This window comes from Streptomyces yangpuensis, from assembly GCF_024666385.1.
In the GTDB taxonomy this organism is placed as follows: Bacteria; Actinomycetota; Actinomycetes; order Streptomycetales; family Streptomycetaceae; genus Streptomyces; species Streptomyces yangpuensis.
The window spans coordinates 6848240-6961926 of record NZ_CP102514.1 but is presented as its reverse complement, the minus strand read 5'-3'; the positions used below and the strand labels follow the sequence as shown (position 1 = coordinate 6961926).

At 73.3% G+C, this 113687-nt stretch carries 100 protein-coding genes and 4 pseudogenes (2 of these 104 running past the window's edge); 58 read left to right on the top strand and 46 right to left on the bottom strand.

From position 1 onward, the window contains the following. The 6 genes from NRK68_RS31540 to NRK68_RS31515 all read left to right on the top strand — a co-directional run. Nucleotides 1-1511: the 3' portion of a carboxylesterase/lipase family protein gene (locus tag NRK68_RS31540; RefSeq protein ID WP_257857452.1), read on the top strand. 115 nt of this gene lie to the left of the window's left edge; only the last 1511 of its 1626 coding nucleotides appear in the window; its start codon lies off the left edge, out of view; the stop codon is at nt 1509-1511. Nucleotides 1512-1634: 123 nt separating this feature from the next. Continuing rightward, nucleotides 1635-4190 carry a galactose oxidase family protein gene (locus NRK68_RS31535; protein WP_257857451.1) on the top strand — a complete coding sequence of 852 codons (2556 nt, stop codon included), beginning with the start codon at nt 1635-1637 and terminating at the stop codon, nt 4188-4190. 170 nt (nt 4191-4360) lie between these two features. Next, complete coding sequence (locus NRK68_RS31530) at nt 4361-5083, top strand: TetR/AcrR family transcriptional regulator (protein ID WP_183064566.1); 723 nt, start codon at nt 4361-4363, stop codon at nt 5081-5083. Between the two features lies 1 nt (nt 5084). Next, complete coding sequence (locus NRK68_RS31525) at nt 5085-6260, top strand: MAB_1171c family putative transporter (RefSeq protein WP_183064565.1); 1176 nt, start codon at nt 5085-5087, stop codon at nt 6258-6260. A 300-nt stretch (nt 6261-6560) separates the two neighbouring features. Continuing rightward, nucleotides 6561-7013, top strand: a complete 453-nt coding sequence (locus NRK68_RS31520) for a helix-turn-helix domain-containing protein (RefSeq protein WP_046775823.1) — start codon at nt 6561-6563, stop codon at nt 7011-7013. Continuing rightward, nucleotides 7010-7591 carry a toxin gene (locus NRK68_RS31515; RefSeq protein ID WP_183064564.1) on the top strand — a complete coding sequence of 194 codons (582 nt, stop codon included), beginning with the start codon at nt 7010-7012 and terminating at the stop codon, nt 7589-7591. The genes NRK68_RS31520 and NRK68_RS31515 overlap by 4 nt, the downstream gene beginning before the upstream one ends. A gap of 10 nt (nt 7592-7601) precedes the next feature. Here NRK68_RS31515 and NRK68_RS31510 read toward each other — a convergent pair whose 3' ends face one another. The 6 genes from NRK68_RS31510 to NRK68_RS31485 all read right to left on the bottom strand — a co-directional run bounded on the left by NRK68_RS31510 (nt 7602) and on the right by NRK68_RS31485 (nt 17330). Beyond that, nucleotides 7602-10916 (bottom strand): aminotransferase class I/II-fold pyridoxal phosphate-dependent enzyme, encoded by a 3315-nt coding sequence (locus NRK68_RS31510; RefSeq protein WP_257857450.1) that lies wholly within the window; start codon nt 10914-10916, stop codon nt 7602-7604. 98 nt (nt 10917-11014) lie between these two features. Next, nucleotides 11015-11956, bottom strand: a complete 942-nt coding sequence (locus tag NRK68_RS31505; protein WP_257857449.1) for an NAD-dependent epimerase/dehydratase family protein — start codon at nt 11954-11956, stop codon at nt 11015-11017. Nucleotides 11957-12216: 260 nt separating this feature from the next. Then, a complete protein-coding gene (locus NRK68_RS31500) occupies nt 12217-13122 on the bottom strand; it encodes a geranyl diphosphate 2-C-methyltransferase (RefSeq protein ID WP_257857448.1) in 906 nt (301 codons plus the stop codon). Between the two features lie 2 nt (nt 13123-13124). Beyond that, entirely contained in the window at nt 13125-14543 is a 1419-nt protein-coding gene (locus tag NRK68_RS31495) for a family 2 encapsulin nanocompartment cargo protein terpene cyclase (RefSeq protein ID WP_257857446.1), read from the bottom strand. A 103-nt stretch (nt 14544-14646) separates the two neighbouring features. Then, nucleotides 14647-16059, bottom strand: a complete 1413-nt coding sequence (locus NRK68_RS31490; RefSeq protein ID WP_257857445.1) for a family 2B encapsulin nanocompartment shell protein — start codon at nt 16057-16059, stop codon at nt 14647-14649. Between the two features lie 683 nt (nt 16060-16742). Beyond that, nucleotides 16743-17330, bottom strand: coding sequence for a TetR/AcrR family transcriptional regulator (locus tag NRK68_RS31485; protein WP_257857444.1), 588 nt, complete (start codon nt 17328-17330; stop codon nt 16743-16745). A gap of 102 nt (nt 17331-17432) precedes the next feature. On the opposite strand from NRK68_RS31485, the gene NRK68_RS31480 reads away from it, so the two are divergent. Further along, nucleotides 17433-18416 (top strand): aldo/keto reductase, encoded by a 984-nt coding sequence (locus NRK68_RS31480; RefSeq protein ID WP_183064558.1) that lies wholly within the window; start codon nt 17433-17435, stop codon nt 18414-18416. 26 nt (nt 18417-18442) lie between these two features. Here the strand turns inward: NRK68_RS31480 and NRK68_RS31475 are convergent, their stop codons facing one another. From NRK68_RS31475 to NRK68_RS31445, 7 genes are all read right to left on the bottom strand, one after another. Further along, entirely contained in the window at nt 18443-19849 is a 1407-nt protein-coding gene (locus NRK68_RS31475) for an aminobutyraldehyde dehydrogenase (RefSeq protein WP_257857967.1), read from the bottom strand. Nucleotides 19850-19916: 67 nt separating this feature from the next. Next, nucleotides 19917-21263 (bottom strand): flavin monoamine oxidase family protein, encoded by a 1347-nt coding sequence (locus NRK68_RS31470; RefSeq protein ID WP_183064557.1) that lies wholly within the window; start codon nt 21261-21263, stop codon nt 19917-19919. Between the two features lie 26 nt (nt 21264-21289). Then, complete coding sequence (locus tag NRK68_RS31465) at nt 21290-22387, bottom strand: ABC transporter ATP-binding protein (RefSeq protein ID WP_257857443.1); 1098 nt, start codon at nt 22385-22387, stop codon at nt 21290-21292. Between the two features lie 5 nt (nt 22388-22392). Continuing rightward, on the bottom strand, nt 22393-23316 hold the full coding sequence (locus NRK68_RS31460; protein ID WP_183064555.1) for an ABC transporter permease: 924 nt from the start codon (nt 23314-23316) through the stop codon (nt 22393-22395). Beyond that, complete coding sequence (locus NRK68_RS31455; RefSeq protein WP_257857442.1) at nt 23313-24374, bottom strand: ABC transporter permease; 1062 nt, start codon at nt 24372-24374, stop codon at nt 23313-23315. The genes NRK68_RS31460 and NRK68_RS31455 overlap by 4 nt, the downstream gene beginning before the upstream one ends. A 1-nt stretch (nt 24375) precedes the next feature. Next, nucleotides 24376-25800 carry a polyamine ABC transporter substrate-binding protein gene (locus NRK68_RS31450; RefSeq protein WP_257857441.1) on the bottom strand — a complete coding sequence of 475 codons (1425 nt, stop codon included), beginning with the start codon at nt 25798-25800 and terminating at the stop codon, nt 24376-24378. Between the two features lie 152 nt (nt 25801-25952). Continuing rightward, complete coding sequence (locus NRK68_RS31445) at nt 25953-27356, bottom strand: aromatic ring-hydroxylating oxygenase subunit alpha (protein WP_257857440.1); 1404 nt, start codon at nt 27354-27356, stop codon at nt 25953-25955. 397 nt (nt 27357-27753) lie between these two features. On the opposite strand from NRK68_RS31445, the gene NRK68_RS31440 reads away from it, so the two are divergent. The 8 genes and pseudogenes from NRK68_RS31440 (at nt 27754) to NRK68_RS31405 (ending at nt 35981) form a co-directional block, all read left to right on the top strand. After that, nucleotides 27754-28173 (top strand): hypothetical protein, encoded by a 420-nt coding sequence (locus tag NRK68_RS31440; RefSeq protein ID WP_257857439.1) that lies wholly within the window; start codon nt 27754-27756, stop codon nt 28171-28173. Then, on the top strand, nt 28170-29591 hold the full coding sequence (locus tag NRK68_RS31435; RefSeq protein ID WP_257857438.1) for an NADH-ubiquinone oxidoreductase-F iron-sulfur binding region domain-containing protein: 1422 nt from the start codon (nt 28170-28172) through the stop codon (nt 29589-29591). The genes NRK68_RS31440 and NRK68_RS31435 overlap by 4 nt, the downstream gene beginning before the upstream one ends. After that, on the top strand, nt 29588-29779 hold the full coding sequence (locus NRK68_RS31430) for a ferredoxin (RefSeq protein WP_183064551.1): 192 nt from the start codon (nt 29588-29590) through the stop codon (nt 29777-29779). The genes NRK68_RS31435 and NRK68_RS31430 overlap by 4 nt, the downstream gene beginning before the upstream one ends. Before the next feature lies 1 nt (nt 29780). Next, on the top strand, nt 29781-31865 hold the full coding sequence (locus tag NRK68_RS31425; RefSeq protein ID WP_257857437.1) for an acetate--CoA ligase family protein: 2085 nt from the start codon (nt 29781-29783) through the stop codon (nt 31863-31865). A gap of 48 nt (nt 31866-31913) precedes the next feature. After that, nucleotides 31914-33086, top strand: coding sequence for an acyl-CoA dehydrogenase family protein (locus tag NRK68_RS31420; RefSeq protein WP_257857436.1), 1173 nt, complete (start codon nt 31914-31916; stop codon nt 33084-33086). Nucleotides 33087-33139: 53 nt separating this feature from the next. Continuing rightward, on the top strand, nt 33140-34312 hold the full coding sequence (locus NRK68_RS31415; RefSeq protein WP_257857435.1) for an acyl-CoA dehydrogenase family protein: 1173 nt from the start codon (nt 33140-33142) through the stop codon (nt 34310-34312). Between the two features lie 97 nt (nt 34313-34409). Further along, nucleotides 34410-35265 (top strand): annotated as a pseudogene (locus tag NRK68_RS31410) (3-hydroxybutyryl-CoA dehydrogenase); the annotation flags it as partial. A 104-nt stretch (nt 35266-35369) separates the two neighbouring features. After that, complete coding sequence (locus NRK68_RS31405; RefSeq protein WP_183064546.1) at nt 35370-35981, top strand: TetR/AcrR family transcriptional regulator; 612 nt, start codon at nt 35370-35372, stop codon at nt 35979-35981. A gap of 35 nt (nt 35982-36016) precedes the next feature. Here the strand turns inward: NRK68_RS31405 and NRK68_RS31400 are convergent, their stop codons facing one another. Then, the gene (locus tag NRK68_RS31400; protein WP_257857434.1) at nt 36017-36655 is read right to left on the bottom strand and encodes a TetR/AcrR family transcriptional regulator; all 639 of its coding nucleotides are present in this window, start codon (nt 36653-36655) and stop codon (nt 36017-36019) included. Between the two features lie 68 nt (nt 36656-36723). On the opposite strand from NRK68_RS31400, the gene NRK68_RS31395 reads away from it, so the two are divergent. From NRK68_RS31395 to NRK68_RS31385, 3 genes are all read left to right on the top strand, one after another. Then, on the top strand, nt 36724-38367 hold the full coding sequence (locus tag NRK68_RS31395; protein WP_257857433.1) for an FAD-binding oxidoreductase: 1644 nt from the start codon (nt 36724-36726) through the stop codon (nt 38365-38367). Between the two features lie 70 nt (nt 38368-38437). Continuing rightward, a complete protein-coding gene (thpR, locus tag NRK68_RS31390; RefSeq protein ID WP_183064543.1) occupies nt 38438-39079 on the top strand; it encodes an RNA 2',3'-cyclic phosphodiesterase in 642 nt (213 codons plus the stop codon). A gap of 41 nt (nt 39080-39120) precedes the next feature. Beyond that, a complete protein-coding gene (locus NRK68_RS31385) occupies nt 39121-39435 on the top strand; it encodes a DUF6980 family protein (RefSeq protein ID WP_183064904.1) in 315 nt (104 codons plus the stop codon). 78 nt (nt 39436-39513) lie between these two features. Here NRK68_RS31385 and NRK68_RS31380 read toward each other — a convergent pair whose 3' ends face one another. The 4 genes from NRK68_RS31380 to NRK68_RS31365 all read right to left on the bottom strand — a co-directional run bounded on the left by NRK68_RS31380 (nt 39514) and on the right by NRK68_RS31365 (nt 41038). After that, complete coding sequence (locus tag NRK68_RS31380; protein ID WP_183064542.1) at nt 39514-39654, bottom strand: hypothetical protein; 141 nt, start codon at nt 39652-39654, stop codon at nt 39514-39516. A 199-nt stretch (nt 39655-39853) separates the two neighbouring features. Continuing rightward, nucleotides 39854-40072 (bottom strand): hypothetical protein, encoded by a 219-nt coding sequence (locus NRK68_RS31375; protein ID WP_257857432.1) that lies wholly within the window; start codon nt 40070-40072, stop codon nt 39854-39856. Then, entirely contained in the window at nt 40054-40236 is a 183-nt protein-coding gene (locus tag NRK68_RS31370; protein WP_257857431.1) for a hypothetical protein, read from the bottom strand. The genes NRK68_RS31375 and NRK68_RS31370 overlap by 19 nt, the downstream gene beginning before the upstream one ends. A 121-nt stretch (nt 40237-40357) precedes the next feature. Beyond that, a complete protein-coding gene (locus NRK68_RS31365) occupies nt 40358-41038 on the bottom strand; it encodes a macro domain-containing protein (protein ID WP_183064541.1) in 681 nt (226 codons plus the stop codon). 322 nt (nt 41039-41360) lie between these two features. On the opposite strand from NRK68_RS31365, the gene NRK68_RS31360 reads away from it, so the two are divergent. The 3 genes from NRK68_RS31360 to NRK68_RS31350 all read left to right on the top strand — a co-directional run bounded on the left by NRK68_RS31360 (nt 41361) and on the right by NRK68_RS31350 (nt 43987). Then, entirely contained in the window at nt 41361-43016 is a 1656-nt protein-coding gene (locus NRK68_RS31360) for an ADP-ribosyltransferase domain-containing protein (protein WP_183064540.1), read from the top strand. A 158-nt stretch (nt 43017-43174) separates the two neighbouring features. Next, nucleotides 43175-43717, top strand: coding sequence for a P-loop NTPase family protein (locus NRK68_RS31355; protein WP_183064903.1), 543 nt, complete (start codon nt 43175-43177; stop codon nt 43715-43717). Nucleotides 43718-43831: 114 nt separating this feature from the next. Then, complete coding sequence (locus NRK68_RS31350) at nt 43832-43987, top strand: DUF6131 family protein (RefSeq protein ID WP_167350560.1); 156 nt, start codon at nt 43832-43834, stop codon at nt 43985-43987. 21 nt (nt 43988-44008) lie between these two features. On the opposite strand, the gene NRK68_RS31345 is transcribed toward NRK68_RS31350, so the two are convergent. Continuing rightward, nucleotides 44009-44395, bottom strand: coding sequence for a VOC family protein (locus NRK68_RS31345; RefSeq protein ID WP_046777103.1), 387 nt, complete (start codon nt 44393-44395; stop codon nt 44009-44011). 45 nt (nt 44396-44440) lie between these two features. Beyond that, nucleotides 44441-45661 carry an FUSC family protein gene (locus NRK68_RS31340; protein ID WP_183064539.1) on the bottom strand — a complete coding sequence of 407 codons (1221 nt, stop codon included), beginning with the start codon at nt 45659-45661 and terminating at the stop codon, nt 44441-44443. Between the two features lie 147 nt (nt 45662-45808). Between NRK68_RS31340 and NRK68_RS31335 the strand changes: the two genes are divergently transcribed. Further along, nucleotides 45809-45994, top strand: coding sequence for a hypothetical protein (locus NRK68_RS31335; RefSeq protein ID WP_183064538.1), 186 nt, complete (start codon nt 45809-45811; stop codon nt 45992-45994). 31 nt (nt 45995-46025) lie between these two features. On the opposite strand, the gene NRK68_RS31330 is transcribed toward NRK68_RS31335, so the two are convergent. Then, on the bottom strand, nt 46026-46391 hold the full coding sequence (locus NRK68_RS31330; protein WP_183064537.1) for a hypothetical protein: 366 nt from the start codon (nt 46389-46391) through the stop codon (nt 46026-46028). 109 nt (nt 46392-46500) lie between these two features. Between NRK68_RS31330 and NRK68_RS31325 the strand changes: the two genes are divergently transcribed. Both NRK68_RS31325 and NRK68_RS31320 read left to right on the top strand, forming a co-directional pair. Beyond that, nucleotides 46501-47031: a SixA phosphatase family protein gene (locus tag NRK68_RS31325; RefSeq protein ID WP_257857430.1), complete on the top strand. Its 531-nt coding sequence runs from the start codon at nt 46501-46503 to the stop codon at nt 47029-47031. 124 nt (nt 47032-47155) lie between these two features. Further along, nucleotides 47156-47383 (top strand): hypothetical protein, encoded by a 228-nt coding sequence (locus NRK68_RS31320; protein WP_183064535.1) that lies wholly within the window; start codon nt 47156-47158, stop codon nt 47381-47383. A 101-nt stretch (nt 47384-47484) separates the two neighbouring features. Here NRK68_RS31320 and NRK68_RS31315 read toward each other — a convergent pair whose 3' ends face one another. Both NRK68_RS31315 and NRK68_RS31310 read right to left on the bottom strand, forming a co-directional pair. Continuing rightward, entirely contained in the window at nt 47485-47943 is a 459-nt protein-coding gene (locus NRK68_RS31315; protein ID WP_257857429.1) for a DUF5709 domain-containing protein, read from the bottom strand. Nucleotides 47944-48004: 61 nt separating this feature from the next. Further along, the gene (locus NRK68_RS31310; protein ID WP_183064533.1) at nt 48005-48364 is read right to left on the bottom strand and encodes an STAS domain-containing protein; all 360 of its coding nucleotides are present in this window, start codon (nt 48362-48364) and stop codon (nt 48005-48007) included. Nucleotides 48365-48465: 101 nt separating this feature from the next. Between NRK68_RS31310 and NRK68_RS31305 the strand changes: the two genes are divergently transcribed. After that, complete coding sequence (locus NRK68_RS31305) at nt 48466-49383, top strand: oxygenase MpaB family protein (protein ID WP_257857428.1); 918 nt, start codon at nt 48466-48468, stop codon at nt 49381-49383. On the opposite strand, the gene NRK68_RS31300 is transcribed toward NRK68_RS31305, so the two are convergent. Then, nucleotides 49362-49676, bottom strand: coding sequence for a hypothetical protein (locus NRK68_RS31300; RefSeq protein ID WP_257857427.1), 315 nt, complete (start codon nt 49674-49676; stop codon nt 49362-49364). The two genes, NRK68_RS31305 and NRK68_RS31300, sit on opposite strands and share 22 nt — an antisense overlap. 55 nt (nt 49677-49731) lie before the next feature. Between NRK68_RS31300 and NRK68_RS31295 the strand changes: the two genes are divergently transcribed. From NRK68_RS31295 to NRK68_RS31285, 3 genes are all read left to right on the top strand, one after another. Continuing rightward, the gene (locus tag NRK68_RS31295) at nt 49732-50130 is read left to right on the top strand and encodes a hypothetical protein (protein ID WP_257857426.1); all 399 of its coding nucleotides are present in this window, start codon (nt 49732-49734) and stop codon (nt 50128-50130) included. Nucleotides 50131-50436: 306 nt separating this feature from the next. After that, on the top strand, nt 50437-51309 hold the full coding sequence (locus NRK68_RS31290; RefSeq protein ID WP_183064529.1) for an isocitrate lyase/PEP mutase family protein: 873 nt from the start codon (nt 50437-50439) through the stop codon (nt 51307-51309). Continuing rightward, nucleotides 51306-51563 carry a hypothetical protein gene (locus tag NRK68_RS31285; RefSeq protein ID WP_257857425.1) on the top strand — a complete coding sequence of 86 codons (258 nt, stop codon included), beginning with the start codon at nt 51306-51308 and terminating at the stop codon, nt 51561-51563. Before NRK68_RS31290 ends, NRK68_RS31285 begins: the two co-directional genes overlap by 4 nt. A gap of 109 nt (nt 51564-51672) precedes the next feature. On the opposite strand, the gene NRK68_RS31280 is transcribed toward NRK68_RS31285, so the two are convergent. Continuing rightward, the gene (locus NRK68_RS31280) at nt 51673-51891 is read right to left on the bottom strand and encodes a hypothetical protein (RefSeq protein ID WP_183064527.1); all 219 of its coding nucleotides are present in this window, start codon (nt 51889-51891) and stop codon (nt 51673-51675) included. A 159-nt stretch (nt 51892-52050) separates the two neighbouring features. On the opposite strand from NRK68_RS31280, the gene dacB reads away from it, so the two are divergent. After that, nucleotides 52051-53694 (top strand): D-alanyl-D-alanine carboxypeptidase/D-alanyl-D-alanine endopeptidase, encoded by a 1644-nt coding sequence (gene dacB / locus NRK68_RS31275; protein WP_257857424.1) that lies wholly within the window; start codon nt 52051-52053, stop codon nt 53692-53694. Here the strand turns inward: dacB and NRK68_RS31270 are convergent. Next, nucleotides 53686-54534, bottom strand: coding sequence for a class I SAM-dependent methyltransferase (locus NRK68_RS31270; protein ID WP_257857423.1), 849 nt, complete (start codon nt 54532-54534; stop codon nt 53686-53688). The genes dacB and NRK68_RS31270 overlap by 9 nt on opposite strands. A gap of 176 nt (nt 54535-54710) precedes the next feature. Here NRK68_RS31270 and NRK68_RS31265 point away from each other — a divergent pair, with 176 nt between their 5' ends. From NRK68_RS31265 to NRK68_RS31230, 8 genes are all read left to right on the top strand, one after another. After that, nucleotides 54711-55235: a hypothetical protein gene (locus tag NRK68_RS31265; RefSeq protein WP_257857422.1), complete on the top strand. Its 525-nt coding sequence runs from the start codon at nt 54711-54713 to the stop codon at nt 55233-55235. A gap of 118 nt (nt 55236-55353) precedes the next feature. Continuing rightward, nucleotides 55354-56064 (top strand): ArsR/SmtB family transcription factor, encoded by a 711-nt coding sequence (locus NRK68_RS31260; RefSeq protein WP_183064901.1) that lies wholly within the window; start codon nt 55354-55356, stop codon nt 56062-56064. Nucleotides 56065-56164: 100 nt separating this feature from the next. After that, nucleotides 56165-57124, top strand: a complete 960-nt coding sequence (locus tag NRK68_RS31255) for a DMT family transporter (RefSeq protein WP_183064524.1) — start codon at nt 56165-56167, stop codon at nt 57122-57124. A 165-nt stretch (nt 57125-57289) separates the two neighbouring features. Further along, the gene (locus NRK68_RS31250) at nt 57290-57799 is read left to right on the top strand and encodes a hypothetical protein (RefSeq protein ID WP_183064523.1); all 510 of its coding nucleotides are present in this window, start codon (nt 57290-57292) and stop codon (nt 57797-57799) included. Nucleotides 57800-57872: 73 nt separating this feature from the next. Further along, nucleotides 57873-58994 (top strand): PI-PLC domain-containing protein, encoded by a 1122-nt coding sequence (locus NRK68_RS31245; RefSeq protein ID WP_257857421.1) that lies wholly within the window; start codon nt 57873-57875, stop codon nt 58992-58994. Between the two features lie 111 nt (nt 58995-59105). Then, nucleotides 59106-60335, top strand: a complete 1230-nt coding sequence (locus tag NRK68_RS31240) for a cytochrome P450 (RefSeq protein WP_257857420.1) — start codon at nt 59106-59108, stop codon at nt 60333-60335. A 143-nt stretch (nt 60336-60478) separates the two neighbouring features. Then, nucleotides 60479-60730 (top strand): EF-hand domain-containing protein, encoded by a 252-nt coding sequence (locus NRK68_RS31235; RefSeq protein ID WP_030027310.1) that lies wholly within the window; start codon nt 60479-60481, stop codon nt 60728-60730. A 165-nt stretch (nt 60731-60895) separates the two neighbouring features. Next, nucleotides 60896-61738 (top strand): class II glutamine amidotransferase, encoded by an 843-nt coding sequence (locus NRK68_RS31230; RefSeq protein ID WP_183064520.1) that lies wholly within the window; start codon nt 60896-60898, stop codon nt 61736-61738. Here the strand turns inward: NRK68_RS31230 and NRK68_RS31225 are convergent. Together NRK68_RS31225 and NRK68_RS31220 are read right to left on the bottom strand one after the other, a co-directional pair. Then, on the bottom strand, nt 61719-62837 hold the full coding sequence (locus NRK68_RS31225) for a mechanosensitive ion channel family protein (RefSeq protein WP_183064519.1): 1119 nt from the start codon (nt 62835-62837) through the stop codon (nt 61719-61721). The genes NRK68_RS31230 and NRK68_RS31225 overlap by 20 nt on opposite strands. A gap of 86 nt (nt 62838-62923) precedes the next feature. After that, complete coding sequence (locus NRK68_RS31220; protein ID WP_373024563.1) at nt 62924-63847, bottom strand: SigB/SigF/SigG family RNA polymerase sigma factor; 924 nt, start codon at nt 63845-63847, stop codon at nt 62924-62926. A 198-nt stretch (nt 63848-64045) separates the two neighbouring features. On the opposite strand from NRK68_RS31220, the gene NRK68_RS31215 reads away from it, so the two are divergent. Further along, nucleotides 64046-64426 (top strand): helix-turn-helix transcriptional regulator, encoded by a 381-nt coding sequence (locus tag NRK68_RS31215; protein ID WP_183064517.1) that lies wholly within the window; start codon nt 64046-64048, stop codon nt 64424-64426. 9 nt (nt 64427-64435) lie between these two features. On the opposite strand, the gene NRK68_RS31210 is transcribed toward NRK68_RS31215, so the two are convergent. Further along, nucleotides 64436-64909: an SsgA family sporulation/cell division regulator gene (locus NRK68_RS31210; protein WP_183064516.1), complete on the bottom strand. Its 474-nt coding sequence runs from the start codon at nt 64907-64909 to the stop codon at nt 64436-64438. A gap of 307 nt (nt 64910-65216) precedes the next feature. On the opposite strand from NRK68_RS31210, the gene NRK68_RS31205 reads away from it, so the two are divergent. After that, nucleotides 65217-65567: an SH3 domain-containing protein gene (locus tag NRK68_RS31205; RefSeq protein ID WP_183064515.1), complete on the top strand. Its 351-nt coding sequence runs from the start codon at nt 65217-65219 to the stop codon at nt 65565-65567. Nucleotides 65568-65666: 99 nt separating this feature from the next. Here NRK68_RS31205 and NRK68_RS31200 read toward each other — a convergent pair. Together NRK68_RS31200 and NRK68_RS31195 are read right to left on the bottom strand one after the other, a co-directional pair. Beyond that, nucleotides 65667-65861: pseudogene (locus NRK68_RS31200) on the bottom strand (amidohydrolase); the annotation flags it as partial. Nucleotides 65862-65955: 94 nt separating this feature from the next. Beyond that, nucleotides 65956-66168 (bottom strand): MbtH family protein, encoded by a 213-nt coding sequence (locus tag NRK68_RS31195; protein WP_183064514.1) that lies wholly within the window; start codon nt 66166-66168, stop codon nt 65956-65958. 93 nt (nt 66169-66261) lie between these two features. On the opposite strand from NRK68_RS31195, the gene NRK68_RS31190 reads away from it, so the two are divergent. Continuing rightward, nucleotides 66262-67356 (top strand): alpha/beta hydrolase-fold protein, encoded by a 1095-nt coding sequence (locus NRK68_RS31190; RefSeq protein WP_257857419.1) that lies wholly within the window; start codon nt 66262-66264, stop codon nt 67354-67356. 128 nt (nt 67357-67484) lie between these two features. Next, entirely contained in the window at nt 67485-68381 is an 897-nt protein-coding gene (locus tag NRK68_RS31185; protein WP_257857418.1) for a poly-gamma-glutamate hydrolase family protein, read from the top strand. Between the two features lie 9 nt (nt 68382-68390). Here the strand turns inward: NRK68_RS31185 and NRK68_RS31180 are convergent, their stop codons facing one another. From NRK68_RS31180 to NRK68_RS31145, 8 genes are all read right to left on the bottom strand, one after another. Next, complete coding sequence (locus tag NRK68_RS31180) at nt 68391-70091, bottom strand: ABC transporter ATP-binding protein (protein WP_183064511.1); 1701 nt, start codon at nt 70089-70091, stop codon at nt 68391-68393. Continuing rightward, nucleotides 70078-81165, bottom strand: a complete 11088-nt coding sequence (locus NRK68_RS31175) for a non-ribosomal peptide synthetase (protein ID WP_257857417.1) — start codon at nt 81163-81165, stop codon at nt 70078-70080. The genes NRK68_RS31180 and NRK68_RS31175 overlap by 14 nt, the downstream gene beginning before the upstream one ends. 58 nt (nt 81166-81223) lie before the next feature. Then, a complete protein-coding gene (locus NRK68_RS31170; RefSeq protein ID WP_257857416.1) occupies nt 81224-83011 on the bottom strand; it encodes an ABC transporter ATP-binding protein in 1788 nt (595 codons plus the stop codon). Nucleotides 83012-83013: 2 nt separating this feature from the next. Next, nucleotides 83014-84072, bottom strand: coding sequence for an iron-siderophore ABC transporter substrate-binding protein (locus NRK68_RS31165; RefSeq protein WP_257857415.1), 1059 nt, complete (start codon nt 84070-84072; stop codon nt 83014-83016). 76 nt (nt 84073-84148) lie between these two features. Beyond that, entirely contained in the window at nt 84149-85024 is an 876-nt protein-coding gene (locus tag NRK68_RS31160) for an ABC transporter ATP-binding protein (protein WP_257857414.1), read from the bottom strand. Nucleotides 85025-85063: 39 nt separating this feature from the next. Then, nucleotides 85064-86125, bottom strand: a complete 1062-nt coding sequence (locus tag NRK68_RS31155; RefSeq protein ID WP_257857413.1) for a FecCD family ABC transporter permease — start codon at nt 86123-86125, stop codon at nt 85064-85066. Beyond that, nucleotides 86122-87183 (bottom strand): FecCD family ABC transporter permease, encoded by a 1062-nt coding sequence (locus tag NRK68_RS31150; protein WP_257857412.1) that lies wholly within the window; start codon nt 87181-87183, stop codon nt 86122-86124. Before NRK68_RS31150 ends, NRK68_RS31155 begins: the two co-directional genes overlap by 4 nt. Nucleotides 87184-87205: 22 nt before the next feature. After that, the gene (locus NRK68_RS31145) at nt 87206-88570 is read right to left on the bottom strand and encodes a lysine N(6)-hydroxylase/L-ornithine N(5)-oxygenase family protein (protein WP_183064505.1); all 1365 of its coding nucleotides are present in this window, start codon (nt 88568-88570) and stop codon (nt 87206-87208) included. A 273-nt stretch (nt 88571-88843) separates the two neighbouring features. Between NRK68_RS31145 and NRK68_RS31140 the strand changes: the two genes are divergently transcribed. The 5 genes from NRK68_RS31140 to NRK68_RS31120 all read left to right on the top strand — a co-directional run bounded on the left by NRK68_RS31140 (nt 88844) and on the right by NRK68_RS31120 (nt 93560). Then, nucleotides 88844-89791, top strand: coding sequence for a methionyl-tRNA formyltransferase (locus tag NRK68_RS31140; protein ID WP_257857411.1), 948 nt, complete (start codon nt 88844-88846; stop codon nt 89789-89791). A 160-nt stretch (nt 89792-89951) separates the two neighbouring features. Next, nucleotides 89952-90251 carry a hypothetical protein gene (locus NRK68_RS31135; protein WP_257857410.1) on the top strand — a complete coding sequence of 100 codons (300 nt, stop codon included), beginning with the start codon at nt 89952-89954 and terminating at the stop codon, nt 90249-90251. Beyond that, nucleotides 90248-92614 (top strand): heavy metal translocating P-type ATPase, encoded by a 2367-nt coding sequence (locus NRK68_RS31130; RefSeq protein ID WP_257857409.1) that lies wholly within the window; start codon nt 90248-90250, stop codon nt 92612-92614. The genes NRK68_RS31135 and NRK68_RS31130 overlap by 4 nt, the downstream gene beginning before the upstream one ends. After that, nucleotides 92611-93207 carry a copper chaperone PCu(A)C gene (locus NRK68_RS31125; RefSeq protein WP_257857408.1) on the top strand — a complete coding sequence of 199 codons (597 nt, stop codon included), beginning with the start codon at nt 92611-92613 and terminating at the stop codon, nt 93205-93207. The genes NRK68_RS31130 and NRK68_RS31125 overlap by 4 nt, the downstream gene beginning before the upstream one ends. A 110-nt stretch (nt 93208-93317) precedes the next feature. Beyond that, nucleotides 93318-93560, top strand: a complete 243-nt coding sequence (locus NRK68_RS31120; RefSeq protein ID WP_183064501.1) for a DUF6296 family protein — start codon at nt 93318-93320, stop codon at nt 93558-93560. A 114-nt stretch (nt 93561-93674) separates the two neighbouring features. Here the strand turns inward: NRK68_RS31120 and NRK68_RS31115 are convergent, their stop codons facing one another. Beyond that, nucleotides 93675-94091: an ATP-binding protein gene (locus tag NRK68_RS31115; RefSeq protein ID WP_183064500.1), complete on the bottom strand. Its 417-nt coding sequence runs from the start codon at nt 94089-94091 to the stop codon at nt 93675-93677. A 560-nt stretch (nt 94092-94651) separates the two neighbouring features. Here NRK68_RS31115 and NRK68_RS31110 point away from each other — a divergent pair. From NRK68_RS31110 to NRK68_RS31085, 6 genes are all read left to right on the top strand, one after another. Beyond that, nucleotides 94652-95314, top strand: a complete 663-nt coding sequence (locus NRK68_RS31110; RefSeq protein ID WP_183064499.1) for a hydrolase — start codon at nt 94652-94654, stop codon at nt 95312-95314. Nucleotides 95315-95319: 5 nt separating this feature from the next. Beyond that, on the top strand, nt 95320-95856 hold the full coding sequence (locus NRK68_RS31105; protein ID WP_183064898.1) for a DoxX family protein: 537 nt from the start codon (nt 95320-95322) through the stop codon (nt 95854-95856). A 60-nt stretch (nt 95857-95916) separates the two neighbouring features. Next, complete coding sequence (locus NRK68_RS31100; RefSeq protein ID WP_183064498.1) at nt 95917-96747, top strand: alpha/beta fold hydrolase; 831 nt, start codon at nt 95917-95919, stop codon at nt 96745-96747. Between the two features lie 136 nt (nt 96748-96883). Beyond that, a complete protein-coding gene (locus NRK68_RS31095) occupies nt 96884-97837 on the top strand; it encodes an alpha/beta hydrolase (protein WP_183064497.1) in 954 nt (317 codons plus the stop codon). After that, entirely contained in the window at nt 97834-99732 is a 1899-nt protein-coding gene (locus tag NRK68_RS31090; protein WP_183064496.1) for an amidohydrolase, read from the top strand. The genes NRK68_RS31095 and NRK68_RS31090 overlap by 4 nt, the downstream gene beginning before the upstream one ends. A 20-nt stretch (nt 99733-99752) precedes the next feature. Next, the gene (locus NRK68_RS31085; RefSeq protein WP_257857407.1) at nt 99753-100478 is read left to right on the top strand and encodes a GPR1/FUN34/YaaH family transporter; all 726 of its coding nucleotides are present in this window, start codon (nt 99753-99755) and stop codon (nt 100476-100478) included. Nucleotides 100479-100502: 24 nt separating this feature from the next. Here the strand turns inward: NRK68_RS31085 and NRK68_RS31080 are convergent, their stop codons facing one another. The 4 genes and pseudogenes from NRK68_RS31080 to NRK68_RS31065 all read right to left on the bottom strand — a co-directional run bounded on the left by NRK68_RS31080 (nt 100503) and on the right by NRK68_RS31065 (nt 105113). Beyond that, nucleotides 100503-101483, bottom strand: coding sequence for a helix-turn-helix domain-containing protein (locus NRK68_RS31080; RefSeq protein ID WP_257857406.1), 981 nt, complete (start codon nt 101481-101483; stop codon nt 100503-100505). A 99-nt stretch (nt 101484-101582) separates the two neighbouring features. After that, nucleotides 101583-104294, bottom strand: coding sequence for an AAA family ATPase (locus NRK68_RS31075; RefSeq protein ID WP_257857405.1), 2712 nt, complete (start codon nt 104292-104294; stop codon nt 101583-101585). Between the two features lie 130 nt (nt 104295-104424). Further along, nucleotides 104425-104699, bottom strand: a pseudogene (locus tag NRK68_RS31070) (GNAT family N-acetyltransferase); the annotation flags it as partial. A gap of 147 nt (nt 104700-104846) precedes the next feature. Continuing rightward, on the bottom strand, nt 104847-105113 hold the full coding sequence (locus NRK68_RS31065) for a DUF4235 domain-containing protein (protein ID WP_046775760.1): 267 nt from the start codon (nt 105111-105113) through the stop codon (nt 104847-104849). 203 nt (nt 105114-105316) lie between these two features. On the opposite strand from NRK68_RS31065, the gene NRK68_RS31060 reads away from it, so the two are divergent. Continuing rightward, nucleotides 105317-105862: a hemerythrin domain-containing protein gene (locus tag NRK68_RS31060; protein ID WP_183064492.1), complete on the top strand. Its 546-nt coding sequence runs from the start codon at nt 105317-105319 to the stop codon at nt 105860-105862. 62 nt (nt 105863-105924) lie between these two features. Here NRK68_RS31060 and NRK68_RS31055 read toward each other — a convergent pair whose 3' ends face one another. Further along, nucleotides 105925-107466 (bottom strand): APC family permease, encoded by a 1542-nt coding sequence (locus NRK68_RS31055; protein WP_257857404.1) that lies wholly within the window; start codon nt 107464-107466, stop codon nt 105925-105927. A gap of 164 nt (nt 107467-107630) precedes the next feature. After that, entirely contained in the window at nt 107631-108362 is a 732-nt protein-coding gene (locus NRK68_RS31050; RefSeq protein WP_183064490.1) for a TetR/AcrR family transcriptional regulator, read from the bottom strand. 115 nt (nt 108363-108477) lie between these two features. Between NRK68_RS31050 and NRK68_RS31045 the strand changes: the two are divergent. The 5 genes and pseudogenes from NRK68_RS31045 to NRK68_RS31025 form a co-directional block, all read left to right on the top strand. Then, nucleotides 108478-109698 (top strand): annotated as a pseudogene (locus NRK68_RS31045) (saccharopine dehydrogenase family protein); the annotation flags it as partial. A gap of 155 nt (nt 109699-109853) precedes the next feature. Continuing rightward, the gene (gene bla / locus NRK68_RS31040; protein WP_183064489.1) at nt 109854-110756 is read left to right on the top strand and encodes a class A beta-lactamase; all 903 of its coding nucleotides are present in this window, start codon (nt 109854-109856) and stop codon (nt 110754-110756) included. A gap of 243 nt (nt 110757-110999) precedes the next feature. After that, complete coding sequence (locus tag NRK68_RS31035) at nt 111000-111758, top strand: DUF72 domain-containing protein (RefSeq protein ID WP_183064488.1); 759 nt, start codon at nt 111000-111002, stop codon at nt 111756-111758. 307 nt (nt 111759-112065) lie between these two features. Then, nucleotides 112066-112845 carry an SAM-dependent methyltransferase gene (locus NRK68_RS31030; RefSeq protein WP_257857402.1) on the top strand — a complete coding sequence of 260 codons (780 nt, stop codon included), beginning with the start codon at nt 112066-112068 and terminating at the stop codon, nt 112843-112845. After that, nucleotides 112842-113687 carry the 5' portion of a terpene synthase family protein gene (locus tag NRK68_RS31025; RefSeq protein WP_257857401.1) on the top strand. It continues 261 nt past the right edge of the window, so 846 of the gene's 1107 nt are visible here — the first part of the coding sequence; it begins with the start codon at nt 112842-112844; the stop codon falls past the right edge of the window. Before NRK68_RS31030 ends, NRK68_RS31025 begins: the two co-directional genes overlap by 4 nt.

Sequence of the window (113687 nt, the reverse complement as noted above, 5' to 3'; positions counted from 1 at the left end):
AGACCGTGCGTACGGACGCCGGTGCGGTCCGGGGTGTGCGGTCGGGCCCTCACCTGGTCTTCCGGGGCATCCCGTACGCGGGCGCCCCCGCGGGGCGGCACCGGTGGGCGCCGCCCCGCCCCGTAACCCCGTGGCAGGGGGTGCGGGACGCGACCGTGCCGGGGCCGCTGTGTCCGCAGGTGCCCTCGCCGTACGCGCGGATCTCCAGTACGGAGGAGGACTGCCTGGTCCTGAACGTGACCACGCCGCCGGTGGCGGACCGGCGGCGGGCCGCACCTGTACTGGTCTGGATCCACGGCGACGGTGCCGTGGGCGGCGGCTCCTTCTTCGACGGGCGCCGGCTGGCCGCGCGCGGCCTGGTGGTCGTCACCGTCAACTACCGGCTCGGCGTTTTCGGCGGTCTGGCCCTGCCGGGGCTGGAGGGTTCCGGCACCTTCGGGCTGCAGGACCAGCGGGCCGCCCTGGAGTGGGTACGGAGGAACGCGCGGGCCTTCGGCGGCGATCCGGGCAACGTCACGGTCGCCGGTGTGTCCTTCGGGGCGTCGGCCGTCGCCGGGCACCTGACCTCGCCCGCCTCGGCGGGTCTGTTCCACCGCGCCGTCATGGCCAGCGGTGAGGGGATGATGGACATGCCGGCCGGTGCGATGGGGCCGGGCGTGCCGGGATATCCGTGGTACGTCTGGCGGACCGGACGGGAGATGGAGGACATCACCCGGGCGATGACCGGCTCCCTGGGCTGCGGCGACGACCGGCCGGAGCGCACCCTCGCCTGCCTGCGCGCCCTGCCCGTCCGCAGGATCCTCGACGTGCCGTACGTCATGAACGCCTTCCAGGCGTTCGGGTACGGCAACACCACCCTTCCCGAGCTGCCGCCCGCGGCCCTGCGGGCCGGACGATTCCACCGGGTGCCCGTCCTGTCCGGCGCCACCCGCGACGAGCACCGCACCTTCGTGGGGATGACGTACGACGCGGCCGGCCGGCCCTTCACCGCGGCGGACTACGACCGTGCCCTGCGCACCGCGTTCGGGGCCGCGGCCGCGGCGCGGGTACGGGCCGCGTACCCGCCGGGCGCCTTCGCGTCCCCCGCTCTGGCGTGGGCCGCGGTGGTCACCGACCGGATGTGGGCGCGCGGCACCCAGGCCCAGCACGACGCGCTCGCGCCGCATGTGCCGGTGTACGCCTACGAGTTCGCAGACCGCGACGCGCCGATGTTCCTCCCGCTGCCGGGCGGCTTCGATTTCGGGGCCTTCCATGCCGGTGATGTCCCGTACCTGTTCGAGGACGCGGCGGCGCAGCCGCGGTTCACCCCGGCGCAGCGCGGCCTGTCGGCCGTGATGACCGGCTACTGGGCGGCGTTCGCCCGTACCGGGGCGCCGCGGGGGGCCGGCCTGCCCGGCTGGCTCCCCCACCGTACGGACCGGCCGTACACGCAGTCGCTGGCGCCGGGGCGGACCGGCCCTGTCGACTACCGCCGGGAGCACCGCCTCGGCTTCTGGGACGACCTGTCCTGAGGCCCGGGCGCCCCCGGCTGCGACGGCGGCACGGATTCCCGCCAACTCTGCATATTCCCACACGAGTTGTGACCGCTCTGACTATGTTCTACGGGGCATATCGGTTCGCCCCAGGAGGTCAGATTGCAGTCCAGGCGCTCCCGCGCGCTCACCCGCCTGTTACGCCGCTCCCACCTGCTCATAGCCTTCGCCCTCGGTTCCGTGCTGATCGGCCTGACGCCGTGGCTCGGGGTCACGAGCACCGCGGCGGCCGGCCGCACCCCGGGACCGCGGGCCGCGCCCGTACCCTCCGACCAGCAGGCGGCGGTGCAGTCGCCGCACCACGGCGTCGCACCGGCCAACGCCATGGAGCCTGCGGCGCCCGTTCTGGACCGGGCAGGCTGGACGGCGACGGCGAGCGACGAGGAGACCACCGGCGAGAACGGCCGCGCCGCCAACGTCCTCGACGGTGACGCCGGCACCATCTGGCACAGCAAGTGGACCGCCACCGCGGCGCCCCTGCCGCACAGCATCACCATCGACATGCACCGCACGGCGGTCGTCTCCGCGCTCGTCTACCGCCCGCGGACCAACGGTCCCAACGGCCGTGTCGGCGAGTACGCCATCGGCATCAGCGCGGACGGGCAGAACTGGGGCACCCCCGTCGCCACCGGCACCCTCGCGGACGACGCCACCGCCAAGACCCTCGGCTTCGCCCCGACGGGCGCCCGGTTCGTCCGGCTGACGGCGATCACCGAGGCCGGCAACCGCGGGCCCTGGACCTCCGCCGCCGAGATCGACCTGCTGGGCGACCCCGGCACCCCCGCCGCCACCGTCGACCTGTCCCGGGCCGGCTGGACGGCGACGGCGAGCGACGAGGAGACCACCGGCGAGAACGGCCGCGCCGCCAACGTCCTCGACGGTGACGCCAACACCATCTGGCACAGCAAGTGGAGCGGTACCCCGGCTCCCCTGCCGCACAGCATCACCATCGACATGCACCGCACGGCGGTCGTCTCCGCGCTCGTCTACCATCCCCGCGGTGACGGTCCCAACGGGCGCGCGGGCGCGTACACCGTCGCGACCAGCACCGACGGCATCTCCTTCGGCGCTCCGGTGGCGTCCGGCACCTGGCGGGACGACGACACCGTCAAGACGGCCACCTTCACCCGCGCCGAGCACACCCGGTACATACGTCTGACGGTGACCAGTGAGGCGGGCGGCCGCGGTCCGTGGACCTCGGCGGGCGAGATACGCCTGAGCGGGCCGGCCAGCCCCGGCGTGCACGGGTCCTGGGGGCGGATCATCGGCTTCCCGCTGGTGCCGGTGGCCACCGCCGCCCTGCCCGGGGACAAGCTGCTCGCCTGGTCCGCGTACGCCGTCGACCGCTTCGGCGGCAGCAACGGCTACACCCAGACGGCGATCCTGGACCTGAAGACGGGCAAGGTGAGCCAGCGCCGCATCGACAACACCGGCCACGACATGTTCTGCCCCGGCATAGCCATGCTGGCGGACGGCCGGGTCCTGGTCACCGGCGGCAGCAACGCGGAGAAGGCCAGCGTCTACGACCCGGCCACCGACTCCTGGTCCGCGACCACCAGTATGAACATCGCCCGCGGCTACCAGGCCATGACGCTGCTCTCCACCGGTGAGGCCTTCGTCCTCGGCGGGTCCTGGAGCGGCAACGCGAGCACCGACAAGGCCGGTGAGGTCTGGTCGCCGGACACCCGTACGTGGCGCTCGCTGCCGGGTGTACCCGCGTCCAAGGCGCTGACCGCCGATCCGGCGGGCCCGTACCGCGCCGACAACCACATGTGGCTGCACGCCACTTCGGGCGGCAAGGTCCTGCAGCTGGGGCCGAGCAAGCAGATGAACTGGATCTCCACCGTCGGCCAGGGCTCCGTCACGCCCGCCGGCACCCGCGCCGACAGCCAGGACGCCATGACCGGCAACGCCGTCCCGTACGACATCGGCAAGCTGGTCACGCTGGGCGGCTCCCCGGCCTACCAGGACTCCCCGGCCACGCAGCGGGCGTACACCGTGGGCTTCTCGGGCAGCCAGGTCCAGGCGGCCCGCACCGGGGACATGGAGCACCCCCGCGCGTTCAGCAACAGTGTCGTGCTCCCGGACGGCAAGGTGGCCGTCTTCGGCGGCCAGGCCTATCCGGTGCCGTTCAGCGACGCCACCTCGGTCCTGACGCCCGAACTGTGGGACCCGGCGACCGGCAGGTTCACCCCGCTCGCCTCCATGGCCGTCCCGCGCAACTACCACAGCGTGGCCAACCTGCTGCCGGACGGCCGGGTATTCTCCGGTGGCGGCGGCCTGTGCGGCGACTGCGCGACCAACCATCCCGACGGGGCCGTCTTCACACCGCCCTACCTGCTGGGCGCGGACGGCACGCCCAAGCCGCGGCCCGCGATCACCGGGGGCGTGCCGCCGAGGGCGGCTCCGGGTGCGCAGCTGACGGTGAGCACCGACAAGTCCGTGGCGTCGTTCGTCCTGATGCGGGCCGCGGCCGCGACCCACTCCACCGACAACGACCAGCGGCGGGTGCCGCTCGTGTCCGCGCCCGCGGGAACGGGCGCGTACACCGTGTCGATCCCCTCCGACACCGGTGTGGTGCTGCCGGGGACATACATGCTCTTCGCCCTCGACGCCCAGGGGGTGCCGAGCATCGGACAGTTCGTGACCATTTCCTGACGCGCAAGCGCCCCCGCCCGGCCCGTGCGGGCCGGGCGGGGGCATCGTGACGCAGGCCCCGGGGCCGTACCGGCCTTTCACGCACCCGCGCTGGCCGAATCACGGCGGGTGGCACGGGTGTTCGGGCGACTCGGCTCCCCCGCGCGATCGTCCGCGGGTACGGTTCCGGCATGGACGTTCCCGCACCGAACCCGACCGACGACGCGGCGCTGCCGGCAGTGGTCAAGGACACCGCACGTCAACACCTGGTGAAACAGGGGGCATCGGGGCTGTCCCTGGACGCCGTGGCCCGCGACTGCGGACTGGCCGTCGCCGCTGTGGAGGCCGCCTTCCCGCACCGGGACGACCTGCTGACCGCGTTGATCGTCGACGCCTACGACGCGTCCGGCGCCGCGATGGAGCAGGCCGACCGGGCCGCCGCGGACAGCGGGGCACCGGCGGGCGCCCGGCTCCTCGCCGCGAGCCGCGCCCTGCGGCAGTGGTCCTTCGCCCACCCCGCCGAGTTCACACTCGTCTACGGCTCGCCCGTGCCCGGCTACCACGCCCCGCAGGACACCGTAGGGCCCGCCTCGCGCACCCCCGCGGTGCTCGCCGGCATCCTGCGTTCGGCGCTGGAGACCGGTGAACTCATTCCGCCCCGGCGGACGGTGCCCGGCGGACTGCTCCGGCCGGAGGCCCTGGAACTCTTCGGGGGTGCGCCCGCGGCCCCCTTCTCGGACATCGTCGAACGCGGCATCGTCCTGTGGAGCAGCCTGATCGGACTGCTCGTCTTCCAGGTCTTCAGCCGTACGCACGACAGCGTCCTGGACGAGGCCGCCTACTTCGACCATGCCGTCGCCGTGGCGGCCGAGACCGTCGGGCTCGTGGTCCCGCTGGGCGAGGACGACCACTGACGTGACCGCCATCCGTACCCTCTGCTTCGCCATAGCGGCGTTCTCCTCGTACGCCGCGCTCCTCTACCGTCTCTCCCAGGCCCGGCGCAGTTGGCGGGACGGCGCCTACCGCGCTCTGATCGCCACCCTCCTCCTGCAGTGCCTGACCTTCACCATGGGCGCCGTCGCCATGGGCGGGGGCAGCCTCTTCGGCATCGGCAACCTGGCCGTCCTGATCATGCACCTGGCCGCCGTCGCCTTCTGCGTGGCGGCGCAGATCATCCTGCTGCGGTGGGCGGCCACGGACGAGGCGGCGGCCCGCGGCACCCGGTACTGGCTGATCACCGGGATCGTGCTCGATGTGCTGCTGACGGCCCTGTTCTTCCTGGCGGACGGCCCCGGCCGGCCGCTGTCCGACTTCGACGGCACCAGCAGGCCGCTGCTGCTCACCTACCTCCTGGTCTTCATCGTGTCCCAGGCGGTGCCGTGCGTGACGATCTACCTGCAGTGCGGCCCGTACGCCCGGATGACGGACAACGCCTCGCTGCGGCAGGCGTTGCGGATGCTGTCGGTCGCCGCGGTCGTGCTGTTCCTCTACTGCACGGCCCGTACGGTCAACATCCTGACCGCGGCGGCCGGGGTGGACATCGGCGTCTGGAAGCTCGCCTCGAACGTCTTCAGCGCCTCGGGGATCGTGATCCTCTCCCTCAGCCTGATCAACTCCCTCTGGGGGCCGCCGGTTTCCCGGCTGGCGGAGTGGGCCCGCAGCTACCGTTCCTACCGGGCGCTGCATCCGCTGTGGCGGGATCTGTACGAGGCATCGCCCGACATCGCGCTGGAGCCACCGGGGGCCTCGGTCTCCGACCTCAACTACCGTCTGCACCGCCGGGTGGTCGAAATCCGGGACGGCTGGCGGGACTTGAGGCCGTACATCGACCGGGACACGCACGCGGCCGACGGTCCCGGCGGGGCGGCGGGCAGCGGGGTGGCCGGCGACGCGGGGGCGGAGGCGCGGCAGGCGTTCGCCGAAGCGGCGCAGATCAGACAGGCCCTGCGGGCGAAGCGGACCGGGAGCGTCCCCGACCACAGCAAGGACGCGGGCGATTTCGACGACCGCGACACGGACAACTTCATGGCGGAAGTCGCATGGCTCACCCAGGTGGCCGCCGCCTACAGTAAGCTCGGCAGGGCGAGTTGAGAGCTCCCGCCCGGTTTGCATCCCCCGTCAAACCGGGCGGGCACCTCCCGTTCCCCCGTTTTTCCTCGGGCCGGACGGGTGGATTCCGCCCGGACTGGCCCGGCCCATCCCCCGAGGGCCGGGCCAGTCCGATGTCCGCAGCAACCCGACCCCGTTTCCCCCGTGAGTCGCGTTAGCTGACAGCTATCGGCGAGACCCAACGTTGGCGGAGTCCAGGCCAATTGTCAACTGACAGCTATTCTGGGAAAGTGACGTATAGCCAAGGGCTATACCGGGGAGGTGACGGGAGGAAGGTTCACCATGACGGAGACCGACACCGAGGGCGATGACCGGCCCCTGCTCGCAGTACGCCTCGACGACCTGTTCAGGACGGTCCGCCCCAAGGGCCGGCACTGGACCAACGCCGAGGTCGCGGAGGAACTGAAGCGGGTCAATCCCGAACTCAAGGTCGGCGGCGTGTACTTGTCGCAGCTGCGCACCGGCAAGCGCTCCAATCCCTCACCCGACCTCCTTGCCGCCCTCGCCCGCTTCTTCGGCGTGTCGGTCGCGTACTTCTTCGACGACAAGGTCGCCGAGTCGGTCCTCGGCGAGCTCGCCGCCATCGAGGCCCTGCGGCAGTCGGGGGTCCGCGCCATCGCCATGCGGGCGGCCGGGATGAAGAAGGAGAACCTCCAGGCCATCACGGCCATCATGGACCAGTACCGGCAGTTGCAGGGCCTTCCGCCGGTCGACGATTCCTCCGGCCCCGAATGAGGGGCGCCAGGAAGGAGCGGTCGGCGGACCAGGACCGCCGCAGCCGGCTCAAGAAGCTCCGGAAGGCCGGTGCCGAGCGGATCGCCGCACTCGACCTGCCGAAGGCGACCGACGTGGCCGAACTGTGCCGCCACCTCGGCGAAGCGCGGGGCCGCCCCATCATCCTGGTCCCGCTGCAGATGCCCTCGTCGCATCCGTGCGGCATGTGGGTCGCCGCGCGCGACGAGGACCTGATCTTCTACGACGCCAACACCACCAGCGCGCATCAGGAGCACATCATCTTGCACGAGCTGGGCCACATCATCTGCTGCCATCGCGGGGCCGGCGGGCTCGACGAGACGGCCGCCCGCCTGCTCTTTCCCAACCTCGACCCCGAGCTCGTGCGCGACATGCTCCTGCGCGCCGCCTACGACGACGTGCAGGAACAGGAGGCGGAGATCATCGCCTACCTGCTCTCCCAGCGGATGGGCGGCGCCGCCGAAGGACGGGACGGTGCGGGCCCGCCCGGGGAGGCGGGAGCGGCCGGCGATCCCGGTACGAGCGCGATGCTCAGCCGTATCGAACGCACCCTGTTCTGAAATGACCCGCTCAGATCGCGGCGGCCGCCGACACCTCCTCCGCCACGACGGCGACCGCCCGGCGGATGTCGTCCTCGCGGTGCTCGGAGGTGAGGAAGAACCGCAGCCGGGACAGGCCCTCCTCCACCGCGGGGTGGAAGATCGGATCGGCGACGATCCCACGGGTGAACAGGCGGTCCGCGACGCGCAGGGTGCGCGCCGAATCGCCGAGGACAACCGGCACGATGGGTGTGCCGGCGCTGGAGCCGGTCGCCAGACCGGCCGCGCCGGCGAGCCCGAGGAACAGCCCGGCGTTGCGCCTGAGCGCGCGGACACGGTGCGGTTCCGCGACGATCAGCTCGGCGGCGGCCAGGGCGGCGGCTGCGTTGGCCGGGGTCAGGCCCACGCTGTAGACGAAGCCCGGGAGGGTGTGCCGCAGCCAGCGCACCATGCGGACCGAGCCTCCGAGGTACCCCCCGCAGCTGGCGAAGGACTTGGAGAGGGTGCCCATCCACAGGTCGACGTCGGCCCGGTCGACGCCGAAGAACTCGCCCACGCCCCGTCCGTGTTCGCCGACGGTCCCGATGCTGTGCGCCTCGTCGACCATCAGCAGGGCACCGTACCGCTTCTTCAGTTCGATCACGGCCGGCAGACCGACCAGGTCGCCGTCCATGCTGTAGGCACCCTCGACGACGATCAGGACCCGCCGGAAGCGCGACCGGTTGAGCCGCAGCAGGTGTTCCAGTTCGGCGGCGTCGTTGTGGGCGAACGGCCGTCGCGCCGCCCCGGACAGGGCACAGCCCTGGATGATGCTGTCGTGGGCCAGGGCGTCGTGCAGGACGAGGTCGCCCGGGCCGACGAGGTGCCCGATCGCCGTGACGTTGGTGGCATGGCCGCCGACCAGCGTGAGGCAGTCCCCGACGCCGAGGAAGTCCGCCAGCGCCCGCTCCAGACGGATCGTCAGTTCGCGCTCGCCCGACAGCGCGCGGCTCGCGGAGACCGAGGTCCCGTACCGCTCCACGGCTTGGTGCACGGCTTCGTTGACCGCGGGATGGCCGGAGATCCCGAGGTAGTTGTAGCTGCCGAAGGACAGGTACGAGCGGTCGCCGATCACTGTGGTGTCGCGGACGGTGCCCTCGTGGACGCGGAAGTACGGGAAGGCGGCGCCGCCGGCCATGACCGCACCCAGGCGCTGCTCGAAGAGCGCGACCTCCGGGAAGTCGTCGATGCTCGCCGCGTCGGCGCTCCATGCGGCCGGCCGCGCCTCGGGGGACGGAGCCCGGCCCGGGGCCGTCGGCCGGGCACGGCCCGGATCGAGCAGCGCGATCAGCCCGCCGACGGTGAGTTCGGGTGTGAACAGGTCCTCGGAGCGGAAGCCGGGGACGTGCTTGGTCAGGTTGACCGCCAGCTCCTGGAGCATGAGGGAGTCGAAGCCGAGCCCCGCCACCAGCTTCATGTCCTCGTCGAGGTCCGCGCGGGGGAACACCCCGGTCCGCGACACCGCGTCGAGCACGATGGACCCGGCGTCCGCACCGGGCGCGACGGATCCGGCGGATACGGCCTCCTCGGCGGGCTCGGCGGTCACGGCCGGCTCCTCAAGCTCGGCGGGTGGGACGGACGGGACGGGCTCGGCCGGCCGCGCCGCCTCGCGGGCGGCATCGTCCACGACCCAGTGGCGGCGCGGGGCGAGCGGGCTCGGCGGCAGGGTGCACGGGGGTGTGCGTCCCGCGGCGGCCGGCGCGACCGGCGTCGGCGCGGGCCCACCGTCGTGTCCGGCTTCCAGCGCCGAGGCCGCCGCGGCCAGCCGGGCGGCGGCGTCGGCGGGGTCCCGCGCGACCACGGCGAGGCGCTCCGTCAGGGGAGCCCGGCGGGCCAGGGTGTCCGCCACACCGGCCAGCGTCGGCTCGTCCTCGGTGATGGTCCGTGCCACGTCCCGGGCATAGCGGACCAGGCCGGCCCGGTCGCGAGCGGTGAGCACCAGTTCGTACGGTCCGTCGGCAGGGGCGGGGAGAACGGGTGGCCCGGCGCACTCCTCCACGACCACATGGACTCCGGTGCCGCCGAAGCCGAAGGCGCTCACCCCCGCCCTGCGGGGCCTGCCGCGCGCGGGCCACGCAACGGGTGCCGTCGCGACGGTCAGCCGTGCGGCATCGAGGGCGGCGGTGTCGGCGAGGCCGAATTCCGGCTGGGGCGGGATCACCCCGCGCTGGACGGCCAGGACCGTCTTGACGAGTCCGGCCAGCCCGGCCGAGTTGAGGGAGTGCCCGACGACCGCCTTGACGGCTCCGAGGTGGGCGGGGGCGGCGCCCGCACCGCGCAGTTCGCCCAGGACCGCGAGTTCGACGGGGTCACCGACGGTGGTCCCGGTGCCGTGCGCCTCCAGATAGTCCACCGCGCCCGGGGGAAGGCCCGCGTCGCGGTACGCCCGGCGCAGGGCCCTGAGCTGGCCGCCCGCCCGGGGGTGCATGCCGCCCTGCACGGTCCCGTCGTTGGCCGTGCCCACGCCCCGGATCACCGCGTACACCCGGTCGCCGGCCGCCCGGGCGTCGGCCAGCGGCCGCAGCACCAGGACCCCGGCGCCCTCCCCCAGGACGAAGCCGTCGGCCTCCGCGCCGAAGGGCAGGCACCGGCCGCTGCGCGAGATGGCTCCTATGCGGCACAGGCCCACCAGCAGGTCGGGGGCGAGGACGAGCTGGGCGCCACCGGCGATCGCGATGCGGGAGCGTCCGGCGCGCAGCGCGTGGACCGCGTTGGCGACGGCCATCAGCCCGCCGGAGCACGCGGAGTCCAGCGCGTAGCTCTCGCCGTGCAGATCGAAGACAGAACTGATGGTGTTCGGACCCATGTTGAGGAGGAGTCCGGCCACGGAGGTGCCGTGCAGCCCCTGGACGGCCCGTACGGCATCCTGGTGGCCGGGGTCCGTCACCCGGGCGCCGAACTCGCCACCGGCCAGCTGGCGCATCCGTATCCGCAAGGTGCTGAGCTCGCGGTAGCCGCTCTCGGTGAGGGCCGTGATCACCGAGGTCTCCTCGCGGTCGAAGCCGTCGGCCTCCCAGCCCGCGTCCTGGATCGCCTCGCGGGTCAGGTCGATCAGCAGCCGGTGCTGGGGGTCCATCGCGGCGGCCCGGCGCGGCGGTATGCCGTAGTGCGCGGCGTCGAAGCGGTCCACGTCGGGCAGCAGCGCCATGGTGTCGGTGTACGTCGAGGACGTGTCGCGGAAGTCGTCGCTGAGGAGGGCGTCGCTGCGCCAGCGCGTGTCCGGGACGGTGGAGAACTGGGCTTTCGGGGCCGTCAGGAGCCGCCAGTACTCGTTGAGGTTGCGGGCTCCCGGGAACCGGCAGGCCATGCCCACGATCGCGATGGCCTCGCGCCCCTCGCCGGGGGTCCGCGTCCCTGTCCCCGTTTCTGCCCCACCCCTGTCGCTTTCCCTGTTCCTGTCGGAGGTCATCCGGAGGTATCCGGTCGCGTGCGCCACCAGTCGACGGTGGCCTTGATCTGGTCGTCGACGGGCGTGGCGCGGACCGTGAAGGCGCTCTCGTAGGCGCTCGAATCGACCACGAAGGGACGGTCGAACTGGTAGCGGATCTCCTTCAGTTCGCGCATCAGCGGGGAGAGGAGTCCCGCGAGGCCCAGGACGGCCGACGGGATCCTGCGGACCACCGCCGGCCCGGTTCCCGCCTCCGCAGCGATCCGGTCGGCCATCTCCCGCACGGAGCGAGCCGGTTGGGTGGGGACGTGCCAGGGGCGGCCCCAGGCGCGCTCCTCGCCCGCGACCTCGGCCATCGCGGCGGCCACATCGGGGAGGTAGGTCCAGCTGTGCGGGGCGGCCGGGTCGCCCAGCGCGGAGACCGGCCTGCCGCGCAGCAGCGCGGGCACGACCCGGGCGGCCAGATGGCCGCCGTCGGTGACGCCGGGCCCGAAGAAGTCGGACGCCCGCACCTCGACCGCTCGGACCCGGCCCTGCTCGTGCAGTGCCCGCGCCTGTTCCCACCCGGCGGCCCGGACACGGCCCTTGGGGCCGGTCGCCGCGAGCGGCAGTTCCTCGGTCAGGGGTCCGTCCACCGGTCCGTAGCCGTACAGATTGCCCAGCATGACCAGTACGGCCCCGGTGGCCTCGGCCGCGGCGCAGGCCGAGGCGACGAGCGGCGGCCACGCGCGGACCCAGCGGTGGTAGGGCGGTGCGGCGCAGTGGTGGATCGCCGCCGCGCCGCGAGAGGCTGCGGTCAGGCGCTCCGGATCCGCCGCGTCCAGTGCGAGGTGCTCGATCCCCGGTTCCGGGCTTCCGCCCGACCTGGTGACGACCCGTACGGAATGTCCCTGCGCGGCCAGCAAACGGGCGGTGGCGGCGCCGGCCGGCCCAAAACCCAAGACGACATGAAGACTCACGCGCGCACAGTAGCGCGCGACCGGATCGGCCCCTTGTGCGGTTGGCCGGTAACGGACCGTCCCCCACCGGGTCGGGTGCCATGATCTCCAGGCCCTCGCGGCGGACGGCGCCGACGAGCGGCCCTGACGCACGGCAACATGTTTGGCCAAGACTCGCGCCTCGGCCTGGGTCGGGACCGGGCGCTCCGCTACGGCCGCTACCCACCCGCGCGTCGGACCGGGCCCGTGGTCACGGGCCCGGCCTCCTCGTCGCTGCGGCGTCAGACGCGGTCGGCCGCGATCAGGACGTACTGGAAGGAGCCGTCCTTGTAGGAGTTGATGAACGCCTCCTCGATGCCTGTGACCAGGGACGACGTCGCGCGCAGCTCCCAGTAGGGCAGCGTCTGGGGGGTCAGGTCGATGACGGCCTGCGGCACGAGACGGTTGTCGGCCATGGCCCGCATGTACTCGCGGCGGGAGTGGATGTTGCACTCGAAGTGCGCGTTGATCTGCGAGACCCACTTCGAGGGCTGGCCGTAACGCGGGTTCCAGCAGCCGGTGATGGTCACGTACCGGCCGCCGACCGCGAGGACGCGGGAGTGCTCGGCGAAGAGGTCGTGCAGGTCCACGTACATGCTCGACTCGTTGTTCCAGGAGGCGGCGGCCTGCCCGGTCTCGAACGGCGTGCTGAGCATGTTGCAGACGCGGGCCCGGACGGAGTCGTCGATGCCGAGTTCACGGGCGCGCTGGTTCGCGAAGTCGGCCTGCTTGGCCGACAGGGTCACGCCCTCCACCCTGCACCCGAACCGCTGGTGGGCCATGACCATCGAACCGCCGCGGCCGCAGCCGGCGTCCACGAGGGTGTCGTCGCGTCCGATGGAGCCGAGGTGGTTCAGCAGGACGTCCGCCTGTGCGGACTCCAGGCGGTGGAGCTCGGCGATCAGCTTCTTCTCGTATGCGCTGTCCTCGGTGTCCCCGAGGGCCTCGTGGTCGATGTCACCGATGCCGTAGTGGTGGTGGTACAGGCCGTCGACATCGCCGAGGCGCAGGTTCACCGGCCGGGCCTCGTGGTCCCAGTAACGGGCGATGTCCCCCTGGTAGGGCGTCGCCGGGGAGGGGATGAAGGCGGAAGCGGCGGAAGTGGGGGCGGTAACGGTGAGATCGGTGCTGGTCACGAATATATCCATCCTTACCAGAAGTCGGGCAGGCTGTAGCGGTATGTGTTGGTCCGGTGCCAGTAGTGGTTGCCGTCGACCCAGACGGCGACGCCCCGGAGGAAGCGGACGACGCGTGGATCGGGGCAGGCCACGGCCAGTTCGGCGGCCGCCGCCTCGAAGGCGTGCATGAGGTCGTTGTGGACCTCGACCGCCTTCAGGTAGGCCTCCTTGTCGGAGAGGCCCTCCCGTGCGGCGATGACCACCGGCAGGTTCAGGTGCAGGCCGGGGCTTTCGAGTTCCTTGGTGTACGAATAAAGGTCGTTGGAGATGGTGGTGGCGTTGCCCGCGAGCGCGATGACCCGTTGCATGGCGGGCAGGGCGTGCAGATCGGCCGGCAGTTCGTAACCGCCCACGGTGTCGGTGATGGTGGGGCAGGGGCGGAAGTTGTTGAACTGACGCATCGCCAGGTACTCCGACACCTCCGGGACGTACTTCGTCTCGGCCCAGGCGGCCTCGGCGAGGTACCCCATGTGCAGCCGGGCCATGTCGTGCCGGTACCGGTCGGCCTGCGCGGGGGTCGCCGCCCGCGTGAAGTACTCCATGGCCGAGCGGTAGGAGCGCCGCGGCGCGTCCGCGAGGAGCGACTGCGCCCATGCCGGCTGGTACTCCGCGGTCGTGTGGACCGGGTCCAGCGCGGTGTGCGCCAGCAGAAGCCTTCCTCCTAGTCCTACCGGCGAACCTCCGTGGTCCTCGCAGTAACAGTCGTCGACCACGTTCTCGGCGACCATCAGCCTGGTGGCGATCATGAGGTGGTCGACGGTGGGCGCGTCCGGGTGGCAGGCGACCATGTAGCGGCCCACGGAGAAGCCGTCGAACTGGTCCTCCCACTCCGGCGGGTACGCCTCCACCTCGTCCACCGCCCAGCGCTTGATCCGGCGGCTGACCTCCGCCACACGGGCGGGGTCGGGCTCCGGGACGGGGTGGTGGTAGAGGCCCGGAATCGGCCGGCCCTCCGCCGCGGGCGGGGGCGCGGGCAGCTCCGGCGCGGGCGACGCTGTGGGCGGTACCGCGGGCGGCGCCACGGGAGGTGCCTGGCGGGGGGTGAAGAACAGTCCCGCCGTACCCACACCGCTGGGGCCTCGGATGATCCGCTCCAGGGCGGGGTTCGGCACCGGGCTCGGCGCCGCCGCGACCGCGCCCTCGGCCGGTACGGGCGCTGCCACGGGTACGGCATCGGGAGCGGGTACGGACGCGGGAGCGGGAACGGAGGAGGAAGGGGAAACGGGGTGGAGTGGCCGGGCCGCCGGCCCGAAGGGCAGCGCCGGCCCCGTCGGCAGCGCGGGCTTGCCCGCGGGAACGGCCGCGGCGCCGCGGCCGTGACCGTGGGTCCCGGAACGGGCCGCGGCGGCAGGCAGGCTCGACTGCGCGGGGGAAGGCCCGGGAACGGGCATCCGTGGCTCCTAGGTGATGGGGGTGGGCAGTCCCGGACCCTCCCGGGCACGATCGGCCTGGCCGGGAGGTCCGGGAGAATCCGGGCTGGTGGCGGCCGGGCCGTCAGTCGCGCCGGCGGCCGATCTGGACGTTCTCCATCACACCGAGCGCGTCGGGCACCAGGATCGCGGCCGAGTAGTAGGTGGTGACCAGGTACGAGATGATCGCCTGCTCGCTGATGCCCATGAAGCGCACGGACAGGCCGGGCTCGTACTCCTCGGGCAGCCCCGTCTGGTGCAGGCCGATGACGCCCTGGTTGTCCTCACCCGTACGCATGGCGAGGATGGAGCTGGTGTTCTCCTTGCTGATGGGGATCTTGCTGCAGGGCAGGATCGGCACCCCGCGCCAGGCCGGCACCTGCTGGCCGCCGAGGTCGACGTGGTCCGGGTAGAGCCCGCGGGCGTTGAACTCGCGCCCGATCGCCGCGATCGTCTTGGGGTGGGCGAAGAAGAACTTGGTGCCGCGACGGCGGCAGAGCAGTTCGTCCATGTCGTCCGGGGTGGGCGGCCCCGAGTGGGTCTGGATGCGCTGCTTGAAGTCGGCGTTGTGGAGCAGGCCGAACTCCCGGTTGTTGATGAGCTCGTACTCCTGGCGCTCGCGCAGCGCCTCGATGGTGAGCCGGAGTTGCTCCTCGGTCTGGTTGTGCGGCCCGTTGTAGAGATCGGCGACGCGCGTGTGGACCCGCAGCACGGTCTGGGCGATGGAGAGTTCGTACTCGCGCGGCTTGAGTTCGTAGTCGACGAAGGTGCCGGGGAGGGCGGCCTCACCGGTGTGGCCGGCGGACATGGCGATCTCGGCCTCGCCGTGCTTGTTCTGCCGCTGGTGCGGCAGGGAGCCGAACCGCTCGACGTGGGCCCGGAGGTTCGGCGCCGCGTCGAGCACGGCGGCGAAGTCGGCACGGGAGAGGGTGAGCAGGGTGCCGGAGGTCTCGGCGGTGGCCGTGTAGTCGGCGGTCGCGTCCGCGTCCAGCAGCGCGTTCTCGCCGAAGCGGTCGCCGTCGGCAAGTACGGCGACGGCGACCTCGTCACCGTACTTGCCGACGGAGGTCTGACTGATGCGGCCGTGGGCGATCAGGTGGATGCCCTGGGCGGGGGTGCCGCGCTCCACCAGCACCTCGCCGGCGCGGAAGTCGCGCTGGACGCACCGGTCGGCGAGCGTGACCAGCACCTGCTCGTCCTCGAAGCCCCGCAGCATGGCGAGTTCGCCGAGCTCGCGCGGGATCACCCGGACGGTGGCGCCGTCCTGCACGAACTCGATGCGGCCGTCACCGACGGTGTACGTCAGGCGGCGGTTGACCCGGTAGGTGCCGCCCTTGGTCTCCACCCAGGGGAGCGTCTTCAGCAGCCACCGGGAGGTGATCTCCTGCATCTGCGGGGCGGACTTGGTCGTGGTGGCAAGGTTGCGGGCGGCCGCCGTGCCCAGACTGGTCTGCTGGGTCGGCTCCAGCTGCGCCTCTGGGCTGCTGTCCACGGTCATCGCGCAGGTCTCTCCTTCGTGCGGGCGGTGATCAGCGCATGCGTGTGCACGTCACCAGTGAAAGAAGAAAAATAGGGTGGATACCCGGGCAATCCCTCTAGATCCGGAAGAACACTAACCGCCCCCGAATCGGGCCACCCACCAGAAGGGGCAGGGATTACCTCGAACCGGTGATCTTGAGCGTCGCCGTGTTTGATCATTGCGCCGACGGTTTCGGACACGGACACCATGCGCTTTCCGCCAGCATGGTGACGGATCGTCAACTCGATTTCTGCTGGCCCTGGTTCGCGCGACGGTCGCATCGGTGCGCGGCGGCAGCGGAATCCCCGGGCAGGGGGAGAGTCGCTGTAGCCGGTGGGCACGGGGTGCCGGTGCCGGCGGATGGGACGTTCTCAGCACCGCGACGGCCTCGTCGGTACGCCCGGCACCGGACAGCAGCCGAGCCAGTCCCCCGGCCGCGTAGGGCGTACCGCCTTCGGGGTGCGCCGGTCGCACGCGGCGGATCCGGAGCCGAAGCCGGAAGGGCCCTCTGCCCGCCGAACCGTACCGGCAGGCGGCGACCGGCAGGGCGGCGGCGTTGAACGGGCGGGCACCCCTCCGAGCCACTGCGGTCCCGGTCAACGGTGCGCCCCGCCCCGAGGCCCCGCGGGCACGCCCCGGGCCTCGGGGCGGCGTCCCGGGCCTCAGACGGCCGGGGGCTGGGGTGCCGTGATGCGGCGGACCGACTCCACCACGGCTGACCGGTGGGCGGCGAGTCGCTCGGCGGGCCAGCCGGCGCCTGCGGCTCCCGCGGCCGGGCCGCCCCCCGCCCCGAACCAGGCCTGCGACACCCCGATGATCAGCGTCAGCACGTCCGCGGGGGCGATGTCCGCGTCGATCCGGCCCGCTTCCTGCGCCTGCCGCACGGCTGCGATCTTGCCCTCGTAGGACTCGGCCTCCGCACCCGTGGACCCGGGGCGCTCCAGCTGCTTCCACAGCACCAGGCGCATCAGCTCGGGCCGCTCGACGAGGTGGTCGAAGATCGCACCGGCGTAGCCGGGCAGATCGTCGGCGTCGAAGGGGACGGACTCCGAGCCCGTCTCCAGGGCCCGCTGGAGCACGGCGTCGAAGAGCTGCTCCTTGTTGCCGTAGTAGACGTAGATGAGCCGCTTGTTCGCCTGCGCGGTCTCGGCGATGCGGTCGATCCGCGCACCGGCGATGCCGTACGTCGCGAACTCGGAGAAGGCCGCGTCGAGCAGGCGCGCCTTGGTCGCGCTGGAGTCCCGTGCCATGGCCCGCAGCCTAGCAAGTAACTATCCGGTTATTGACAACGGCGACCCGTGCGTCGCAGACTCTAGCTAACCAGTTAGTTACTTTCCTTCGAGGAGCACACCATGGAGATGCGCGCACTGGGCCGTCAGGGCCTCGAGGTCGGGGCGGAGGGCCTCGGGCTGATGGGCATGAGCGCCCACTACGGCGCCACCGACGAGACCGAGTCGCTCGCCACGATCGACCGCGCCCTGGAGCTCGGCGTCACCCTGCTCGACACCGCCGAGGGCTACGGCCCCTTCCGCAACGAGCAGCTGCTGGGCAAGGCCCTGGCCGGGCGTCGCGAGGCGGCGGTGGTGGCCACGAAGACCGGGATCGAGTTCACGGACGAGGGCGCCTTCCTCGGCCACAACGGGACCCCGGAGTACATCCGCCGGTCGGCCGACCGCTCGCTGCGTCACCTGGGCACCGACCACATCGACCTCTACTACCTGCACCGTGTCGACCCGAACGTGCCGATCGAGGAGAGCGTCGGCGCCCTGGCCGGGCTGGTCGAGGCCGGCAAGGTCCGCCACATCGGGCTGTGCGAGGTCTCCCCCGCCACCATCGCCCGCGCCCACGCCGTGCACCCGCTGGCCGCCGTACAGACCGAGTACAGCCTCTTCGAGCGCGGCATCGAGCACGACGGCGTCCTGGACGCCCTCCGCGAACTGGGGATCGGGCTCGTCGCCTACTCCCCGCTCGGCCGGGGGTTCCTCTCGGGCGCCATCACCAGCCCCGACGACTTCGCGGCGGACGACTTCCGCCGCACCGACCCGCGGTTCCAGGGGGAGAACTTCCACCGGAATCTGGCCGTCGTGGACCAGGTGCGCCGGCTCGCCGCCGAGAAGGGCGTGACGCCCTCGCAGCTCGCCCTGGCCTGGACGCTGCAGCAGGGCGCGGTGCCCATCCCGGGCACCAAGCGCCGCCGCTACCTGGAGGAGAACATCGCCGCCACCGCCGTCACGATCACCCCGGCCGAACTGGCCGCGATCGACGCCGTGGCCCCGCACGGCGTGACGTCGGGCGACCGCTACGCCCCCGAGCTGATGGCCTCCCTGAACGGCTGACCGGGCGGAGGGCGGTGCCGGCGGGCTCACAGCATGACGTGCTTGACCTGGGTGTAGTCCAGGAGCCCCGCCATCGAAAGGTCGCTGCCGTAGCCCGAGTGCCCGACCCCGCCGTGCGGCATCTCGGAGACGGTGGTGCCGTGCGTGTTCACCCAGACGATGCCGGTGCGCAGGGCCCGCGTGGCCCGCATCGCACGGTCGTGGTCGGTGGTCCACACGCTGGCGGCGAGCCCGTGCCGGACGTCGTCGGCCAAGGCCAGGGCCTCCTCCTCGTCGGCGAAGGACTGGACGGTCACGACGGGGCCGAAGATCTCCTCCTGCACGATCTCGTCGTCCTGGCGCACGCCCGCGACGACGGTGGGCTCGTGGAAGAAGCCGGGTCTCGCGAGGCGGGCGCCCCCGGTGACGATCCCGGCGTGGCCGGGCAGCCGCCCCAGCAGCTCCTGCACCGAGGCCAGTTGGGCGGCGTTGTTCAGCGGACCGAAGTCGGCGTCCGGATCGTCCGGAGCCCCTGTACGCAGTTTCGCGGCCTCGGCCGCGAAGGCGGTGAGGAACACGTCGTGGATCCGGTGGTGGATCAGGAACCGGGTGGGCGCGGTGCAGTCCTGCCCGGCGTTGTAGTAGGCGACCGCGGCGAGGGCGGCGGCGGTGGCCTCGGCGTCCACGTCGTCGTGGACGAGGACCGGGGCGTTCCCGCCGAGCTCCAGGTGGACGCGTTTGAGGTCGACGGCCGCGGCCGTCGCGATCTGGCGGCCCGCCCGCACGCTGCCGGTGACCGCGACGAGGGCGACGTCGCGGTGTGCGACGAGCTCGCGGCCGGTGTCGCGGTCGCCGCAGACCACGTTCAGCACGCCGGGCGGCAGGTGCTCGGCCGTGACGCGGGCGAGGAGCGCGGACGACGAGGGCGTGGTGTCGGCGGGTTTGAGCACGGTCGTGTTGCCGGCGGCGATCGCCGGGGCGATCTTCCACACGGCCATCATCAGCGGGTAGTTCCACGGGGTGATCTGGGCGCAGACGCCGACCGGTTCGCGGCGCAGGAGGGACGTGCGGCCTTCGGTGTACTCGCCGGCCGCGGCACCCGGCAGGTTGCGCGCGGCACCCGCGAAGAAGCGGACGCTGTCGACGATGGCGGGCAGTTCCTCGGTCATGAACAGGTGGGACGGCTTGCCCGTGTCGCCGGTCTCGGCGGCCGCGAAGGCCTCCGCGTGCTCTTCGATGGCGTCGGCGATGCCGAGCAGGGCGCGCTGCCGTACGGCGGGGGTGGTCGTGGACCAGTGCGTGTACGCCGCCGCGGCGGCCGCGCAGGCGGCGTCGGTGTCGGCCCGGCCGGAGCGTGGGGAGTGGCGGTGGACGCGGCCGGTGGCCGGGTCGATCAGCTCCATCGTCTCGCCCGTGGCGGCGGGCCGGTCGGCACCGGCGATGTGGTTCAGCACGCCGGCAGTGGTTGCGATGCCGGTGCCGGTGTCGGTGCGGGTGTCGAGGTCGGTGTCGGTGTCGGTGTCAGCCACGGCGCAGCACCTCCCCGGCCGTGTCACGTCCGGTGCGTACGGCGCCCTCCATGTAGCCGGCCACCCACTGGTCGGATCCGCAGACGTAGAAAGGGGGTTCATGGGTGCCGTGTCGGGGGCCGACGGCCGTGACGTCACCGGGCGTCCACTGGGTGACGTACCCCTGGGTCCACGGGTCGGTCCCCCACAGCCGGATGTGGGTGGCGAGCGGGCGGTGCGCCTCCTCGCCGTAGAGGCGGGCGATGTCGGCGAGGAGTTCGCGGGTGCGCAGCGGGGCGGGTGTGCCGAGCAGGACGCCGAGCCGCTCGGGCGGTACGAGGGCGGAGAGGATGCCGTGGCTCTGCGGCCAGGTGCTGCCGAGGACCCCTTCGCATTCGGAGAGGCCGCTGCGGCCGAGGTCGCGCCAGAACGGCCGGTCGTAGGCGGCGACGAACTTGGCGACGAGGGCGTGGCGCTGGCGGTGCAGCGAGGTGAGCCGTTCCTCGGAGACGCCGGTGATGCGGACCGAGCGGAGCGGGCCGACGGGCAGGGCGCTGACGACGGCGCCGGCGGTGAGGGTCTCGCCGTCGGCCAGCCGTACGGAGCAGTGCCCGGGGCGGCGGATCGTGACGGCCTCGACGGGTGAACCGGTGCGGATCCGCCCGCCGAGGGCGGCGGCCATGCGCAGCGCCACCGTCGCGGATCCCTCGGCGACCCGCAGGCCTTCCCAGGCTTCGTAGTCGTAGTGTTCAGGGTCGGAGCCGGAGCCGGACTCGGAGCCGGGGGACGGTACGGCGGCGTGTTTGCGCAGGGCGGCGAGCAGCGAGGTCCGCTCGTACGACCCGTCGGCGAGGGCGAGTTGACCGATCTCCCAGAGGCGGACGACGGCCGGAGTGGCGCCCTCGGCGCGCAGCCAGGCACCGACGGAGAGCCGGTCGAGGACGGCCGCGTCGGGATGTGCCCACGGGTCGTCCGGGTCGACGGTCCGGGCGAGGGCGCAGAACGCGGCGGTGACCTTGCGGTGGCCGGTGTCGTCGCCGGGGCCGAACCAGTGCGGGGCCCCGCCCGCGGCGACCCCTTCGGGGGTGGCGCGGGTGAGCGCGCCCGGTTCTGCGACGTAGCTGGGGGTCAGGGTGAGGCCGAGTTCGGCCACCAGGGTCGTGTACGCGGTGTGGGCGCGGCCGACGACCTCTCCGCCGAGCTGGACCGTCCGTCCGTCGGGGAGTCCGGTCTGCTCGACGCGTCCGCCGACCCGGTCTCGGGCCTCGACGACGAGGACGTCGGCTCCGCCGGCGGCGAGGTCTCGTGCGGCGGCGAGGCCGGCCAGGCCGGCGCCGAGCACGATGACGTCGTGGTTCATGGATGTACCTCCGGTGGGGCGCGTCGTCAGTCGAGGACCAGGCAGTGTTCGGGCTTCCAGCCGATCTCGACCCGTTCGCCGCCGCTCCAGCGGTCCTCCCTGCGGGAGCGGACGGTGTTCTGCTCCAGTACGGACACCGTGACGCCGGGGGCCAGTTCGATGAGGTAGGTGGTGGTGGCGCCGCAGTAGACGGTCTCCCGGACGACGCCGCCGACCCGGGCCATGTCGGGTTCGAGGTCGGACAGCCAGATCTTCTCGGGGCGGATCGACAGGCTGACCCTGCTGCCGTCGGTGACGGACGGCCGGGCGCCGACGGGGAGTTCGGGGCCGGCGTCGAGGACGACCCGGCCGCCGCGGTAGGTGCCGGGGACGAGGTTGGAGGTGCCCATGAAGGAGGCGGTGAAGCTGCTGGTGGGGCGCTCGTAGACGTCCTCGGGGGTTCCGCACTGTTCGACACGGCCGTCGTTCATGACGGCGAGCCGGTCCGACATGGTGAGTGCCTCGTCCTGGTCGTGGGTGACGAAGACGAAGGTGATGCCGACCTCGCGCTGGATCTGCTTGAGCTCGACCTGCATGTGCCGGCGGAGCTTCAGGTCGAGGGCGGCCAGCGGTTCGTCCAGCAGCAGCACCTGGGGCCGGTTGACCAGGGCGCGGGCGAGGGCGACGCGCTGCCGCTGACCGCCGGACAGGGTGGGCGGCTTGCGGCCCGCCAGGTGTGCGAGCTGGACGAGGTCGAGCATGCCGGTGACCCGTTCGCGGATCTCGGCGCGGCCGACGCCCTTGCGCTTGAGGCCGAAGGCCACGTTGTCCGCGAGCGAGAGGTGGTCGAAGAGGGCGTAGCTCTGGAAGACGGTGTTCACGTTGCGCTTGTTGGGCGGTAGGCCGGTGACGTCCTCGCCGTCGAGCAGGACGCTGCCCGCGGTGGGGTCGGTGAAGCCGCCGATCATCCGCAGCAGGGTGGTCTTGCCACAGCCGGACGGGCCGAGGAGCGAGAAGAACTCGCCCTGGGCGATGTCGAGTGCGATGTCGTGCACGGCGTAGGCGTCGTCGTCCGCGCCGGCGTACCGCTTGCTGACGTGGTCGAGCCGGACGGCGGGGGTCGGGTGCACGGGGGTGGGGCGCATGGGGGTCACTTCCCGGAGAGCAGGTCGAGGCCGCCGCGGCGCCCGAACAGGCGCGGTATGGCGAGGGCGAGGACGATGAGGCCGACGGATCCGGCGAGCATCAGCGTGCCGACGGCGTTGATGGTGGGCTGCACGCCGAACCGGATCGCCGAGTAGATGCGCACGGACAGCGGCTGCGGGTCGACGCCGGTGGTGAAGTAGGCGAGGACGAAGTCGTCGAGGACGAGGGCGAAGATCAGCACCGCCGAAGCGAGGATGCTGGGAAGCAGCGCAGGCAGGGTGACCAGGCGCAGCGCCTGCCGGCGGGTGGCGCCGAGGTCCATCGCGGCCTCTTCGACCTCCGGGTTCAGGGCGGCGATGCGCGAGCGGAGGATGACCGTCACGTAGGAGATGGAGAAGGTGATCTCCGCCAGCATCACGGTGGTGGTGGACAGCGTGACGCCCAGCCCCTTGAAGAGGAGCATCGCCGCGACGCCGGTCACGATCTCCGGGGTGATCAGCGGGACGAGCATGACGAGGCCGGCGAAGGAGCCGAGGCGGCTGCGGCTGCGTACGAGGCCCAGGGCCAGGGCCACGCCGAGGACGAGCGAGCCGGCCATGGCCACCAGGGAGACCCGCAGGCTCATGCCGAGCGAGTCGAGGATCACGTCGTCGTGGAGGAAGGCGGTGTACCAGCGGAGGCTGAAGTCCTCGAAGACGGTGAGGGACTTCTGGGAGTTGAAGGAGAAGAGGACGACGACACCGACGGGCAGGTAGAGGAGGGCGAAGAAGACGGCGGTGACGGCGATGGCGAAGCGGGGGCGCCGCTCGGCCGAGCTGCGGCGGCGCCGCCACTTCGGGGTGCGCAGGGCGGGGGTGGTGCTCGGGTGGCTTGTGGTGCTCGGCGTGCTGGTGTTGCTCGTATTGCCTGTGTTGCTTCGGGTGCTCATCGGGCCGCCTCCGCCTCGTCCTTGCGGGCGCGCCGCAGGTAGCCGAGCATCCCCAGGAACAGGACCGCCATCAGGAGCATGGTGAGGGCCGATCCGAGCGGCCAGTTCTGGCCCTGGAAGAACTTGTCCTGGATCAGGTTGCCGATCATGATCTGGTCGGGGCCTCCCATGAGCTGGGCGCTGACGAAGTCGCCCATGGCGGGCAGGAAGACGAGGACGCATCCGGCGGCCGCTCCCTGCCGGGTGGCGGGGACGGTGACGAAGAGGAAGGTGCGCAGGGGACCTCCGTAGAGGTCCCGGCCGGCTTCGATGAGCGAGGTGTCCATCCGTTCCATCGCCGCGTACAGCGGGATGATCATGAAGACGACGAAGCCGTAGACGAGTCCGGCGATGACTCCCGCGCCGGTCTGGAGGATCTTCGTACCGTCGTCGGCGACGCCGAGGGCACGCAGGGCCCGCAACAGCGGCCCGTCGTCGGAGAGGACGGCGGACCAGCCGTACATCCGCACCAGGTAGTTGGCGAAGAACGGGACGACGATCGCGGCGATCAGCAGGTTCTTGAAGCGTCCGCCGCGCAGGGCGATGGCGTAGGCGACCGGGTAGGCGACGGCCAGGCAGATGAGGCAGGTGATCAGCGCGTAGCCGAGCGAGCGCAGCAGGACGGTGCGGTAGGCCGGATCGGCGAGCGCGGTGAGGTTGCCGGGGTTGAACCCGAAGCGCGGGTTGCCGAGCGGGTCGGTGGTGCCGAGGGCGAGGGTGGCCACGAGGAGCAGGGAGGCGAGGAGGAAGCCGGTCATCCAGAGGGTGCCGGGGAGCAGGAGCCAGGTCCACAGCCGCGGGCTCCGGGAGCAGGTGCGGGTGCGGGTGCGGATGCGGGTCCTGGTGCGCGTACGGGTACGGGTGCGGGTCGGTTCGGGGGCGCGTTCGTGCGGCCGGCTCTTGCCGGGGGCCGGAACGGCCGGACCCACGGACGGCCGGAGCGCGGTCCCGGACGGGCCACCGCGTGTGTCGCCGCGTGGGTCCCTGCCGGTGTCGCTGCCGGTGTCGCTGTGTGCCATGTCAGCCGGCCTTCACATCGGTCCAGGCGGCGTCGCGGGCCTGTTCGGCCCGGGCGTCGCCGTTGCGGAAGAAGAGGTCGGCCTTGAGGTCGTCGGCGGTCACCAGGCACTGGGGGAAGGGTTCGACGAGCGCGGCGTACGTGTCCTCGGTGCCGCGGACCGGCATGGGGTAGCCGATGTACTCGATGTTCTTCTTCACGTTCTCGGGACGGAGCATGTAGTCGATGAAGAGCATCGCGGTGCCGGGGTGCTGCGCGTCGGCGGGGATGGCGTAGCAGTCGGAGTTGACGGGTGCGCCCTCACGGGCGACTTCGAAACCGAAGACGGCCGGGTCCTCTGCCTGGGCGAGCATGGCCGCCATGTCGCCGCTCCAGGCCTGGGTCATGTCGGCGTTGCCGTTGAGCAGGTTGTTGTAGCTGTCACTGGAGAAGCCGCGCAGGTGGGGGCGGAGCGAGCGGAGGGTGTCGGTGACGCGGACGAGGTCGCCCTTGTCGCCGGTGCTGAGGTCCAGGCCGAGCTTGAGGGCGCCCAGCCCGAGGACCTCGTCACGGTCGTCGAGGACGAAGACCCTGCCCTTGGCCCTGGCATTCCACAGGTCGTTCCAGGAGCCGGTCAGGTCGCCGAGCCGGTCGCGGCGCCAGCCGATGCCGGTCTTGTACATGGTGAAGGGCACGGTGTGGGCCGAGCGCGGGTCGTACCAGGGGTCGGCGAAGTAGCCGTAACCGCCGAACACCGCCTCCGCGTTGCGCAGCCGGGAGTGGTCGATCCTGCGCAGCCGGCCGCCGGAGGCGAGGCGCTGCGCCCATTTCGCGGTGGGGAAGATGATGTCGTAGCGGTTGCCCGCGTTGAGTTTGGCCGCCATGCCCTCCATGGAGTCGTAGTTCGACTGGATGACCTTGACGCCGTACTCCTTCTGGAAGCCTTCGAAGACGGCCGGGTCGACGAAGTCGGCCCAGTTGAAGTAGACGAGGTCGCCGTCGACCTTGACGTCGATGGGGGCGTCGGCGGTCGCCCGGCCGGCCGGGTCGTCTTCGGAGGCGAAGCCGCAGCCGGCGGTGGTGAGGGCGAGGGCGGCGGCGGTGCCGACGCGCAGGAACTGGCGTCTGGTCCGGGGGGAGTGCCTCGGGGGACATGGGGTCCTCTCCGTAGGGCCGCAGGGGGACGGCGGGAACGAGCGGAAGGTGGGAGCTCGGTCGAACAGGGCCGCCGCGGTCGCCGCGCGAGCGGTGCGGTCGCGGTACGGGCGGTCGTGGTACGGGGCGGTCGCGGTACGCGGTGCGGTACGCGGGTTCGGTGTGGCCGGTGGGGCAGGTGCGGTATGGCCGGGGGGCGGTGGGGCGGTGGGGCGGTGGGGCCGGGGGGCGGTGGGGCGGTGGGGCCGGTGGTCGCGGGGGTGGTCCGGCAGGGCGGTGGCGGACCGGCTCACGGTGTCGGGTGTCGCTGCGGTCCGGCCGGACGGAGTCCGGAGGACGGGCGCGCAGGGTCGGGTGTCGCGAGCCCTCGGGGCCGCCTTGCCGGTCGGACCGGACCAGAAAGCGGGGACCGCGGGAAACCTGGGGGCCGACCGCTGGGACGCTTCTAGGGTTCGGTGCCGTCGAGGGCGGCGCGGATGCGGCCGGCGAACCAGCCGACGGCGGATTCACGGCGGGAGAGCGGTCCCGGTTCGAATCCGGGGGTGGAGAGCCCCTTCTGGACGCGGGCGACGAGTTCTGCGTCCTCGTCGTTGGTGATCCAGCCGATGTGGATGTTCAGGCGGCGGGCCAGCCGGGTGCGCAGGCCGGTGCCGCGGCGGGTGTAGAACGCTCCGGGCACGGCCACGCGGTCCACGGCGGTGGGGAGCGCCGTCCAGGCCAGCACGTGGTCGGGGTAGAAGTCGATGAGGGTGTTGGGGTAGATGACGGCGTAGCGCCAGATCCGGCGATCGGCCTCGGCGAGACCGGGCATGGGTGCGGCGATGCGCTGGTAGAGGCGTTCGGCCCAGTTCGAGGACGGCTTGTCGCGCAGCGGCGAGGCGAACAGGGCGTAGGACTCCTCGATCTCGCAGGAGTACCCCTGGTAGTCGAGCAGGCGCATCAGGCCGGGGTGGGCGACCGGGACGTGGTAGCCCTCCAGGTAGTTGTCGACCGCCACCTTCCAGTTGGCCTGCTGCACTTCGGCGCCGGCCAGGTCGTGGATGCGGGCCCGGCCGACGGGCACGAGGTCGGCTCCGGCGTAGTGACCGACCGCCTTCGCGAGGCCCACGCAGCTCTCCGCCAGCGGGACGGCGTCGGGGTCGAGGTTGACGAAGACGAAGCCGAGGAAGGACTCGACGCGCGCCGGGAACAGGCCGAGGCTCGGCTTGTCGAGGCAGGGGATCTGGCGGGCCTCCGGGGCGCCGACCAGGCTGCCGTCGAGGCGGTACGTCCAGCCGTGGTAGGGGCAGCGGATGGCCTTGCCGGCCGGTTCGGGGTTGGTGACCAGGCGCGTTCCGCGGTGGCGGCAGACGTTGAGGTGGGCGGCGAGGCCGCCGTCGTCGGTGCGGACCACCAGGACCTCCCGGTCCGCGACGGTGGCGGCGAGCCGGGACCCCGGGTCCGGGAGGTCGGACTCGTGGCATACCAGCTGCCACGAGGCGCCGAACACGTGCCGGGTCTCGGCGGCCGCGATGCCCGGATCGGTGTAGTACCGCGCCGGAAGCGCAGCACCGGGGCTGTCGGAGGCCGGACCGCCGGGAGCCCGGGTGCCGCGGCCCTGCGTGGCCGGGCCCGAGGTGCCGCCGACGGGTACGCCCGTGGTCGGCGGGACCGGGCCCGGGGTGCCGTCGGCGGGTACGCCCGGGGGCGGGACCGGGCCCGGGGTGCCGTCGGCCGCGGCGTCCGTGGCTGTAGTGGTGGGGGCGCGGGGGGGTGTGGGGCGGCCCGGGGGGTCGGCGCGGGTGGGGCGGCCGGGGGGTGCGGAGGGGGCGGCGGGGCCCGTCGGTGTTTCGGGAGCTCGGGAATGCATCGTGACTCCTCCGTGCCGCCGCGCGGCGATCGGTGTCGGCGTTCGATGACGAGACGACCCAGTGGTGGACAGGCGGTCGGGGCGGGAAGCCGGGACCGGGCTGACCGATTGGACAGTCAGATTGCTGGCTGGTTTCCGCCGGGTCAAGACTTGTTCACTGACCGATCGGTCAGCTAGCGTGATTCTTGCCTGACCGATCGGTCAGCAAACATGCTTTCCTGTCGCCGGCCCGGCGCTGCTCCGCGTTCGCCCTGTTCACCAGGGCGGAGGCAGGCCGGGCGGCCCGCCCGGCACCGACCGGGCCCGCCCCCCTCGATCCCCCGCTCCCCCGCTCCCCGCCGGCCGGCTCCTGCCAGGCGCCGGGCCGACGGCGGCATCCCACCTCCCGGAGGCACGCATGAGCGGTCGTCGGCGTCTGGACTGGCTCGGGCTCACCCCCGAACCGGAGCGAGAACTCCCCGCGGCGGTCGCCGCCCTGCGCGCATCCGGAACCCGTACGGCCGAGGAGCTGGCCGCCGCCGAGCACCGCCGCGTGGAGCGGCTGGTCCTGCGCGGCAGCCGGCACAGCTGGCTCAGCTATCTCGCCGAGGTCACCGACCTGGTGACCGGGGTGGCCGCAGGTACCCGTACCGGCGACCCCGCGGCCGCCCTGCTCGCCGGCGAGGTCGTCCTCGACCATCACCGCATGCTCATCGGCCTCCCCGGACCGGGATACGGCCGCACCGCGGCGGACCGTACGGCGCTGGAGAGCGCCGTCCGTGCCCTGCGCACCCGCCCTCGTGCCCACACCCCTACCAGGACAGGAGGCAGCCGATGACCACGACCACGATCCGGCTCCCCGCGGCGCAGCCGCCGGGCACCGTCCTCGGAACCGCTCCGGACAGCGCCGAGAGCGCCGACGCCTACCGCACCGCGGGCGGCTACGCGGGCTCCACCGGCCCCGGCGAACTCCTCGCCCACCTCGCCGCCTCCGGGCTGCGCGGCCGCGGCGGGGCCGGCTTCCCCGCCGCCGTCAAACTGCGTTCCGTACGCGACCGCGGCAACCACGGGGAGCACGGCGGCCACGGGCTCCGGCCGGTCGTCGTCGCGAACGGCGAGGAGGGCGAACCGGGCTCGGTCAAGGACCGCTGGCTGCTGCGCGCCCGGCCGCACCTGGTGCTCGACGGCCTCACTCGCGCCGCCGAGGTCACCGGCGCCGTACGCGGCTTCGTGTACCTCTCCGATCCGGTCGCGGGTGAGAGCGTGCGCCGGGCCCTGGCCGAGCACCCGCCGCCGCTGCCCGTGGAGGTCGTCGAGACCGGCCACACCTACGTCGCCGGCGAGGAGACGGCGGTGGTGCGCAGGATCGACGGCGGGCCCGCGCTGCCCGCCGCGAAACCGCCACGCCCGTTCGAGCGGGGGGTCGGCGGCGCCCCGACCCTGATCTGCAACGTCGAGACGCTCGCCCGGATCGCGCTCACCGCCACCCGGCCCGACCTGCGCCACGACATCGCCCGCGGCACGCTGGTGACGCTCTCCGGCGGTCCGGCCGCCGGGGCGGTGCTCACCGAAGTCCCGTACGGGATCCCCCTGCGCTCCCTGGCTTCCCGGCACGGGATCCACGGCGCGGCCGGGGCGCTGATGGGCGGTCTGTTCGGCGGGCTCGTCGGCGCCGGCGCCCTGGACCTGCCCCTCGAACCGGTCGAACTCACCGCCGCGGGCACCGCGCTCGGCTGCGGCGCGATCCGGTTCCTCACCCCCGGCACCTGCCCGGTGGCGACCGCCGCCGACGCGGCCGCCCACCTCGCGGCCGAGAGCGCCCGGCAGTGCGGGGTGTGCGTCTCCGGCACCGCGGCGATCGGCGACGCCCTCTGCGCTCTCGCCGGCGCGACGGCTTCCCCGGACACCGCCGACCGCCTCGACCGGTGGTCGCGCGGCCTGCCCGGGCGCGGGGCCTGCGGACTGCTCGACGCCGCCGCCGGCATCGCGGGCAGCCTGCTCCGGGCCTTCCCCCGGCAGGTCCGCTTCCATCTGGCCGCGCCGTGCCCGGTCTGCGCGGCCGACGTGCCCGGGGAGGGCCGCCGCCGTCTCACCGTGGCCGTGCCCGAGGTCGCGGTACCGGCGACCACCGCCTCCCCCGCACCCCTGGGCCCTGGCCCGACCGCACCCCTGTCCGTCCCCCACCCGTCGCCGTCCGCGTCGCCGTCCGCACCCCCGGCAGCGCCGCCGCCGGCCGCGTTGAAAGGAACGCCGTGAAACTCCTGCTGGACTCCACCCGCTGCCAGGGCTACGGCCTGTGTCAGGAGCACGCCCCCGACCTGGTCGAACTCGACGAATGGGGGTACGCGAACGTCCTCGCCGTCAGCGTCCCGCCCGGCGCCGAGGAGGCCGCCCGGGCCTGCGCCGACAGCTGCCCCAACTCCGCCCTCCGCGTGGAGGGATGACATGGCACGCGATCTGACCGCGCTCTTCGACCCCGCCTCCGTCGCCGTCGTCGGCGCCAGCGACGACCCGGCGAAGTACGGGCACGCCGTGGCCTCCCAGGCCCTGCGCGCCCCCGGCCGGCGGCCCGTGCACCTGGTCAACCGGCGCGGTGGCACCGTTCTCGGCCGGACCGCCGCCACCTCCCTCTCCGCCATCGGCGAGCCCGTCGAGCTGGTCGTGATCTCCGTGCCCGGTGCCGGCTTCGAGGACGCCGTCGACGACGCCCTGGCCTGCGGGGCGAAGGCCATCGTGGCCATCACCGCGGGCTTCGCCGAGGCCGGTCCCGCCGGCCTGGCCCGCCAGCGGGCGGTGGCCGACCGGGTACGCGCCGCCGGTGCCGTCCTCGTCGGGCCCAACTGCCTCGGCATCGCCGACAACACCACCGAGCTGTACCTCGCCTCCGACCGGTTCGCACCCGGCGGTGTCGCCCTGCTCAGCCAGAGCGGGAACCTCGCGCTCGAACTCCAGCTCCGCGGCGAGCCGTACGGCCTGGGCTTCTCCCGCTTCGTCTCCCTCGGCAACCAGGCCGACGTCACCCTCGTCGACCTCGTCGAGGACTGCGCCCGCCACCGGGCGACCTCGGCCATCGCCGTGTACGCCGAGGACTTCGGCGACGGCCGGGCCTTCGCGGCGGCCGCCGCGGCTGCGGGCAAACCGGTGGTACTGCTGACGGCCGGCCGGGGCTCCGCCTCCGCGCGCAGTGCGCAGTCGCACACCGGGGCCCTCACCACCTCGGCCGACGTCGTGGCCGCGGCCTGCCGCGACGCGGGCGTCGAACTCGTCCGGACGCCGCGGGAGATGACCGTCGTACTGGCGGCGCTGGCCACGCCGGCGGGCGGTCCGCGTACCGCCGGACGGCGTCGCACCGCCGTCTTCACCGACGGCGGCGGCCACGGCGCGGTCGCCGCCGACGCGGCCGAGGACGCGGGACTCGACGTACCGGAACTCGACGCCGCGACCCAGGACCGGCTCCGCCGCGTCCTGTGGGAGCAGTCCTCCGTCGGCAACCCCGTCGACCTCGCGGGCATGGGCGAGCAGCGCCCCCTCTCCTACGCCGACACGGTCGGGGAACTCCTCGCGGCCGAAGGGGTCGACGCCGTCCTGATGACCGGGTACTTCGGCGGCTACGCGGCCTCCGAGGGCGGCCTGGGCGGCGGCGCCGCCGGCGGCTCCGTACTGGCGGAGGGCGAGACCCGGGCCGCCAAGGAGATCGTCGCGCACCTCGCCGCCGTACCGAAGCCGCTGGTCGTGCAGTCGATGTATCCGCGGTCGGCCAGCTGCCGGGTGCTGGCCGAGGCCGGGGTGCCGGTGTTCGCCGCGACCGAGGACGCCGCCCGCGCGCTGGCGGCGATGACCGGCCGGGCCGTGTCCGACCCCGGCGGCGCCGTCCCGCCCCTGCCGCCCGCGGCCGCACCGCTGCGGGACCTCGGATACCACGCGGTGCGGGCGCTGCTCGCCGACGCGGGCGTGCCGTTCCCGGCGGCGCGCGAGGTCACGGACGAGGCCGGACTCCTCGCGGCGGCCGCCGAGTTCGAGGGACCGTACGTGCTCAAGGCGCTGCACGTACTGCACAAGTCCGACGCGGGGGGTGTGGCGCTGCGCCTGGCGGACCGGGACGCGCTGCTCGCCGCGTACCGGGCGATGCACGGCCGGCTCGGTGCTCCCGCGTACTCGGTCGAGGCGATGGCCGACCTCACGGACGGCGTCGAGCTGATCGTGGGCGTCAACCGCGACCCACGGTTCGGCCCGGTCGCCATGGTCGGGCTCGGCGGGGTACTCACCGAGACCCTCCGCGACGTCGCCTTCGCCCTGGCGCCCGTACCGTCCGGCCGGGCCGCGGGACTGCTGCGGAGCCTGCGCGGCGCGGCCCTGCTGGACGGCGTGCGGGGCCGGCCCGCCCTCGACGTGGCAGCCGCGGCCGCCGTGGTCGAACGCGTCACGGCGGTCGCCGCCGCGCACCCCGAGATCGCCGAGCTGGAGGTCAACCCCCTGCTGGTCCGGCCGGACGGCGCCCTCGCCCTGGACGCACGGGCCGTCCTGGACTGACCGCCCCGACCGACCGCCCCCACCCCACCCCTGTGCTCCGGAGGACACATGGACTTCCGCTACACCCCCGAACAGGCCGCGCTCAAGGCCCGGGCCGCCGAGTACGCGCGGCTCCTGATGGGCTACGAGGACCAGTCGGAGAAGGCCGGGGGCCCGCTGCCCGCCGACACCGTCCGGGAACTGACCCGCGCCGCGATCGACGCCGGCGTCTACGCCATCAACATGCCCGCCGAGTGGGGCGGCGCCGGCCTGTCCCTGCTCGACCAGGTCATCGTCGAGGAGGAGTTCGGCAAGGTCACCAACTGCCTCTGGGACATCCCCTGGCGGCCCGCGAACGTCCTCGCGTACGGCACCGAGGCGCAGCGGGAGAAGTACCTGCTGCCGGTGATCCGCGGCGAGCGCTTCGACGCGTTCGCGGTGACCGAGCCGGGGGCCGGCTCCGACCCGGGCTCGGGCACCAGCACCGCGACGCGGACGGACGGCGGCTGGCTGCTGAACGGCGAGAAGTGGTTCGTGACCTGCGGGGACATCGCCGACTTCCTGCTGGTGCAGGCGGACGCCGGCCCGGAGCGGGCCGCGACCCTGTTCTTCGTCGACAAGGGGGCGCCGGGTGTCGAGATGACCCGGGTACCGCGGTTCATGCACTCCGCGGTCAACGGGCACCCCGAGTTCACCTTCACCGACGTGTTCGTACCCGACGAGGACGTGCTCGGCGGGGTCGGCAACGGCTACGAGCTGACGAAGGAGTGGTTCACCGACGAGCGGCTGATGATCGCCGCCCGTACCGTCGGCGCGGCCGAGCGGGCCCTGGAGCTGGCCCGGGACTGGGCCGTCGAACGCCGCCAGTTCGGCTCCCGCATCGCGGACTTCCAGCTGGTCCAGGGCATGCTCGCCGACTGCGCCGTCGACATCGCCGTCAACCGCGCCTACACCCACCAGGTCGCCTGGGAGGCCGACCGGCCGGAGACCGACCGCAAGACGCTGCACGCCAAGGCCTCGACGGCGAAGCTCGCGGCCAGCGAGGCGGCCGGGCGGGTGATCGACCGGTGCGTGCAGATCTTCGGGGGCCGCGGCTACGACCGCTCGTACCCGGTGGAGCGGATGTACCGGGAGCTGCGCGTCGACCGGATCTGGGAGGGCACCTCCGAGATCCAGCGCCTGATCATCGCCAACGAGCTGATCAAGCGCGGTACACGCGCCCTCGCGCTGCCCGGCTCCTGACCGTCCCGCCCCTGCAAACCCACCTGAACCCGGACCCAGAGGAAAGACACCACATGGACTTCCGTCCCACCGCCCGGCAGGAAGAACTCCGGAGCGCGGCGCGCGAACTCACCGCGTTCATCATGAAGTACGAGCTCGACTGCGAGGAGAACAACGGCCTGCCGCCGAGGGCGCACACCGAGATCCGCGACGCCGTCCTCGCCAGCGGGCTGCAGGCGGTCAACATGCCGGTGGAGTGGGGCGGCGCCGGCCTCACCATCCTGGAGCAGGTCACCGTCCAGGCGGAGCTCGGACGGCTCACCGGCGCACTGTGGGACATGGTGTGGCGGCCGGCCAACGCCCTGTCCTTCTGCACGCCCGAGCAGCGCGAGCGCTACCTCGTGCCCGTGATCCGGGGCCGCCGCCGGGACTGCTATGCGGTGAGCGAGCCCGAGGCGGGCTCCGACCCGCAGAGCATCCGGACGACGGCGACGCGGGCCGACGGCGGCTGGGTGCTGAACGGCGAGAAGTGGTTCGTCACCGTCGGGGACCACGCCGACTTCATGATCGTGCTGGCCGCCGCCGGGGAGGAGGGCGCACCGACGCTCTTCCTCGTCGACAAGGACACGCCGGGCGTCGAGATGACCCGGGTGCCGCGCTGGATGCACACCTTCGTCTACGAGCACCCCGAGTTCACCTTCACCGACGTGTTCGTGCCGCAGGACGCGGTGCTCGGTGAGGTGGGCCAGGGCTACGACATCACGCGTTCCTGGTTCACCGAGGAACGGCTGATGATCGCCGCCCGTACCGTCGGCGCGGCGGAGCGGGCCCTGGAGCTGGCCCGGGACTGGGCCGTCGAACGCCGCCAGTTCGGCTCCCCCATCGCGGACTTCCAGCTCGTCCAGGGCATGCTCGCCGACTGCGCCGTCGACATCGCCGTCAACCGCGCCTACACCCACCAGGTCGCCTGGGAGGTCGACGCGGGCGTGGCCGACCGCAAGACGCTGCACGCGAAGGCCGCCATCGCGAAGCTGGCGGCGAGCGAGGCCTCGGGCCGGGTGGTGGACCGGTGCCTGCAGGTCTTCGGAGGCCGCGGCTACGACCGCTCGTACCCGGTGGAGCGGATGTACCGGGAGCTGCGCGTCGACCGCATCTGGGAGGGCACCTCCGAGATCCAGCGCCTGATCGTCGCGGGTGAACTCGTCAAGCGCGGTACGGGCGTTCTGCGGATGCCGTCCGCGGGGTGAGCGCTCCCCGTGGTCCGGGGCGGCGCCCGCGGATGCCGCCCCGGACCACGGCACGGCTCTCGAACGGACGGGCACACGAAGGAGGGAGTACGGATCGATGACCGATGTCGCACGCGTCGGGGTCGTGGGCTGCGGGCTGATGGGGTCCGGCATCGCGGAGGTCTGCGCGCGGGCCGGACGGGACGTCGTGGTGGTGGAGGCGACCCGTGCGGCGGCGTCCGCCGGACGGGAGCGGATCGCGGGCTCCCTGGGACGGGCGGTGGCGTCCGGACGGCTGACGGCGGCCGACCGGGACGCCGCCCTGGGCCGGATCTCGGTGACGGCGGACCCTGCGCGGCTCGCGGACCGGGACCTCGTCGTCGAGGCGGTGGCGGAGGACGAACGGGCGAAGCTGGAGGTCTTCGCCCTGCTCGACCAGGTCGTGGAGCGCCGCGACGCCGTCCTGGCGACGAACACCTCCTCCCTGCCCGTCATCCGGCTGGCTGCCGCCGTCTCGCGGCCGGAGCAGGTCGTCGGCCTGCACTTCTTCAACCCGGTACCGGTGCTCCCGCTGGTCGAGCTGGTGCCGTCCCTGCTCACCGGTACGGAAACCGTCCGGCGGGCGCACGCGTTCGCCTCCGAGGTCCTGGGCAAGGAGGTGGTCCGGGCCCGGGACCGGGCCGGGTTCGTGGTGAACGCGCTGCTGGTGCCGTACCTGCTGGCCGCCGTGCGGATGGCCGAGCACGGGCGGGCGTCGGCCGAGGACATCGACCGGGGGCATGACGCTGGGGTGTGCGCACCCCCTGGGTCCGCTCGCCCTGGCCGACCTGATCGGGCTGGACACGGTGCAGGCCATCGCCCGGTCGCTGTACGCGGAGTACCGGGAGCCGTCGTACGCGCCGCCGCCGCTGCTGGCCCGGATGGTCGACGCGGGGCGGCTGGGCCGCAAGACGGGCCGGGGGTTCCACACCTACGGGGCCCGCGGGGGCGGTGCGATGCGCGAGGATGAGGGTGTGGTGGCCACGGCAGCCGGGCCCACCCGCCCGGCGGGCGGGCGTCGAGACGGGGAGCAGACGACGTGACCAAGGCCGATCGCGCACTGGAGACGCGTGAGCGCATCCTCACGGCCGCGTGCGAAGTCATCGCCGACATCGGCTTCGAGAACGTCAGCATGCGCAAGGTCGCCGAGCACGCGGGGGTGTCGAAGGCCCTGCTGCACTACCACTTCGACACCCGCGAGAAGCTCTTCGCGGAGGCGATGACGCACTCCTTCGCACAGACCGGCACGGACACCGAGGGCGTCGCCGACTCGGTGCCCTCCTCCGTCGTCCTGGCCCGCATCCTGCGGAGCATGCTGCCCAGCGACGCCGAACTGCGCCAGGACTGGAAGCTGTGGCAGGAGCTGTGGGTGCGCGCCCAGCGCGACGCGGCGGCCCGTCACCTGGCCGTCGACCTGTACGACCAGCTGCACGCCTGGGTGGGCGGGGCAGTGGAACGCGGCATCAGGTCGGGCGAGTTCGCCGACTGCGACGTCGCGGCCGTGAGCACCCTCGTGCTGGCCCTGTGCGACGGGCTGGGGATCCGGCTGATGCTCGACGACCCGCGGGTGGACCTGGCGACGGCCCGCGCCACGATCTGGCGAACCATCGCCCCCACCCTGGCCGTCGACCCGGCGTTCCCCGGCGTCTGACGGGGCCGGGCCGTCGGCACCGGTGGTGACGCGGGTCAGCCGAGCGGATCCGCCGGGGCGGGGGTGAGGGCCGCGGCGGCCGCGAAGAGGCGGGCGCAGCGTCGGGTCATGGCTTCCGGGGACTCGTCGGGGTGCTTGACCCACCAGCGGACGAGGGTGGCGACCAGGCCCCGCCAGACGTACAGAAGCGCGTCCGCGTCCAGCGGGTCGGCGGATCCGGTCGCGCGCAGCAGGTCGGCGGTCCCGCCGGCCGCGAGGTCGTCGATGGCGGACCAGTACTCCGCGGCGCGGCGGGCGGCCGCGCCGTCGGCCGGCAGGGAGGTGTCGTAGAGCACGAACCACGCCTCCCGCTGCCCCTCCAGGGCGGTGAAGATGCTCTCGAGCACCCGCAGGGGCGTGTGCGCGGTGGCGCCGTCCCGGCCCATCGCGGTGCGGACGGTGTCGAGCACGCGGTCCCCGACGGGCACCAGGCAGGCGAGGTACAGGTCCTCCTTGGTGCCGAAGTACTGGTGCAGCAGGGTCTTGGTGACGCCGACACGTTCGGCGATGGCGGGGAGGGAGGCGGCCGCGTAGCCGCGGGTGCCGAACTCCTGCGTGGCGGCCGCCAGGATCTGCTGCTGGCGGTGCTGCCGCGGGACTCCCTTGGTGCCGGCCTTCGAGTGAGGGGTTGCCATGAACGGATATTATCAGTAAGTAATTTACCGCAAGGTAAGTTCTGTCCCGTGACCTCTGGAGCGGCCCCGTGCCCGGTACGACGCCACAGCCGACCCCTGCCCCGCGCACCCGGTCCTGGTGGGGGTGGGGGTGGGCGGACGCGCACCCCGACGACGCCGAGTGCGCGGCGATGGGCGCCCTGGTACCGGGCACCCTCGCCCACCCCGTCCCCGTACCGCGCGTCCGCGACCTCGACATCGGACGCCCGGCCGTCGAGCCCCCGGCGAGCCTGGCGCACCTGGTCGCCACCGGGCCCGGGGACCGCGCCGCCCACGCCATGGGCAAGGCGTACCGCGACGTCGTGCGCGCCCTGCGCGGACGCCCCGGCCGCATCCCCGACCTGGTGGCCCGCCCGACGGACGAGCGGGAGGTGGCCGACCTGCTGGACTGGGCCGGTGAGCGGCAGGTGGCGGTCCTCCCGTACGGCGGCGGCTCCTCCGTCTCGGGCGGTGTCGAGTACCGCGGCGACGCCCACCGCGCCGTACTGTCCCTCGACCTGACCGCCATGGGCCGCGTCCTGGAGGTCGACACCGCCGGCCGGGCGGCGCGCATCCAGGCCGGCACCCTCGGTCCGAGCCTGGAGGACCAGCTGCGGCCCCACGGGCTGACCCTGCGGCACTTCCCGCAGAGCTTCGAGTTCTCCACGCTGGGCGGCTGGCTCGCCACGCGGGCCGGCGGGCACTACGCCACCGGACGCACACACATCGACGACTTCGTCCAGTCCCTGCGCGTGGTCACCCCGGCCGGCACCAGTGCCTCGTGGCGGCTGCCCGCCTCCGGCGCGGGCCCCTCCCCCGACCGGCTGTTCCTCGGCTCCGAGGGAGCCCTCGGCGTCATCACCGAGGCCTGGGTTCGGCTGCAGCCACGCCCGTCCCACAAGGCGTCCGCCTCCCTCGCCTTCACCGACTTCCAGGCGGCACTGGACGCGGTGCGCGCCCTCGCGCAGTCGGACCTCTCCCCCGCCAACTGCCGGCTGCTCGACGCCGGCGAGGCCGCGCTGTCGGGCGCCTCCCACGACGGCTCCGCCGTGCTCGTCCTGGGGTTCGAGTCCGCGGACGGACCGGTGGACGCCCGGCTCGCACAGGCCGTCGACCTGGCCCGGTCCCACGGCGGCCGCGGCGGGGCCGCCGGGGCGGCGGGCGGCACGGGTGGCGCGGGTGGCGCGGGTGGCGCGGGTGGCGCGGGCGCCGACGCGGCCGTGAGCGCCTGGCGGTCGGCCTTCCTGCGGATGCCGTACCTGCGTGACGGCCTGGCCAGGATGGGGGCCGTCGCGGAGACCTTCGAGACCGCGGCCACCTGGGACCGGATCCCCGGCCTGATCGAAGCGGTCCGCAGGGAGGTCGGGGAGGCCGCGCTCAAGGGATCCGGCCACCCGGCGACCGTCAACTGCCGTCTCACCCACGTCTATCCCGACGGTGCGGCGCCGTACTTCACCGTCCTCGCCGCGGGCCGGCCGGGCGACGAGGTGGCCTTCTGGGACGACCTCAAGGCCGTGGCGAGCGACGTACTGCACCGGCACCGGGCCACGATCACCCACCACCACGCCGTCGGCCGGGACCACCGCCCGGGATACGACCGCCAGCGCCCCGCCCCCTTCGCCCTCGCGCTGCGCGCCGCGAAGGACGCCCTCGACCCGCGGGGCATCCTCAACCCGGGTGTGCTGATCGGCTGAGCCGCCGGCGCGCGGCGCGGGCGGACCGACGGGCGCACCGAGGCGGCGGGCCGGCGGGCGGGCCGGAAAGATGACCGGGGCGTGCGGCGTACGGTACGAAGGGCCTGTGAAGGAACAGATCCAGCCCTCGACCGTTCGCGTGTTCATAGCACTCGCCCCGCCCGACGACGCCAAGGAGGAGCTCGCGCGGGCGTTGCGGCCCGCCTACGCGGCGTACCCGGGCATGCGCTGGAACCGCATCGAGGACTGGCACATCACCCTGGCGTTCCTCGGGGAGCTCCCGGTCGGGACCGTCCCGCTCCTGCGGCCGCCGCTCGCGGACCTGGCGGCGGCCCGCCGGCCCCTGGAACTGGCGCTGCGCGGCGGCGGGCACTTCGACGAGCGGGTGCTGTGGAGCGGTGTCGACGGCGACCTCGAAGGCCTGCACCTGCTGGCCTCCGAGGTACGCGCGGTGGTCAAGGAGTGCGGCGTTCCCTTCGAGGACCGGCCACTGCGCCCCCACCTCACCCTGGCCCGGACCCGCCGAAACGATCCCGCGTGCGTGGTGGAGGCCGCCGCCGGGCTCGCCGCGTTCTCCGGCCGCCGGTGGCCGACGGCACGCCTGCACCTGGTCGGCAGCAACATCGGCCGCGGTCCCGGTCCGATCCACTACCGCGACATCGAGGCCTGGAGCTTCCGCCACGGGCGGTCCGCCGATGACCACACAACATGATCTACTTCTCGGCGTAGATGCGACGACGAGAAGCCGAGGCCATGACCACCCACTGCTGCGAGGCGATGGACCGCAAGGTGAACGCGGTCTGCGACCAGCACGACGACCCGTTCGCCTGCCCGGACGCGCTGATCCGGTTCAGCGCCAAGTTCCAGGAGTACGGTCTGATCATCCATGACGGCGGCACATCGAGCATCAGGATCGCCTATTGCCCCTGGTGCGGACAGGGTCTCCCCGAGTCCCAGCGGGACCGGTGGTTCGACGAACTGGAACGCCGCGGCATCGATCCGTGGGAGGACGAGGTTCCCGAAGCGTTCGAGGACGACCGCTGGCTCGCATCCCCGCCCCAGGGCTGACGCACCGGCATCCGGCCCACGAAACCGGCACCGGCACCGGCACCGCCCTCAGCCGCCCGGCCCGCGGTCCGTGGCGTGTCAGCCCCGGTGGAAGCGCACCTCGGGGGCGGACGCGGTCGGACCGTCCAGCCGGGGCGCCTGCTTCCCGCACAGGTGGAGCTCGAAGAACGCGCCGACGCACTCCCGCGTGATCTGGTAGCCGACGGCGTCACCCAGCACGGGCCGGTCGGTGAAGGCCGGATGGCCCGCCCCCGTGACGGTCAGCCGACACTTCCAGCCGTCCAGCCCGGACCAGTTGTCCTCCCAGGAGGTCTCGGGGAACCCGGGGCGGCAGCAGGGCCGGTCGCCGGCCGCATCAGGAAGGGGCGTCCGCCGAGGCCGCCCTGGGGTACCGGCGTGAAGAAGGTGCCGTTCACGTTCACCCCGGCGTCCCAACGAACGGAATGTCCCGGCCCCGGCCGTCGGAGACCCGGCGCTGCGACCGGTCGGGGAAGACCTGCTCCCAGGCCTTGCAGGTGAGGACGCACCCGCCGGGGAGAGTCGTACCGTCCGACGCGTACGCGTGGTCCACCGCGGCAACGACGTACCCGCGGCCGGCGCGGTCCACCGCCAGGCCGGTCAGCGAGGCGCGCGGCATCGTGAAGCCCGGGAGAGCACGATCAGCGGGTACCGGCCGGCCGCCGGCCTGGGCAGCGCACCGGTCCGGGCGTGCGTGCGGCCGGCCGCCACCTCTTCGGGGGTGACGTGGTCGCCGAGCTGCCCGCGGTCGGTCAGCAACGCCTCGACCTCGGCGGCCACCATGGAGGGATGGGCTCCCGGTACGGGCGAGGGCCGGACAGTACAGCGAAGCAGCAGCTCCCGGTCCGCAGCCGGCACCCACGGGTCCTTGCGCTCGTGGGCCGGGATGGGCGGGAGGTCGGCGTCAGCGACGCGAGCGGCTCCGCCCCGGCGGCGGCGCGATACGTACGCGCTCCCCCTCGGGCGCCTTCTCGATGTCGTCGAGCTGTGCGGTGATCGTGGCGCGGAGCTCGTCGTCGTCCTCGAAGGAGTGGTCCTGGAAGAGCGTGTAGCCGGTCCACATGAGGTTGGCGCACACCCTCGCCGGCACCCGGCCGGTACGGGCCCCCATGCCCACCAGCGCCACCGACCGGATACTGCCCGGCACGTCGTCGTTCTGCCGGTGGATCGCCTGGAATGCGGCGGCGCACGCCAGCGCCACGTTCAGCGTTTCCCGGACGCTCTGCGACGACGTTTCCATGGTCGGTGTCGATATCAGGAACTTCGGATTCACCGCTCCCGACGGGACACAGACCGCGCTGCCCACCGGAAGGCTTCCCGCGAACCCGTCACGGATCGCCCGCTGCACGCGCAGCTGTATTCCCGCCCCGAGATACCGCTTGATGGCCGCGTCGACCCCGCCGTCCATTCTGCCGCGGGAGTTGGTGGGCGTGACCCAGGCGTCGACCTTCTCGTCCAGAATGGATCCCTTCCGGATCTCGATTCCGGGGGTGTCGGCGAATGCCGCCCGCCACGCCTCCACCACTTCGGCGTTGATGTCGGTCAGCACCACTTCGAGGGGCGACTGCGCACGCTTCACGGTCATGATCCACTCCAATCGGGGGACGGCCCTTCCATCCCTCACGACGCTACCGCGCCCCACTGACAACGGGCCTGCGCCGCCAGCGCCGTGACGCGTCGTCACGATTGCCAGGGCGTCGACCCGGTGCTAGCCTGCCGCCACATCTGCGCAGGTCCGGCCCCACAGACCGTCGCCGCCCAGGACTTCCGGCGTCAGCCCGGCCAGGTCCCCCGCACGACGCCCCGGGTGCTCCCCCACCCCACCCGCCTCCCTCTTCGTCCGCACGCCAACGCCCCTTTACGCCCTGCCGCATCGGCACGGTCCGACCTTTCGGAGTTCCGCAACCATGAGCGATGTCAACGATGTCAATATCCCGGCCGAGCCCGATGCGAATGACCCGCTGGGTCTGGCCGAAATCTTCAAAGGAGGCGGCGAACCCTGGCTTCCGCTTCTGCGTCCCGTCATCGAGGCGCAGCCCGATGCGGCCTCTTTCATCGGTGCGGGACGCAGCCCGGAAGTGGTGCCCGTCCGTGAACTGACCTTCCAGGCGCTCAAGCCTCACCCGCCGCACAAATGGAAGGTCGTGGTCTTCGGACAGAATCCCTATCCGCGCCCCGAAAGCGCCACCGGCATAGCCATGTTCGACAACACCTTCCACGACTGGAAGGACAGCCAGTTCGGCCGCGTTGTCAGCATCCGCTGCATCATCAAGGCCGCCGCCATGTGGAAGTACGGAATTCCCAAGAAGACGCCCATCGCCGACGTGCGCGCGCTCCTGAAGGAACGGGAGACCGTCCAGCCGCCCGAGTGGTTCCAGGCGATGCTCACGCAGGGCGTGCTGCTGCTGAACGCCGCCCTCACCGCCAGCAGCGACGGAGCGACGGGCACCGACCGGCACACCGCGTTCTGGCGTCCCGTCGCCGAGCGGATCGTCGAGGAGATCCTCAAGGCCAAGCAGGACGCCGACGAGGAGGACCGCGGCGTCGTCTTCGCGTGGTGGGGGGCGCACGCCCGGAACCTGAAGAAGGTCGTCCTACGGCTCCAGCAGAAGTACCCCGGGGTCGAGGTCCGCCACATCGACCACCCCAACCCGGCGGCGCAGGGCGACATCTTCTGTGAGGGTGATCACTTCGCGATGGTCAACGAGGCCCTCGCCTCGCTGGGCTCCGACGGGATCGACTGGCTGCCGAGCAAGGGGTGGAACACGGCGGCCGCGCACGCGGACGGCGCCGGCGCGGCGGGCACGGCGGGCACGGCGGGCGGGGACGTCGCGGAACGCATGGGCGCCTTCATCGCGTCCACCATGGAACTTCACCAGCTGTACCTGGAACGCCTCGCGAGCGTCAAGGACGAGGGCCTCGTCCTGCCCGCGATCACCGGCGTGTTCGACACTCCGCTGATGGGCTTCGAGGAAGCCGTCGGCCCGGTGGGCGCCGTGCTGTCCGGCCTCGACCGGCACATCAGGACGTCCCACGAGTTCGGCAAGAGGCGCGCGGACGACGCCGCCTCGGGCCGCCTGTCCGCCGACGCGATCGCCGCCCTCCACCTCTACACCTGCGAGTCCGCGTTCTACCGGGAGATCAACGCCGTGCTCCGATCCCCGGACCGCGCCCGGCTCGTCCCGTACATCCCCTACCTGCGCCTGCTGTTCTCGGCCGTGTCCCGGCTCCCCGCCCGTACGGAGCCCCTGTGGCGCGGGGTGTCCCTGGACCTGCGCGCCCAGTACCCGCTCGGCCGGACGGTGACCTGGTGGGGCGTGTCCTCGTGCACGTCGAAGCTCGGCGTGGCGCGCGCGTTCCTCGGCGGGCGCGGGAAGCGGACCCTCTTCGAGGTGACCCCCGTCCGCGCGGTGGGCATCCGCAGCTTCTCCGCCTTCACCGACGAGGAGGAGTACATCCTCCCGCCCGGTACGCAGCTCAAGGTCACGGAGGTGAAGGCGGAGCGCGGCGGCCTGTGCACCGTCAAGCTCACCGAACTGCAGGAGCAGACGCTCGTGTCCTGAACGGACGGGGAGTGCCGTGTCCCCGGCGGCCGGAACATGCCTTCTCCGACTGCCCCCGCGCCGGCCATGACGGGACGGCCAACCGGATCCCGGCCGCACCGAGTTCCTCGCCGGCCGGGCGACCGGCGCACAAGGGGGCCGGTAGCGTGCCCGGCATGATGGTGGGAAGCGAAGAGACCCGGCTCGTCGTCGTCCGGGGCAACTCGGCGTCCGGCAAGTCCTCGGTGGCGACGGGGATCCGCGACCGGTTCGGCCGCGGCCTGGCCCTGGTCGGCCAGGACAACCTCAGACGGACCGTGCTGAGGGAGCGTGACGTGCCCGGCGGTGCCAACATCGGGCTGATCGACACGGTCGCCCGGTACGCGCTGGACGCCGGCTACCACGTGGTGGTCGAGGGCATCCTGTACGCCGACCGGTACGGCGACATGCTCGCGGGCCTGGTCGGAGACCATCGCGGCGTCTCGCGCTGCTACTACCTCGACGTCCCGATCGAGGAGACGCTGATCCGCCATGCCTCGAAGGCGGATCCCGACTACCTGGCCCAGGTGACCGAGCTGCACCTGCGCGACTGGTACCGCGAGCGCGACCTCCTCCCCGGCGGCGCCGAGACCGTCATCGGGGCCGACAGCACCCTCGCCGGGACGATCGGCCTCATCCTGCGCGACACGGGCCTCGCGGGGCTGCCGCCCCGGGTCGACTGACCATCCGACACCACCGGCGGCACCCGGCAGCAAGAAACGGATGAAAGAGGCATAAGGACGCCCAACCGTGGTAGACGCCCTGCATACCGGTTCGACAGGAACCAGGAGGTAGTCATGATCATTCTGGGCGTCATCCTGCTGATCATCGGCTTCGTCACGGGAATCTCGATCCTCTGGACGATCGGCCTGATCCTCGTCATCATCGGCCTGGTGCTCTGGGTACTGGGCGCGGTCGGGCACGCCGTGGGAGGCCGCAAGCACTACTACTGACGCCAGGCGCCCTCCTGCCCCTCAGGGGCGGAAGCGCAGTGGATGGTCCTCCGGGACCTCCACGACAGCGATCCGCACGCCGTCGGGGTCGGCGATCCACATCTCGACCAGCCCCCACGGTTCACGCAGCGGAGACCGCAGCACTTCGGCGCCGCGGCTGTGCAGCTCCTCGTACGCCGCCTGCACATCGGCGACCTGGAGCCACAGCCGCAGGCCCGGCGCGGGCGGCGCCTCGGCCCGTCCCGACACCTCGAGGAAGCCGCCCCCCAGGAAGTACACCGTGCCGCGGTCCGGCCCCGTGCCGAACTCGCGGTACACGGCGAGGCCGAGGGTCTCGCCGTAGAACGCGCGCGAGCGCTCGGGGTCCGTCGGTCGCAGCAGGATCCTGCTGCCCAGTACGTGCACCATGGCCCCACCTTCGCGCACCGCGCGCCCTCCGTCACCCGGACCTCGTCAGCCGGACCGCTCCGCACCCCGGCTCCGGCGGCTCCACCCCCGCAGCCTTCCGCGCACCCCTTCGGTGCGCCGGCTGCGGGTGTGCCGGTCGAGTTCCTCCAGCAGTCGCTCCGAGCGCTTCTCCACGCCCAGCTCGTCCAGGACCCGGTCGATCTCGGTGAGCAGCGCGCCGTGCAACTGCCAATGCTCGGGCTCCTCCCTGGCGGAGGCCAGCAGCAGGTCCGCGAGCCGGTCCCGGTGGGCCCGGGCCACCGCCAGCTCGCCGGACAGCCGGGCTTCGGCCTCCTCCGCGTTGGCGCTCACCTGGGCGGTGATCAGCTGGGCGAAGCTCTCCACGGCGATCGCGGTGTGCCGCAGCACCTCGCGCAGCGCCGCGCCGGTGGCGGGCTCGAAGAGCGGGGCGTCGGGGCGGACCTTGGCCAGGTCGGTCAGGGTCCGGCAGGCCACGCGGAGCACCACCGCGCAGATCTCCAGGGTGTCCAGACCGGTGCGCAGCACCAGCCGGAAGATCAGGCCCTCCTTGACCCGCGGATTGAGCCGGAGGCTGTCCTCGGCCTGCCGCAGGGCGGTGTCGACCTGGGCGATGTCGTTGTCGAGGCGGCGCGCCTCGTGCAGCCGGGCGGCGGCCTGTTCGACCTTGCCCGGGCCCTGGGGTTCCTCGCCGAGGTGGTCGAGCAGCCGGCTCATGCGCAGGGCGAGGTCGGTGATCGCGGCGCCCGCCGGGCCGATCCACAGAGGTGGCGCCAGCAGGAGGTTGACCAGCAGTCCGACCACCGCGCCGATGAGGGTCTCCAGTACCCGGTCCCAGGCGGTGTCCGCCACCTGGGTGACGCCGAGGACGAGCATCGCGCTGATCGCGACCTCGGGGACGAACTCGTCCACGCGCACGAGGTGGCCCACCACCAGGGAGGCCAGGATCAGCAGGCCCAGGCTCCACCAGGTGAGACCGACCAGCGCGCTGAACCCGATGGCGATCAGGACGCCGACGACCACCGAGTTGACCCGCCGGATGCTGGTGGTCAGCGTGGAGTAGAGCGTGACCTGGACGACGAGCAGGGCCGTCAGCGGGGCAGTCAGCGGGTTGGGCTCGCTGCTCAGGCGGAGCGCGACGACGTAGCTGATGACGGCCGCGGCGGTGGAGCGCAGGGCCTGGACGGCTACCGGCTCGCGGTGGCGTCGTACGACACGGGTGGCGATGCTGCTGATCGTTTCCGGCATGACTGCGCATCTTCCCAGGCCGTGTGCGATGACACGTGCCACAGTGGTCAAGGCCGTTCGTGTCGCGATCGTGTCAGGAGTGACCGGTGGGGTAGGTGGGGGTAGTCCGTAGTCAGCGTCGATCGGATCTGCGAGGGAGCGAGAGCCATGAAGGGTACGGAGGACAAGCGGCAGCGGCCGGCCGGAGGCCGTGAGGAGCACGCGCAGGAACACCCCGGGCCGGACCCCGTACACCCCGAGGCCAGCAAGCCGGTCGCCGGCAAGACCCCGGAGGAGCTGCGGATGCGCCAGGAGCGGAAGATGTCCCACCCGGACGACGAGGACGCCGGTTGACGGCTTCCGCGCCACGGACGGGTCAGGGCACTCAGGGGCCTTCGTCGTAGGTGCCGGCCTCGACCTCCAGGGCGAGTTCCTGGAGGACCTCGATGGAGGAGACGCCCGTGCGCCCTTCGTCATGGGCGATCGCGAGGCTGGTGAACGCGAGGCTGAAGCCGGAGACCATCGTGTGCAGGGCCGGGCCCAGGGCCTCGGCCACCAGCGTCGCCACCTGCTGCGGCGACGCGTCGGCCGGCACGCTGATCGAGGGCAGCATCTCGTTCAGGAGCTGGGTGGCCACGCCGGCCGTCCCGTCCGGGGCCTCGGGGTCCTCCCCGGCCTCGGCGGCCCGGCGGATGTCCTGGGCCTCGGTGAGGATGCCGATCACTCGCCTGAGTACGTCTGCGCGTTCCATCCCTCGCAGCGTAGTGCGTCGCGGCAGCCGGGTGCGGGTGCGCGCCTCCGGGACCCACCGCACCATGAGCCTGTATCCGTAGGAGCACCAGCCGGAAGGGAGAGCGCCCATGTCCCCGGACCCCGCGCCGCACACGAGTCGCCTGCTGCTGGTTCGGCACGCCAAGGCGGTGCCGAAGGGCGATCCCGCCGAGGACTTCGAGCGCGGCCTGGGCGAGCGCGGCAGGGCCGACGCGCCCCGTACGGGGCGCTGGCTGGCGGAGAGCCGGTACCGGCCGGACCTCGTGCTGTGCTCTCCTTCGCGCAGGACGCGCCAGACCTGGCAACTGATGGTCCCCGCCCTGGCGGACCCGCCGGACGCCGTCTATGACGACCGGCTCTACAACGCGGCGCCGAACGCGCTGGTCACCGTGCTGACCGAACGCGGGTCGGGGCTCGGCTGTGTGGCGCTGGTCGGCCACAACACGGGCATCCACGAGCTGGCCACCGCGCTGTGCGGCAGTGGCCCGGCGGAGCTGCTGGAACAGTTGAAGGACGGCTTCCCGACCTCGGGCGTCGTGGTGGTGGACCTCGCGGGCGGCTGGGGGGACCTGAGCCCCGGCAAGGGGCGTCTGACCGCCATGTGGTCCCCGTCTCATTGACCGGGCCGCTGGAGGCTGGTCCACCTGGGGGCTCCGAGCATCACTTGTGCACGAAATTGGTGCGCCTGTACGCAGGATTGATGCAACGATGGTGCATCATCCGGCCCTCAGGAAGGACGCCACCATGGAACAGCTTCCCCCGCACCCCGACACCGAGCGGTACTCCGTGACCCTGTGCCCGCCCGCGGTCACGATCGTCTCGGAGCTGACGGCGGCGTCCGGCGTGAGCAAGTCCGATGTGATCAACCGGGCCGTGCTCCTGCTCGGCTTCATCGAGCGCGAGCGCGCCAAGGGCAACGACCTGATGATCCGTGACACCGCCGGCGCCCTGGAACGCATCCACATCATCTGACCGCCGGGGCGCAGGACGACGCGGGCACCGGGGGGACGCGCAGGACGTGCGCCGAGGAGTACGCGGAGGCCGAGGCGACGCAGAAGCGGCGGAGCTGCGGCTCAGACGTCCAGGTCCTCCGCGGGCGGCAGTTCATCGACGACGTGCACCGCTGCCTCCTCGGCCGACGCCGCTCCGCCGTCGATCCCGACGTCACGGGCCAGGACGGAGATGTGGCGCTGCGGGGCGGAGTCGTCCACCGCGGCCAGCCGGCCCGCGCGGTCCGATCCGGCCAGCAGGGCGTCGCCGGCCTCGTCGGAGGCCTCGTCCTCGTCGGACACCTCGGGCTGCTCCCGGGCGAGGCGCTCTTCCAGCGTCTCCCCGGTACGCGCTTCGGCGGCGGTCGTGCCCCTGTCGTCCACCGCGAGCGGGCGGTCCAGGGGCACATAGGCGGTGTCGAGCGTCTCGTCGAGGCCCGGCTCGTCGAGGGTGTTCTCCAGGTCGGGTTGGGCCTCGGCGGCCTCGTCGCTCTCCTGCGGCTGGTAGACATCGTCGCCGTAGGCTTCGTCGGCGCTGCTCATCGGGTTCTCCGATCGGTCGGGTCGGCGTGCCGCCGGCGGGGGCACACCGGTCCCGGTGTGCTCAGCCGGGCACGGAGGCGTCCAGCGGGAAGGAACTGCTCGCACCGGTGAGTTCGAGCAGTCGCAGCAACTGGTGGCTGGGCGCGGCCAGGCGCAGGACGTGTCCGGTCCGGACAGCCTGCCGCCGGGCGTCCAGCAGCGTGTTGAGGCCCGCGGAATCGCAGAAGGACGAATTCCGCAGGTCGACGATGATGTCGGCGCCCTCGGGGGCCTGCGAGAGGGCTGCGGCGAGTGTCTCCCGCAGTTCGCCCGCATGATCCAGGTCCATGTCGCCGCTCACCGGCACCACGTAGGGATCGTAGGGATCGCGGAAGCCGGTGTCGGCGGCGGCTTCCGGAACGGGCGCGTCCTCGGCAGCCATGACGTACCTCCTCGTACATGAGGCACCTGCCCGGGGCGGTATCTCTCAACCGTCCTCCCGTCCATGGGACCGCGGAGCGGCGCCGAGCGCATACTGGGCGCATGGCGAGCCCGACGACCGCCGTCCGGCGGCTCCGGCGGCAGGCCGGCGAGGCGGTCTTCCAGCGTGTCGCCGGGCCCGACGGAGCCCGCAACCGGGAGCGGATCCACGCGACTCCCGGACCGCGCTGGTTCGCGCCGGACCGGCCGGTCGGGCGGGTGCACGGGGACGCGTCGATGTTCGTCGGCGGTCTCGCCGCCCTGCTGCTCCAGTCCCTGCACCCCGTCGCGATGGCCGCGGTGGCGGCGCACTCCGGTTACCGCGGTGACCCGTGGGGCCGCCTGCACCGGACCAGCACCTTCCTGGCGGTCACCACCTTCGGTACGAGCGCCGACGCCGAGGCGGCCGTGGCGTGTGTCCGGGCGGTGCACGCCCGGGTCCGGGGCCGGACGGCCGACGGCGTGCCGTACCGGGCCGACGACCCGGAGCTGCTGGGCTGGGTGCACGTAGCCGAGGCGGACTGCTTCCTGCGGGCCCACCAGCGGTACGGCAGAGCACCGCTGGATCCGGCCGGCTGCGACGCGTACCTCGCCGACACGGCGCGGGTGGCCCGGGCGCTGGGCGCGGACCGGCCGCCGCGGGACGTGCGGGAGCTGGCGGTGCGGATGGCCGAATACCGGCCCGTCCTGCGGCCGACGGACGCCTCCCGGGACACGGCCCGTTTCCTGCTCACCGATCCGCCGCTGCCGGGGGCCGCCCGGCTGCCGTACGCGCTGCTCGCGGCGGCGGCCGTGGACCTGCTGCCGGGCTGGGCGAGGACGGCGGTCACCGCCGGTTCGGGGGCCGCTGCCGAGCGGATGCCGGGCGTGGCCGCCCGCGCGGGCGGCCACGTCGTGACCCGGGCGATCCGCTGGGCGCTGCCGCCGGCTCCTGGCCGCGCGGCTCAGTACCCCGCGGGTCAGGACTCCTCGTCCGGGTAGCCCCAGTCGATCTCCGCCCTGGCGGCGGCGGTCACGTCGGCGACGGTCGTCGCGAAGAGCGATTCGAAGTGCGGCTGCCACCGGTGGAAGCCCGAGATGGAGAGCGGGAAGCGGCTTTTGCCCAGGACGCGGCACGCACCGTCGGCGTCGGCGTCGGCGGAGACCGTGATACGGACGTAGCCGTCCATGGACTCCTCGCGCATCAGTTCCTCGAGGGCGCCGACGATCTCCCGGGCCTGCGGCTCGTCGGCGACGCCGGTGACGGTGAATGCAAGATCGATGTTGACTGACATGGTGGGAGGATAGGGGGTGTCTTTGCCCCGTCCCGACCGGAGAAGTGAAGGACCGATGACGCTCCAGGAAGGCCAGCGGGTCAGGCTGGCGGCAGACCTTCGGCTCGCCGGGACAGTGCGCACGGCTCAGGACGGCCCGGCGGACGAGGACACCGTCGTCGGTTCGCTGTCCCTCGCTTCGGGCACCGCGGGCACCGTGGAGCGGGTGGACGCGCCCCGGGAGCGGGAGCAGAGCCACGAGGTGCGCGAGTACGTACGGCTCAAGGCGCTCCTGGACGACTTCGGTCATCAGATGCCCCCGGCGAGCAGGCGGCAGCTGGAGGAGCAGGTGACTTCTCTCGAACCCGCGTGGACGGCCCACCGGGAGCACGGCCCGCGCGTGACGGTCCGCGTCCGCCTCGACAACGGCTTCGTCCTCGACGACGCGCGCGCGGACGCGTTCACCCCCGCCTGACCTTCCGGCAGGGGCACGCCGACCGCCCTGCGCGCGGCGCGGTCCGGCGCCCGGGCGGGTTCTGGGCGTGCCCGCCGAGGACCCGGACGCCGGGGCGGTCCGCACGGCTGCCGGCTGCCCGCCGGGGGCCGGGCTCGCTTCCAGTGACGTTTCTGTGGTGAACCGGCTAGGCCGTCGGGGTGAGTAAAGGCTTCATCCGCGAAAGTTCCGCTCTTCACCAAGGAAGGATCTGTTTTAGGTAAAGAGCCCTGGTGGCGCGGCTCTCTGCCCTTCCTGTGCCGATGCGCTCCTCGGAGGAACAGAACGATGACTTACGGGAACAAGCTGCGGGAACAGATCGCCGAGCCGGGCACCACGCCGCTCATCGGGGTGTACGACATGTACTCGGCCTCGGTGGCGGCCGCGCACTACGACGGGATGTTCGTCTCCGGATTCGGGTTCGCCGCCTCCTACTACGGGCTGCCCGACATCGGATTCATCGCCTGGCCCGACATGGTGGCCTTCGTCCAGCGACTGCGCGGCGCCTTCCCCCGTCACCACCTGCTCGTCGACATCGACGACGGCTACGTCGACCCCGAAGTGGCCTGCCACGTCGTGGAGGGCCTGGAACGGATGGGCGCCTCCGGCGTGATCCTGGAGGACCAGAAGCGCCCGCGGCGCTGCGGTCACGCCGACGGCAAGCAGGTGCTGCCGCTGACGGAGTACCTGGAGAAGCTGGAGATGGTGCTGGCGACCCGCAAGGACCTGGTCGTCGTGGCCCGGACCGACGCGACGGAGGAGGCCGACATCATCCACCGCGCGCAGGCCCTGGCGGCGACCGACGCGGACGTCGTCCTCGTCGACGGGGTCCGCAGCGTGGAGTGGATCGAGCGGATCCGTGAGGCCGTCGGCGGCAAGCCGCTGCTGTTCAACCAGATCGCCGGCGGCAAGTCACCGCGGCTCTCGCTCACCGAGCTGACCGACCTCGGTGTCGACCTGGCCATCTACAGCACCCCGTGCCTGTTCGCCGCGCACAAGGCGATGGACACCGCCCTCGCCGAACTGCGGCTCGCCGACGGGCGGCTGCCCGCGGCCGACGGGGGCGAGGAGGTCGGGGTCGGCGAGTCCACGAGGCTGCTGACCAAGAACATCTCGCGCCACCGCCCCGTACCGGTGGCACGTGAGAGCGTGAAGGTGTGACCGGCGCGCGCATCCGGGCCGCGGCCGCGCTCGCGGTGGCCCTCATCGGTGGCGGCGCGGCGCCGGCCGCCGCGAGCGGCAGCCTGATCACCGTCATCGACAATTCGCACTCCGACTCCGTCATCGAGGTCGACCGCGCGGCCAATCTCCAGAGCGGGAGCGGGACGGCGGGCAGTGACCACGACGGCAGCGCCGTCGAGGTGCTCGCCACCCTCGTCGACGCGGTGCGCCCCGGCGACGGCGGGAACGGCTGACGGCCGGACGGACAGGCGACGAGGCGACGAGGCGGCAAAAAACGGCCGGCCGGCCCCGCTCAGGCGGGGCCGGCCGGTACGTGCGCGTGGCAGAGGTGTCCGGCCGACCTCAGTCCTCGCCGGTCAGGCCGAGTTCCTCGACCACGTCGCCGAGGTCGTCGGTCAGGTCGTCCGAGAGCTCGTCGACGGGGCCGTCGGCCGGTGCCGACGCCCGGGTGGGCGCGCCCGGGCCGGCGGCGGGCATCGCGGCGTGGGCGGAGGTGGCGGCCGTGAGGGCGGAGCCCGCGAGGGCCAGGGCGAGGGCGGCGGTTCGTACATTCAGTCGCATGCCCTGGGAACGATCTTGCCCGGCGGGAGTCACCCCCCATGACCTGGGTGGGTGCGGCCGGTGGTGACATGCACTCCCGAACCACATGCACCCCCGAACCGGCCGTGCCACGCTGGTTGCAGCACTCGGGGAAGGCAGCCGCGACGAACGGAGCGCGCTGTGAACGGTTGGTATCCCGCCGCCCCGCTGCGCCGCGGCCTGGCCGCCACCTGCGCCGCGCTGCTGTTCCTGGCGCTGACCTCCGGTACGGCCACCGGCGCGGCCCCGGCCCCGACGCCCGCTCCGACGCCCTCCCCCACTCCCACGCCGTCCCCCGCCGGCGGGCTCGACCCGCGCATCACGGAGATCATGCGGGGGCCGGAGTACCGCAACGCCCAGTGGGGCCTGCTGCAGACCGGACCGGACGGCGGCCGCGTGGTGCACAGCATGTTCCCCGAGCAGTTCTTCATCCCCGGGTCGACCGCCAAGCTGGTCAGCGTCTCGGGTCCGTGGCACACCCTCGGCTCCGACCACCGCTTCGTGACCCCGGTCTACGCGGTCGGTGAGCGCAGGGGCGCCACCCTGACCGGCGACCTCGACCTCGTCGCACAGGGCGACCTCACCATGGGCGGCAGGACCCGCCCCGACGGCACGGTGGCGTACACGGACCTCGACCACACCTACGCCAACGACTTCACGGGGGCGACCCTGACCCCGGAGAACCCCCTCGCCGGGATCGACGAGCTCGCCCGCCAGGTCCGCGCCTCCGGCATCACCCGCGTGGACGGGGACGTGATCGTGGACAGCCGGCTGTTCGCGCCCGATCCCGTCCTCGACCCGACCCCCACGCCGCTGATCATCAACGACAACCTGATCGACCTCATGACCACCCCGGGGGACCGCGCGGGCGCCGCCGCCCGGCTGGACTGGCGGCCGAAGGTCGCCCCGTACCAGGTCGCTTCCACGGTGAAGACGGTCGCGGCCGGCGGGCCGACCGACATCACGGTGACGGCCACCGACGGCGGCACGCGCATCCGGCTGTCGGGAACGATCGCGGCGGACGCCGAGCCCCTGCTGCGCACCTCCCCCGTCACCGACCCCGCCGCCTTCGGGCGCACCGCGCTGATCGAGGCACTGGAGCGGGCCGGGGTCCGGGTCACCGCGGATCCGACGGGCCCCAATCCGGTCGGCCGGCTGCCCCGCGACTACGACGGCCGGCCGCGGGTGGCCGCGTACACGTCGCCTCCCTACGCCCAGTACGCGAAGCTGATCCTCAAGGTCAGCCACAATCTGGGCGCCAACCTGGGCATCTGCCTGATGGCCGTCACGACCGGCAGCCGCCAGTGCGAGGACGGCTTCCCGGTGCTCGCCGACTTCCTGGACGAGGCGGGCGTCGACCGCGGACAGCTCCAGCTGATGGACGGCCGGGGCGGCAACCCCGCCGACCGGGCCACGCCCGAGGTGCTGGTGCAGATGCTGGCGTACTGGCAGGGCACCCCCGACGCGAAGCTCTTCCGCGAGTCCCTGCCCATCCTCGGCGTCGACGGGCTGCTGGCGGAGAACTGCCGTGACTGCCCGGCCCGCGGAAAGGTGTTCGCCAAGACCGGAGCGGCGGTCGGCGGGGACTCGCTCAACGACCGGCTGGCCGTCGGAGCGATCACCATCGCCGGGTACCTGGACCGGGGCGACGGCCGTTTCGACCCCTTCTACGCGGGCGTCAACGGCGCCTCCACACCAGGCCCGAACACCCAGGACGTCGTCGCGATCGCCAATGACCTCGCCATGATCGCCGCCTACCTCCAGGAGGCCCCGCCGTCACCCTGACGATCCGTCACCGGGCCCGTGCGGCCCGGTCCTGGCGGTGATCAGGTAGTAGTCCAGGATCCGCTGCTCCCAGGCGGCCATGAAGTTCCGCGGCCAGGTGCCGGGCGCCCAGAAGCGGGCGAGCCAGCGGTCCCAGCCGGGCCAGACCTGCGGGCCGATCGAGTCCGCCCGTACGCCGGCGAAGCCCGCCTCGGCCAGGGCGTCCGCCAGCCGGGAGACGGGCCGGGCGATGTCGAGTCCGCCGGCGAACGTCTCCAGCAGCCCCGCGAGCCGCTCCTCGGGCGCGGGCGCGCCGTCGACGGTGAAGAAACCGGCGACAGCCACCCGGCCGCCCGGGCGCAGGACCCGCGCCGCCTCGCGGGCGAACGCCGGCAGGTCCGGGAAGTGCTGGACGGCCTCGACGCTGTAGAGGCAGTCGAACTCCGCGTCGCCCAGCGGCAGGCTCTCGGCCGCCCCGAGCAGGAAGCGCAGCCGCTGCGGCCGGGCGGCGAGGAGCGGGGAGTTCGCTTCGCGGGCCCGCCGGAGCTGCTGAGGGTGGATGTCCACCCCGGTGATGCTTGCGGGTCCGTACTCGTCGAGGGCCAGCGCGCATCCGAGGCCGAGGCCGCAGCCGACCTCCACGGCCCGGCCGCCGGTGGGGGCGACGGCGTCGAGCACGTGCCGGTAGAGGTCCTGCTCGCTGCGGATCCGGTCGTCCTGCGACAGCGGTCCTTCGAGGTCGACGCGGTGCCAGTAGCCGAAGTTGATGAACCCTCCGGCGAACACCGGCACGGTGCTGAGGTCGGCCGGTCCGTACGTCTCCCACACCTGGGGCCGTACGAACGGAGCGGGTCGTCCCACGGGGTCTTCCACGGGGTCTTCCACGGGGTCTTCCGGCACCACGCCACCGCCTCCTCGGGACGGGGGCGTTGCGCCCCTGGGCCATCAGTGTGGCCGGTGAAACCCCGTCACGACAGAGGGCACGCCCGGCCCTCGGCGGTCCCGCCCCGCAGGCCGCGGCGCCCTAGGCTGACCGTATGGATCACGCCGCCGACGCACCCGCCGACGCACCCGCAGACGTGGCGGCCGCCGCCGCGGCCCGGCTGAAGGAGCGGCTCTACGCCACGATCACCATGATCTCCGTGGTGATCGGCCTGGTCGCGTCGGAGCACGCCACCGCCGCCGGGGCCGCGGCCACGGTGCTGACCGCCGCCGTCGGACTGTGGCTGGCCGCCCTCGTCTCCGATCAGGTGGCCCACCGGGTGGTCCACGGACGGCTCGCCACCGGAGCCGAGCTGCGGCACATGCTGTGGATCGGCAGTCCGCTGCTGCTGTCCGCCATCGGCCCGCTGATCCTCATCGCCTCCTCCGCCCTGGGGGTGATGGACCTGCGCACGGCCCTGTACGCATCGGCCGGTGTGAGTGTCGCCGGCCTTTTCGGGTGGGGCTGGTACGGCAGCGTCCGCATGGGCAGCGGCGTGGCCGTCGCCCTGCTCGCCGGCGCGCTCGACGCGGCGATCGGCCTGGCCGTGGCCCTGGTGAAGGCCGCGGCGGGCCACTGAGCGGTGCGCGGTGAACAGTTCGTCATATACCGAAGCGATGGGGCATCCTGGACGTATGAACGAGTTGCATCCCGGGCCGCCCGCGAGCACCCCGGCCCCGGCGGGGGCCCCGGGCTCCATGGACGCCCCGGCCCCCGCGGCCCGTTTGGCGGCCTTCGCCGCCGCCCTGGCCGACGAGACTCGGGCCGCGATCTGCATGACGCTGCTGGAGGGGCGTGCCTGGACCGCCGGCGAGCTGGCCCGGATCACCGGCGTGGCACCCTCCACCGTCTCCGGCCACCTGACCCGGCTGCTCGATGCCGGGATCTGCGTGACCGAGCGCCAGGGCCGCCACAGCTACGTGCGCGTCGCCGATGCGGCGACCGCCCGCCTGCTCGACGAGCTCGCCTCTCACGTGGTCCCGGACCGGGACGCCCCGCACGCCGTACCGGTGGTCGGCGCGCCGGACCCGCTGGCCCGGGCCCGTACCTGCTACGACCACTTCGCCGGCCGGCTGGGCATGGCGGTGACCGACGCGATGGAGCGGCGCGGCCTGCTGCGCACGGACGGCGTGTTCGAGCTCACGGAAGCGGGCCGGCTCTGGTGCGCCGAGGCCGGTATCGGCCTCGACGGCGGGGGGCGCAGGCGGGCGGCGGCGAGCTCCTGCCTGGACTGGACCGAACGGCGCCGTCATCTGGGCGGCCTGGCCGGGGCGCGGCTGTGCGCGCGGTCGCTGGAGGAGGGGTGGGTGGTGCGCCCGCCGGGCGGCGGGCGCGCGCTGGAGGTCACCGCGGCGGGCGAACGGGCCTTCGGCGCCCTGCTGGGGATCAGCGCGCGGGCCTGGGCCTGAGGAGTCCGCGTCGCGGTGGGCGCGGGGCGGTCCGTCCCCGCCGGGACCCTGGAGCGATATTTCGGTCGATGCCGAAATGTTGCAGTCGTAGAGTGGCGGCATGACCCTCCGCTCGAGTCAGATCCCGCCCGGCGTGCTCACGGTCGGCGCCGTCACCTTCACCGTGTTCGCCTGGGCATCCGCCTTCGTCTCCATCCGCAGCGCGGGCGCCGCGTACTCCCCGGGCGCGCTGGCCCTCGGCCGGCTGCTGGCCGCCTCGCTGGTGCTGGGCGTCCTGCTCCTGGTCGGCCGCCAGGGCCTGCCGCCCCGTGAGGCCTGGCGGGGGATCCTGGTCTCCGGCGTCGTGTGGTTCTGCGGCTACACGGTCGCGCTGAACTGGGGTGAGCGGCTGGTCGACGCCGGTACGGCCGCCCTGCTCGTGAACACCGGGCCCATCCTCATGGCGCTGCTCGCGGCCCGCCTGCTGGGCGAGGCGCTCCCGCCGCGCCTGCTGGCGGGCATGGCCGTCTCCTTCGTCGGCGCGGTGGTCGTGGGCCTGTCGATGTCGTCCGGGGACGGCGGCTCGACCTCGCTCCTCGGCGTCGCCCTCTGCCTGCTCGCGGCGGTGGCGTACGCGACCGGTGTCATCGCGCAGAAGCCCGCCCTCTCCTACGGAACACCCCTCCAGATCACGGCGTACAGCTGCATGACGGGCGCCGCGGTCTGCCTGCCCTTCACCGGCCGGCTGCTCGACGAACTGCCCCGGGCGCCGCTCTCGGCAACCCTGAACATGGTCTACCTGGGCGTGGTCCCCACCGCCCTGGCCTTCACCACGTGGACGTACGCGCTGGCGCGGATGCCCGCCGGCCGGCTCGGTGCGACGACGTACGCGGTCCCGGCCATCGTCGTCCTGCTGAGCTGGGCCCTGCTGGCCGAGGTACCGGGCTGGCTGACGCTCCTCGGCGGGGTGCTGTGCCTGGCCGGCGTGGCGGTCTCCCGGTACGCGCCGCGCACCCCTCGAAACCCGCGGACTCCCGTGGACGGCACCCCCCTCGCTCACGCGAAAGGCACCCGCACATGAGGATCCTCACGGTCGGCGCGTCCACGGGCAGCGCCTGACCGCCGCGGGCGACCTTGCCGGCGCACGCCCCCGGGGCCGCCCGCCGCGCCTCACCCGGATGCCCCGTGCAGTGGGCATCCGGGCCGCCGGGCCGTTGACTGGGAGGCCCGGAACATCCTTGGAGGCGTGGTGGCGAAGGTCGCGTGGACGCGTGGTGCGGCAGGTGCGGTGCTGTCGGCGGTGGCGCTCGGCGCCGCGGCCTGCTCGGGCGGCGACGGCACCCCGTCCGGGGCCGTCTCCAGCGCCGCTTCGGCGGTGAGGTCGGCCGGCGAGGCCGTTTCGTCGGCCGCCTCCGAGGCCGCGAAGGCCGCCGAGTCCGCGGCCGCGGTCGCGAAGGACAAGCTCGCCGACGTCAAGAACGGCGTCGACGCCAAGGACCAGGTGACCCTGGGGACAGTGACCACCGCCACCGACGGGTACACGACGGTTCCCGTGACCGTACGGAACACCGACGACGCCACCAAGTCCTTCGCGGTGCAGGTCGAGTTCAAGGACGAGAGCGGCAGTCTCGTCGACACCGTGGTGGTGACGGTCTCCGACGTCGCGGGGAAGGGCACCGGGCAGGGTACGGCTCGCAGCACGCACAAGCTGTCCGGCACCGTGACGGCGCAGACCGGCACGGCCCTGCGCTACTGAACCGCCGCGGCGCCGGCCGGCCGTCCGTGTCCGGAGGGGGACGGGGCGGCGGGCCGCGCGCTACCCTCCCGCCATGGTTGACATGGACATGAAGCAAGCGGGGCCGTTCCGCGGCCGTCCGCGCCGTGCGCCTCGGAGCGGACGCGCCCTCCGCACCCTCACCCTGGTGTGCCTCCTCCTGCTGGCGCTGCCGGGGACCGCGGCCACCGCCTCCGCCCCGGCCGCCCGCCCACCCGCAGCCGCGCCGTCCGGCACATCCGCCGGCACACCCGCCGGCACACCGTCCGCCGCGACGGAGGCCGCGGCGGACGCCCGCTGGGGTGACCGGCGCCTCGACGAGGTCTCCTTCCTGACCACCCACAACGCCTTCACCAACTACCAGGACTCACGCTGGACTTCGGTGAACCAGTCCGAATCGGTGCGCGCCCAGCTCGAAGGCGGCGTTCGCGGCCTGAGCCTGGACACCCACTGGTACGAGCGCAGCACCTGGCTGTGCGTCATCAGCTTCGGCAGCGACTGCTACCCCAGTGACGTGTACCTGTGCCACGGCGACTGCAAGACCTTCGCCGGTGCCACGTACGCCCTGCCGCGCCAGTCCTTCCACGGCACGATGCAGACCGTGGTGGACTTCCTCGCCGCTCACCCCCAGGAGGTCGTGACGGTCTTCCTGGAGGACTACGTGAGCGCCGAGCAGCTGCGGCAGTCCCTCGGCCGGGTCCGGGGGCTGTCCGACATGGTCTTCCGGCCCGACGAGTGGGGCGTACGGCAGAACGGATGGCCGAAGGTCGCCGACCTCGTGACCTCCGGCAAGCGGCTGCTGATCTTCTCCGACCGGTCCGACCGCGAGTACCTGGGCGTCATGTACGACAGGTCCTGGACGGTGAGCAACTTCTGGAGCCTCGGGGACCTGGGCAACGACCTGACGTGCGTCAGCCGCTGGTCGGACGTGCCCCTGGACCGGCAGGAGCCCGGCTTCCGGCGCCTGTTCACGATGAGCCACCACCGCAACGTGCCCACCGTGCTGACGGCGGCTCTGGACAACGGCGCGAAGCTGCGCAACCGCATCGCCGAGCAGTGCCGGCCCGCGGCCGGGGGCCGCGACCCGAACTTCGTCTCGGTCGACTTCCACCGCCTGTCCGACAGCAGCGGCCACTCCCCCGCGTCGATCGTCGCCGAGCTCGGCGCGCGCCGCTAGAGCGGACCTCGCGCCCTACCGGGGCGGGCCGGGTTCGGGCAGGATGACCCGGCGCACCGCAGGTCACCAGCGGCGTCCCGCCCGGCCCCGCACGCGATCCGGAGGTCCCCTTTGACGTGGCACGACGACCAGGCCCGGCGGGACGAGCTGTACCGCGACCCGTACCCGCTGTACGACCGCGCCCGCCGCGCCGAGGGGCTGACGTACGTACCCGAGTTCGACGCGTGGCTCGTCGCGCGGGACCGCGACGTGCGGGAGGTGCTCCTGCGTGCGGAGGAGTTCTCCTCCGCGAACGCCCTGCTGCCGGACATCCGGCTCTCCGAGGCGGCGCTCGGGGTCCTGCCGCGCGGGTTCGGACCGCGGCCCACGGTCGTGTCCTCGGACGGCGCCGCCCACCGCCGGCACCGGGCCCCCCTGAACCGGGGGCTGTCGGCCGCGCGGGTGGCGGCGCTGGTCCCGTACGTGCGGACGTGCGCCGCGGAGCTGGTGGACGGCTTCGCGGCGGGCGGCTCCGCCGACCTCGTCGCGGCCTACGCGCAGCGGCTGCCCGGCATGGTGGTCGGACGGCTGATCGGGCTGGACCCCGCCGATGTGCCCGCGGCCGTGCACGGCGGCTACCGGGCCGAGGAGCTGCTGTTCCGGCCGCTGCCGCCGCAGGAACAGGCGGCCGCCGCCGAGGACGTGGTCGCGCTGCAGCACCTGCTGGACGGGTACGTGCGCGACCGGCGCGCCCACCCCCGGGAGGACCTGTGCTCGGGCATGGTGGCCGCCCTCGCCCCCGGCACGGGCGAGCTCACCCTGGAGCAGCGCCACGAGCTGGTGACGAGCCTGCAGAACCTGCTGATCGCCGGGTTCCTCACCGCCGGAGCCCTGATCGGCACGACGCTGCTGCACCTGCTCGACGACGACCGGCGGCAGTGGCGGATGCTCTGCGCCGATCCCTCGCTGATCCCGGCGGCGGTGGAGGAGACCGCCCGTCACGACACCGCCATCCAGGCCTTCCGGCGGACCACCACCCGGCCGGTGGCGCTCGGCGGGACGGAGCTGCCCGCCGGGGCCGCGCTCCTGGTGGCGTACGGCGCGGCCAACCGGGACCCGGACCGGTACGAGCGGCCGGGCGAGTTCGACATCACCCGGCCCGTGAACCGGCACCACCTCGCGTTCGGGATCGGGCCGCACGGCTGCCCCGGCTCCCGGCTCGCGCGCGAGCAACTCCGCCTCACGCTCGAGCTGCTGACGAGCCGTCTGCCGGGGCTGCGGCTGGACCCGGGCCGTCCGCGGCCCCGGATGCGGCCCACCCTGATCCACCGCTCGCCGGAGGCACTGCACGTGACCTGGTGACGAGGGAGCAGCACGGCCGCCCGGAGCCGGTCGTCATCGGGGCGCGGATCCGGGGCCGGAGGCAACCTCGCGGGGGCGCGTCGCGTCCTTCCTGGCAGGACCCGCCGGCCCGGACGGCGCGTGCACCGCGGAGAGGACATGTGATGAGTGAGAAGGCCCGGCGGCTGTTCGACGCCCTCGACCTCGACCAGGACGGCACCCTGACCCGCGCCGAGGTCATCGGCGCCCTGCGCTCCAAGGGACCGACCCTCGCCGCGCAGGGGGCGATCCCCTTCTGGGGGGTGGGGGACACCGAGGACTCCTCGGCGCTCTTCGACGCGGCGGACCAGAACGGAGACCGGGTGCTGAGCTTCGAGGAGTTCGCGGCCGTGGTCGACCGCCGTTTCGGCTGGTAGCGGCCGCACCGTCCGGGTGGGCGGCCTCGCGGCGTCCCGCGTGCGGCGCCCGTCGGGCGGCGGGAGAATGACATGGGCGGCGGGGCGCCCACGCGGGCGGTTACGGCCCCGGCCGGCCCGCGGCACGGTCAACCCGCACGGGGCGGACGAGTCAGGTGATCGCTCATGTGCCGGTGGCTTGCGTATTCGGGAACCCCCGTGCTGCTCGACACCATCCTGTACAAACCCGCCCACTCACTGATCGACCAGAGCCTCCACTCGAAGCTGGGCGTGGAGACGACCAACGGCGACGGCTTCGGCATCGGCTGGTATCCGGTCGGCGGCAGCGGCGACGGCACGCCCGCCCTGATGAAGGACGTCGGGCCCGCCTGGAACAACCGCAACCTGCGGGAGCTCGCGGACCACGTCACCTCCCCCGTCTTCTTCGCCCACATCCGGGCGTCGACGGGTACGGCCGTGCAGCAGACGAACTGTCACCCGTTCCGGCACGGCCGCTGGATGTGGATGCACAACGGGGCCATCTCCGGCTTCCACGCGATGCGCAGGGACCTCGCGCTGCTCGTCGACCCCGCGCTGTTCGGAGAGATCGAGGGCACGACGGACTCCGAGGTCATGTTCTACCTGGCGCTCACCTTCGGCCTGGAGGAGGACCCGCCGGCCGCGGTCGCCCGGATGGTGGGCGTGGTGGAGCGGGTCGGCCACGAGCACGGCGTGGAGTTCCCGATGCAGATGACGGTGGCCGTCACCGACGGAACCAGCGTGTGGGCCTTCCGCTACTCCAGCCAGGGCACCTCCCGGTCGCTGTTCTACAGCAGCCGGGTGGACACCCTGCGCAGGCTGCACCCCGACATCCGCTTTCTCCAGGAGGCGTCCGACGAGACCCGCCTGGTGGTGTCCGAGCCGCTCGGCGACCTGCCGGGCGCGTGGAACGAGGTGCCGGAGAGCAGCTACGGCGTCGTTCGGGCGGGCGCGGACGGGCTGTACCCGTTCAGCCCGCTGGCGGCCTGACGCCGGTGCGGACCTCCGTACGGGCCTCCGTGCGGGCCTCCGTACGGGCCTCCGTACGGGGCGGGGGCACGGCGGCGGCCGTGGCGACGCGCGGCAGGGCGTACGGGTGCTTCTCGGCCAGCCAGGCCACCAGTTGCTCGCGGACCTCGCAGCGGGCGGTCCACAGCAGGTCCGGGTCCTTGGCGGTGACGATCGCCCGTACCACGATGGTGGTGGGGGTGGCCTCGGTGACGGCCAGGTCCCAGCCCCGGCCGTCCCAGGCCTCGCAGCCGTCGAGGATCTCCTTCAGCTTCTCCCGCATGAGGGCGACGGGGGCCGTGTGGTCGCAGTGGACGAACACCGTGCCGGTCATCTGGATGCCGCCGCGCGACCAGTTCTCGAAGGGCCGCGAGGTGAAGTACGAGACGGGCATGGTGATCCGGCGCTCGTCCCAGGTGCGCACGGCGATCAGGGTGAGGGTCACCTCCTCGACCACACCCCACTCCCCGTCGACGACGACGGTGTCGCCGATGCGTACCATGTCGCCGAAGGCGATCTGGAAGCCGGCGAAGACGTTGCCGAGAGTGGACTGGGCCGCCACACCCGCGACGATGCCGATGATGCCCGCCGAGGCCAGGACGGACGTGCCGACGGCCCGGAAGGCGGGGAAGGTGAGGAGCATCGCGGCCGCCGCGACCACCGCGACGACGGCGGTGACGATCCTCCGGATGAGCGTCACCTGGGTACGGACGCGGCGCACGCGTGAGGGGTCGCGCGTGCCCAGCGCATAGCGGGCGTAGGAGGATTCGACCACGGCGGAGGCGACGCCGACGACGCACCAGGCGCCCGCCCCGATCAGGACGAGCGTCAGGGTCCGGCCCACGGCGGCCTCGTGGTCGCGCAGCGGCTGCCAGGCGATCTGGCGGTACGCCCCGCGCAGCACCGCGGTGAACAGCAGCACGCGCAGCGACGGTCCGCAGCGGCGCAGCATGTTCCACAGCGGTGTCTCGGGGTGACGGGCGTCGGCCCGCCGCAGCAGCAGGTCGCTGAGGCGGCCCACGACGAGGGTGAGCACGACGGAGCCGCCCAGGACGGCCAGCAGTCGGACGAAACTGTTCATGACTCCCCGGTGTCAGGTCTCGGGAACGGGTCGGGGCGGCCGGGCGCACGGCGGCGCCCGGCTCCCAGAGGTCCTCGGACCGCGGGTCAGTCGTGCAGCAGCTCCTCGCGCAGGTTCTCCAGCGTGCGGGCGAGCAGGCGCGAGACGTGCATCTGGGAGAGCCCGACCTCCTCACCGATCTCCGCCTGGGTCATCTCCTGGCCGAAGCGGAGCTGAAGGATGCGGGTGCTGCGCTCGTCCAGGCCGGCGAGCAGCGGTGCGAGGGCCTGCCGGTCCTCGACGGCCGCCAGGGCGGGGTCGAGGTCGCCGACGGTCTCGGCCAGGGAGCGTGCGGGCTGTCCGTTCGCGGGGGTGGTGCCGCTGCCGCCGGCGTCGGCCTGGGGCGCGTCGAGGGACTGGGAGGAGTAGCCGTTGGCGGCGACCAGGCCCTCGCGGACCTCGTCCTCGGTGAGGCCGAGGTGGGTAGCCAGTTCTGCCGGGGTGGGGGCGTGGTCGGTCTCGGAGGTCAGCTCCTCCGTCGCCCTCGCCAGCAGCAGGCGCTGCTCCTGGAGCCGGCGCGGGACGCGCACGGCCCAGGTGGTGTCCCGGAAGTGGCGCTTGATCTCACCTGTGATGTAGGGCACGGCGAGCGTGGTGAACTGGGTGTTGCGCTCGGGGTCGTACCGGTCGATGGCCTTGATCAGGCCGATGATGCCGACCTGGACGATGTCCTCGTTCTCGGGGCCGCCGGGCCGGTCGCGGAACGGGCGGGCCACGAAGTTCACGAGTGAGATGTTCATCTCGATCAGCGTGCCGCGCACGTACTGGTACTCACGGGTGCCCTCTTCCAGGCTCCGCAGCCGTTCGAAGAACACCCTGGTCAGCTGCCGGGCATCGCAGGTGGAGAGTTCCCGCGGGCAGGGCACCTCGGGCAGCCCGCCGAGTGCGGGGGCCGCTGCGGCGCCACCGGCGGGGGTGGTGGCCGTCGCGGGGGGCGTCGTCGAGGTCGTGGCCTCGGTCGTGGCCGTGATGGTCATCGTCTTCGCTCCTTGGGCACAGGTGCTTGCGGCGCGTTGCGCGACTGCTCGGTCGCTTGCTCGGTCGTTCGGTCGGGCGGAAGTCCCCTTCCGCTTCCCTGCACCCTGCCGGGCCCCCGGACACACGTCAAGTTATACCGGAAAGACTTTTCTGGATTTGCTTTTCGCGAGTCCCCGCTCAAGAATGTCGGAGTGGAGAATGAGCAGACGGGATCCCGCCGCAACCACTGGACGTTCCTGACGAACCACGCCCGGGTCCTGATCGCCATCGCGCGCGACCCGGGGGCCCGGCTGCGCGACATCGCCGCGGACTGCGACCTCACCGAACGCACCGTGCAGGCGATCGTCACGGACCTCCAGACGGACGGATACCTCACCCGGACCCGGGACGGCCGGCGCAACCGCTACGCCATCGCGCCCGGGGCGCGCTTCCGCCACCCGGCGGAGGCCGGCCGTGAGATCGCCGGCCTCCTGGCCTACCTCTCGGGACCACCGGCCACGCCGACGACGCCGCCGCCCGCCGCCGAGTCCGCGGACGGCGGCCCCGACGACGGGGTCCTGCCCCTGCCGTGACGACGCCGCTCAGCGGTCCGCGAGCAGGTTGTCGAAGAATTCCCAGTCCAGACGCTCCGCCTCGGCGCCGGCCGGAACCAGCGCCCACGTCTCCTCCAGCCACCGGGTGAGCCCCGCCCGGTCCAGCACGAAGAGGGCGTACGGCTCCTCCGCCCCCAGCCTCAGCACCACCTGGCCCGCGCGGCCGGGTCCGTCGGCCGGGCGGACCCGTACCTCCCCCGTTCCGGCCAGGGTGCGCAGCCCCCTGGCGAGGAGGTCCCTGCCGATCACCCAGGTCACGGGGTCCGCGCCGACCGGGTGGAACGTGACCTCGACGCCCAGCGGGGTGCGGGGCGACCAGTGGAACGTGGCCCGGAGGGGGAACCGCAGCCGGGTCCGCACCTGGTGGATACCGGTCGTCCAGGTCAGGCTCCGCTCCGTCGGATTCTGCGTCGGGTGCTGCTGCGTCGGATGCTGCTCGGGGGCGCGGGGCCGGTGGTCCATGACGACTCGTCTCTGCGGGGAGGGGCGGCGGGCGATTCAGGGGCCGGGATCTCGCCGTCCGGCCGGGGCGGCACCGACGGCGCCGGGTGCCATGGCTCGCGTCTGCTCGCTCGGCCGCCTCCGAAACAGCGGATCCGGACACACGTCCGGCCGGGGTCAGGGCCGGGTCTGCCGCCATCAGGGCGAACGGCGGACGTGTCGACCCGGGAATCCCCGGCTCCGCGCGGATAGTCGTACCGGGCGCTCTCGGCCGGCCACGGTCCGTCGTGGCATGCCCGTACCGAAGTCGTCGGAGAACGGGACCGGGATGAAGAAGTCCGTAGTGATGTGCGCGCTGGTGACGGGCCTGGTGCTCGGCCCGACGGGCGGCGCCGGCTGGGCCGCACCGCAGCAGGGGGCCGCGCCGGCCGCCGCGGTGTCCCGGGTCGCGTACCCGGTGGGCGAGGTGGTCTCGGACGCGCCCCTCCACGTGCGCCAGAAGCCCACGGTGTACTCCGGCGTCGTCAGGACGCTCCGCCCGGGCCAGCGCGTGCTCCTCAACTGCCAGGCGCGCGGCGGGTGGGTGGACGGCAACCCCGTCTGGTACCGCCTCCAGAACGCCAAGGGATGGGTCTCGGCGCGCTACGTCCACAACCACAAGCCGGTCCGCGCCTGTTGACGGCACTCGTGACGGCCGGCTGACGGTCCCGCCGCACGCCGGGGCTCACGGCTGCGGCTTGCCGGCCTCCCGGCCGGCCACGCAGGTCGCCACCACCTCGATGTTCACGTGGGAGTCGATGAACCCGGGGAGCACCGTGGCGCCCTGGAGGTCGATCACCTCGCGGGCGGGCAGGGCGGCGACGGCGCCGTCCAGGCCGACGATCCGGCCCCGCCGGATGCCGAGTTCGTGGGCGACGGGACGGTCCGGGTCCATGGTGAGGAATCGGGCGTTGGTCAGCCGGGTGCAGAGCATCGTGCGGGTTCCCCAGGGGTGGTCGGCCGGCGGGGTCGCTGCCGCGTACCGGATCGGATCGGCGCGGATGTGCGCGGTGCTGGGCGGTGGAGGGTCAGGCGTCCATCGACCGGGCGAGGGAACGGGGGCGCAGATCGGTCCAGTTGGCTTCGACGTAGTCCAGGCAGGCCTCCCGGCTGGTCTCGCCGAGGGCGATCGTCCAGCCGCCGGGCACGTCGACGAAGGACGGCCAGAGCGAGTGCTGGCCCTCGTCGTTCACCAGGACGAGGAAGCGGCCCTCGGCGTCGTCGAAGGGGTTGGTGGTCACGGTTGTTGCCTCCCCGGAACGTCAAGATTAGGTTAGGCTCGCCTCATTGAAACGAGCTTAGACCCTCCCCTTGCCGCTCACAAGGAGACCCGCATGCGCCCGACCGAGGACGCCTTCGCCGCGTACGGACTGCCCGGCGCACCGGGTTCCGAAGCGTTCTGGGCGGCGGCCGGAGCACCCGTGTCGGTCCCCTCGGGGGACGGCGGCTGGACGACCCTGTTCCTGTGGCGCGGCTCGCCGGCCGGCATCGGCTTCGAGAGCTGGTCGGACCCGGTGGCACTGGACCGGTGGGGCGACACGGACTGCTGGTACGCGCAGGTGCGCATGCCCGCGCGGCTGCGGGTCACGTACCGGTTCCTCGTGGACGGCGCGGAGTTCGCCGACCCGTTCAACCCGGTCGGTGCGGGCGGGGACCGGTCCATCGCCGCGACCCCGGACGCGCCGGCCCAGCCGTACTGGCCCGTCCTCGGCACCGGCGCCGAGCAGGTGCTGCCCCTGCCCCGCACCCGGATCCGCTGGACGAGCGAACGGCTCGGGGGGCGGCGCACCGTACGGGTGCACCCGGCGGGCGGCGGCGGACCGGTGGTCCTGCTGCTCGACGGGGACGACTGGCTGTACCTGCACCCGGCCATGACGGCGTTCGACGCGGCCGTCGAGGCCGGGGACATGCCGCCCGTCACCCTCGTCTTCCTGCCGGCCAGGGACCGGGAGGCCGAGTTCGGGTGCCGGCCCGGGCTGTGGGAGGCGGTACGGGACGAACTCCTGCCGCTGGTGGCGGAGACGGGCCTGCCCGCGGACCGGGACGGGCTGGTGGTCGCCGGGCAGAGCCTCGGCGGCCTGAGCGCGGTGTACGCGGCGCTGGAGTTCCCGGACCTGGTGTCGCGGGTCGCCTGCCAGTCCCCGTCGTTCTGGTGGGCGCCGGGCGCCCCCGGTCTCCCGGATCCGCTCGGCGGCCCGCTCGGCGGCGCCGTAGCGGCGCGGCTGCGCGAGCGCGTCGACCTGTCGGGGCTGCGGGTCGCCTTCGACGTGGGGGAACACGAGACCCGGATGCTGCCCCACTGCGCCCTGGTCGAGTCCCTGGCCGCCCGGGCCGGCGCCACCGTACGCGTCTCACGCTCGCCGTCGGCCCACGACCGCGCGGGCTGGCGCCACGCCCTCCTCAGGGACGTCGCCTGGGCCCTGGGGTAGCACCGGTCACCGGCCACCCCCGCGTCACGTCCACGGAGGCGTCGCGCTCTGAAATCCGCTAGGCGATCTGCTGATGATCACCGAGGATTCGGCCGTACACGATCACCGACCATGATCAAGGATTCGCCATGTCATCGTCCCAGGCCAGCCGCCGTACCCTGCTCGCGGGCCTCGTGGCCGCCGCCGCGGGTGCGCCGCTGCTCAACGCCCTTTCCGCCGCCCCGGCGCACGCCGCCGACACCCTCACCAACTCAGGGCTCTACGCCGACCCCGCGAACGTGGAGGGCGTGGACTACGCCCGCCGCTTCAAGCGCCACGAGATGTTCGACCCCCAGCGGGCGACCACCCCGGGGCCCCGGCTGAGCACGGTCATGGCGATCCACGGTGGCGGGATCGAACCGGGCACCTCCGAACTGTGCCTGGCCATCGCCGGTTTCCGGCCCGACACGCTCGAACCCGTCGCGGCGGGCGCCCCGCTCCACGACTACTGGATGTTCGAGGGTCTGCGGGCCTCGGGCGCGGTGCCCGGCAACGGCGACCTGCACGTCACCTCGACGCTCAACGACGACCCGGTGGCCCGTTCGATGGCCGCGGGCAGCGCCAACGTCCTCAGCCTGCACGGCTGTACGGCCACTCAGGCCGGCCTGCCGGCCGGGGCCAAGGGCGTCGTCGTCGGCGGTGCCAACGGCCGGCTGCGCGCCCTCCTCGCCGACCGGCTGGGCAAGGCGGGCTTCCTCATCGCGACGGGGGACCCCGAGCACCTCAACGGCGACCTGCCCGACAACATCTGCAACCGCACCCTGACCGGGGAGGGCGGCGGCCAGCTGGAGATCACCTACGACCTCCGCAAGAGCCTGTTCGCCGACTTCGGCGGCGCCCCGAACGCGACCAGCCCCACCAGGCGCGCCCAGAGCACCAACACCGACTTCTGGAAGTTCACCGACGCCTGCCGGTCCGCACTGGCCCAGATGGAGTCCGAGCAGCTCGCCCGCCGGAGCCTCTTCGACCGCGGCGCCGCAGTCTGACCCGTCCGCTCATCTCGCCACCGCCAGGCAGTAGTCCCGGTCGGTGGCGAGCAGATTGCGGTGGGTGTCCTCGGCGGTGATCACGCCGTCGTCCAGGACCAGCACCCGGTCGGCGGCGTCCAGGAGGGCCGGGCTGCTCGTGATCACGAGGGTGGTCCGGCCCCGGCGCAGCCGCGCGATGTTACGCGCGATGAGCTGTTCGGTCACGGCGTCGACGGCAGTCGTCGGGTCGTGCAGGACGAGGACGTCGCTGTCGGCCGCCAGAGCCCTGGCCAGGGACAGCCGTTGACGCTGGCCGCCGGACAGGTTGGCGCCACGGTCACGGACCGCGTAGTCGAGCCCCTCGCGGTGGAGGGCGACGACATCGGTCAGCATGGACGCCTCGACGGCCTCGGGGACCGTCCGGCTGCTGCCGGACGGGTCGATGTTGGTACGGAGCGTGCCCGCGAAGATCTCCGCGTCGTACGGGTTGACCAGCATGTGCTCGCGGACCGCCTCCACCGACAGGTCGGCGATCTCCTGCCCGCCCACCCGTACGGCTCCCTCGTACGTGTGGGGCGGGACCCTGACGGCCAGGACGGCGGCGAGGTCGGCGGCGGCCCGCGGCTGGTAGGCGGCGATCGCCGTGAAACCGCCCGCCGGGACCTGGAACTTCAGGCCGCGCAGGGCGCCGTGCCGGACACCGTCGATCTCCAGGTCGCCGCCGGCGGCCGGGCGCCGCGGCCCCGGGACGGAAACCGGGGGCGCGGTCAGCACCAGCGCCATCCGCTCGGCCGACGCCCGCGCCATCATCACGTACTTGGGCATGTCCGAGAACATCTTCAGCGGTTCCATGATGAACTGCGCCAGCCCCACGGCCATGACGAGCTCTCCGACGCTGATGCGGCCGTCGAAGGCGAGCCGGCCTGCCGTCAGGGTCACGGCGACGGCCAGGGCCGCGTTGAGGGCGGCGGCCGTGCCCGCGTACGCGCCGTTCACCCCGGCCACGGTGACCGCCTGGTGCTTCGCCTCGGTGCTGACCTTCCGGTAGGAGCCGAAGGCCGCGTGGTTGCCGCCGAAGCCGTGCAGCGGGCGCAGGCCGGTGATCAGGTCGGCGACCTTCGCGCCCGCGCGGGCCACCCGGGCCTGCTGTTCGCGCGTACTGGAGCCGATCCGCCGGGACATCACCGACAGTACCGACAGGATCGCGACGGTGCCGACGATCACCAGCAGGCCGAGCCTGAGGTCCGCGAGCCCGAGCGCCACGGCGGCCACCAGCACGGCGACCAGCGAGCTGATCAGCAGCGGCACGACCTCGATGATGTCGGCCGTCTGGTCGGCGTCCTCGGTGGCGATGGTCAGCACCTCGCCCGATTTGAGGCCGACGTCCCGGGCCACGGGCTGGAGTCCGCAGTCCGCGACGCGCACCCGCCAGCGGTGCGCCTCGGTCGTGTTGGCCTTCTGCAGGATGCGCATGCCGAAGCGCCACGACAGCGACACCGTCGTGATGATCACGGCGAGCGCGCCGATCGACAGGACCAGGGCGCCGGGGCCGCGGTCCCGCATCGTGTGCTCGACGATCAGGCCGAGCGCGATGGGGAAGGCCGTCTCGCCGGCCTGGTAGAGGCCCATGAGGACGGTGCCCCAGGCCATGGCGCCGACGTTGCGGCGCAGCGCGATGCGCAGGATGCCGGACCCCGAACGGGCCCGCTGCGTGTCAGGAGTTGTCATCGAGGTGGCGGGCAATCGCTTCCGGGGTTCGCAGGGTGAACAGATCGCGGATCGTGATCACTGGACCGTACTCCCGGCGGAGCAGCCCGATCAGCCGCACCGCCAGCATGGAGTGTCCGCCGAGGGACACGAAGTCGCTCACCGCGCTCACCTCGTCGTCGTCCAGGTCCAGGGCCTCCGCGAAGAAGTCGCAGACGACGGTCTCCGTGTCCGTCTCCGGGCCGCGCTCCCCCGCCGTGGTCAGCGCGCCCAGCGGCCGGGCCTCGGGCAGTGCCCGGGTGTCGGCCTTCCCGTTCACCGTCAGCGGGATGGCGTCGACCCGGGCGTAGTGGGTCGGGCGCAGGAAGTCCGGCAGTGCGGAGCCCGCTTCGGCGGCGACCGTCGCCAGGTCCCCGCCGTCGTCCAGGACGAGGTAGGCCGCCAGCCGGTACGCGCCGTCCACCTGGGGATCGGGCTGGGCCACGGCGGCGACGAACCGGACCCGCGGGTGCGCGGCGAACGCGGCCTCCACCTCGCCCGGTTCGACGCGGTGTCCGCGGATCTTGACCTGCTGGTCGGTGCGGCCCAGGTAGGTCAGGTTGCCGTCGGGCCGCCGCGCCACCAGGTCTCCGGTGCGGTACATGCGCTCGCCGGGCTCGCCGAACGGGCAGGCCACGAACCGGTGCGCGGTCTGCGCGGCCTGGCCGAGGTAGCCGCGCGCGATGCCGATGCCCGCCACGTAGAGCTCGCCGGGGACCCCGTCCGGCAGGGGGCGCAGCCACGGGTCCAGCACGTGGACGTCGGTGTTGTCGATGGCGACGCCCACCACGGGGTCCTCGCACTCGAAGGTGCCGACGCCGAGGGTGTTGATGGTGTATTCGGTGGGTCCGTACAGGTTGTATCCGGCTGTGCCCTCGGTCTCGGCGAGCCGCTGCCACAGGGTGGGCGTGACGGCCTCACCGCCCAGCAGGACGAGGGCGGGCCGCCGGTCCGGGTCGTCGAGCAGGCCTTCGGCCACCAGTTGCTGGGCGTAGGTCGGGGTCACGTTGATGACGTCGATCCCGTGCCGGAGGCAGTACTCGACGAGCCGGGGGGCGTCGCGGCGCAGCTCCTCGTCGCAGATGTGCACCTCGTGTCCGTCCGCGAGCCACAGCAGCTCCTCCCACGACATGTCGAACGCGAACGACACGGTGTGCGCGATCCGGAAGACCCGGTGGCCGTGGTCCGCGAGGACCGGCTCGAAGATCCGGCGCCGGTGGTTGATCAGCATGTTGGTCAGGCCCGCGTACTCGGTGACCACGCCCTTGGGCCTGCCGGTCGATCCGGAGGTGTAGATCGTGTAGGCGGGGTGCCGCAGGCGGTGCGGGTCGTCGGGGGCGAAGGTCGTCAGGGGTCCGGCGGCGGGGAGGGGCCGGTCCAGCTCGATCAGGTGGCCGGGCGGCAGGCCCAGCCGGGGTGACACGGCGCTGACGGTGAGAACGGCCTCGGGGCGGGCGTCGGCGACGATCGCGGCGATCCGCTCGTCGGGGTGGTCCAGCTCCAGCGGCACGTACGCGGCGCCCGTGCGCAGGACGGCGAACAGCGCCACGATCGAGTCGAGGGAGCGGGGCACGGCGATGCCCACGGTGGTCTCGGGGCCGATGCCGCGCCCGGCGAGGACGCCCGCGACGGCGCGGCTGCGGTCCCGGAGTCCGGCGAAGGTCATGGTGTGTCCGTGGGCGACGAGTGCGGTCCGCCCGGGGTCGCGGTCGGCCGCGAGGTCGAACCGGTCGACGACGGTGTCCGTGCCGATGTCGGTGCGGCCGGCGGTCCGGGGCCGGGGTCCGAGGGCGCCGAGGGCGCCCACCGGTCCCGTGGCCCGGGCCAGGTCGTCGAGGAGGCGCAGGTAGTCGTCCAGGAGGCGCCGGGCCGCCGGGGTGTCGTGGTCGCGGTACTCGAGTTTGACGGTGAGCCGGTCGCCGGGGGTGACCACCCAGGTGTACGGGTAGTGCGTGGAGTCGTCGGCGCGTACGGCGGTGATGCCGTGGCGGGTGTTCATCTCGGCGAAGGCGTCCAGGTCCAGGAAGTTCTGGAGGACGAACAGGTTGTCGAAGAGGGTGTCGTGTCCGCCGGCCCGCTGGATCTCGCCGAGCCCGATGTGCTCGTGCTCCATCGCCTCGGCCCGGGCGGCCTGCACGGCCGACAGGTACTCCCGGACGGTGTCGCCCGGCCGGGCCCGGGTCCACTGGGGGACGGTGTTGAGCAGGACGCCCACGATGCCGGCCAGGCCCTCGCCCTCGCGGCCGGAGACGGTCACGCCGAAGACGGCGTCGCCGCGGCCGGTGCGGGCGCCCAGCAGGAGCCCGAAGGCGCCGGTCAGTACGGTGTTCAGGGTGACCCCGTGGGTGCGGGCGGCGTCCCGCAGGAGCTGCGACCGCTCGGGGTCGAGCGTGTGCACGAGGGTACGGGGCAGGCCGTCGGCGAGGACCGGGGACGGTCCGGCGAGCAGGGTGGGGCCGGGCAGGCCGGTCAGGTGCCGCGCCCAGAAGCGTTCCGCCTCGGCCGGGTCCTTGGCCGCGAGCGCCCGGGCATGGTCCTCGAAGCTCGGGGAGGCCGGGGCCGGGGCCGTCAGGGTGCCCGCGAGAGCCGCCTCGTAGGCGTCGAACAGATCGCGCAGGACGATCTCCCGGGACCAGCCGTCCCACAGCAGCAGGTGGTAGCTGAGCAGCAGGCCGTCACGGCCGTCGGGCCGGCGCACCACGGTCAGCCGGATCAGCGGCGGCCGGCCCGTGTCGAATCCGGTGTCGCGGTCCCGGGCCAGCAGGTCGTCGGCCTCGGCGTCGGTGGTGAGGTCGACCGTGCGGACGTCGACGCGGCGGCCGGCCGCGAGGACCTGCACGGCGTTGCCGCCGTCGTCGGTGGCGAAGCCGGCGCCGACCGCCGGGTGGCGGGCGATCACCCAGGCCATGGCCTCGGCCAGGGCGTCGGTGTCCAGGCGCCGGTCGAAGGTGAACCAGCTCTGTGCGACGTAGTGGCCGGCCGGTCCGGCCAGCTGGGCCTGGAAGTACAGGCCGCGCTGGAGCGGGGTGACCGGTGCGGTGCGCTCGGCGGTGGTGGAGACTTCCGCGATGTGCCGCAGCGCGTCGTGCCAGTGCCCGGTGATCTCCTCGGGGATACCGTCGGCGAGGGTGAAGACGGCGTGCAGGCGGCCGGTCGCGGCGTCCGTCCAGGCGTTGACCTCGACGGCGTAGGGGCTGTGGCCGCCCTGGTCGCCGCCGGTGATGTGCAGGGCGCGCGACTCGTCGCCCCGGCCGAGGTAGTTGAACAGCACCTGCGGGTGGGCGTCCAGCAGCGGGGCCGTCTGCGGGTCGAGGTGGCGCAGCCGGCCGTAGGCGAGGTGGGCGCGCTCGTCGGGGCGGCGCGCGGCGACCTCGCGGGCCGCCGCTACGGGGTCGGTGTGGGCGGTGAGCCGCACGGGCGCGATGGAGGTGAACCAGCCGACGGTACGGGTGTAGTCGTGGTGGGGCAGCACCGGTTCGCGGCCGTGCCGCTCCAGGTCGACCGCGAGGTCGGTGGGCGTGGCCTGGACGCGGGTCAGCGCGGTGCGCAGCGCGCCGCACAGCAGCTCGGTGGGTCCGACGCCGAGTGCGGCGGGTGCGGTGCGGGTGACGAGGTCGCTGACGTCGGGCGGGAGCACGACGGTGACGTCGTGCGGCGCCCGGACCCGGGGCAGCAGCGGGGGCGCCTGGAGCGTGGCGATCCAGTGGCCGAGGCCGCCGTCGGCCGGGTGGGCCGAGGGATCGGCCAGGGCCCGCGCGTACTCGGCGTAGGGGGTGGTCTGCGGCGCCAAGGGCGTTCCGCGCAGGGCCGCGGCCAGGTCGTCGAGGAGGATCAGCCAGGACACCGTGTCGACGGCGAGGTGGTGCACGGCGACCACGAGGGTGCGGCTCGTCTCCAGCCACGAGAACGCGATGACGTCCCCCGCCTCGGGATCGAGCCGTCCGGCGGCCTCGTCGGCCGCGGCCTCCGGGTCGGTCGTGTCCGCGCGGACGACGCTCACCGGGCGCGCTGGTTCGGTACGCAGGGCCCATACGCCGTGCTCGGTGCGCAGCCGCAGCCGCAGGACGGGGTGCGCGGCCACGACGGCGTTCGCGGCACGCTCGACGTCGGCGAACGCGGTGTCCTCGGCGGCGGTCACGGCCCGGGCCTGGGCGAACCGGGCGAGCGAGCCGCCCAGCAGACGTTGGCGCAGGATGATCGGGGTCGGCGCCAGCGGGCCGTCCTGCGGGGCGGCCGGGCCGGGGGCGGCAGTGGCGTCGGCGGGCGTGGACGCCCCGGTCGGCGGGGCGCCGGTCGCCAGATGTCCGGCGAGCGCGCGCGGTGTCCTGAGCAGGAACACGTCCCGCGGGGTGATCGACAGGCCGAGGGCCCTGGCCCGGTTGACGACGGTGATGGCGAGGATGCTGTCGCCGCCGGCCCGGAAGAAGTCGCAGTCGGCGTCCACGGCGGTGCCGGGCAGGGACTGCGTGAAGATGCCGACCAGTGCCGTCAGCGCGCTGTCGTGCGCCACGGCGGGTGCGGCGGGCGCGGCGGGCACGGCGGGGACGGCGGGCGCGGCGGCCGCACTGTCCACGTCGTCCTCCGGGCCGGTCCCGCCCGCCGCCCGGGCACGTTCGGCGAGGGTCTGCCGGTCCAGCTTGCCGTTGACCGTCAGGGGCAGGGCGTCGACCGGCAGCACCCGTGCGGGCACCATGTGCGCGGGCAGTTTCGCCGCCAGTGCGGCGGAGAAGTCGCCCGGCGTGCGTCCCACGAGGTGTGCGACGAGGTGGTCGCCGCTGTCCGCCGCGGTGACGGCCACGTCGACGACGCCGTCGAGTTCCCTGATCGCGGCCTCCACCTCGCCGGGCTCGATGCGGAAGCCCTTGAGCTGCAGCTGGTCGTCGGCGCGGCCGGTGAACTCCAGCTCGCCGTCGAGCGTGCGGCGGGCGAGGTCGCCGGTGTGGTACATGCGGGAGCCGTCGGCGGCGAACGGATCGGCCACGAAGCGGCCCGCGGTGAGCCCGGGCCGGCCCAGGTAGCCGAGGGACACCTGGTCACCGGCGACGTAGATGGCGCCCACCCGGCCCGGCGGCACCGGCCGGAGCCGGTCGTCGAGCAGGTGGGTGACCAGGCCGGGGACGGGGCCGCCGATCGGGCTGACGTCGCCACCGGGGCGGAAGTCCTCGTCGGTCAGGACCCGGTGGGTGACGTGGACGGTGGTCTCGGTGATGCCGTACATGTTGACGAGCTCGGGCGAGGCGGTGCCGTGCCGTTCGACCCAGCCGCGCAGCCGCCCGAGGTCCAGCGCCTCGCCCCCGAAGATGATCCGGCGCAGTGCGGGGAGCGGCTCGGCGGCATGCCGGTCGGCCTCGATGAACCGGTAGAAGGCGGAGGGGGTCTGGTTGAGCACGGTGACGGCGCGTTCGCGCACCAGGCGGTGGAAGTCGACCGGGGAGCGGGTCAGCGCGTAGTCCGGCACCAGCAGCTCGCCGCCGTGGACGAGGGCGCCCCACAGTTCCCAGACCGCGAAGTCGAAGGAGTACGAGTGGAACTGCACCCACACGTCGGCCGGGCCGAAGCCCATGCCGGGGCGGGTGTTGGCGAGCAGGGTCACGACACTGGAGTGCGGGACCACGACCCCCTTGGGCCGACCGGTGGAGCCGGAGGTGTAGATGACGTACGCGGGGTCGTGCGGCGCGGCGCCGGAAGTGGCGGCGGGGGCGGCGGGACCTGCGGTGTCCTGCGGTAGCCGCTCCTCCCCCGGTACGAGGACGCGGGCGGGGACGCCCGCCCGGGCCAGCAGCCGCGTGAAGCGGTCCCGGTGCTCCGGGGCGACGAGGACGACCTGCGGAGCGGCGTCGGTGAGGACGTACTCCAGCCGTCCGTCCGGGTAGTCGAGGTCCAGCGGTACGTAGGCTCCGCCGGCGGTGACGACGGCCACGAGCGCGACGACCTGTTCCAGGGAGCGCGGTACGGCGACGGCGACGCGCGCTCCCGGTCCGACACCGGCGGCACGCAGGGTGGCGGCCACGTCGTCGCGAGCCGTGGCCAGTTCGCCGTAGGTCAGCGAGCGGGTCGCGCCGTCGAGGGCGCACTGGGTGACGGCGGTGGCGGCCGGGTCGCGGCGCGCGGCGGCGTCGAAGAGGGCACCCAGGGTGGCCGCTGAGGCCGGGGCGGTCGGCGCGGTCGGCGCGGTCGGGGCGGTCGGCGCGGTCCGCTCCGGGTGCCGGGCCGCGGCCGGCCGCGCTTCGGCGAGCAGGTCGTCGACCAGGGCGTCCGGCCGGGTGAGGAGGCCGGTGAGGGTGCGGGTGAAGGCGGACAGGATCGCGCGGGCACCGCTCTCCCGCAGGAGCACGCCGTCGTGGATCAGGTTGAAGCGGGGCCGTCCGTCGGGGGCGCGTTCCACCACGAGGGTCAGGGGATAGTGCGGGGCCCCCTCGTTCACGATGCCGGTGACGGACAGGGTGTGGGCGGGGTCGCGCAGGGCCGCGACATCGGTCGCTACGTCGAAGACCACCAGGGTGTCGAACAGCGGGCCGGCGCCGGCGCGGCGGCCGATGCGGGCCAGCGACACGTGCTGGTGCGCCAGCACGGCGCTCTGGTGCTCGCGGACCGAGGCGAGCAGGTCCCGGGCAGTGCTGGTGGCGGTCCACCGGGCACGGACGGGGATGGTGTTGATGAACAGGCCGACCATGTCCTCGATGCCGGGCACGTCCGTGTCGCGCCCGGACACGGTGGAGCCGAAGACGACGTCCCGGCCGTGCAGGAGACCGCCGAGGGTCACCGCCCAGGCGCTGTGCACGGCCACGCTCAGGGGCACCCCGGCCGAGCGGGCGGTTTCGTCGAGTTCTCCGTCCGGCTCCGAGGTCGCGTCGGCGAACCGGTCGGAGGGGGTGTGTCCCTCGGCGACCAGGGAGGGTCCGGGGAGGCCGGCGAGCTGTTCGCGCCACACGCGGTCGCTCTCGTCATGGTCCCGCCCGGCGAGCCGGCGTACGTAGTCGGTGAAGCCGCCGACCGGGTGGACGGTGCCCGGCGCGTGGTATTCGGCGAGCAGGGCGCGGAGCATCGGCGGCACCGACCAGCCGTCGGCGATGATGTGGTGCACGGTCTGCACCAGAACGGTCCGGCCCGCTCCCGCCCGGATGAGCGTGTACCGCATGAGGGGGCCGGTGGCCAGGTCGAATCCGGCGCAGCGGTCCCGTTCGGCGTGGTCGCGGATCTCCTCGTCGCTGATGCCCGGGCGGTCCAGGACGGTGAAGGGGGCCGGTACGCCGCTCTCCAGTACGCAGACCACGCGGCCGTCGGCGAGCGGCGTGAAGCGGGCGGCGAGGTTGGGGTGGAGGGCGAGCAGGCGGGTGGCCGCGGCCGCGAGCCGGCCGGTGTCGACCTCTCCCTCCAGGGTGAGCAGCTGCTGCTCGACGTAGTGGCCCGAGGAGTCGTCGTCGAAGACGGAGTGGAAGTACAGGCCCTCCTGGAGCGGGGTCATCGGCAGGACGTCGCGCAGGGCGGGGCCGTCGAGTTCGTCGACGTCCGCCTGGGTGAGGGCGACCAGGGGGAAGTCGCTGGGGGTGTGGCCTCCGCCGTCGAGTGCGGCGATCGCGGTCAGGGTCTCCTGGTAGTACGCGCCGATGGTCGCGACGTCCTGGTCGGTGAACAGCCCGTCGGGCCAGGAGAGGGTGGTGAGCAGTTCGTGGGCACCGGTGGGGCCGGGTTCGGCGATGGCGTTGAACTCCAGGGCGCGCGGCAGGCGCATCGCGGGATCGCGCCGCTCCCCCAACTGGCCCGTGGACCCGGCCGGTTCCCAGTCGCCGGACGCTCCGGCGGGGAAGCGGCCGAGGTAGTTGAAGAGGACCTGGGGTGCGGGTGTGCCGAACCGGGCGCCGGCCAGGTGGCGCAGGACGCCGTAGGAGAGGCCGCCCCGCGGGACGCGGGCGAGGTCTTCCTTGACGGCCTTGAGGGCGGCCGCCAGGTAGTCGGGAGCGGTGAGGTCCGCCGCCGCGCCGGGGTCCACGGTGACGGGGAACAGGGTGGTGAACCAGCCGACGGTGCGGGAGAGTTCCGGTTCGAAGCCGGCGGCGTCCGCGACGAAGCGTGCTTCGCGGCCGTGGCCCTCCAGTTCGATGTGGGCGAAGGTCTGGTCCTGGCCGAGGTCGCGGCGCCACCGGGCGAGGGTGACGGCGAGCGCGGTCAGCAGCACGTCGTTGACGCCCGCGTGGAACCGGGCGGGAACGTCACCGAGCAGGGCGGCGGTGACGTCGGGGCCGACCGGGACGGTCAGGGTCCGTTCGCGTGCGACGGTGTCGTCCGCGCCGAGGGCGCGCCGGCCCAGGGGTGCGTCCGTCCCCGGCAGGGCGCGGCGGAAGTGGGCGCGGTCGTCGTCGAACGAGGCCTGTTCCAGTAGTTGGGTCCAGCGGCGGAACGAGGTCCCCACCGCCGGCAGCCGGACCGGGACGCCGGCGGAGTACTGCCGCCAGGCGGTGGCGAGGTCCTCCATCAGGATCCGCCAGGAGACGCCGTCGATCACCACGTGGTGGGCGACGAGGACGAGCCGGCGGGCCTTGCGGCGCCAGACCGCGCGCAGCATGACGCCGCCCGCCGGGTCCAGTGCGGCGGTGGCGAGCGCGACGCATTCGTCGAGCGGCCGGTCGCTCTCCTGCCATCCGGCGGCGGTGCGGTCCGCAGGTGCCGGGACCTCGAATCCCCAGTGGTCGCCACGTACGAGCCGGGCGCGCAGCATGTCGTGCCGTTCGACGACGGCGGAGAGGATCGTGTCGAGGGCGACGGCGGTCAGGTCCGCGGGGGTGTTCAGCTCCACGGCCTGTACGAAGCCGTCGACGGCGTCGGTGGTCCCGCCGAGCCAGCGCACGACGGGGGATCCCGTGACGGGCCCGGTCGCCACGTCGTCGTGGTCCTCGGCGGCGGTGTCGACGGGGCTCGCCACCGCGGCCAGCGCCCCGAGCACGCTGTGGGTGAAGATCTGCCGGGGCGTGAGGTGCAGGCCGGCCTTGCGCAGTGCGCCGAGCAGGGAGATGGCGAGCAGGCTGTCGCCGCCGAGCCGGAAGAAGTCCTGGTCGACGCCGGCCCGGTCCAGCCGCAGGAGCGTCGCGACCGCCGCGCACACCAGGCGCTCGTTCTCGGTGACGGGCGGGGCGAACGGGCCGGTGCCGGACGCGGGCTCCGGCAGCGCGGCGCGGTCGAGCTTGCCGTTGGCGGTGAGCGGGAACTCCTTCAGGACGACGATGTGGGCGGGCACCATGTACTCGACCATGTGCGCGGCGGCCCAGTCCCGGACCTCCTCGGCCCGCAGGTCCGCGGCTCCGGCGGCGGGGATCACGTAGCCCACCAGGTAGGTGCCGCCGGCGGTGTTCTTCCTGGCGACGACGCAGGTGTGCCGTACGCGCGGGTGTTCGGCGAGGCCGGCCTCGACGTCCTCGATCTCCAGCCGCATGCCGCGGATCTTGATCTGGTTGTCCGCGCGGCCCAGGAAGTCCAGTGATCCGTCCGGGGCGTACCGGGCCAGGTCGCCGGTCCGGTACAGGCGCGAGCCGTCCCCGGCGAAGGGGTCGGCGACGAACCGGGAGGCTGTCAGGCCGGGGGCGCCGGCGTAGCCGCGGCCCAGGAGGAAGCCGCCCACGTAGAGTTCGCCGCCGACGCCGACCGGGACAGGGCGCAGCTCGTCGTCGAGGACGTAGAGCCGGGTGTTGGGATTGGCCCGGCCGATCGAGGTGGACAGGCGTTCCGCGGCGCCCCGGTAGATGACGTGGGAGACGCCGATCGTCGTCTCGGCCGGGCCGTAGCCGTGGTACATGGGTATGTCGAGCCGGGTGCGGAACCGTTCGTACAGTTCGGGGGTGAGCACTTCGCCGCCGCACCACACGTGCCGCAGGCTGTCCAGCCGTCCGGAGTCGCCCGCGATCTCCAGCAGGACGTCCAGCATCGACGACACCAGGTAGGTGAAGGTGACGCGGTGCTCGGCGATCACGCCGAGGAGGTGGTGGGGGTCGCGTTCGCCGCCGGGCCGCAGGACGACCAGCCTGCCGCCGGACACCAGTGGCAGGAAGATCTCGTTGATGGAGATGTCGAAGGAGAGCGGCGCCTTGAACAGTGAGGCGTCGTCGGGGCCGAAGCCCAGGATCTCGTCGACCTGCCACAGCAGGCGCTCGCTGATCGCCTCGTGACGGATCATCGCGCCCTTGGGGCGGCCGGTGGAGCCGGAGGTGAAGATCACGTAGGCGAGGGCGTCGCCGGGAGTGGTGATGCCGGTGGGCCCGCCGGGGTGGGATCCGTGGCGCCAGGCGCCGAGGTCGACGGCCACGGCTCCGGGTTCGCCCGGAGGGTGCTCGCCCGAGCCGTTGAGCTGGAGCACGACGCCCGCGTCCTCGATGACGACGGCCCTGCGTGCGGCGGGCCAGTGCGGGTCGAGCGGGACGAACGCGGCGCCGGCCCGGAGTACGCCGAGCAGGGCGACCACCATGTCGGCGGAGCGGTCCAGCGAGATGCCGACGACCTGTTCGGCGGTGATCCCGCGGTCGAGGAGGTGGTGGGCCAGCTGGCTCGATAATTGCGCGACCCGGCCGTAGGTCAGGGTGCGGCGCTCGTCGACGACGGCGACGGCGTCGGGGTGGGTGCGCGCCTGCTCGAGGAACATCTCCACGATGGTGGGGCGGACCCGGTCGGCGCCGGTGTCGTTCCATTCGGCCAGGGTCTCGATGCGCGCCGCCACGCTGGAGGGGGCGATGGTGCCGAGAGGCCGGTCGGGGAAGTCGGCCAGGTCGTCGAGGGCGAGCTGCGCCTCGGCCGGCGGGACGCCTTCCGGGAGGGTGATGCTGCGGGCATCCGCGCCGACGTCCCAGCCGGCCGCACCGCCGCCGCCGTTGTCGGCCCATCCGAGGACGTCGGCGAAGAGGGTGCCGGGGGTGAGTTCCATGCCGTCGGGGCTGCGGCCGGTCGCCCAGTACGCCAGGGCGATCGAGCACGCCGAGGCGATGGTCCGGTCGCCGTAGTCGCCCGTTCGCCGGCGTACCCCGGCCAGGCGCGTGGGAGAAAGCCGCAGGAGACGAGCGGTCGGTTCCGTCATCGAAGACTCAACGCCCCTTCAGTGTCCGCAGGTTGTCCCACCCGGTTGCGGGGTGGGGCTAGCTTCCCTCGCGCCAGGCGCGCCACAGTCGCGCGTACCGGCCGCCCAGGGCCACCAACTCCTCGTGCGTGCCGTGCTCCACGACGCGGCCGGCGTCGAGGACGGCGATCCGGTCCGCCGCCATGGCCTGGGTCAGCCGGTGCGCGACGAACAGGGTGGTGCGGCCGGCGCACGCGGCGAGCACGGCCCGTTCCAGTTCGGCCGCGCCCTCGCTGCCCGCCTCGGCCGTGGACTCGTCGAGCACCACCACGGGTGAGCGGGCCAGTACGAGCCGGGCGAGGGCGATCTGGGCGACCTTCGTGACGTCCAGGCGTTCGCCGCCCTCCCCGACCGCGGTCCGCAGGCCGTCGGGCAGGGCGTCCACCCAGCCGTCCGCGCCGACCGTGCGCAGGGCCTCGGTCAGCTCGGCGTCGGTGGCCTGCGGTGCGGCCAGCCGCAGGTCGTCGGCGAGCGGGCCGGAGAACACGTGCGTCTCCTGGGTCAGGATGCTCACCAGGGCCCGGGCCCCGGCCTCGTCCGGACCGGCGAGGTCGGTCGGTCCGATGCGGACCGATCCGGCCTGCGGGGTCCCGATGCCCGCGATCAGCGCGGCCAGGGTCGACTTGCCGGCGCCGGTCGCGCCGACCAGGGCGAGGGAGCCGCCGGCCGGGATGGTCAGGTCGACGTCCCTCAGGACGGGCTGCTCGGTACCGGGGTAGCTGAAGGTCAATCCCTTGACCGTCACCGGGTACGGCGCCCCGGCCGCCGGTGCGACGCCCGGGGTGCCGACGAGCCGGTCCTGGGCGTCCTCGCCGAGGACCCCGACGAGCCGGGTCAGGCTCGCGCCCGACTTCTGTGCCTCGTCGAAGGTGAACATGATGGAGCCCAGCGGGGTGAAGAGCCGGTGGAAGAGCAGCGGGGCCGCCGAGACCTCGCCGAGGGTGGCGGCGTCGGCCTCCAGCAGGGCGTACCCGACGAGGATGATGAGGACCAGTCCGATGAACTCGGCCCGGTTCTCCCGGCCGACGAAGCGGCCGAAGAGACGGAACACGTCGATGCCGAGTTCGCGGACCCGCCACGACTCCGTGGTGACCTTCTCCCGGACGGCGCCCTCCAGACGGTAGGCGCGGACCGTGTCGATCCCGTTGAGTCCGCTGATCAGCGCCTGCGCGCGGTCGGCCTGGACGGCCCGCTGCTGCTTGTAGAGCGGGGCGGAGCGGGGCAGGTACCAGCGCAGGGCGAGGGCGTACGCGGGCAGTGCGCCGGCTCCGGCCAGGCCGAGCCGCCAGTCGAGGCCGAACATGCCGAGGGTGGCGATGACGACGAGCACGCCCGCCGAGAACACGGTGGGGACGGCCGTGCGGATGCCCCTGGACAGCACGGCGACGTCGTCGCCGACGCGGGAGAGCACGTCTCCCCGGCCGACTTGTTCGATCCGGGCGCTCGGCATGCCCAGGACCGCCCGGACGGCGCCTTCCCGCAGCCGGGCGAGGAGGTCGGCGCCGAGCCGGCCGACCAGGTAGGTGGACAGGGCGGTGGCCGCCGCGCCGAGGAGCGCGGCGGCCGCCATCAGCACGCCCGTGGTGACCAGGATCGAGCGCGGTCCGCCCGCGACCACCCCGTCGACGACCCGGCCGAGCAGGAGCAGCGGGAGCACCTGGAGGGCGGCCCCGGCCACCGTCGTCAAGGCGGTGGCGGCCGTCAGCCAGGGCACCTCCCGGCAGTGCGCGGCGACCCAGCGGGCGGCCTCGCGTCCGGTGGTGGTCCGCAGGGTGGCCCGGGCGACGAGCGTGTCCGTGGCGCTCACACTCAGCCGGCCGACTTGACGAGTTCGTCGATCGCGTACGGCAGGGAGAGCAGGGTGCTCTGGGACATGGCCGCGCCGACGGCCGGGCCCTCACTGTCCAGGAGGTAGGAGACCTTGCCGTTCTTGACCGCGTTGAGGTTGGTGAACAGCTCGAACTTCCTCAGTGCCTCCTGGTCCGCCTTGTCGGCGATGACGAAGATGCGGTCGACGTCGACGAGGTCCATGCGCTCGGGGGAGAGCGTGGTGTAGAACTTGCCGTCGGCGATCTTGTCGATCTCCGTCCGGCCCTGGTAGCCGATGCCCGTCACCAGCCGGCCGCGTACGTCGGTGGTGGTGAAGGGGGCCACGGAGTCCTTGTACCAGGACAGTGCGACGGCGGTCCGGTTCGCGAATTCGGGGTGTGCCTTCTTGGCCGCGTCGAGCTTGTCCTGGATGCCCTTGACCAGTTCGGTGCCCTTGGTCTCCTGGCCCAGGGCCTTGGCGATGTGGACCGCGTTGTCCTGCCACGGGGCGCTGAACGGCTCCTTCTCGGCCTTGGTCCGGCCCACTGTCGGAGCGATCTTGGAGAGCTTGTCGTAGGCGGCCTGGTCGATCTCGGAGTAGACCGCGACGATCAGGTCCGGGCGCAGGGCGGCGATCTTCTCGAAGTTCGGGCCGGCGTCACCGTTGTTCATGACGACCTCGGGGCGGGTGTCGCCCCATTTGTCCTTCGTCCAGGGCCACTGGGTGTTGATGTCGGGGCTTGTGCCGGGCGGGTTGGGGTACTGGTCGACCATGCCCACCGGCTTGATGCCGAGGGCGAGGATCGCCTGGTCGTCGGTGTAGCCGACGGAGACGACCCGCTGGGGGGCCTTGGCGATCTTCGTGGATCCGAACGCGTGCTCCACGGTGACCGGGAAGGTGCCGGCCGCGGCGGCCGGGGCGTCACCGCCCTTCTTCTCGGCCGGGTCCGCCGGGTCGGAACCGCATCCGGCCAGGAGGCCGACCCCGAGCGCCGCGGCGGACACCGCCACCGCGGACCGCGCCCAGGGGTTCGTGACTGACGTTCGATGGAGAAGCATCCGCAATCCCTTGCTTTCGTGCTGTCCATTGCGCCCCCGGCCGAGGGCAGCCACACAGTAGCGCGCCCAAGTGAGGCTAGCCTAGCCTTACTTGAACCGTATCTTTGTCCAACTGATCCGGCCTCACATGGGCGCGGCCGATCGGCACGATGAGCGGCCTGTCCCCCACCGGGTCGTCGATCACCTTGGCACGCAGCCCGAAGGCCTCGTGCAGCAACTCGGCCGTGATCACGTCCCGCGGGTGCCCCTGAGCGAGGATGGCTCCCGCCTTCATCACGATGAGGTTGTCGCTGTAACGGGTGGCCAGATTGAGGTCGTGGAGCACGAGGACCACGGTGCATCCGGACTCGTGGAGGTCGTCCACCAGGTCGAGCACGTCGATGGCGTGCGCCAGGTCCAGGTACGTGGTCGGCTCGTCCAGCAGCAACAGGTCGGTGCCCTGGGCCAGCGTCATGGAGATCCACACGCGCTGGCGCTGGCCTCCCGACAGGGCGTCGACCGGACGGTCCGCCAGGTCGGACACCCCGGTCATGGCCAGCGCGCGTTCCACGACCGCGGCGTCGTCCGACGACCACTGCCGCAGCCAGCTCTGGTGCGGATGCCGGCCCCTGGCCACCAGGTCGGCCACCGTGAGACCCTCCGGGGCCACCGGGGCCTGCGGCAGCAGACCGAGCTTCCTCGCCACGTCCCGGGTCCTGAGTCCGGCGATGTCCTCGCCGTCCAGCACGACGGTCCCCCTGGCCGGTTTGAGCAGCCGCGACAGGGTCCGCAGCAGCGTCGACTTCCCGCAGCCGTTGGAGCCGATGATCGTGGTGATCACCCGGGGCGGGACGACCACGTCCAGGTCGTCGATGACGACCCGGCCCCCGTACCCGACCGTGACCCCTCTGGCGGCCAGCCGTGCGGTGTCCCCGCCCCCGGCCGCGCTCCCGGCGGCGTACTCAACGGCCACGCTTCCCCCTCGGTCCGTGCCTGCCCGAACATGTGTCGATCAACGAAGATTGGCCCGCACCAGGAGGTGGACCAGGAAGGGACCGCCGATCGCGGCGGTGACGACACCGACCGGCAGGGTCATCGGCAGCGCCGTACGGGCGACCAGGTCCGCGCCGATCAGCAGCAGGGCCCCGGTCAGGCCCGAGGCGACCAGCGGCGGCGTCGGACACCTCGCCAGACGCATCGCGACCTGCGGTGCCACCAGCGCGACGAAGGAGACCGGTCCGGCCGCGCTCACCGCGACGCCGGCCAGCAGCACGGCGCACAGCAGCAGGACGGCACGCACCACCGTGAAGCGGACCCCCAGGCCCGCGGCCACGTCGTCGCCGAGGTGCAACGGCTTGAACTGGAAGGCGACGCCCGCGACGACCGCCGCCAGGGCGAGCGTGCACCACAGCGCCACCCGCACGTCGTCCCACGAGCGGTTGTCCAGCGAGCCGATGAGCCAGGCCTGCGCCCGGGCCACGTCCCTGATGTCGGCCGTCACCAGCAGCCAGGTCGTGATCGCCTCCATCACCGCGCTCACGGACAGGCCGATGAGGATGAGCCGGAAGCCGTCGATCCCGCGCCGCCACGCCAGGAGGTACACGAGGAGCCCCGTACCGAGACCACCCGCAAGGGCTGCCCCCGACAGGCCCACGGAGTTGACGACCGCCGTGGCGGTCCCGCCCGACACCGTCACCAGGAACACCGCGACCGCACCGGCGCCCCAGGTGATCCCGAGAATGTCCGGGCTGGCCAGCGGGTTGCGCGCGATGGACTGGGTGATCGCCCCGGACATGCCCAGCGCGATGCCCACGACGCACCCGGCCAGGGCGCGCGGCATGCGCAGGTCCATGATCACGAACTCGTCCACCTGCTCGCCCCGGCCCAGAATCGTGGCGATCACCTGGGGAAGGCCGATTGGGAAGTCCCCGACGCCGATGGACAGGCAGAAGAGGAGGAACACCGCCGCCGCCAGCAGGAGGGTGACGCAGACGAGCCACGGCCGCCAGACGAACGACACCCGGCCGAGCCGCACACCCGGAGCCACCGAAGGCTTCACCTGTGTCCCGGTCATGCGCTCTTGAACTTTCCGCGCCACACCAGCACCGCGAAGAAGGGGGCGCCCAGGAGGGCCACGACGACACCCGCGTCCAGCTCCCCCGGCCGGACCAGCAGCCGCCCGGCGATGTCGCAGAGCAGCAGGACGATGGCGCCGAGGAGGCCCGCGTACGGCACGAGCCACCGGTAGTCCGGCCCGGTCAGGTAGCGGGCCACGTGGGCGACCATGAGCCCGAGGAACGCGATGGAGCCGCACGCCGCCGTCGCGGCCCCCGCCAGCAGGGTGATGGCGATGATGCCGACGGTCCGGTTCAGTGCGATGTTGACCCCCAGGCCCCTGGCCACGTCGTCGCCGAGGTTGAGCAGGTTGACGGCGGGCAGCGTGGTCAGTGCCAGGACCAGCCCGGCCGCGACGAAGGCGGTCACCGGCCAGATGACCCCGAAGCCGACGCCGGCCACCGAGCCCGCGTTCCAGAAGCGCAGTGCGTTCAGCGACGCCTTGTCGGACAGGGCGACCGCCGTGGTCATGGCCGCGAGGAACACGGTGACCCCCTGTCCCGCCAGTGCCAGCGTCAACGGGTTGCCGGCGCCCCGGCCGATGCTCGCCAGCCCGAACACGACGACGCCGGCGACCGCCGCCCCGGCGAAGGCGAACCAGACGTACTGGAACGGGTTCGCGAAGCCGAAGACGGCGATCACCGAGACCACGGCGAACGAGGCCCCCGCGTTGACGCCGAGCAGGCCGGTGTCGGCGATCGGGTTGCGCGTGTAGCCCTGGATCAGCGCCCCGCCGACCCCCAGTGCCACTCCGGCGACGGTGGCGAGCACCGTACGGGGGATCCGGACGGTCTGGACGATGAGCCGGATCTCGGTGAGCCGGGGGTCCGCGCCGCCGGGCCCGGCGGTCAGCCCGTACCAGACCTCGGACGGAGTCAGCCCGCGCGCACCGACACCCAACGACACCACCATCGCGGTCAGGAGGATCAACACGAGGGCGAGCGAACCGACCACCCGCCTTTTCCGCGCCCTCGTCGTGCCCGTGGGCACGGGGCGTTCGAGCGCAAGCGTGCCCATGTCGCCGTACGTCATCCCTTCGTCAGCGGGCGGCGGTGCTGCCGGTGCCCCCGGCGACCGTGCGGACCTCGTCGGCACCGGATGTGAGGCCCCGCCCGAGGAGCGAGTCGAGGATCTCGCCCACCCTGACGGCGGTGTTGGACAGCAGGGACGAGGTGATGCCGTGCGTGTGCTCCGTACCGCCCTGTACGTAGATGCCGCAGCGCAGGGCGGGATCGGTCGCGATGCGGTAGTCGCGCTCGACCCGGACGCGGCCCGCGTCGTCGCGCAGGCAGCGTTCGGCGACGTCGCCGAGGAGGCCGAGGGGGTCGGCGGGGCGGTATCCGGTCGCGAAGACCACGACGTCCGCGTCGAGGCGGGTCTCCTCACCGGTGACGAGGGACTGCACGGTGGCGTGGACGCCCGCCGGGGTCTCCCGGACGTCGGTCAGCCGGGAGACGTTGAGGAAGCGGAGGCGCTCGGTGCCCAGGACCTTCTCCTGGTACATCTGCCGGTAGAGGTCGTCGATCAGGTCGATGTCGACCACGGAGTAGTTGGTGTTGCCGTGGTAGTCCATGAGCCGGCGCTTGACGTCCTCCGGCGCCGCGAAGAACTCGCCCACGGCCTGCGGGTCGAAGATGCGGTTGGCGAAACCGCTGTCGTCGGCGGGGCTGTAGCCGTAACGGGAGAAGACGGCACAGACCTCGGCCCCGGGGAAGCGGCGGTGGAGGTAGGCGACGTTCTCGGCGGCGCTCTGCCCGGCGCCGACCACGATGAACCGGGAGGGCGCGGCGGCGGCGCCGTCCAGGCCGTCGACCTTCGTCAGCAGGTCGCAGTTGTGCCAGACGCGGTCGGTGCGTTCCACACCGTCGGGCATGAAGGGGCGCAGGCCCGTTCCTATGACGACGTTGCGGGCCCGGTGGAGTGCGAGTCCCTCCCCGGACCGGACCGTGATGTCGAGGTGCTCCACCACTCCGCCCCGGGTCGCGGGGGTGATCCCGACGACCTCGTGCCCGTAGGACACCATGGCGTCGACCTTGTCCGCGGCCCACTCGAAGTAGTCGTGGAACTCCACGCGGAGCGGGAAGAGGTTCTTGTGGTTGATGAAGTCGACCAGCCGTCCCTTGCTCTTGAGGTAGCAGAGGAAGCTGAAGTCGCTCGCCGGGTTCCGCAGCGTCACCAGGTCCTTGAGGAAGCTCACCTGCATGGTCGCGTCGTCGATGAGCATGCCGCGGTGCCAGCCGAAGCGGGGCTGCTGTTCGAAGAAGCGGGCGTTGAGCGCTTCCCGCCCGCCGACGCGTAAGTTGTGCTCGCTGACCGCGATGGCCATGGCCACGTTGGACGGCCCGAAGCCGATTCCAATGAGGTCGTGGACCACCGGGGCTTCGCCAGGACGAACCTGTGCCATGTCACTCCCATCCTGCGAGGGCGGCCTTCCCGCCGTGGGGACGGGCGGCCGTCGGTCGGGTGTCGGCCGGCACGCAAGGAGGGCATGCCGACAGAGCCACGACCATGAGACTTAGGTAAGGCTAAGCTGATCCAGAGGGTGCTGTCGAGAGGCAAAACAGGCGGTCACCCTTCCGGGTGATCTTCAACTCCCTTGCAGATAAGGGCCGTTGCAGGCTTAGGCAAGCCTTGCTTTACTCGACATGACCAACCCCCTGCGCTGAGGAGGAACCCCATGCGGGTCGTCATGTTCGGTTACCAGACCTGGGGGCACCGCACCCTGCAAGCCCTCCTGGATTCCGAGCACGACGTGGTTCTGGTCGTGACGCATCCCAAGAGCGAGCACGTCTACGAAAAGATCTGGAGCGACTCCGTCGCCGACCTCGCCGAGGAGCACGGGGTCCCGGTACTGCTCCGCAACCGCCCCGACGACGACGAACTGTTCGCGCGCCTGAAGGAGGCGGACCCGGACATCATCGTGGCCAACAACTGGCGGACCTGGCTGCCCCCGCGCGTCTTCGGCCTCCCGCGCCACGGCACCCTGAACGTGCACGACTCGCTGCTGCCGAAGTACGCCGGCTTCTCGCCCCTGATCTGGGCGCTGATCAACGGCGAGACCGAGGTGGGCGTCACCGCCCACATGATGAACGACGAGCTCGACGCGGGGGACATCGTCCGGCAGGAGGCCGTACCGGTGGGGCCGAAGGACACCGCCACCGACCTCTTCCACCGCACCGTCGACCTCATCGCACCGGTCACCGTCGGCGCGCTGGACCTCATAGCCTCCGGCCGACGGGAGTTCGTCCGCCAGGACCGGTCGCAGGCGAGCTTCTTCCACAAGCGCTCCGTCGAGGACAGCCGCATCGACTGGACCTGGTCCGCCCAGGAGCTGGACCGCCTGGTGCGCGCCCAGTCCGAGCCGTACCCGAGCGCGTTCACCTTCCACCGCGGCAGGCGGATCGAGGTCCTGGCCGCATTCGTGTCGCAGGGCCGGTACGGCGGCACGCCCGGCCGCGTCTTCTACCGCGAGGGCGACGGCGTGGTCATCGTGGCGGGCGCCGACGCCCGCTCCGGCCGCAACCACGGGCTCGCCATCACCCGGGTGCGGACCGAGGACGGCCGCGAGCTGCCCGCGACCGAGTACTTCACTTCCATGGGCGGCTACCTGACAGCCCGCCCCTGACCCTCCCCCGAAGCGCCACGGCCGGGGTGCGCCGGACGGACCGACCGCCCGGGAACCGGCCCGGGATCCACGGGAACCGGACGGGGATCGCATCCGACCACCTCCGCGGAACGGGCGGGGCGGTGGCTCCGTGAGCGAATCCTCGGATCAGGGAATGTCGATGGCCGAAGAACAGCAGTCCGCAGTCCAGGCGCCCGCGATCACGGGGCGGTGGGGCCCTCCTCCGGCGCTGACCGGCTTCGTGGTACTGCTCCTCGCGATGTTCGCCCTCGCGTACGGGGTGGGGGCGGCGGCCGGTCCGGTGGCGCCCGGCATGCGGAGCACCGTCGGCGACGCGGGTTCCGCCGAGCCGGGCGGCCGCGGAGGCATGGGCGGCATGAGCGGCGGCATGGGCGGCATGAGCGGCGGCATGGGCGGCATGACCGGCATGAGCGGCGGCATGAGCGGCGGTGGGCGATGACACCGGAGAGCGGCACGGTCGCCGGGGTGACCACCGACCTCGTCGTCCGGGGCATGACCTGCGCGGCCTGCGTGAACCGGGTGGAGAAGCGGCTGTCCCGCATCGACGGGGTGACGGCCTCGGTCAACCTGGCCACCGGCCGGGCCCGGGTCCACCACCCGGCGGAGGTCACTCCCGGCGAACTGCTGGCGGCGGTCGAACGGGCCGGATACGAGACGGAGCTGGTGCCGCCGCCCGCCTCGCGGACCGCCCGGCCGGCCGCCACCGGCCCCGGTCCGTCCGGTGCCCCCGGCACTCCGACCGGGCCGGACGACCCCCGGGACCCCGAGGACCCCGACGACCCGGCCGGTCCGACCCGTGCGGAGGCACGCCAGGACCGCGAACGCCTGCTGATCACCACACTCCTCTGCCTGCCCGTCCTCGTCCTGTCGATGGTGCCCGCCCTGCAGTTCCGCAACTGGCAGTGGCTGTGCCTCGTCCTGGCCGCCCCCGTGGTCGTCTGGAGCGCCTGGCCGTTCCACGTACGGGCGGCCCGTGGGCTGCGGCACGCTGCGGCCACCATGGACACCCTCGTCTCGATCGGCGTCATGGCGTCCTTCGCCTGGTCCCTGTACGCGCTGTTCCTCGGAGGCGCGGGTGATCCCGGCATGCGGATGCCGTTCAGCCTCCTCCCGCAGGCCGGAACGGAGGTCGCGCACATCTACCTGGAGGCGGCCGTCGCCGTTCCCCTCTTCGTGCTGACCGGCCGCCATCTGGAGGCACGCGCCCGGCGCGGCACGGGTGCGGCCCTGCGCTCCCTCGCCGGCCTGGCCGCCAAGGACGTGACCGTGCGCGAGGACGGCCGGGAACGCCGCCTGCCCATAGCGGAACTCGTGCCGGGGCAGGGTTTCGTGGTCCGGCCCGGGGAGCGGGTCGCCACCGACGGCGTCGTGGTCTCCGGCAATTCGGCCCTGGACCTGTCGCTGATCACCGGGGAGAGCGACCCCGTCGAGGTGGGCCCCGGCCGGGCGGTGGTGGGCGGCGCCGTCAACATGGGCGGGCTGCTGCTCGTACAGGCCACGGCGGTCGGCGCCGACACCCGGCTGGCCCGGATCACGCACCTGGTCACCGAGGCCCAGGCGGGCAAGGCGCGGGCCCAGCGCCTCGCCGACCGGGTGGCGGGCGTATTCGTCCCGGCCGTGCTGTCCCTGGCCGTCACCGTGCTCGGCTTCTGGCTCGGCGCCGGAGCCGACCCCCAGGCGGCCGTGACCGCGGCGGTGGCGATCCTCGTCGTGGCCTGCCCGTGTGCTCTGGGCCTGGCCACGCCCACCGCGCTCATGGCCGCCACCGGCCGCGGTGCCCGCCTCGGGATCCTGGTCAGAGGGCCGCAGGCGCTGGAGGCCCTGCGGCACGTCGACGTGATCGTCCTGGACAAGACGGGCACCCTCACCACCGGTCACATGTCCGTCGTACGGGTCACGGAGACGGCCGGAGGGATCGGCCGGGACGCGGCCGTCCGGCTGGCCGGGGCGGTGGAGCAGGGCTCCGAGCACCCGCTGGGCCGGGCGGTCCTCTCGTACGCGCAGCGCGCCGCCGTGGGCCCGCTGCCGGGGGTCGTCGGCTTCCTGGCCGTGCCCGGCAGCGGCGTGACGGGAATCGTGGAGGGCCGGCGCGTGGAGGTGCGCACTCCGGGCGAGGGTCTGCCCGCCTCGCTGGCGCAGGCGCTGGCCGGGGCGGAGGCCGCCGCGCTCACCCCGGTCCTGGTCCGGGTGGACGGCTTCGACGAGGCGCTCATCGCGCTGGGCGACGTCCTGCGGCCCGGCAGCTACCGGGCGGTGGACCGGCTGCGGCGCCTCGGCGTGGAACCGGTCCTGGCGACCGGCGACCGGGAGGCGCCCGCGCGGGCCGTCGCCCGTGAGCTGGGCATCACGCGGGTCCACGCCCACTGCACGCCGGAGGGCAAGGCGGCGCTGGTACGGGAGCTGCGCGGCGGGGGCCGCCGGGTGGCCGTGATCGGGGACGGGGTCAACGACGCCGCGGCCCTGGCGGAGGCCGATCTCGGGATCGCGATGGGCAGCGGTACGGACGTGGCCATCGGCGCCGCCGACGTGACTCTCGTACGAGGCGACATCGAGGCGGTCGCCGACGCGGTCCGCCTCGCGCGCCGCACCCTGGCGACGATCCGGCTCAACCTGGTCTGGGCGTTCGGCTACAACGCGGTGACCGTCCCGCTGGCGGCCGTGGGGCTGCTGGGCCCCATGCTCGCCGCCGCCGCGATGTCCGCGAGCTCGCTGCTCGTGGTGGCCAACAGTCTGCGCCTGCGCACCTGGCATCCCGCGCCGAAACGCCTCACCGCCCCCGTCCGGAAGGCTGCCCGTCGATGAGTGGCCTCCTGCGGAAGATGGACAGGGCGGTGCGCAGGACCGTGCACCGGGCGGTGTACCGGGCCGTGACGGCGGCGGAAGGCCGCATGCCCGGCCGTCGGAGCCTGCGCGACGGACTGCCCGGCGTGCTGCTCCCCGTGCTGGTTCCCGTGATGGCCTGTCTGACGATGCTGGTGGGGCTGACGGCCTGGACGAAGGCGGGGGCAGCGGGCAGCCCCGCGCGGATCGACGTCGGCGTGGGCCGGGTCCTGGTCCCGCAGGCGGGGAAGGAGCACACGGCTGCCTTCTTCCGGATCGCCAACACCGGTGACTCCGACGACCAGTTGGTGTCGGTCACCTCACCGGCCGCCGACGGGATCGTGCTGAACCGCCACGAGCGCGGCGGGGAGGCGGGCGACGCGGTGCGGGCGCGGGCGGTCCCGTCGGCGAACATCCCGGCGGGCGACTTCCTCGTGATGACACCGGCCACCCTGGACCTGACGATCCGGGTGAAGGCCCGCCACCGGGTGGGTGATGTCATCCCGTTCGTCCTGCACTTCCGGCGCAGCGGAGCGGTGGACGCCGTGGCGTTCGTGGTGCGGCCGGCCGGCTGAGGCCGTCGCGCGCGGGCCGTCAGGACAGAGCGGCGGGGCGGGCTTAGCGTGGCAGGTGGGAAGTCGGCCACCGCCGGCGAACGGCAGATGTCACGGCAGGAGGGCCGGCCATGGGTACGGTGCACGGGGACGCGGAAGCCTACGAGGTGGTCTTCGCCGCGGCGGACGGCGTCGGGGAGGACGTGGTCCGGATGACCCGCACCAGCGCGGCAGGACCCGGCGGGCATCCCGTGTACGAGGACGCCACCGGTATCGTCCGGGCCGAGATCAGCAGCGGCGGCGAGGTACGGGTGCTGGCGACGAGCGGGGGCCAGCAGCCGGCCCGCGTCCTGCGGGCCCGGGCCGTGCCCTGACGCGGGGCCGTGACGCGGGACGCGGAGCCCTCGGGGGAGCCCTCGCGCGGGTCCGCACCGTCCCGCCTGCCGCGCCTGCCCCGCCTGCCCCGCCTGCCCCGCCGGGGGGCGACGTCACTGCGCGGCAAATCCCTCGCGCGGCACGCGGACGTGGATCGTTTTGCCTCCCGCCGCGTGGTGGCGGATGGCCACGTCGGTTCCCAGCCGGTTGACCAGGTGCCATCCCCAGCCGCCCTCGCCGCGCCGGTCGGGGCGTCTGGGTTCCGGCTCCTCGTCGCTGGTGTCGGTGACCTCGATGTCGATGCCCTCCGAGGCGAGGCGGACCTCCAGCAGGCAGCCGCCGCCCGTATGGCGGACGGCGTTGGTGACGAGCTCACTGATCAGCAGGAGCGCCGTGTCCAGGGCAAGGGGCGGGAGGTACTCACCGTCGCTCTCGGCCGCCATGACGAGGTGCCCGCGGGCCGCGCGCCGGGCCTGTGCCGCGGCGCTCCGGCCTTGCAGGTCGAGGTGCAGTCTCAGTTGGAGAGGCATGAACCCGCTCTCCCGAGTCATAGAGAAAGGTCGCATTCCAGGACATATCCGGAGTTGCGCTTCCGGTGTACGCCTGCCCGGTCCGTTCCCGCTTCACTCGTCCGGCCCTCCACGCGTCCCGCAGGTTGCCCGTTCCCGCCCCCACGGCCACGGACCGCGCACATCCCCGTACACCGGGTCACTCCCGACACCGGTCAGCGACATCTCCCCGGCCGGCCCTCCCCGGCCGGCCCGGACCCGGTGGCGCCGGCGGCCGGCTGCGACGGCGGTGCGGGGGCGTCCGGTGCCAGCGGGGAGGACGGCCGGCTTCTCCGCCGCCGTCGCACCCGGCGCAGTTCGCCGGGTCGTTCCCCGACCTGACCTCGCCCTTGCGGCGGAGCCCGCGCCCCGGGCCTTTCGGAAGGCGCCGATGCGGCGGTGCGCTCGTGGGCAAATCGCCGGGCGCGGACGGGCAACCGGGCCGGTCGGCCCGGACCTACGGTGACCGGGCAGCAGGCCGCGGGAACACCGCGGCGGCTGCTTCCGCTTCTTCTTCCGCCCTTCCCGAGAGGACATCCCTCGTGTTCGACGTCTCCCAGGTCCATGCCGCCCCGAGCGCGGATCTGCTCACGCCCGGCAACTCGGTCATGCTCTTCATCGACCACCAGCCCCAGATGTTCTTCGGCACGGGGAGCGGGGACCGGGCCGCGATCATCAACAGCACGGTGGGCCTCGCGAAGGCGGCCCGCGCGTTCGACGTGCCGGCCGTCCTGACCACCGTCGCCGCCGAATCCTTCTCCGGGCCGCTGCTCCCGCAGCTGGCAGCCGTGTTCCCGGGGCAGCGGGCCGTGGACCGCACCAGCATGAACGCCTGGGAGGACGAGGCACTGGTCGAGGCGGTCCGGGCCACCGGCCGCAGGAAGATCATCCTCTCCGGTCTGTGGACCGAGGTCTGCCTGGTGCTGCCCGCGCTCTCCGCGCTCGCCCAGGGATACGAGGTGTACGTGGTCACCGACGCCTCGGGCGGTGTGACCCCGGCCGCCCACGAGCACGCCATCCAGCGGATGACCGCCGCGGGCGCGGTCCCCGTCACCTGGCTGCAGGTTCTCCTCGAACTCCAGCGCGACTGGGCCCGTACGGAGTCCTACGGCGCCGTCATGGAGGTCGTCAAGGAGCACGCGGGCGCCTACGGCCTGGGTGTCGTCTACGCGCAGGCGGTCATCGGCGCGCACGCGGCCGGATGACGTCCCTGGACACCGGCCTGCTCCTGCTGCGGCTGCTGGCCGGCCTGCTGATCGCCGGCCACGGCGTCCAGAAGGTCAGCTCGCACCTCGGCGGCCGCGGACTCGCCGGCGGTGCGCGGGAGTTCCGCGCCGACGGGTTCCGCGGCGGGACCCTCACCGCCCTCGCGGCGGGCGGCGGCCAGATCGGGTCCGGAGCGCTGCTCGCCGCCGGCCTGCTGACCCCGCTCGCCGCGACAGGTGCCATCGGGGTCATGACCGTGGCCGTCACCGTGAAATGGCACAACGGCCTCTGGGTGCAGAACGACGGCTACGAGTACCCGCTCGTCCTGATCGGCACCGCCGCCGCCCTGGCCGCCACCGGCCCCGGGGCCTGGTCCCTCGACCGGGCGCTCGGACTGACGCCGTACCCGCTGTGGTGGACCGCCCTCGTGCTCGCCGCCGGAGTCGGCAGCGGGCTGCTCACCCGGCTCGTCCTGCACCGCGCCCCCACACCCGCATCCGCGCCCGCCCCTGCCGCCGCACCGCGCGCGTCCGCGCCGTAGGGGCCTCCCGCCCCGCAACACCCCACATCCCGTACCCCCCTCCCGAACAGGAGCACACCCATGCCCTACGTCAAGGTCGCGGAAGGCAACTCCGCCCCCGTCCGCCTCTACTACGAGGACCACGGCGCCGGCCGCCCCGTCGTGCTGATCCACGGCTGGCCGCTCGACGGTGCCTCCTGGGAGAAGCAGACCGCCGCGCTCCTCGCCGCCGGCCACCGGGTCATCACCTACGACCGGCGCGGCTTCGGGCGCTCCGACCAGCCCGCCGACGGCTACGACTACGACACCTTCGCCGCCGACCTGAACGAGGTCCTGACCGCCCTCGACCTGCGCGACGCCGTACTCGTCGGCTTCTCGATGGGCACCGGCGAGGTCACCCGGTACCTGGGCACCCACGGCTCCGGGCGGATCGCCAAGGCCGTCATGATCGGCGTCGTCCCGCCCTTCCTGCTCAAGACCGACGACAACCCGGCGGGCGTCGACGGCGAGGTCTTCAAGGGCATCGAGGAAGCCGTCCGCGCCGACCGGTTCGCCTTCATGACCGACTTCCTCGCCGACTTCTACAACGTCGACGTCCTGGGCGGCGAGCGGATCAGCGAAGAGGCCGTCCGGGCCAGCTGGAACGTGGCCGTCGGCGCCTCCGCCAAGGGCACCCTCGACTGTGTACAGGCCTGGCTGACCGACTTCCGCGAGGACCTCCCCCGCATCGACGTCCCCACGCTGATCATCCACGGCGACGCCGACCGCACCCTGCCGATCGACTCCACCGCGATCCCGCTGGCGCGCAGCATCGCCGGAGCCCGGCTGGTGACCGTCCCCGGCGGCCCGCACGGCCTGCTGTGGACCCACGCCGACGAGGTCAACTCGGCCCTGCTCGCCTTCCTCGGCTGAGCGGATCCCCCTCCGGCGCGCCGGTGGCCGTCTCCCGACCGGGAGCGGCCGCCGGCGTGACCCTTGGGCGCCCTGTCCGCCGGCCGCCCGCCGCCTCCTCGCTTCCCCGCTTCCTCGCTTCCGAAGGAGTTCCACCATGTCCAGCCGCCCCGTCCTGGAGCCCGCCGCCCAGGCCTTCGCGGACGCCACCGCCCAGCCGCCGTTCCTCTACGAGATCCCCGTCGCCGACGGCCGCAAGGCCGTGGACGACGTCCAGAGCGGCGACGGCGTCGTCCTCCCGCCCGTGGAGGAGGAATGGCTCGCCGTGCCCGGCGGCCCCACCGGCGAGGTCCGCACCCGCGTGGTCCGCCCGGTCGGCTCCACCGGCCCGCTGCCCGTGATCCTCTACATCCACGGCGCCGGCTGGGTCTTCGGCAATGCCCGCACCCACGACCGGCTGGTGCGCGAACTCGCCGTCGGCGCCGGGGCGGCCGTGGTCTTCCCCGAGTACGACCTCTCCCCCGAGGCCCGCTACCCCGTGGCCATCGAGCAGAACTACGCCGTCGCCCGGTGGATCACCACCGAGGGCGGCCGGCACGGACTCGACGGCGGCCGCCTCGCCGTCGCCGGCGACTCGGTGGGCGGCAACATGAGCGCCGCCCTCACCCTGATGGCCAAGGAGCGCGGCGACGTCCGCCTCGTCCAGCAGGTCCTCTTCTACCCGGTGACCGACGCCTCCTTCGACAGCGAGTCCTACCTGCAGTTCGCCGAGGGCTACTTCCTGCGCCGCGACGCCATGCGCTGGTTCTGGGACCAGTACACGACCGACCCGGCGCAGCGCACGGAGATCACCGCGTCCCCGCTGCGGGCCGGCACCGAGCAGCTCACCGGGCTGCCGCCGGCCCTGGTGATCACGGCCGAGGCCGACGTGCTGCGCGACGAGGGCGAGGCGTACGCCGCGAAGCTGCGGGCCGCCGGGGTACCCGTCACCGCGCTGCGCGCGCTGGGCACCGTCCACGACTTCGTCATGCTGAACGCCCTGCGCGAGACCGCGGCCGCGACGCTCGCCATCGCACTCGCCGTCGACACCCTGCGCAAGGCCCTGGCATGAGCGGCGCACCCGGCATGCCCGTGGCCGGCATACGCCCGGCCCCGCGGCGGCCCGACGGCTCCGCGGCCGACCTCGTCCTGCGCAACGCGAAGGTCTTCACGGGGGACCCGGCCCGGCCCCGGGCCCGTGCCCTCGCCGTCAAGGACGGCCGGATCCTGGCCCTCTGCGACGACGAGCACGAGCTCGCCGGGCTCACCGGCCCCGCCACCCGGGTCGTCGACGCGCTCGGCCGCCGGGTCGTCCCCGGGCTGAACGACTCGCACCTGCACGTCATCCGCGGCGGCCTGAACTACGTCCTGGAGCTGCGCTGGGACGGCGTACGCAGCCTGCGCCAGGCCCTCGCCATGCTGCGCGAGCAGGCCGGCCGGACGCCGCGCGGCCAGTGGATCCGGGTCGTCGGGGGCTGGACCGCCGAACAGTTCGCGGAACGCCGGATGCCGACCGTCGCCGAGCTGAACGCCGCCGCGCCCGACACCCCCGTCTTCGTCCTGCACCTCTACCAGTCGGCCCTGATGAACCGGGCCGCCGTCCGGGCCGCCGGATACACCCGCGACACGCCCGACCCGCTCGGCGGCCAGATCGTCCGCGGCCGGGACGGCGAGCCGACCGGGGTGCTGCTGGCGGCGCCCGGCGCCCTCCTCCTCTACTCCACCCTCGCCAAGGCCCCGGCACTGGACGAGGCCGGCCGGCGCACCTCCACCCGGCACTTCCTCCGGGAGCTGAACCGTTTCGGCCTGACCTCCGCCCTCGACGCCGCCGGCGGCTTCCAGAACTTCCCCGACGACTACGCGACCGTCGTCGACCTCGCCCGGGCGGGCGAACTCTCCCTGCGCATCGCCTACTACCTGTTCCCGCAGACGGCCGGCCAGGAGCTCGCCGACCTCCGGCGCTGGACCGCGACGGTCCGGCCCGGGGACGGCGACGAGTGGCTCCGCCTGGCCGGCGCGGGGGAGAACCTGACCTGGGCCGCGGCCGACTTCGAGAACTTCGCCCAACCCCGGCCCACGCTCCCCGACGGCTACGAGGCCGAGTTCGAGCAGGCCGTCCGGCTGCTGACCGAGCACGGCTGGGACTTCCGGCTCCACGCCACCTACGACGAGACCGTCCGCCGCGATCTGGCGGTCTTCGAGAAGCTGGCCGCGGAGGGGCTGTTCCCGGGCGGCGGCCGCTGGCTGTTCGACCATGCCGAGACGGTCTCCGACCACAGCCTGGACCGCATCGCCGCCCTCGGCGGGGCCGTGTCCGTGCAGAACCGGATGTCCTTCCAGGGCACCGTCTTCCTCGACCGGTACGGGGCCGAGGCCACCGCCCGCACCCCACCGGTGCGGGCCATGCTGGAGCGCGGGCTGACCGTGGCCGCCGGGACCGACGCCACGCGCGTGTCCTCGTACAACCCGTGGGTCGCGCTGCACTGGCTGGTGACCGGCCGCACCGTCGGCGGTACGGCCCTCTACCCGGCGGCGAACCTCCTCGAGAGAGAGGAGGCCCTCGGCCTCTACACCCGGGGCGGGGCACGGCTCACCGGCGAGGAGGACGTCAAGGGCATCCTGCGGGAGGGCTTCTACGCGGACCTCGCCGTTCTGTCGCAGGACTACTTCACGGTGCCCGACGCGGCCATCCCCGACATCGAGTCGGTGCTCACCGTCGTCGGCGGACGCATCGTCCATGCGGAGGCCGAGTACGCGGGCCTCGACGAGGTCCTTCCCCCGGTAGCCCCGGCCTGGAGCCCCGTGGCCCGTTTCGGCGGGTACGCGGGCAGCGGGCCGCGCCAGGCCGAGGCGATGGCGGAGGCCGTCGCCGAGTCCGAACGCCACCGCCGGTGGCGCGCCGCCCGGGGTGAAGGGGGCGTCCCCGGACCGGCCCCGGACCCCGTCGACCCCTGCTTCGCGCACTGAAGGACCAGGAGACCCCGCACATGAACACAGTCCCCGGCGCCGCCGGCGACGACGGCCTAGGCGGCGGGCCGCCCGGGCGCCGCTTCGAACCGGACCTCCGCTCGATGACCCGGATCAACCTGCACCCGATCGCCTCGCCGATGCCCCTCGGGTTCTTCACGGTGGCGATCGCGTCGGCGCTGACGGGCTGTCTGCAGCTCGGGGTGCTGGACGCCCGGGACCACCGGGCGGTCGCACTGTGCGTACTGCCCGCCTTCGTCCTGCAGTTGGTCGTCAGCGTCCTGGCCTTCGGGGCCCGGGACGTGATCGCGGCGACGCTCATGGGCACCTTCGCCGGCAGCTGGCTGGCGTACGGGCTGGTCGTGGCCGCCGGAGCGGCCGGCGGGCCGAGGGTGCTCGGCGTGTTCAACCTGGTGCTGCTGTGCTTCGGGGCGCTCATGGCGGCGGTGACCCGGCCCAAACGCGCCCTGTGGTGCGTCCTGGTGGCCTCCCTGCCCCGCTGGGCGGCGACCGGCGTGTCCGGCCTGACCGGGGCCGGGTGGCTCACGGCCACCGCCGGGGCGCTCGGCCTCGTGGTGGCGCTCGTGGCCGGGTACGCGGCGTTCGCCCTGATGCTGGAGGACATGCGCGGCGAGGAGGTGCTCCCCATCGGGCGCAGCGGGCCGGCCCACCGGGCCGTGGAGGGTGATCTGGCCGTGCAGCTGCGCGATGTCGAGCGGCAGGCGGGCGTGCGCCGCACCCTGTGAGCCGGCGGCAGCGCCTCTCCTCCGTCAGGCCGCGTCCGGGTCCGGTCCGTTCCGGGTCCGGGCGTCGGCCTGCCACTGCCTGGGGGACATCCCGTAGGCGGTGCGGAAGGCGCGGCTGAAATGGGAGGGGCTGACGAAACCCCAGCGCTGGGCCACCGCCGAGACGGGCACGGTGGCGCCCGGGGGGCGGGACAGCTCGCGCCGGCACCGCTCCAGCCGTTCCCGGTGGATCCAGCGGCCCACCGTGGTCCCGTCGGAGCGGAACAGCTTGTGCAGGTAGCGCACGGATACGTGGTGCGCCGCCGCGATCCGCTGCGGCGAGAGCCCGGGGTCGCCGAGGTGGCACAGGACGTACTCCTTGACGCGGGCCAGCATGCCGCGGGCCGCCTCCGGCGCCTGCGGGTCCAGCAGTCCCCGGCGTTCACGGACCAGCACGGCCAGCAGGTCGGCCGTGGTGAGGGCGAGCTGGTGGCCCGTGTACGGGTCGAAGTCCCCGGCCTGCTCGGCCAGCCGGGCCAGGTAGCCGGCGACCAGTCCCGAGGTGCCGCAACTGCCGCTGAACAGGGTTCCGGTGACGGCCCTCAGGTCGTCCTCGGAGACTCCCAGCCCCTGCTTCGGCACCCGGAACGCGGTGAAGCGGAAGTCGTCCGGCTGTTCCCTGCGGTAGGGCCGCCCGGCGTCCGAGCAGGTGAAGGTGCCCGGTCGGACCAGGGCCTGCCGGCCGTCCTGGGTGAGCCGGGCGGTACCCCGCTGGTGGAGGGTGACGGTCAGGTACTCCGCACCGCCCTGCGCGATCCGGCGCTCGCTGCGCGACACCGTCTGCGGGCCGGCCTCGACCACGGAGATCTGCAGCGGTCCGAGCCGCCGGCTGGCGATCGTGCCCGCCGAGGGCTCGCGTTCGTGCAGGGCGACGTCGAGCGGGATGAAGGTACCGGACACCAGGGTGTGCCAGTACTCCGCCCGATCGGTGGGCGGCAGCGGCGAGGTGGACACGACGTCGGGCATGTGGGGCTCCGGGTGCGGTGCGGTCGTTGCTGTTTCCCACTCTCGGACCGGGCGGCACCGCTGCCATCCGTCACATGACTTGTGCGGTGGCCGTAGGCCTCAGTCGCCCGGCTCCCGTTCGACGATGTCGCGCAGCTGACCGCGCGAGGTCACCCCCAGGGCCGGGAAGGCCTGGTAGAGGTGCGTGCCCACGGTCCGGGGCGAGAGGAAGAGCCGCTCGCCGATCTCCCGGTTGGTCAGGCCCTGCGCCGCCAGCCTGACGATCCGCTGCCGCTGCGGTGTCAGGGACCGCAGAGCGCTGGGGCGGGCCGGCTCGACGACCACGCCGGCCGCCCGCAGCTCGGCCTCGGCCCGCTCGCCCCAGGGCGCGGCGCCCAGCCCTTCGAAGATCTCGCGCGCCTTGGTGAGGGCCGCACGGGCCTCGGCGATCTGCCGCTGCCGGCGCAGCCACTCGCCGTACTCCAGCCAGATCTGACCGCGTTCGAACGGCCACCGCTGTCCGGCCGGATCCTGCAGCGCCTCGCGGAAGCACGCGTCGGCTTCGGCCGGTCCGGCCAGCAGGGCCCCGGCCCGCAACAGGATCTGCCGCAGCCGCGGCGAGGCCCCGCCGCCGACCGCGGCCCCGACCCGTTCCAGGACACGGTGTGCGTCGTCGGCCCGGCCGGTGAGCACGGCCGCGGCCGCGAGGTCCGCGACGGCGTAGCAGGACAGGTGGTAGTGGGCGGGCTCCCCCGATCCGTCGAAGAGCGCCCGCAGGTGGTGGTGGGCGGTGGCGTGGTCGCCGAGGGCCGTGGCGGCGAAGGCGGCGGCCCTGCGGGCGCGGACCGTGGTGGCCAGCGCGCAGGCCGGTTCGGTGACGGCCAGCACCGCGGCCGCGTGCCGCCGGGCGGCCCCGGTCTCCCCGGTCAGGGCGCACAGGGTCGCCAGGACGGCGAGCGCGCGTACGGTTCCGAGGTTGTGCTGCCCGGCGAGGGCCCGGTCCGCGAGCCGTTCGACGCCGAGGCGGGCGTCGGCCCACCGGCCGCCGTCGAGGTTGGCCAGGGCCAGGTCGGCGGCGGTGGTTCCGGCGTGGAAGTCCGCCGCGTCCTCCCACTGCGGGTTCACCACGTCGCCCAGCAGGCTCACCGCGGTCTCGGTCTCGTCGAGCAGCATGCACAGGACCCCGAGGGTGTGCTTCTGGGTGGGGATCAGGCCGGGGGCCGCGGTGACGGCGGGCAGCCGGCCGCGCACCTCCTCGCCGTACAGGAAGGGGTCGGTGACGCCGATGTCCCAGAGGTGGAAGGGGTGCGTGTCCATGCCTTCGGCGCCGGAGCGGGCGGCCAGCATCGGCCGGACCCGCTCGCGCTGGGCGGGGATGCCGGAGTGGTGGACGATGCCTGTCGCGATGGTGGAGACCCCGCCGTCGATCTGCGCCGCCCCGGGCAGCTCGTCCGGTACGACCAGGCAGAACGCCCGCTCCATACGCAGCATCAGCATTTCGACGAGCCCGCTGAAGGCCGATATCCAGCGCAGTGCGTCCGGGTCCGTGTCGAGCCGCGAGGCCCGTGCGGCGAGGTCCTCGGCCCTGGCGATGTCGCCCGCGACGACGGCCGCGTACGCCGCGGTCGCCTGCAGGCGCGCTCGTTCGGTCGGGGCCGGGTGCAGTTCCGCGGCCCGCTCCAGCCCGGCCAGCGCCTCGGCGACGGCGCCCCGGCCGAGCGCCCGCACGGCCGCGGCCTCCAGGGCGAGGGCGACCGGCTCCTCGGGGGTCACGGTGGCGGCCGACAGCTGCCAGGCGCGGCGGTCGGGGTCACCGGTGAGGGCGTCCGCGAGGGCCAGGTGGGCGCGGCGCCGCTCGGTGAAGGGGGCGGAGCCGTAGACCGCCGAACGGATCAGGGGGTGGCAGAAGTCGATGCGGTCGGCGTGCAGCCGTACCAGCCCGGCCCGTTCGGCCGGCAGCCACACCTCGGTGCCGTAGCCGGGCGGCAGCGCGGCCAGTACGCCGGCCAGGCCCGCGCCGTCGGCGGCGGCCGCGACCATCAGGGCCTCGCGCGTCGCCGCGGGCAGCTCGTCCACCCGGGCGGCGAAGGTCCGCTCCAGCAGGTCGGTGACGGGCACGGGCACCGGTCCCGCGGCGGGCAGCCGGCCGTCTCGGGCCACGGAACGGGCCAGCTCCACCAGGGCGAGGGGGTTGCCGGCGGCGGTGGCGAGCACCTGGCGCCGGGTCGGGCCGACGGGCGGATCCGGCTGGGTGCCGAGCAGTTCCTCCGCCTCGGCGGGGGCGAGCGGGGACACCACGACCTGCGGGACGGAAGGGTCGAGCCAGTCGGGGCGGTGGGAGCCGCGGACCGCGACGAGCAGCGCGATCGACTCGCCGGCCAGGCGCCGGGCGAGGAACCCGAGCACCTGGCGGCTTCCGTGGTCGAGCCACTGGGCGTCGTCCACGGCGAGGAGCAGCCGGCCGGTGGAGGCGACCTGCGAGGCGAGGGTCAGGACGGCCAGGCTCATCATCATGAGGTCGGGCGGCGCGGGGTCGTCACCCAGCCCGAAGGCGGCGAGCAGCGCGGTGCGTTGGCGGACCGGCAGGGCGTCCGTCCCGTCCAGTACGGGGTGCAGCAGCTGGTGCAGGCCGGCGAAGGCGAGTTCGGTCTCGGCGGCGTTGCCGCGGACCCGCAGCACCCGGGTCCCGGCGCGCAGGGCCTCGTCGACCGTGGTGTCCAGCAGCAGGGTCTTGCCGACCCCGGGCTCTCCGAGCAGCAGGACGGACGCCGCCGTCGCACGCGGTGAGAGCGCTTCGGCGATGGCCGCCCGCTCTTCCTGACGACCGATCAACTCTGAACTCCTGGAACGTTCCGCGCACGGTGGTGCCGTCCGTGGACAAGGAGGAGGACGGCACCGCCGGAGCATAAACCGGAGTGCGCTGTTCGACGAATTCGGCGGAGTCGACGGACAGGGAGCGCTCTCACCGCAGATCCTTCGGTGGCTGCCGGAACGGTCGGGCCGAGGGGGCGGCCGGGGAGCGCACACCGAACCGCTGCTCGGCGCCGAACTCCTCGAACCGCTCCACCTCCGTGAAGCCGACCTTCGCCGCGAGGCGCATGGAGACACCGCGGTGAACCGGTCGAGGGCCGCCGCGCACGCCTCCGCCGCGTAGCCGCGGCCCCAGACGTGCGGGAGGAAGGTGTAGCTCAGTTCGGTCTCCCCGGCGTCCGGACGGGGGCGGTCGGCCGGACTACGTGTTCGAGGGCGGCCATGGCGGGCCACGTAGCGCACGCCCGTGCGCGGCGTCGCGGTCCGCAGCCCCGCAGCCCTCACTGTCGGCACGCGCCGGCACTCACAGTGGAGCCGCGCCGAGGCGCACGGTGCGGCACTCGCCGGAGCCGGTCAGTCCGGCCATGTGCCGGTGAGGCGCCTGACGGCCACGGCGCCGCCGCGGTCGATGGCCGCCTTGACCAGGGCGAAGACTGCGCCCTGCAGCGTCGCGGCGATGAGGATCTCGCGCCACGACCGGTCCTCGTCGGTGGCGTTCGGTGCGTCGCCCTCGTGGCCGAGCCGCATCCACAGCTGTTTGAAGGCGATGCCGGCCAGCGCGCCTCCGAGGGCGCCGAGGGCCATTCCCACGGGCTTGTACGCGACGGTCGAGGCCTTCATCGGTTCCTCCCGGGCGGTTCCATGCTCTGTTCCGCGTCCTGTTCCGCGTTCCGCCCTTGCGCCTGCCCGGTCCGGCGCCCGGCTAACGCACCGGGGGGGCACCGTTAGCCGGGCGTGGCGCCGGGCAGACGCGGAAGGGGCCGGCAGTGCGTGCCCGGCCGGGCGGCCGGCTCGCCGATCCTCGACGGAAACGGAGTTTCGCCATGGCACATCCAGTCGACGTCATCAGCGAACTGACCGCGGACCATCGCGAGATGGACGAGACGTTCGACATCATCACCCAGGCCGTTCCGGCCGCGGACCGGCGGACGGCGGCTGAGCGGCTGACGGTCGAGCTCGTCCGGCACACGGTCGCCGAGGAGCAACACCTCTTCCCGGTCGTCCGGGCGGTGTTCCCCGACGGCAATCTCATCGCGGACCGGGAGATCGCCGATCACGCCCGGATGGAGAAGATCCTCAAGGACCTGGAGGGGCTCGACGCCGACCGGCCCGATTTTGACCGGCTCGTCGCGGCGCTCCGGGCCGAGGTGACCGCCCACGTCTGGGAAGAGGAGGAGAACCTCTTCCCGCGGCTGCGGGAGGCCTGCGCCCAGGAGGCGCTGGAGACCATGGGCGACAGGATCCGGCGGGCGAAGATGCTCGCGCCGAGCCCGCCCGACACCCCGCCGGCCACCGTCCCGCTCGCCCCGGGCCTCGGCCTGGTGGACCGGGCCCGGGACCTGGTGACGGGTGGCGGTGGCGGCCGGTGACCGGTACGGGTGCACCGGGCTCCGCGCGTCGCAGGTGAACGGTCCGCCGCGGCAGCGTCGGTTCAGTCCCGTGCGGCGGAACCGGCCGGCTGCCGCGGCGGGGCCTCCGGGACGTCCGGTGCCCGGACGGGCGAGGGGGCCGGGCAGGTGGTGGGCCGCTCGGTCCAGAAGACGCCGGACACGGCGCGGCGCGCGAGCATCAGCAGGAGTCCGAGCAGGCTCAGGCCGAGGGCGATGACCAGGGGTGGGCCGAGGCCGAACCAGGCGGTTCCGCCGGAGGAGTTGGCCGGGTCCGCCATGTCGGCCACCGCCTCCACGAGCAGCCAGACCAGCATCCCCGCACCGACCAGGGGACCGGCCCCGACGAGCAGGAACTCGCGCACCCCGGCGGTGAGCCGTCGCCGGTGGTAGACCGCGCAGGCGATGCCGGTGAGGGCGTAGTAGAAGGCGATCAGCAGGGACAGGGCCGTGAGGGAGTCGGCGAGGGCGTTCTCGCTGATCCGGTGGATGAGCAGGTACCAGACGGTGGCCGTACCGGCGACCCACCAGGTGCTGACGGCGGGGGTGCGGTACCGGGGGTGGATCAGCCCGAAGCGGCTCGGCAGGGCGTGCCGGCGGGCCATGGACAGTGCGGTGCGCGAGGCCGGGATGATCGTCGTCTGGGTCGAGGCGAGCGCCGAGGTGGCCACGGCGAGGAGGACGATCCAGTCCCAGCCGCCGAGGGCCTCCCGGGCCAGGGAGGCGAAGACGGCCTCCTCGTCGTCGGCGTGCGCGGCGAGGTAGCCGGCGCCGGCGAAGGCGACGACCGCGAAGGCCACCGAGACGTAGGTGGCCAGGAGGACGACGGTCGACCAGATGCCGGCCCGGCCGGGGGCCGAGGAGGGGTCCTTCGTCTCCTCGGTGAGGTTCACGGCCGACTCCCAGCCCCAGTACACGAAGACCCCGAGGAGCAGCCCTCCGGTCAGCGCCGTCCCGCCGGCCCCGAAGGGGTCGAGCCAGCCGGCGGCCGGGCGGACGGCGTCGAGGGAGGCGGTGCCGGCGTAGACCCGGTACAGGGCCACCGCGGCGAACACGAACAGGCAGGCGGTCTGCAGCAGGACGAGGGCGTTCTGCAGCCGGGCCGCCGCCTGCGTGTCCCGTACGCACAGCGCCGCCATCACCACGATCACGAGCACGGTCAGCGCCTGCCGGACCAGTGTGTCGCCGGCGAGGGCGTCCAGGCCGACGGCCAGCAGGCCGAAGTTCACGGCGACGTCGGCGAGCGAGCCGACGACCAGGACGCCGGTCATGGTGATCGCCCAGCCGCCGAGCCAGCCGGCCGTGGGGCCCAGCGCCCGGGTCACCCAGGAGAAGGTGGTGCCGCAGTCGGGATCGGACCGGTTGAGGTGGTGGAAAGCGGAAGCGATGAGGACCATCGGTACGAAGGACGCGAGCATCACCCCGGGAGCGTGTACGCCGACCAGCGCGACGATCGGCCCGATCACCGCGGCCAGGGAGTACGCCGGCGACGTGGCGTTGAGCCCGATGGCGAGCGCGTCGACGAACCCGATCGCGTTCGGTCTGAGCGTGGCGGCCTGAGGCGTCCGCGGGGTGTCTTCGGCCATGGTCCCTCACTGGTGCGGTGCGGTGTGAACGGGGCGTGAATGCGATGAGGAAACCCGCGCGGCGCCCGGAGGGTCAATGGTGTTGGCATAAGCCCCTCCGGGTCCCCTCCGGGTCCCGTCCGGAACCCGGCCGGCCCCGGGCCGGCCCCGGACCCCGGCCCGGCTCAGTCCTCGGCCCCCGCCCCGGCTCGGTCCCCGGCGTCCGCCAGCTGCCGCTCCGCCGTCTCCAGCAGCATCTCCAGGGCGACCGGGTAGGCGCTGTGGGGCATCCGGGCGGCCAGCAGCCCCGCGGTGGCCGCGATGTTCGGGTAGTCGTCGGCCGGCAGGCGGGCGTACGTCGACTCCCAGCGCTCCTCGTCGGACGCGCGTGCCTTGTCCGTCAGGGCGAGGGGGCCCGCGTCGAGGGCGGCGAAGGCCAGACTCTGGTCGATGTAGGCGTGGTAGATCCGCACCGCGTCCTCGTCGCCGAACCCGGCACCGCGCAGGATGCCCAGGATCGCCTCGTCGGCCGCGATCTCCCGCGGGCGGCCGGTGACCCGGCTCGCGGTCAGCAGGGCGGCCTGCGGGTGGGCGAGGTAGGCGCCGTGGATGCGCAGGCCCAGGGCGCGCAGGTCGTCGCGCCACCGTCCGCTGGGGGCCCAGCCGGCGAGCGCCCGGCCGATCAGCTCCTCGCCCATGGCGAGGGTGAGTCCGTCCATGCCCTCGAAGTACCGGTAGAGGGTGCTGGGATCCGCGCCCAGGGCCGCGCCGAGCCGCCGGGCGGACAGGCCCGCGCTGCCGTGCTCGCGCACCATCCGCAGCGCCGTCTCGACGATCAGCTTCTCGGAGAGCACCGTCCCCTGCCGCGTCGGCCGGCGCCGCCTGCGGGCTTCCTCCGGGACCACGTCCTTCGCCATCTCCGCCCTTCCTCCGGGACCCGCCGCGCTTATGCCAACACCATTGACCTTAACCCGGAGCGCCCGGTTCCATCAGCCCCCTGAGGCGGACGCCTCACCGAGAAAGGACCGAGCCATGCGTGTTCTGCTTGTGGGTGCCGGCGGTGTCGGGAGCGCGATCACCAAGATCGCGGCCCGCCGTGGCTTCTTCGACCACTTCGTCGTCGCCGACTACGACCTGGCCCGCGCGGAGGCCGCCGTCGCGGCCCTGGGCGCCGACGGGCAACGGTTCGGCGCGTGCCGCGTCGACGCCTCCGACGAGGCGGCGGTGACGGAGCTGCTCACCGAACGCGGCTGCGACGTACTGATGAACGCCACCGACCCGCGCTTCGTGATGCCCCTGTTCAACGCCGCGCTGGCGGCGGGCAGCCACTACGTCGACATGGCGATGTCCCTCTCCCGCCCGCACCCGGACAACCCGCACGGCGAGTGCGGGGTGAAGCTCGGCGACGAGCAGTTCGAACGGGCCGCGGAGTGGGAGAAGTCGGGCCGCATGGCGCTCGTCGGCATGGGTGTCGAGCCCGGGCTGTCGGACGTCTTCGCCCGCTACGCGGCCGACGATCTCTTCGACGACATCGAGGAGATCGGCATCCGCGACGGAGCGAACCTGACCGTCGAGGGCTACGACTTCGCCCCGTCCTTCAACATCTGGACGACGATCGAGGAGTGCCTGAACCCGCCGGTGGTGTACGAGAGCGAGCGCGGCTGGTTCACCACCGAGCCGTTCAGCGAGCCGGAGGTCTTCGACTTCCCCGAGGGCATCGGGCCGGTCGAGTGCGTCAACGTCGAGCACGAGGAGGTCCTTCTCGTGCCGCGCTGGGTCGGGGCCCGCCGGGTCACCTTCAAGTACGGCCTCGGCGACGACTTCATCGGCAAGCTCAAGGCGCTGCACGCGCTGGGCCTGGACTCCACCGTCCGGGTCCCGGTCCGCGGCGAGGACGGCGCCGAGGTCCGGGTCTCGCCGCGCGATGTGGTCGCCGCCTGCCTGCCCGACCCGGCGACGCTCGGGGACCGGATGACGGGGAAGACCTGCGCCGGCACCTGGGTCAAGGGCACCAAGGACGGCCTGCCGCGCGAGGTGTACCTCTACCACGTGGTCGACAACCAGTGGTCCATGCGCGAGTACGGCTCGCAGGCCGTCGTATGGCAGACCGCCGTCAACCCGGTGGTGGCCCTCGAACTGCTCGCCACCGGCGTGTGGTCCGGGTCCGGTGTCCTGGGCCCCGAGGCCCTGCCGCCGCTGCCGTTCCTCGACCTGCTGACGGCGTACGGCTCCCCCTGGGCCGTGCGCGAGCAGGGCCCCGCGCACGCCTCGGCCCCGGCCCCGACTCCGACTCCGGCCTCGGCCCCGGCTCCGGCTCCGGCCCACTGACCGGAGCACGGGACGCAACCGGATTGATCTTCTTCGCGTCTTTGCCGCCACGTGACCGTCAAAGGGAGAGGAGAGGCGACGTGGAGCAGACCCGTCGTGCATTACTGACGCTGGGAGCGGGGGTGGCGCTGACCGCGGCGCTGCCGGCGGGCGCGGCCCGTGCGGAGACGCCCGGTGCGCAGGGCGGGGCCGTCCGGCAGCTGCGCGCGCTGGAGCGCGAGTACGGCGCACGGGTGGGGGCGTACGCACGGGACACGGGCACGGGCCGGACGGTGCGCTACCGCGCCGACGAGCTGTTCCCCATGTGCTCGGTGTTCAAGACACCGGCCGCGGCGGCCGTGCTGCGGGACCTGGACCGTGACGGCGCGTTCCTCTCCCGGCGGATCCACTACACGCAAGGCGACGTCACTGCCGCGGGCGGCGGCCTGGTGACCGAGCGGCCCGAGAACATCGCCGGCGGACTGACGGTGGCCGAGCTGTGCTCGGCGGCGATCGCCCAGAGCGACAACTGCGCCGCGAACCTGCTGCTGCGCGAGCTGGGCGGGCCCACGGCGATCACCCGGTTCTGCCGCTCCCTCGGGGACCGCACGACACGGCTCGACCGCTGGGAGCCGGAGCTGAACTCGGCCGAGCCGTCGCGGGTGACCGACACGACCAGCCCCCGGGCCATCGCCCGTACGTACGGGCGGCTCGTGCTCGGCGACGCGCTCGCCCCGCGGCACCGGGAGCTCCTGACGCGCTGGCTGGTGTCCAACACGACGAGCGTCGACCGGTTCCGTGCCGGCCTGCCCCGCGACTGGGTGATCGGGGACAAGACGGGCGCCGGGTCGTACGGGACCAACAACAACGTGGGCATCGCCTGGCCTCCGGGCCGGCCGCCCCTGGAGCTCGCGGTGCTGACCACCATGGCGGAGCCCGCCGCGCCACGCCAGAACGCCCTGGTGGCGAAGGCCGCCGCCGCTTTGGCGGCAGCCCTCTCCTGAGGCCTCCCGCGCCGGTGGCCCAGGCAGGGGTGGCGTCGTAGCGCTCAGCGGCGTCGGCGCCGGGTGCGGCCGGGACGGCCTCGGGATCGCGTCCGTCGTCCAGCACCGTCACCGCCCCCGTGCACGGTGCCTGGTCCGTCCCGCGGTCGGGACCGCGGGGCGGCAGGCTCCGCCGGCCCGGCGCCTTCCTCCTCGAACCGGAGGCGGAGGTGTGCCGGACCGCGCGGCGGGCAGGCGCACGGCATGACCGTGCACGTCGGCACGTCCGGCTGGCAGTACCGCGACTGGGCGGGCGTCCTGTATCCGCCGGACCGGCCACAGCGCCTGTGGCTGGAGGAGTATGCCGCTCATTTCCGCACCGTGGAGAGCAACGCCGCCTTCTACCGGCTGCCGTCACCCGAAACGTTCGCCCAGTGGCGCGCCCGCACTCCGTCCGGTTTCGTCATGGCCGTCAAGGCCAGCCGCTTCCTGACGCACGTCAAACGCCTGCGCGAACCCGCCGAGCCGGTGGACCGGCTCATGGCGCACGCCGCCTCCCTCGGCGACCGGCTCGGACCGGTCCTGCTCCAGCTCCCGCCCACGCTGCGGGCAGACCCGGACGCACTCGACGCGTGTCTGGCCTGCTTTCCCGCCGGTACGCGTGTCGCGGTCGAACCCCGGCACGAGTCCTGGTGGACGGAGGAGGTGCGCTCGGTCCTGACCGGCCGCGGCGCGGCCCTGTGCTGGGCCGATCGCGGGTCGCGGCCCGTGACACCGCTGTGGCGCACCGCGGACTGGGGGTACGTACGGTTCCACGAGGGCCGTGCCCACCCGGCACCCCGGTACGGCAGGACGGCCCTGCGCAGCTGGGCGGCCCGGATCGAGGACACCTGGCCGGCGAGCGCGGACGTCTTCGCGTACTTCAACAACGACCCGGGCGGGGCGGCCGTGACCGACGCCCGGGCGTTCGTCCGGCTGGCGCCGTCCCCGGCGCGGGAGCACGCCCACGCAGGACATCAATAAGCCTTCAACGCAAGGATCTTGACGGTACCGTGCTGCTCCAGCGGGCTGACGTGGTGCCTGTGAAGTGCCACGATGGTCCGTGCTTCAACAGTGTGCCGTTCGGGACGCTACGAGAGCGGCGCGACGCGTCCCGGAGGGCAGCCCTACCCCACGAAAGGGCGGACACCCCATGCGCGTTACACCCTTCGTACGGACTTTATGCGGCGGACCCGGTGCGGCCGCGGACGACCCGGTGCGGCTCTATTACAGCCGCAAGACACAGGAGATACTGCACAAGTACGGTCCTGGCCCACGCGTCCATTTCCACGTGGGGCTGTACCCGGACGGCCCACCTGGGACAACCGTCCCCCAGAACCTGCTGAAACAGGGCCTGTTCGCCGCTCAGGAGCGGATAGTCGACCACGCGGCCCGCACCTGGGGCGCGTACGAGACCCCTCCCCGGCGCCTGCTCGACATCGGCTGCGGGCTCGGCGGCACCTCGCTCTACTGGGCCCAGGAGCACGGAACGTCGGTCACAGGCCTCACCGTCGCTCCCGAACACCTGCCCATCGTGCGGCACTTCGCCCTGTACAGCGGGGTCGCGGACCGTGTGAGACCGGTACTGGCGGACGTGCACGACCTGGACGAGACGCACGCGTACGACGCCGTCTACGCCAATGAGAGCAGCGGCTACACCGACCGGGCCCGCCTGTTCGAGGTCGTCGCCAAGGCCCTGGTGCCCGGCGGATGGTTCGGGATCCAGGAACACTTCGTGGGCGCCTGCGAGTGGCGGGAGTTCATGGACGGCTACTACAGAACGCGGCTGGGCCGGCATGAGGAGTACCTGGCCGCGGCCGAGGCGGCCGGCTTCGAACTGGTGCAGGACGAGGACGTGACGGACGCGGTGGCGGAGTTCTGGATGCAGTCGATGGCGTGGAACACCGCCGAACTCGACCGGCTCAGAGCGGGCTCCGGCGCCGAGGCCGGAGCCTGGACGCCCGACCGCCTCGAACAGTCGACGATCGCGCACAGCAAGTTCTTCCGGCTCTGGCGCGAACACGCGGTGGAGACACGTCTGTTGCGCTTCCGCATCGGCGGTGGCCGATGAACGCGCCGCCACGGCCCTCGCGCCTCGGTCCGGGCCTGCCGCCCTTCTACTGCCCCCTGCCGCGCGACCTCGTCCATCCCCGGGCGAAGGAGGTCGAGGCCCGGGCCGTCGAGTGGGTGGACGCCTTCGGCCTGTACCCGGATCCGGTCGAGCGGGCCTGGGGGCTCGCCACCCACAGCGCCGACTTCTCCTGCCGGATCATCCCCGACGGGGACGTGGAGGCCGTGCTGCTGTTCACCGAGTGGAACTACTGGGCCAACGCCGTCGACGACTGGCAGGACTCCGGTTCCGACGACGCCGACACGGCGGCCGTCGTCGACCACGGGGTACGGCTGCTGCGGACCGTCGAGGACCCCGGGGCGTCCGTACTGCCCGACGGGCCGATGACCCGGGCCCTGCTGGATCTGGTGGGCCGTACGCACGCCCTGCTCACCCCCTACGAGCTGCGCAGGTTCGTCGAGGGGACCAGGGACTGGCTGCTCGGGGCGGCCTGGCGGGCCGCCCGCGCCGAGGCGGGGTCCATGCCGGGGCTGAACGACTTCGTCGCCATGGGGCCGCTGGCGAACGGCACCCGCTTCTCGCTGACCTGGTCGGACGTCGCCCGCGGGGACCGGCTGCCGGCGGACGTCCTGTGCTCCCCCGCGCTGACGGCCCTGACGGACGCGGCCGGTTTCGTCGTCAGCGCGGACAACGACCTGTTCTCCTACGACAAGGACGACCATCTGGAGCCGCGCGAGGTGAACCTCGTCAACGTTCTCGCGCACCAGGAGGGCTGTTCCCCGGCCGAGGCGGTACCGCTCGCCGTGGCCCTGCGTGACCGGGTGATGGTCCTCTTCACCGGG

Coding starts and splice junctions, on each gene's coding strand:
- NRK68_RS31530 (WP_183064566.1), top strand. CDS start 4,361: ATGGACGTTCCCGCACCGAACCCGACCGACGACGCGGCGCTGCCGGCA.
- NRK68_RS31520 (WP_046775823.1), top strand. CDS start 6,561: ATGACGGAGACCGACACCGAGGGCGATGACCGGCCCCTGCTCGCAGTA.
- NRK68_RS31515 (WP_183064564.1), top strand. CDS start 7,010: ATGAGGGGCGCCAGGAAGGAGCGGTCGGCGGACCAGGACCGCCGCAGC.
- NRK68_RS31510 (WP_257857450.1), bottom strand. CDS start 10,916: ATGGCCTGCCGGTTCCCGGGAGCCCGCAACCTCAACGAGTACTGGCGG.
- NRK68_RS31500 (WP_257857448.1), bottom strand. CDS start 13,122: ATGGATATATTCGTGACCAGCACCGATCTCACCGTTACCGCCCCCACT.
- NRK68_RS31495 (WP_257857446.1), bottom strand. CDS start 14,543: ATGCCCGTTCCCGGGCCTTCCCCCGCGCAGTCGAGCCTGCCTGCCGCC.
- NRK68_RS31490 (WP_257857445.1), bottom strand. CDS start 16,059: ATGACCGTGGACAGCAGCCCAGAGGCGCAGCTGGAGCCGACCCAGCAG.
- NRK68_RS31485 (WP_257857444.1), bottom strand. CDS start 17,330: ATGGCACGGGACTCCAGCGCGACCAAGGCGCGCCTGCTCGACGCGGCC.
- NRK68_RS31480 (WP_183064558.1), top strand. CDS start 17,433: ATGGAGATGCGCGCACTGGGCCGTCAGGGCCTCGAGGTCGGGGCGGAG.
- NRK68_RS31470 (WP_183064557.1), bottom strand. CDS start 21,263: ATGAACCACGACGTCATCGTGCTCGGCGCCGGCCTGGCCGGCCTCGCC.
- NRK68_RS31465 (WP_257857443.1), bottom strand. CDS start 22,387: ATGCGCCCCACCCCCGTGCACCCGACCCCCGCCGTCCGGCTCGACCAC.
- NRK68_RS31460 (WP_183064555.1), bottom strand. CDS start 23,316: ATGAGCACCCGAAGCAACACAGGCAATACGAGCAACACCAGCACGCCG.
- NRK68_RS31455 (WP_257857442.1), bottom strand. CDS start 24,374: ATGGCACACAGCGACACCGGCAGCGACACCGGCAGGGACCCACGCGGC.
- NRK68_RS31445 (WP_257857440.1), bottom strand. CDS start 27,356: ATGCATTCCCGAGCTCCCGAAACACCGACGGGCCCCGCCGCCCCCTCC.
- NRK68_RS31440 (WP_257857439.1), top strand. CDS start 27,754: ATGAGCGGTCGTCGGCGTCTGGACTGGCTCGGGCTCACCCCCGAACCG.
- NRK68_RS31435 (WP_257857438.1), top strand. CDS start 28,170: ATGACCACGACCACGATCCGGCTCCCCGCGGCGCAGCCGCCGGGCACC.
- NRK68_RS31425 (WP_257857437.1), top strand. CDS start 29,781: ATGGCACGCGATCTGACCGCGCTCTTCGACCCCGCCTCCGTCGCCGTC.
- NRK68_RS31420 (WP_257857436.1), top strand. CDS start 31,914: ATGGACTTCCGCTACACCCCCGAACAGGCCGCGCTCAAGGCCCGGGCC.
- NRK68_RS31415 (WP_257857435.1), top strand. CDS start 33,140: ATGGACTTCCGTCCCACCGCCCGGCAGGAAGAACTCCGGAGCGCGGCG.
- NRK68_RS31400 (WP_257857434.1), bottom strand. CDS start 36,655: ATGGCAACCCCTCACTCGAAGGCCGGCACCAAGGGAGTCCCGCGGCAG.
- thpR (WP_183064543.1), top strand. CDS start 38,438: ATGACCGGGGCGTGCGGCGTACGGTACGAAGGGCCTGTGAAGGAACAG.
- NRK68_RS31385 (WP_183064904.1), top strand. CDS start 39,121: ATGACCACCCACTGCTGCGAGGCGATGGACCGCAAGGTGAACGCGGTC.
- NRK68_RS31375 (WP_257857432.1), bottom strand. CDS start 40,072: ATGCCGCGCGCCTCGCTGACCGGCCTGGCGGTGGACCGCGCCGGCCGC.
- NRK68_RS31370 (WP_257857431.1), bottom strand. CDS start 40,236: ATGGTGGCCGCCGAGGTCGAGGCGTTGCTGACCGACCGCGGGCAGCTC.
- NRK68_RS31365 (WP_183064541.1), bottom strand. CDS start 41,038: ATGACCGTGAAGCGTGCGCAGTCGCCCCTCGAAGTGGTGCTGACCGAC.
- NRK68_RS31360 (WP_183064540.1), top strand. CDS start 41,361: ATGAGCGATGTCAACGATGTCAATATCCCGGCCGAGCCCGATGCGAAT.
- NRK68_RS31355 (WP_183064903.1), top strand. CDS start 43,175: ATGGTGGGAAGCGAAGAGACCCGGCTCGTCGTCGTCCGGGGCAACTCG.
- NRK68_RS31350 (WP_167350560.1), top strand. CDS start 43,832: ATGATCATTCTGGGCGTCATCCTGCTGATCATCGGCTTCGTCACGGGA.
- NRK68_RS31345 (WP_046777103.1), bottom strand. CDS start 44,395: ATGGTGCACGTACTGGGCAGCAGGATCCTGCTGCGACCGACGGACCCC.
- NRK68_RS31340 (WP_183064539.1), bottom strand. CDS start 45,661: ATGCCGGAAACGATCAGCAGCATCGCCACCCGTGTCGTACGACGCCAC.
- NRK68_RS31335 (WP_183064538.1), top strand. CDS start 45,809: ATGAAGGGTACGGAGGACAAGCGGCAGCGGCCGGCCGGAGGCCGTGAG.
- NRK68_RS31330 (WP_183064537.1), bottom strand. CDS start 46,391: ATGGAACGCGCAGACGTACTCAGGCGAGTGATCGGCATCCTCACCGAG.
- NRK68_RS31325 (WP_257857430.1), top strand. CDS start 46,501: ATGTCCCCGGACCCCGCGCCGCACACGAGTCGCCTGCTGCTGGTTCGG.
- NRK68_RS31320 (WP_183064535.1), top strand. CDS start 47,156: ATGGAACAGCTTCCCCCGCACCCCGACACCGAGCGGTACTCCGTGACC.
- NRK68_RS31315 (WP_257857429.1), bottom strand. CDS start 47,943: ATGAGCAGCGCCGACGAAGCCTACGGCGACGATGTCTACCAGCCGCAG.
- NRK68_RS31310 (WP_183064533.1), bottom strand. CDS start 48,364: ATGGCTGCCGAGGACGCGCCCGTTCCGGAAGCCGCCGCCGACACCGGC.
- NRK68_RS31305 (WP_257857428.1), top strand. CDS start 48,466: ATGGCGAGCCCGACGACCGCCGTCCGGCGGCTCCGGCGGCAGGCCGGC.
- NRK68_RS31300 (WP_257857427.1), bottom strand. CDS start 49,676: ATGTCAGTCAACATCGATCTTGCATTCACCGTCACCGGCGTCGCCGAC.
- NRK68_RS31295 (WP_257857426.1), top strand. CDS start 49,732: ATGACGCTCCAGGAAGGCCAGCGGGTCAGGCTGGCGGCAGACCTTCGG.
- NRK68_RS31290 (WP_183064529.1), top strand. CDS start 50,437: ATGACTTACGGGAACAAGCTGCGGGAACAGATCGCCGAGCCGGGCACC.
- NRK68_RS31280 (WP_183064527.1), bottom strand. CDS start 51,891: ATGCGACTGAATGTACGAACCGCCGCCCTCGCCCTGGCCCTCGCGGGC.
- NRK68_RS31265 (WP_257857422.1), top strand. CDS start 54,711: ATGGATCACGCCGCCGACGCACCCGCCGACGCACCCGCAGACGTGGCG.
- NRK68_RS31260 (WP_183064901.1), top strand. CDS start 55,354: ATGGACGCCCCGGCCCCCGCGGCCCGTTTGGCGGCCTTCGCCGCCGCC.
- NRK68_RS31255 (WP_183064524.1), top strand. CDS start 56,165: ATGACCCTCCGCTCGAGTCAGATCCCGCCCGGCGTGCTCACGGTCGGC.
- NRK68_RS31245 (WP_257857421.1), top strand. CDS start 57,873: ATGGTTGACATGGACATGAAGCAAGCGGGGCCGTTCCGCGGCCGTCCG.
- NRK68_RS31235 (WP_030027310.1), top strand. CDS start 60,479: ATGAGTGAGAAGGCCCGGCGGCTGTTCGACGCCCTCGACCTCGACCAG.
- NRK68_RS31230 (WP_183064520.1), top strand. CDS start 60,896: ATGTGCCGGTGGCTTGCGTATTCGGGAACCCCCGTGCTGCTCGACACC.
- NRK68_RS31225 (WP_183064519.1), bottom strand. CDS start 62,837: ATGAACAGTTTCGTCCGACTGCTGGCCGTCCTGGGCGGCTCCGTCGTG.
- NRK68_RS31210 (WP_183064516.1), bottom strand. CDS start 64,909: ATGGACCACCGGCCCCGCGCCCCCGAGCAGCATCCGACGCAGCAGCAC.
- NRK68_RS31205 (WP_183064515.1), top strand. CDS start 65,217: ATGAAGAAGTCCGTAGTGATGTGCGCGCTGGTGACGGGCCTGGTGCTC.
- NRK68_RS31190 (WP_257857419.1), top strand. CDS start 66,262: ATGCGCCCGACCGAGGACGCCTTCGCCGCGTACGGACTGCCCGGCGCA.
- NRK68_RS31185 (WP_257857418.1), top strand. CDS start 67,485: ATGTCATCGTCCCAGGCCAGCCGCCGTACCCTGCTCGCGGGCCTCGTG.
- NRK68_RS31180 (WP_183064511.1), bottom strand. CDS start 70,091: ATGACAACTCCTGACACGCAGCGGGCCCGTTCGGGGTCCGGCATCCTG.
- NRK68_RS31175 (WP_257857417.1), bottom strand. CDS start 81,165: ATGACGGAACCGACCGCTCGTCTCCTGCGGCTTTCTCCCACGCGCCTG.
- NRK68_RS31165 (WP_257857415.1), bottom strand. CDS start 84,072: ATGCTTCTCCATCGAACGTCAGTCACGAACCCCTGGGCGCGGTCCGCG.
- NRK68_RS31155 (WP_257857413.1), bottom strand. CDS start 86,125: ATGACCGGGACACAGGTGAAGCCTTCGGTGGCTCCGGGTGTGCGGCTC.
- NRK68_RS31150 (WP_257857412.1), bottom strand. CDS start 87,183: ATGGGCACGCTTGCGCTCGAACGCCCCGTGCCCACGGGCACGACGAGG.
- NRK68_RS31145 (WP_183064505.1), bottom strand. CDS start 88,570: ATGGCACAGGTTCGTCCTGGCGAAGCCCCGGTGGTCCACGACCTCATT.
- NRK68_RS31140 (WP_257857411.1), top strand. CDS start 88,844: ATGCGGGTCGTCATGTTCGGTTACCAGACCTGGGGGCACCGCACCCTG.
- NRK68_RS31135 (WP_257857410.1), top strand. CDS start 89,952: ATGGCCGAAGAACAGCAGTCCGCAGTCCAGGCGCCCGCGATCACGGGG.
- NRK68_RS31130 (WP_257857409.1), top strand. CDS start 90,248: ATGACACCGGAGAGCGGCACGGTCGCCGGGGTGACCACCGACCTCGTC.
- NRK68_RS31125 (WP_257857408.1), top strand. CDS start 92,611: ATGAGTGGCCTCCTGCGGAAGATGGACAGGGCGGTGCGCAGGACCGTG.
- NRK68_RS31120 (WP_183064501.1), top strand. CDS start 93,318: ATGGGTACGGTGCACGGGGACGCGGAAGCCTACGAGGTGGTCTTCGCC.
- NRK68_RS31115 (WP_183064500.1), bottom strand. CDS start 94,091: ATGCCTCTCCAACTGAGACTGCACCTCGACCTGCAAGGCCGGAGCGCC.
- NRK68_RS31100 (WP_183064498.1), top strand. CDS start 95,917: ATGCCCTACGTCAAGGTCGCGGAAGGCAACTCCGCCCCCGTCCGCCTC.
- NRK68_RS31095 (WP_183064497.1), top strand. CDS start 96,884: ATGTCCAGCCGCCCCGTCCTGGAGCCCGCCGCCCAGGCCTTCGCGGAC.
- NRK68_RS31090 (WP_183064496.1), top strand. CDS start 97,834: ATGAGCGGCGCACCCGGCATGCCCGTGGCCGGCATACGCCCGGCCCCG.
- NRK68_RS31085 (WP_257857407.1), top strand. CDS start 99,753: ATGAACACAGTCCCCGGCGCCGCCGGCGACGACGGCCTAGGCGGCGGG.
- NRK68_RS31080 (WP_257857406.1), bottom strand. CDS start 101,483: ATGCCCGACGTCGTGTCCACCTCGCCGCTGCCGCCCACCGATCGGGCG.
- NRK68_RS31065 (WP_046775760.1), bottom strand. CDS start 105,113: ATGAAGGCCTCGACCGTCGCGTACAAGCCCGTGGGAATGGCCCTCGGC.
- NRK68_RS31060 (WP_183064492.1), top strand. CDS start 105,317: ATGGCACATCCAGTCGACGTCATCAGCGAACTGACCGCGGACCATCGC.
- NRK68_RS31055 (WP_257857404.1), bottom strand. CDS start 107,466: ATGGCCGAAGACACCCCGCGGACGCCTCAGGCCGCCACGCTCAGACCG.
- NRK68_RS31050 (WP_183064490.1), bottom strand. CDS start 108,362: ATGGCGAAGGACGTGGTCCCGGAGGAAGCCCGCAGGCGGCGCCGGCCG.
- NRK68_RS31035 (WP_183064488.1), top strand. CDS start 111,000: ATGACCGTGCACGTCGGCACGTCCGGCTGGCAGTACCGCGACTGGGCG.